75 protein-coding genes (2 of these 75 running past the window's edge) are annotated in these 115343 nt (G+C 71.5%); 29 read left to right on the forward strand and 46 right to left on the reverse strand.

The genetic code is table 11. The features are described from left to right. Positions 1–520 carry the 5' portion of a DUF4920 domain-containing protein gene (locus WME97_RS39490; protein WP_437545398.1) on the reverse strand. It extends 26 nt beyond the left edge of the window, so 520 of the gene's 546 nt are visible here — the first part of the coding sequence; it begins with the start codon at positions 518–520; its stop codon lies beyond the left edge, outside the window. Positions 521–675: 155 nt separating this feature from the next. On the opposite strand from WME97_RS39490, the gene WME97_RS39495 reads away from it, so the two are divergent. Next, complete coding sequence (locus tag WME97_RS39495) at positions 676–1509, forward strand: hypothetical protein (RefSeq protein ID WP_437545400.1); 834 nt, start codon at positions 676–678, stop codon at positions 1507–1509. 21 nt (positions 1510–1530) lie between these two features. On the opposite strand, the gene nadA is transcribed toward WME97_RS39495, so the two are convergent. Beyond that, entirely contained in the window at positions 1531–2490 is a 960-nt protein-coding gene (gene nadA / locus WME97_RS39500; RefSeq protein WP_012240033.1) for a quinolinate synthase NadA, read from the reverse strand. A 236-nt stretch (positions 2491–2726) separates the two neighbouring features. Between nadA and WME97_RS39505 the strand changes: the two genes are divergently transcribed. The 4 genes from WME97_RS39505 (at position 2727) to WME97_RS39520 (ending at position 8623) form a co-directional block, all read left to right on the forward strand. Beyond that, positions 2727–3065, forward strand: coding sequence for a DUF3634 family protein (locus WME97_RS39505; RefSeq protein WP_272102678.1), 339 nt, complete (start codon positions 2727–2729; stop codon positions 3063–3065). Positions 3066–3105: 40 nt separating this feature from the next. Continuing rightward, entirely contained in the window at positions 3106–4497 is a 1392-nt protein-coding gene (locus WME97_RS39510) for an ABC1 kinase family protein (RefSeq protein ID WP_437295225.1), read from the forward strand. Between the two features lie 108 nt (positions 4498–4605). After that, entirely contained in the window at positions 4606–6711 is a 2106-nt protein-coding gene (locus WME97_RS39515; protein WP_437545403.1) for a protein kinase domain-containing protein, read from the forward strand. Between the two features lie 16 nt (positions 6712–6727). Continuing rightward, positions 6728–8623: an SBBP repeat-containing protein gene (locus WME97_RS39520; protein ID WP_437545405.1), complete on the forward strand. Its 1896-nt coding sequence runs from the start codon at positions 6728–6730 to the stop codon at positions 8621–8623. A gap of 19 nt (positions 8624–8642) precedes the next feature. Here WME97_RS39520 and WME97_RS39525 read toward each other — a convergent pair whose 3' ends face one another. Continuing rightward, positions 8643–10589: a ribonuclease R family protein gene (locus WME97_RS39525; RefSeq protein ID WP_437545407.1), complete on the reverse strand. Its 1947-nt coding sequence runs from the start codon at positions 10587–10589 to the stop codon at positions 8643–8645. A 296-nt stretch (positions 10590–10885) separates the two neighbouring features. Here WME97_RS39525 and WME97_RS39530 point away from each other — a divergent pair, with 296 nt between their 5' ends. Continuing rightward, entirely contained in the window at positions 10886–11416 is a 531-nt protein-coding gene (locus WME97_RS39530; protein WP_437545409.1) for an FHA domain-containing protein, read from the forward strand. A gap of 19 nt (positions 11417–11435) precedes the next feature. Here the strand turns inward: WME97_RS39530 and WME97_RS39535 are convergent, their stop codons facing one another. Further along, entirely contained in the window at positions 11436–13283 is a 1848-nt protein-coding gene (locus tag WME97_RS39535; RefSeq protein WP_437545411.1) for a PEGA domain-containing protein, read from the reverse strand. Positions 13284–13288: 5 nt separating this feature from the next. Next, complete coding sequence (locus WME97_RS39540) at positions 13289–16087, reverse strand: protein kinase domain-containing protein (protein WP_437545413.1); 2799 nt, start codon at positions 16085–16087, stop codon at positions 13289–13291. 485 nt (positions 16088–16572) lie between these two features. On the opposite strand from WME97_RS39540, the gene WME97_RS39545 reads away from it, so the two are divergent. Beyond that, a complete protein-coding gene (locus WME97_RS39545; protein ID WP_437545415.1) occupies positions 16573–17970 on the forward strand; it encodes a cytochrome-c peroxidase in 1398 nt (465 codons plus the stop codon). A 54-nt stretch (positions 17971–18024) separates the two neighbouring features. Here WME97_RS39545 and WME97_RS39550 read toward each other — a convergent pair whose 3' ends face one another. The 3 genes from WME97_RS39550 to WME97_RS39560 all read right to left on the reverse strand — a co-directional run bounded on the left by WME97_RS39550 (position 18025) and on the right by WME97_RS39560 (position 20565). Next, entirely contained in the window at positions 18025–18333 is a 309-nt protein-coding gene (locus WME97_RS39550) for a hypothetical protein (protein WP_437545416.1), read from the reverse strand. 119 nt (positions 18334–18452) lie between these two features. Then, the gene (locus WME97_RS39555) at positions 18453–19010 is read right to left on the reverse strand and encodes a hypothetical protein (RefSeq protein ID WP_437545418.1); all 558 of its coding nucleotides are present in this window, start codon (positions 19008–19010) and stop codon (positions 18453–18455) included. A 160-nt stretch (positions 19011–19170) separates the two neighbouring features. Continuing rightward, on the reverse strand, positions 19171–20565 hold the full coding sequence (locus tag WME97_RS39560) for a hypothetical protein (RefSeq protein ID WP_437545420.1): 1395 nt from the start codon (positions 20563–20565) through the stop codon (positions 19171–19173). A 239-nt stretch (positions 20566–20804) separates the two neighbouring features. Between WME97_RS39560 and WME97_RS39565 the strand changes: the two genes are divergently transcribed. From WME97_RS39565 to WME97_RS39575, 3 genes are all read left to right on the forward strand, one after another. Beyond that, entirely contained in the window at positions 20805–21266 is a 462-nt protein-coding gene (locus tag WME97_RS39565; RefSeq protein WP_437545421.1) for a PIN domain-containing protein, read from the forward strand. Between the two features lie 247 nt (positions 21267–21513). Beyond that, complete coding sequence (locus WME97_RS39570) at positions 21514–22794, forward strand: putative metal-binding motif-containing protein (protein WP_437545423.1); 1281 nt, start codon at positions 21514–21516, stop codon at positions 22792–22794. Between the two features lie 30 nt (positions 22795–22824). After that, complete coding sequence (locus tag WME97_RS39575) at positions 22825–24009, forward strand: aldo/keto reductase (protein WP_437545425.1); 1185 nt, start codon at positions 22825–22827, stop codon at positions 24007–24009. Positions 24010–24076: 67 nt separating this feature from the next. On the opposite strand, the gene WME97_RS39580 is transcribed toward WME97_RS39575, so the two are convergent. Beyond that, positions 24077–24490, reverse strand: a complete 414-nt coding sequence (locus WME97_RS39580) for a hypothetical protein (protein ID WP_437545427.1) — start codon at positions 24488–24490, stop codon at positions 24077–24079. A 139-nt stretch (positions 24491–24629) separates the two neighbouring features. Here WME97_RS39580 and WME97_RS39585 point away from each other — a divergent pair, with 139 nt between their 5' ends. Next, entirely contained in the window at positions 24630–25469 is an 840-nt protein-coding gene (locus WME97_RS39585) for a hypothetical protein (RefSeq protein WP_437545429.1), read from the forward strand. Between the two features lie 38 nt (positions 25470–25507). Here WME97_RS39585 and WME97_RS39590 read toward each other — a convergent pair whose 3' ends face one another. Beyond that, positions 25508–26461: an ABC transporter substrate-binding protein gene (locus WME97_RS39590; protein WP_437545431.1), complete on the reverse strand. Its 954-nt coding sequence runs from the start codon at positions 26459–26461 to the stop codon at positions 25508–25510. 91 nt (positions 26462–26552) lie between these two features. Between WME97_RS39590 and WME97_RS39595 the strand changes: the two genes are divergently transcribed. From WME97_RS39595 to WME97_RS39605, 3 genes are all read left to right on the forward strand, one after another. Continuing rightward, the gene (locus WME97_RS39595; RefSeq protein WP_437545433.1) at positions 26553–27320 is read left to right on the forward strand and encodes an SDR family NAD(P)-dependent oxidoreductase; all 768 of its coding nucleotides are present in this window, start codon (positions 26553–26555) and stop codon (positions 27318–27320) included. 231 nt (positions 27321–27551) lie between these two features. Next, entirely contained in the window at positions 27552–27914 is a 363-nt protein-coding gene (locus WME97_RS39600) for a GFA family protein (RefSeq protein ID WP_437545435.1), read from the forward strand. 165 nt (positions 27915–28079) lie between these two features. Continuing rightward, positions 28080–28838, forward strand: coding sequence for an NAD-dependent deacylase (locus WME97_RS39605; protein ID WP_437545437.1), 759 nt, complete (start codon positions 28080–28082; stop codon positions 28836–28838). 154 nt (positions 28839–28992) lie between these two features. On the opposite strand, the gene WME97_RS39610 is transcribed toward WME97_RS39605, so the two are convergent. From WME97_RS39610 to WME97_RS39655, 10 genes are all read right to left on the reverse strand, one after another. Further along, positions 28993–29598, reverse strand: coding sequence for a Uma2 family endonuclease (locus tag WME97_RS39610; RefSeq protein ID WP_437555579.1), 606 nt, complete (start codon positions 29596–29598; stop codon positions 28993–28995). A gap of 122 nt (positions 29599–29720) precedes the next feature. Further along, a complete protein-coding gene (locus tag WME97_RS39615; RefSeq protein WP_437545439.1) occupies positions 29721–30308 on the reverse strand; it encodes a Uma2 family endonuclease in 588 nt (195 codons plus the stop codon). A gap of 121 nt (positions 30309–30429) precedes the next feature. Then, positions 30430–35055 (reverse strand): capsule biosynthesis protein CapB, encoded by a 4626-nt coding sequence (locus WME97_RS39620; protein ID WP_437545441.1) that lies wholly within the window; start codon positions 35053–35055, stop codon positions 30430–30432. Positions 35056–35262: 207 nt separating this feature from the next. Further along, positions 35263–36096 (reverse strand): KPN_02809 family neutral zinc metallopeptidase, encoded by an 834-nt coding sequence (ypfJ, locus tag WME97_RS39625; protein WP_437545444.1) that lies wholly within the window; start codon positions 36094–36096, stop codon positions 35263–35265. A gap of 352 nt (positions 36097–36448) precedes the next feature. Continuing rightward, the gene (locus tag WME97_RS39630; protein WP_437545447.1) at positions 36449–37639 is read right to left on the reverse strand and encodes a ferritin-like domain-containing protein; all 1191 of its coding nucleotides are present in this window, start codon (positions 37637–37639) and stop codon (positions 36449–36451) included. Positions 37640–37882: 243 nt separating this feature from the next. Then, on the reverse strand, positions 37883–38881 hold the full coding sequence (locus tag WME97_RS39635) for an ADYC domain-containing protein (RefSeq protein ID WP_437545449.1): 999 nt from the start codon (positions 38879–38881) through the stop codon (positions 37883–37885). A gap of 130 nt (positions 38882–39011) precedes the next feature. Then, the gene (locus tag WME97_RS39640; protein WP_437545451.1) at positions 39012–43082 is read right to left on the reverse strand and encodes an nSTAND1 domain-containing NTPase; all 4071 of its coding nucleotides are present in this window, start codon (positions 43080–43082) and stop codon (positions 39012–39014) included. A 94-nt stretch (positions 43083–43176) separates the two neighbouring features. Continuing rightward, the gene (locus tag WME97_RS39645) at positions 43177–43566 is read right to left on the reverse strand and encodes a nuclear transport factor 2 family protein (protein WP_437545454.1); all 390 of its coding nucleotides are present in this window, start codon (positions 43564–43566) and stop codon (positions 43177–43179) included. Between the two features lie 477 nt (positions 43567–44043). Next, a complete protein-coding gene (locus WME97_RS39650; RefSeq protein WP_437545456.1) occupies positions 44044–44955 on the reverse strand; it encodes a WD40/YVTN/BNR-like repeat-containing protein in 912 nt (303 codons plus the stop codon). Between the two features lie 317 nt (positions 44956–45272). Continuing rightward, complete coding sequence (locus WME97_RS39655) at positions 45273–46166, reverse strand: hypothetical protein (protein ID WP_437545459.1); 894 nt, start codon at positions 46164–46166, stop codon at positions 45273–45275. 409 nt (positions 46167–46575) lie between these two features. Here WME97_RS39655 and WME97_RS39660 point away from each other — a divergent pair, with 409 nt between their 5' ends. From WME97_RS39660 to WME97_RS39685, 6 genes are read left to right on the forward strand one after another with little or no spacing between them, the layout of a single operon-like run. Next, a complete protein-coding gene (locus WME97_RS39660; RefSeq protein WP_437545460.1) occupies positions 46576–48780 on the forward strand; it encodes a type VI secretion system Vgr family protein in 2205 nt (734 codons plus the stop codon). Beyond that, positions 48777–50933, forward strand: coding sequence for a type VI secretion system Vgr family protein (locus WME97_RS39665; protein ID WP_437545462.1), 2157 nt, complete (start codon positions 48777–48779; stop codon positions 50931–50933). Before WME97_RS39660 ends, WME97_RS39665 begins: the two co-directional genes overlap by 4 nt. Then, a complete protein-coding gene (locus WME97_RS39670; RefSeq protein WP_437545464.1) occupies positions 50926–51426 on the forward strand; it encodes a hypothetical protein in 501 nt (166 codons plus the stop codon). The genes WME97_RS39665 and WME97_RS39670 overlap by 8 nt, the downstream gene beginning before the upstream one ends. After that, positions 51423–53963: a type VI secretion system Vgr family protein gene (locus tag WME97_RS39675; protein ID WP_437545466.1), complete on the forward strand. Its 2541-nt coding sequence runs from the start codon at positions 51423–51425 to the stop codon at positions 53961–53963. Before WME97_RS39670 ends, WME97_RS39675 begins: the two co-directional genes overlap by 4 nt. Next, positions 53960–56434: a hypothetical protein gene (locus tag WME97_RS39680; RefSeq protein ID WP_437545468.1), complete on the forward strand. Its 2475-nt coding sequence runs from the start codon at positions 53960–53962 to the stop codon at positions 56432–56434. Before WME97_RS39675 ends, WME97_RS39680 begins: the two co-directional genes overlap by 4 nt. A gap of 34 nt (positions 56435–56468) precedes the next feature. Next, positions 56469–60590, forward strand: coding sequence for an RHS repeat-associated core domain-containing protein (locus WME97_RS39685; protein WP_437545470.1), 4122 nt, complete (start codon positions 56469–56471; stop codon positions 60588–60590). A 121-nt stretch (positions 60591–60711) separates the two neighbouring features. Here WME97_RS39685 and WME97_RS39690 read toward each other — a convergent pair whose 3' ends face one another. From WME97_RS39690 to WME97_RS39720, 7 genes are all read right to left on the reverse strand, one after another. Continuing rightward, the gene (locus WME97_RS39690; protein WP_437545472.1) at positions 60712–61764 is read right to left on the reverse strand and encodes a hypothetical protein; all 1053 of its coding nucleotides are present in this window, start codon (positions 61762–61764) and stop codon (positions 60712–60714) included. A 31-nt stretch (positions 61765–61795) separates the two neighbouring features. After that, entirely contained in the window at positions 61796–63064 is a 1269-nt protein-coding gene (locus WME97_RS39695) for a hypothetical protein (protein WP_437545474.1), read from the reverse strand. Further along, positions 63057–64046, reverse strand: a complete 990-nt coding sequence (locus WME97_RS39700; protein ID WP_437545476.1) for a DUF2169 family type VI secretion system accessory protein — start codon at positions 64044–64046, stop codon at positions 63057–63059. Before WME97_RS39700 ends, WME97_RS39695 begins: the two co-directional genes overlap by 8 nt. An 82-nt stretch (positions 64047–64128) precedes the next feature. After that, positions 64129–65451 (reverse strand): monooxygenase, encoded by a 1323-nt coding sequence (locus WME97_RS39705; RefSeq protein ID WP_437545478.1) that lies wholly within the window; start codon positions 65449–65451, stop codon positions 64129–64131. A 16-nt stretch (positions 65452–65467) separates the two neighbouring features. Next, the gene (locus tag WME97_RS39710; RefSeq protein ID WP_437545480.1) at positions 65468–66172 is read right to left on the reverse strand and encodes a potassium channel family protein; all 705 of its coding nucleotides are present in this window, start codon (positions 66170–66172) and stop codon (positions 65468–65470) included. A 1-nt stretch (position 66173) separates the two neighbouring features. Continuing rightward, a complete protein-coding gene (locus WME97_RS39715) occupies positions 66174–67733 on the reverse strand; it encodes a cation:proton antiporter (RefSeq protein WP_437545482.1) in 1560 nt (519 codons plus the stop codon). Positions 67734–68192: 459 nt separating this feature from the next. After that, entirely contained in the window at positions 68193–69491 is a 1299-nt protein-coding gene (locus WME97_RS39720) for an ATP-binding protein (protein WP_437545484.1), read from the reverse strand. Positions 69492–70073: 582 nt separating this feature from the next. On the opposite strand from WME97_RS39720, the gene WME97_RS39725 reads away from it, so the two are divergent. Then, positions 70074–71513, forward strand: coding sequence for a PAS domain-containing protein (locus WME97_RS39725; RefSeq protein ID WP_437545486.1), 1440 nt, complete (start codon positions 70074–70076; stop codon positions 71511–71513). 88 nt (positions 71514–71601) lie between these two features. Here WME97_RS39725 and WME97_RS39730 read toward each other — a convergent pair whose 3' ends face one another. Then, on the reverse strand, positions 71602–74376 hold the full coding sequence (locus WME97_RS39730; protein ID WP_437545488.1) for a hypothetical protein: 2775 nt from the start codon (positions 74374–74376) through the stop codon (positions 71602–71604). Positions 74377–74717: 341 nt separating this feature from the next. Here WME97_RS39730 and WME97_RS39735 point away from each other — a divergent pair, with 341 nt between their 5' ends. Then, positions 74718–74990, forward strand: a complete 273-nt coding sequence (locus WME97_RS39735) for a DUF2277 domain-containing protein (RefSeq protein ID WP_437295277.1) — start codon at positions 74718–74720, stop codon at positions 74988–74990. A gap of 39 nt (positions 74991–75029) precedes the next feature. On the opposite strand, the gene WME97_RS39740 is transcribed toward WME97_RS39735, so the two are convergent. Further along, positions 75030–75794 (reverse strand): TetR family transcriptional regulator, encoded by a 765-nt coding sequence (locus WME97_RS39740; RefSeq protein WP_437545490.1) that lies wholly within the window; start codon positions 75792–75794, stop codon positions 75030–75032. A gap of 68 nt (positions 75795–75862) precedes the next feature. Between WME97_RS39740 and WME97_RS39745 the strand changes: the two genes are divergently transcribed. Continuing rightward, the gene (locus tag WME97_RS39745; protein WP_437545492.1) at positions 75863–76570 is read left to right on the forward strand and encodes a TVP38/TMEM64 family protein; all 708 of its coding nucleotides are present in this window, start codon (positions 75863–75865) and stop codon (positions 76568–76570) included. A gap of 187 nt (positions 76571–76757) precedes the next feature. Here WME97_RS39745 and ltrA read toward each other — a convergent pair whose 3' ends face one another. Next, positions 76758–78077 (reverse strand): group II intron reverse transcriptase/maturase, encoded by a 1320-nt coding sequence (ltrA, locus tag WME97_RS39750; RefSeq protein WP_437545495.1) that lies wholly within the window; start codon positions 78075–78077, stop codon positions 76758–76760. A gap of 768 nt (positions 78078–78845) precedes the next feature. On the opposite strand from ltrA, the gene WME97_RS39755 reads away from it, so the two are divergent. Then, on the forward strand, positions 78846–79355 hold the full coding sequence (locus tag WME97_RS39755; protein WP_437545497.1) for an AAA family ATPase: 510 nt from the start codon (positions 78846–78848) through the stop codon (positions 79353–79355). Between the two features lie 144 nt (positions 79356–79499). Further along, positions 79500–80393 carry a class I SAM-dependent methyltransferase gene (locus WME97_RS39760; RefSeq protein WP_437545499.1) on the forward strand — a complete coding sequence of 298 codons (894 nt, stop codon included), beginning with the start codon at positions 79500–79502 and terminating at the stop codon, positions 80391–80393. An 18-nt stretch (positions 80394–80411) separates the two neighbouring features. Here WME97_RS39760 and WME97_RS39765 read toward each other — a convergent pair whose 3' ends face one another. Then, positions 80412–81695 carry a hypothetical protein gene (locus WME97_RS39765; protein ID WP_437545501.1) on the reverse strand — a complete coding sequence of 428 codons (1284 nt, stop codon included), beginning with the start codon at positions 81693–81695 and terminating at the stop codon, positions 80412–80414. A 282-nt stretch (positions 81696–81977) separates the two neighbouring features. Here WME97_RS39765 and WME97_RS39770 point away from each other — a divergent pair, with 282 nt between their 5' ends. From WME97_RS39770 to WME97_RS39785, 4 genes are all read left to right on the forward strand, one after another. Further along, on the forward strand, positions 81978–82205 hold the full coding sequence (locus WME97_RS39770) for a hypothetical protein (RefSeq protein ID WP_437545502.1): 228 nt from the start codon (positions 81978–81980) through the stop codon (positions 82203–82205). A 184-nt stretch (positions 82206–82389) separates the two neighbouring features. Further along, entirely contained in the window at positions 82390–82914 is a 525-nt protein-coding gene (locus WME97_RS39775) for a hemerythrin domain-containing protein (protein ID WP_437545504.1), read from the forward strand. Between the two features lie 48 nt (positions 82915–82962). After that, positions 82963–83430 (forward strand): hypothetical protein, encoded by a 468-nt coding sequence (locus WME97_RS39780; RefSeq protein WP_437545506.1) that lies wholly within the window; start codon positions 82963–82965, stop codon positions 83428–83430. A 75-nt stretch (positions 83431–83505) separates the two neighbouring features. Beyond that, a complete protein-coding gene (locus WME97_RS39785; RefSeq protein ID WP_437545508.1) occupies positions 83506–84375 on the forward strand; it encodes a CAP domain-containing protein in 870 nt (289 codons plus the stop codon). 25 nt (positions 84376–84400) lie between these two features. On the opposite strand, the gene WME97_RS39790 is transcribed toward WME97_RS39785, so the two are convergent. The 15 genes from WME97_RS39790 to WME97_RS39860 all read right to left on the reverse strand — a co-directional run. Next, the gene (locus WME97_RS39790; protein ID WP_437545510.1) at positions 84401–85090 is read right to left on the reverse strand and encodes a tRNA-uridine aminocarboxypropyltransferase; all 690 of its coding nucleotides are present in this window, start codon (positions 85088–85090) and stop codon (positions 84401–84403) included. 72 nt (positions 85091–85162) lie between these two features. Next, entirely contained in the window at positions 85163–85972 is an 810-nt protein-coding gene (locus WME97_RS39795) for a thioesterase II family protein (protein ID WP_437545512.1), read from the reverse strand. A 66-nt stretch (positions 85973–86038) separates the two neighbouring features. Continuing rightward, a complete protein-coding gene (locus WME97_RS39800; protein ID WP_437545514.1) occupies positions 86039–87655 on the reverse strand; it encodes a (2,3-dihydroxybenzoyl)adenylate synthase in 1617 nt (538 codons plus the stop codon). Between the two features lie 36 nt (positions 87656–87691). Next, on the reverse strand, positions 87692–88423 hold the full coding sequence (locus tag WME97_RS39805; RefSeq protein WP_437545516.1) for a VOC family protein: 732 nt from the start codon (positions 88421–88423) through the stop codon (positions 87692–87694). A gap of 30 nt (positions 88424–88453) precedes the next feature. Continuing rightward, on the reverse strand, positions 88454–89599 hold the full coding sequence (locus WME97_RS39810) for a Gfo/Idh/MocA family oxidoreductase (protein ID WP_437545518.1): 1146 nt from the start codon (positions 89597–89599) through the stop codon (positions 88454–88456). Beyond that, positions 89596–90786, reverse strand: a complete 1191-nt coding sequence (locus WME97_RS39815; protein ID WP_437545520.1) for a cytochrome P450 — start codon at positions 90784–90786, stop codon at positions 89596–89598. The genes WME97_RS39810 and WME97_RS39815 overlap by 4 nt, the downstream gene beginning before the upstream one ends. Beyond that, complete coding sequence (locus WME97_RS39820) at positions 90783–93095, reverse strand: methyltransferase (protein WP_437545522.1); 2313 nt, start codon at positions 93093–93095, stop codon at positions 90783–90785. The genes WME97_RS39815 and WME97_RS39820 overlap by 4 nt, the downstream gene beginning before the upstream one ends. Positions 93096–93115: 20 nt before the next feature. Further along, positions 93116–95278, reverse strand: a complete 2163-nt coding sequence (locus WME97_RS39825; protein WP_437545524.1) for a methyltransferase — start codon at positions 95276–95278, stop codon at positions 93116–93118. After that, positions 95275–96384, reverse strand: a complete 1110-nt coding sequence (locus tag WME97_RS39830; RefSeq protein WP_437545526.1) for a saccharopine dehydrogenase NADP-binding domain-containing protein — start codon at positions 96382–96384, stop codon at positions 95275–95277. Before WME97_RS39830 ends, WME97_RS39825 begins: the two co-directional genes overlap by 4 nt. After that, the gene (locus WME97_RS39835) at positions 96381–98120 is read right to left on the reverse strand and encodes an ABC transporter ATP-binding protein (RefSeq protein ID WP_437545528.1); all 1740 of its coding nucleotides are present in this window, start codon (positions 98118–98120) and stop codon (positions 96381–96383) included. The genes WME97_RS39830 and WME97_RS39835 overlap by 4 nt, the downstream gene beginning before the upstream one ends. After that, on the reverse strand, positions 98117–99889 hold the full coding sequence (locus WME97_RS39840) for an ABC transporter ATP-binding protein (protein ID WP_437545530.1): 1773 nt from the start codon (positions 99887–99889) through the stop codon (positions 98117–98119). Before WME97_RS39840 ends, WME97_RS39835 begins: the two co-directional genes overlap by 4 nt. Next, positions 99886–105426: an amino acid adenylation domain-containing protein gene (locus WME97_RS39845; protein WP_437545532.1), complete on the reverse strand. Its 5541-nt coding sequence runs from the start codon at positions 105424–105426 to the stop codon at positions 99886–99888. The genes WME97_RS39840 and WME97_RS39845 overlap by 4 nt, the downstream gene beginning before the upstream one ends. Before the next feature lie 112 nt (positions 105427–105538). After that, on the reverse strand, positions 105539–112084 hold the full coding sequence (locus WME97_RS39850; protein ID WP_437545534.1) for an amino acid adenylation domain-containing protein: 6546 nt from the start codon (positions 112082–112084) through the stop codon (positions 105539–105541). Between the two features lie 82 nt (positions 112085–112166). Further along, complete coding sequence (locus WME97_RS39855; RefSeq protein WP_437545537.1) at positions 112167–113546, reverse strand: salicylate synthase; 1380 nt, start codon at positions 113544–113546, stop codon at positions 112167–112169. Positions 113547–114471: 925 nt separating this feature from the next. Next, positions 114472–115343: the final stretch of an ABC transporter permease gene (locus WME97_RS39860; RefSeq protein ID WP_437545539.1), read on the reverse strand. The gene runs 2524 nt beyond the window's last position; only the last 872 of its 3396 coding nucleotides appear in the window; the start codon falls outside the window, past its right edge; it ends in the stop codon at positions 114472–114474.

Genomic DNA, 115343 nt, shown 5'->3' on the forward strand with positions numbered 1-115343 from the left:
CTTCGAGCTCGATCTTGGCGACCCGCCCGGTCTGCTTCTCGGCTTCACCGCGGCAGTTGTCCTTCGCGCCGCACGCGGCGCCTTCCTCGGCCTCGCCGGTGACCATCTTGCCCTGGACGACCGCCCGGTGCCCGGAGGCGTCCTTCGGGACGAAGAAGCTGTGGCCCGCCATCTTGATGTGGGCGCTGCCCGACTCGTCGGCGATCTCCATCCAGCAGCCCATCGACTTGCACACGGCCGAGACGACCCCCTCGGTCCGGACGGTCTTTCCGCTGAACTTGCCCGGCTCCTGCAGGAGCACCGGCAGCGGCGTCGTCGAGCTCTCCGTGATGGGCGCGCCAAACTGCTTCTTTTCGAGCCGCGCGATCCCGGCAGCGGACGCCTGCATCGGCGATGCACCCTCGGCGGCGGCGGGAGGCGCGGCCGCAGGAGCCGGCTCGGCGTCGGGCTTGCGCTCGGCGGAACAACCGAGCTGCGCAAGGACCAGGAAGAACAGGGAGGCGATGGGCTTTGCACGCATGAAGACGAGTTTGCCCGACCCGACGGGCCCCTGCCACCGGCCCAGGGAAGAGCACCTCGGCGACGGAGCGCGCCCGGCGGCCCCGCAGCAGGCGGCGGGGGCGCGAGCGCAGCTGGCGGCTCGGCCGCTCACAAAAGCCTGCTACAAGGGCGGGCATGCGAACCGCTCGCGCCCGCGTCGGACGAGGCACGGCGGCGTGCGCGGTCGCGCTCGCCTGCACCTCGACCGCGCACGCAGAGGAGCCCTCGAGCGCCGCGACCTCCACGGATGCCGCTTCCGCCGAGCAGCCACCGCGACCTCCGCGGCCGCCGCTGCCGCCCGCGCCCCCCCGGACCCGCTTGCCGTGGGCCAGGCACATCGAGGTCGGCGCGGACATCGCCCTCGTCAATCGGTTCGGCTCGAACGACGCCGCCGGCCAGCCGACGGGGATTCGCCTGAAGCCCGCGATCGGCGTCGGGGCCCACGCGCGCTGGGAGATCTTCGACTACCTGCGCTTCTCCGCGTTCTTCGTGCACGCCGAGCACGAGCTCGCGCTCCAGGCGGGCGCGCTCGCGCAGCCCGGCCCGATCACGGCCGAGCCACGCGAGGACGGCGCGCCCACGGTCCGCACCCTCGCGCTCGGCGCGCGCCTCGCGCCCACGCTTCCGCTCGGCGAGCGCGCCCGGTCGTGGCTGTCGGTCGGCGTCGGCTACGACCGGTTCGACTTCGATCGCATGCGGGTCTTTGACCCCGGGGGGGAGTTCACGATCCGCGAGCGCGGCGCGTCGTACGTCGAGATCCCGCTGGGGCTCGGGGTGTCGTTCGACGTCATCCGCCGCTGGCTCACGATCGAGCTGGAGACCTCGGGCGCCTTCCTGCTCGGCCGGGGCGGCGACGCCACCCGGGAAGGCCAGGCCATCGACGCCCAGGGGCAGCGGCGCAACGTCGGCGCGCTGCCGCAGGCCCGAGGCTCGTTCGTCCAGACGCTCGGCCTCTCGCTCGTGCTGTGATCGCCGCGTCGCGCGGCGAGCTCAGCTGAGGGCCAGCATGCGATCGATCGGGACGCGCGCGCGCTCGCGCAGCTCGGGCGCCATCTCGAGGCGCGGGGCGAGATCGCGCAGCGCGAGATAGACCTTCTCGAGCGTGTTGAGCCGCATGAAGGGGCACTCGTTGCAAGCGCAGTTGCCCTCCGGCGGCCCCTCGATGAACTCCTTGTGCGGCGAGGCCTTGCGCATCTGGTGCACGATGCCGCTCTCCGTCGCGACGATGTACTTCAGCGCGTCGTCCGCGGTCGTGTACTTGAGCAGCGCGGTCGTCGAGCCGATGTAGTCGGACATCCGCAGGATCGGCTCCTCGCACTCCGGGTGCGCGATGAGCTTCGCGTCCGGGTGGCGCTCGCGCAGCGCGACGATCTTGCGCAGGCTGAAGGTCTCGTGAACGACGCAGCTGCCCTGCCACAGGCGCATCGGGCGGCCCGTCCGCTCGACGAGCCAGCGCCCGAGGTTCTTGTCGGGCGCGAAGAGGATCTCCTGCCCCTCGGGGATCGCGCGGACGATCTTCTCCGCGTTCGACGACGTGCAGATGTAGTCGCTCTCGGCCTTCACCTCGGCGGAGCAGTTGATGTACGAGATCGCGGCCGCGCCGGGGTACCGGGCGCGCCAGGCGCGGAAGCGGTCGACGGGGCAGCCGTCGGCGAGCGAGCAGCCCGCAGCGAGGTCGGGGACCACGACGATGCGCTCGGGGTTCAGGATCTTCGCCGTCTCGGCCATGAAATGCACGCCGGCGAACAGGATGACGTCCGCGGTCGTCTTCTTCGCCTGCTGGGCGAGCTGCAGCGAGTCGCCGAGGAAGTCTGCGAGATCCTGGATGTCGCCATCCTGGTAGTAGTGGGCCAGGAGGACGGCGTTCCTCTCCCGCTTCAGGCGGCTGATCTCGTCGTGCAGATCCAGGCGCGGATCGATGGCGGCAGGCTGGGGCGCGGCGCTCGTCATGGCTAGCTAAGGTAGGCACCGCGCGGCGCGCTGGCCAGGGCCCCCGAGCCGCGCGGCGAACTCGGGCGCGCTCCCGCCACGGCCACGCAGCCGGTGCGGCGTTCGCCGGCGCCCGAGCCGCGCAGCGCGCTCCAGCCGCGCAGCCCGCGTCTCCCTCGTTGACAACGGCCGGCACCGGTTCACGATCGGGGCCCGCGGTGGGCCTGGGGAGGAGCTCTCGTCGTGGGCGGCCACCCATGTCCCTCCTGATCCCCGTCGCCCTGCTCGCCCTCGTCGTGCCGCTCGTCGTGGCGCTCCTGCGCGCAAATGAGCTATTTTGCGTGCGCGTCGAGGGGCGCAACGTCCGGCTGCTCCGGGGCCGGATGCCGCAGCGGCTGCTCGACGACATCACGGACGTCCTCCGCGCAGCGCCGGTCGGGCGGGGCGCGGTGCGGGTCGTTGTCGAGGACCGGCGCGCCCGGGTCCACGTGGAAGGGGATATCTCTCCCGAGCAGGCTCAGCAGCTGAGGAACACCGTCTCCATGTGGCCGGTTCCGAAGATCCGCGCGGCCCCGAAGCGCCGCGCGGGCGCATGACCCCGCCGCCGACATTTCCACCCTAGCGAGTCAGTCCCGCATGGCCGACGACAAACCCCGAGACAATCCGCCGACCTCCAAGCTGGGGCGCCTCGCGCGCCTCGCCGGCCTCGCGCCCCGCACGATCCCGTTCGCCATCGAGGGCGCGAAGCGCGTCCTCGGCGCGACCCGGACCGAGGAGGAGGAGGCCGAGGCGCGGCGGAGGATGGCCCAGGAGGTCAAGAAGACCGCCGAGGCGATGCTGAAGACGCTCGGCGAGATGAAGGGCCTGCCGCTCAAGTTCGGCCAGATGGCGAGCTACATCGACGGGCTCGCGCCGCCGGGATACGAGGAGAAGTTCCAGGCCACGCTGAAGAAGCTGCTCGACAAGGCGCCGCCCCTGTCGCCGGAGGCCGCGGAGCAGATGATCCGCGAGGAGCTCGGCGCCCCGCCCGAGCACGTGTTCGCGGCCTGGGAGCGCGAGCCGTTCGCGGCGGCGAGCATCGGACAGGTGCACCGGGCCACGACGAGGTCGGGGGAGCGGGTCGCGGTGAAGGTGCAGTACCCCGGCATGGACAGGGCCATCGAGAACGACCTGAAGAGCGTCTCGATGCTCGAGGCGATGATGGCGCCCCTCGCCAAGAAGCTGAACGCCCGGCAGACCGTCGACGAGCTCCGCAAGGTCTTCCTGTCCGAGCTCGACTATGCGCGCGAGGCCGAGATGGCGGACCTGTTCCGCCGCATGAACGCGGGGGACGAGGACGTCTCTATCCCGCGCATCCACCACAGCCTCACCACGAGGCGCGTCCTCACGCTCGAGCTCGTCGACGGCATGAGCTACGCCGAGTTCTGCGAGCGCGGCAGCCAGGAGGCGAAGAACCGCGCGGGCCTCTCCATCTGGCGCTTCACCTTCCGCTCGATGCTCCGGTACGGCTGGCTCTACGCCGACCCGCACCCGGGCAACTACCGCTTCCACGAGGATGGCCGCGTCACGATCCTCGATTTCGGCTGCGTGAAGCAGCTCCCGCCCGACCTCGTGGCGGGCATGAAGCGCTACATGCGCGCCGCCATGGACGCGGACTGGAAGGAGTTCGACCGGGCGTGCGTGGAGGTGCTCGGCTACGACCCGGCCGACGAGAGCTGGGATCTCTACCGCAGCTACACGATGGAGCTCATGGTCCCGCTGTGCACGCACGGGACCTGGAAGTGCTCCCCGGAGAAGGCGCGCGAGACGGTGGCGTACCTGACCCGGGGTATCCGGGGGCTCGCCCTCAAGGAGGGAGAGAAGATGCCCACCATCCCCCACGTGCCGAAGATGCCGCAGGACTTCACGTTCGTGAATCGCCTGCAGTGGGGGCTCGCGTCCGTGCTGGCGGGGCTCCGGACCGAGGCGGCGTTCCGGCGGACCATCGATCCCTGGGTGCGCGACGGGGTGCACCCCGTCCCCGATTGAGCGAGGATCGCTGGTAGGCTCGTCGGCGCGGAGAGGCGCGCCGAGGTCGCTTCCGCCGCGGCTCTCACCTTGACCTCGATCCCGCACGCTGTGACATTCGATCGGGGCATGGACGACGAGAGGGCGGCCTGCGAAAGGCGCGTAGGAACGACCCTGCGGGGCAAATGGACGATCGATCGCCTCGTCGGGATCGGCGGGATGGCCGCCGTCTATGCCGCGACCCACAAGATCGGGCGGCGCGAGGCGATCAAGATCCTCCACCCCGAGGTGGCGCGCTCGAAGGACCTGCGCGCCCGGTTCGAGCGCGAGGCGCAGGCCGTCAATCGCTTCCAGCACCCCGGCGTGGTCGAGATCCGCGACATCGACGTGACCGAGGACGGCGCGCCGTTCCTCGTGATGGAGCTCCTCGACGGCGAGTCGCTCGCCGACCGGCTCCAGCGGCTCGGCAGCATCGAACCGGGCGAGATGCTGCGGCACATGGATGAGCTGCTCGACGTGCTCGGCGCCGCGCACGGGCAGGGGATCATCCACCGCGACATCAAGCTCGACAACCTCTTCGTCGAGAAGACCGGGCGCCTCAAGGTGCTCGACTTCGGCATCGCGCGCATGCGCGACGGCGTGAAGACGGCGATGCGGACCCGCACGGGCGCGACGCTCGGGACGGTGTCGTACATGGCCCCGGAGCAGGTGCGCGGCATCTCGGTCGACCACAGGGCGGACCTGTTCGCCGTCGGCGCGACCATGTTCCGGGTGATCGCGAAGCGGCGCATCCACGAGGCGCGCACGGAGTCCGAGCTGCTCGTGAAGATGGCGACCATGGCGGCGCCGCCGCTCGCGAGCGTCGCGCCGGAGACGCCGCACGGGCTGTGCCTCGTCGTGGACAGGGCGCTCGCGTTCGATCGCGACCGGCGCTACCCGGACGCCCGCACGATGCAGGCCGACGTGCGCGCGCTCCTGCATGGAGCGGCGCCGCCGCACGCGTCGGCGCGCCTCGCGGCGGGCGACGTGCCGTCGGCGGGCGCGCCGCCGCTCTCCCCGATGCTCCTGTCGGCGGCCGCCTCGGCGGACGCGCAGGCCGAGCCTCCGCCGCGGCCCGCGGCCCCGTCGGGCGCGAGGTGGAACGAGATGGGCTCGGCGCCCGCGATCGGGTCGGAGCTCGGCCCAGGCAACAGCGGGGCGTCCTCGTGGGAAGCCGCCACGATGGCGGCGCCCGGAGCTCCGCGCGGGAGCGCCATGGATGCGGCCCAGGCGCACGGAGGCCACCCCGGCATGGCGCAGGCCGCCCCCGGCGCTCCGAATGGACCGCCGTCGGCCCTGCACAACACCGGCGCCGGCCACGCCGGAGCGCACGGCGCGCCGCCATCGTGGCAGGGCGGCGGCGCGCCCCACAGCGCGCCGGCCTCGCTCCACAACACAGGCTCGGGCCTGCACAACACCGGTCCGGCCTACGGCGCGCCTGCCCCGGCGCACGGCGCAAGCGCGCCCCACAGCGCACCCGTCTCGCTCCACAACACAGGCTCCGGCCTGCACAACGCCGGCCCGGCTTACGGCGCGCTCGCCTCGGCGCACGGCGCAAGCGCGCCCCACGGCCCGCCCGTCTCGCTCCACAACACAGGCTCGGGCCTGCACAACGCCGGCCCGGCCTACGGCGCGCCCGCCCCGCGGCACAGCGCCGGCGTACCGCACGGCGCGCCCGCGTCGCTCCACAACACCGGCTCGTCGCTCCACAACACCGGCTCGACCTACGGCGCGCCCGCGCCGCCGCACAGCGCCAGCGCGCCCTACGGCGAGCAGCCGGCCGCCGCGTGGGCGCCGCGCCACGCTCAGCCGCGGCTGCCGCCGAAGCTCGTGGTCCCGCTCGCGCTCGGCGGCGTGGCGCTCATGATCGTGAGCGTGCTCGCGGTCTGGATGGCGCTCCGCGACGAACCCCAGAGCGACGCGGTCCAGCACGATCTGCTGCCGGCTCAGAGCGCGAGCGCCGGGCCGACCCAGCTCTCCCCGTCCTCGGAGAGCACCGACGAATCGCGGAGCAACGTGGACGAGCCAGGATCGCGGAGCAACGTGAACGACCCAGGATCGCGGAGCAACGTGAAGGAGCCAGAGACGATGCGCCCGGACGCGCCGAACGCTCCGGCGAGCGCGCCGCCCGCGAGCACGTTCATCATCGACTTGACCAAGAAGAAGCAGCGGACGAGAAAATCACGCCAGGACTGAAGCCAGATCGCCGAACATGGAGCTCCGCCCCCTCATGGTGACGAGGACAACCCCGCGCGCGCGATCGATGCTCGTCGGGTCTGCGCTGGCGCTCACGCTCTCGGGAGCGTGCTCGGACCCGGTGCCGATCGGCCCACGTCCCGACGCCGGCGGCGACGGTGGCGGCGGCAGCGGAGGCGCGCCGCCGCTCTGCAGCGTCGGCGACGTGCAACCCTGCTATCCCGGCCCGGCAGACACCGAGGGTGTCGGCGTGTGCGCGGCGGGCGTGCGGAGGTGCCAGCCAGACGGCCAGAGCTTCGGCGAGTGCGAAGGCGCCGTGGTCCCGAGGCCCGAGGACTGCAGCAGCACCGTGGACGACGACTGCGACGGCGCGACGAACGAGCCCGACGCGGAGTGCGTGTGTACCCCGGGCCAGATCAAGACTTGCTACAGCGGCCCCGAGGGGACGAGCGGCGTGGGGCTCTGCGCGGTGGGGCTGCAGATGTGCGATCTCTCGGGCACGTCGTGGCGGCCGTGCGCCGGCCAGGTCACCCCGCAACGAGAGACGTGCACGGACGACACCGACGAGGACTGCGACGGCTTCGCCTGCAGCGCGCCGCTCTGGGCCGCCCTCTACGGTGATCAGAACACCCAGAGCGCGACCAGCGTCGGCGTCGACGCGCAGGGAAACGTCTACATCGGCGGCACCTTCTCGGGGACCATCAACCTGACCGGCAAGGAGACGGGCGCCCTCGTCAGCATCGGCACCTCCGACGTGTACGTCGCTAGCTTCGACCCCTCCGGACAGCACCGCTGGAGCGTGAGGTTCGGCGGCAGCGGCGCCGAGACGCTCAACGGGCTCGCGGTGACGCCCGAAGGCAACCTCGTGCTCGGCGGGACGTTCTACGGCTCGTTCACGTTCGGCGGCACGACGCTGAGCAGCGTCAACGCGCTCGACACCTTCGTGGTCACGATGACCGGAGAGAAGGGCGAGCAAGGCTGGGCACGCCAGCTCGGCGACGCGGCCGATCAAACGCTGCGCTCGATCGCGGTCGACCCCAGCGGAAACATCGTGATCGCCGGCTACTTCAGCGGATCGTTGCTCTGCGCGGCGTCGCCCGTCCCCGGCGGCAACCCGATCTGCGCCACCAGCGCAGGCGGCACCGACATCTTCGTGCGGAAGTACGATCCGCTCGGCGCCCCCCAGTGGACGAGGATCTACGGAGACGACAAGAACCAGTTCGCCATGGGCGCCGCCGTCGGCAACGACGGCAGCGTGCTCGTCACCGGCCGGTACAACGGCACCCTGACCGTCGGCCCCCGACAGGTGAGGAACACCGGGCTCGGGCCGAACCTGTTCGTCCTGAAGCTCGACAGCAGCGGGAACGGCGTCTGGCTCTCGGACTATGGAGACACGGCGTCGCAGGCAGGCACCGGGATCGCCGTCGCTCCCTCGGGCGCGGTGCTCGTGACCGGGACGTACATGGGCGCGCTCAACTTCGGAGCGGCCGGCACGCTCCCCGCCAACGATGTGCAGACGGCGTTCGTGGCGTCGCTCGCCCCCGACGGCGCGCCCGTGTGGGCGCGGTGGTTCGCCGGAGACGGCATGCAGGAGAGCACGTCGATCGTCGCGGACGCGGAGAACGGCGTGGTGGTGACCGGCTCGGTCCAGGGCGTCGTCGACCTCGGCGGCGGGCCGCTGCCCAGCGGCGGCGGCTTCGACGCCTTCGTGGCGAAGCTCGACGCCGACGGCAACCACCTCTGGGGGAAGGTGCTCGGCGCCGCCGGCAACCAGAAGTCGAACGCGGCGGCCACCGCGCCGAGCACGGGGGTCATCGCGCTCTCTGGTACCGCCGAGGGGAAGATCGACTTCGGCCTCGGCGAGCGCGAGGCGAACGGCACCGACGCGTTCGTCGTGCTCCTGTCGCCGTAGACCCGAGCCGCGGCCCCGGTCACGCGGCGCCGCGAGCGCCCGCAGGGACGAGGTCGACGCGGCCGAGCTCCTCGTTGGTCGCCGCGATGGCGGCGCGGATCGGCTCGCCGATGCCGTAGCGACGGCTCGCGCCGACCAGCGCCTGCGCGGCGACGTCGATCCGATACGGGCCGCCCGGCAGCGCCTCCAGCGCGATCGTGCCCGTCGCGCCGGACTCGACCATCTGGACGACGAGGCCGAACGGCTTGATGGATACGATGTAGCCCTCGATCTCCTCGCCGACGCGGGAGGCGAAGAGGCGCGCCACGAGCATGCGGTGCCGCTCCGTCTCGGCCTTGGCGGCGTTGCGCGCGCGCGCGTTCAGGTGGTGGGCGAGCGACGTGAGCGCCTCGGAGTCGACGCGCTGGTCGCGGCGGCCCTGGAGATAGCGCTTGACCTCGCGGTGCACCGCGAGGTCGGCGTAGCGGCGGATCGGGGACGTGAAGTGCAGGTACAGCGGCGCCCCCAGGCCGAAATGCAGGCCTCCGGCGCCCGTGTACCGGGCAGGGCCGAGCGCCTTGCCGAGCACGGTGCGGATGGCCGGCGCGAGCTCGGAGCCCCTGTACTGCGCCTCGAACGCGGCGAGGCCGAGGGGGCTCAGGCGCGCGCCGAAGCCGGCCTCGACGCCGAAGTTGTGCGCGAACTGCTCGAGCGCGCGGACGCGCTCCTCGGTCGGCTCGTCATGGACACGAAAGACGCAGGGGAGCCCGCGCGCCACGAGCCAGCTGGCCACCGCCTCGTTCGCCGCCACCATCAGCCGCTCGATGAGGCGGTGCGCGCCCGTGTCGGAGCGCGGCGAGACGGCGGTCGGCTCGCGCGTCTCGGCGTCCAGCGTCACGTACGCCTCCTCGCGATCGAGCTCGACGCCGCCGCGCGCCGCGCGGACCGTCGACAGCCGCGCGGCCGCGGTGCGGAGCCAGCGCACGACCGGCCGGGCGGCCTCGGGGATGCCGGCGGAGCGGCCCGTCGTCAGGAACTCCTCGACGGCGTCGTACGAGAGGCGGGCGTGCGAGCGGATCACGCTCTCGTGCAGGTCGATCGACGTGATGCCCCCCTCGGGGTCGATGCGCAGCTCGACCGTGACCGCGAGCCGATCGACCCCCGGGAGCAGGCTCGCCGCCTCGCTGGAGATCGTGTCGGGGAGCATCGGGATGACGCGGCCAGCCAGGTAGACGCTCGTGCCCCGGGCGCGGGCCTCGAGATCGAGCGGCGAGCCCTCGGGGACGAACACGTCCACGTCGGCGATCGAGACGAGGACGCGGAGCGCCCCGTCGGGCCCGGCCGGCAGCACGGAGACGGCGTCGTCGATGTCCGTGGTGACGGGCGCGTCGATCGTGACGGTGATGACGTCGCGCAGGTCGCGGCGGCCGCGCGCGAGCTCACGCTCGACCGACACCGCGGCGACCGCGGCGCGCGACGCCTCGAGGACCTCGCCCGAGAACACGGCGCGCACGCCGTTGCGGGCGAGGCAACGCTCGATGCCGAGGTCGGCCTCCGACGCGACGACGCGCGCAGGGACGACCGCCGCGCCCTCGATGGTGGCGACCACCGCGGCGCCCTCGGGGAGGTCGTCGGCGCTGCCCGGCTTGAACGGCCAGTCCGTGTTGGAGACGAGGCGATCGACCCGGAGGTGCGGCCGCTTCGCGTGCGATACGACCGTCCCGAAGAGCTCGGAGCGATCGCGCTGGACGAGGGCGAGCTGCGACGCGCTGAAGCGGCCCGGCTCCGCCTCGACGACCACCGCGTCGACGACGTCGCCGTCGAGGAACGGGTTCAGATCGGGCGGCGCGATGAAGGCGGTCGCCGGCCCGACGGCAGCCAAGCCCGGCCTGCCCGGCCCCCCCGCCTTCTCCGGAGAGGCCTCGATGTTCAGGAACCCGAAGCCACGGGGGTTGACCGAGATGCGTCCACGAACGGGTGCGTGCATAGGCGCGGAAGGTACGCCAGATCCCGGCGCGTTCGAGCACAAGCTGCCCGTTGAGCTCGAACCAACGCCAGAGAATTACTGCAACACGGTAACAAAGCAGCGCGTGAGGTCGCGGCATCGCGCGCTGCATGCCGAGATGCGCTCGGGGGCCCGGGGTGCCTCGCGCTGCGCTGCGATGACGTGCGGGCGGCATCGCGGTTCCACGTGCGCGGGACGCCGTGCATGGGCGGGACGCCACGGCAAAAGTGCCTCCCTGGACGGTTCGCGGCGCCGGATCGGCTTATACTCGACACATCGTGGAAGACTCAGGGGACATCATCGAGCTAGCGCGTGTGATGCCTCGGGACCGCTTCGTCCGCCAGGTGACGAACCTGCTCCTCGTGGTGTCCGAGGCGGGTCCGGACAACCAGCAGATCGCGTTCCGGACGGTCGCCGCATCGCCGGCGGCGCACCGGAAACCGCCGCCTCCGCCCGGCCCAGCGAGCGAGGTGTTCCAGCTCGTCAAGGCGAAGGGCAATCCCTATCTCGACCAGATCTCGGTGGGCCGCACGCGCAATTGCGACGTGGTGCTGCGCCACCCCTCGGTGTCCAAGCTGCACGCGCACTTCCGGCGGAATGAGCAGGGGCAGCTCGTGCTCATCGACAACGGCTCGCAAAACGGGACCCGCGTGAACGGCAAGGTGCTCTCCGAGAGCGAGCCGCTGGAGGTCTCGGTGGGCGACGTCATCCAGTTCGGCCGGCTCACGACGTCGCTGCTCGATGCGGCGGCCCTCTTCGACCTCGTGCGCGAGCAGGCGCGCCTCGCGAGGGACCAGGCGAACCGGTGAGCGCCCCGCGCGGCGGCGCTCAGAACCGGTACCCCGCGGAGACGTTCGGAAAGAACATCGTGAACGTGCCGTGGGCGAGCTCCTCGAACACGACCTTCTTGCCCGGCGCGCAGTCGACCGTGGGGCGCGCCTCGTCGCACTCGGCCCCGACCACGTAGGTGTTGCCCGTCTCGAGCGGCGGGCCGTCGACGAGGAAGAAGCCGACGCCGAGGCCCGCGCTGGCGCTGAGGCGCCCGAGCTTCAGCCGGAGCCTCAGCTCGGGCATCGCGAACGGGGCGGCGGCGCGGACGGCCCTGCCCGCGTTCTGCACGGCCACGCTGACGGTCCTCTCCGCGTCGGACGCCGTGCCGGTCACCTCGTCGCTCATCTCGGCCAGCACCACGCCGAGCCCGAGCGCGCCGCCGACGTCGAGCCATGACGACAGCCCGTAATGATAGCTGCCGCCGACGATCACCGTCACGCCGGCCATGCCGATGTCGTCGTGGAAGCTGTAGCGGATGGGGAGCCTCTCGTTGCCCCCGCGCGGATCGGCATACGTCGCGTCGAGCGAGCGATCGAGCGTCGTGTGGAGGCTCAGGTACCCGGCCGTGAGCTCGATGGCGGCGCCGATCGGGAACTCGTAGCTGCCGCGCACGCCGGCCAGGACGCCGGACGGGCGCGAGATGCCCGAGCAGCTGTAGCTGCCGCAGCTCCGCTCGGCGTCGCTCTCGAGCGACGAGGCGAAGGCATAGCCGCCGGTCGCCTCCAGCCGGAAGACGCCGACCCTCCGACCCCAGCGCGGGTGAGCGTCGTCGATGGCGAGCGGCAGGACGATGTCGCCCCTCGTCGTCCTGTCGACGGTCGCGCGCAGCGTGCGCGAGAAATAGCCCGGCTCGTGCGCCTCGAAGGTGTGGCGCCCGAGCGGCAGCGCGCCGCGCCACTGCCCCTTGCCGACCGGGACGCTGTTGATGGTCAGATCCGCGCTCAGCGGCTGGGCGACGACGCGGACCTCCTCGCCGAGCGGCCCCGCCTCGACCGTGGCGACGGCGAGCTGCCCCGCGATGACGTTCGCCTCGCGGGGCGCAGAGCCGAAATTGCCCTTGCGCACCGAGTAGAAATGCGGGCCGGGCGCGAGCGCGCCCTCCCACGGCAGCTGGCCGATCAGCGCGCCGTCGATGGTGAGATCGGCGCCGACGAGCCGCTCGTCCTCGACCTTCAGCCGGCCCGTGCTGGCGAGCGGATCGAGCTTCGCGTCCACCGACCTGGTCTCGGCGACCCCGACGGTCACGATCCGCTCGAACGTGTGCCAGCCGTCCTTGACCACGCGGAGCGTGTGATCCCCGGGGAGCAGCCGGATCGGGCCGGCGAGGGGGAGCCGGCCGCGCTGCCTCCCGTCGATGAGCACCAGGCCATCGACGTTCGACGAGATGACGACGCTGCCGATCCGCGCTCGCAGCGTGGCGATCGCGGACGCGACGCTCCGGCGCTCCGGCTCGCCGAGCTCCGCGCGGAGCTCCGTGAGCAGCGCCTCGTAGAGCTCGAGCGCCTCGTCGTAACGCCCGAGCTGATCGAGGCAGAACGCGGCGTTGAGCGTGTTGGGCACCGACGCGACGATCTGACGCGACCTCAGGTAGAGCTCGAGCGCGCGCTGGAAGTCGCCGATCTTGCGCAGCTCGTTCCCTTCCTGAAAGAGCGCCTTGGCCCGGGCGAGCGCCTCGTCCGTCGACGCGGGCGCCGCGGGCGCCGAGGCAGGCGGCTCGGGTGGCACGCCCGGGACAGCCGCCGCCGGCGGGGGCTGCGCGCGGGCCGGAGGCGCAGGCGCCGCGCTCGCCACGGCGAGCGCGCACGCCGCAAAGCAGCGCCGCAGGGCGCGACGGGCGCGCGGCATCGGTCTCACCACCGGTCGACCGGAACCACTGCGGTCGGAGCCGGCGGAGCCGCAGGCGCCCCCGTGGCGGAGGGCGTGGCAGGCTCGGCCACGGGAAGAGCGCCGCGCGGGGCGCGGCTCTTCCTGTCACGGCGCGGGGCAGGCTCGGAGGCCGCGACCGACGCAGAGGCCGGCGCGGGCGGCTGGAGATCGATGCGATCGGGGCGGATCGTGCCGTCGCTCAGCAGGAACACCGTCTCCTTCGTGGTCGCGCCGCCGCGGGTCACCTCGATCTCGAACGTGTCGCCGGCCTTGCCCGTCAGGTCGAGCCGGCCGTCGCTCACCGGACGCGCCGCGCCGTTGACCCGCGCCGTCGCCTCCTTCGGGAGCGTCACGACGGCGGTGAAGGACGCAGGCGCAGGCGCAGGCGCGGGCGCGACGGGCAGCGCGGGCTCGCTCGGCGCGGCGGGCGACGCGGGCGGCTCGTTGCCCGTCGAGGCGCGCAGCGCGAGACCGCCGCCGATCGCGGCCAGGGCGACCACGGTGACCGCCGCCCCGACGAAGCGCCGCCGTGCCGCGCCGGAAGGCTCCTTCACCGCGGTGAAGGAGCTGCCGCCGATGGATCGCTCCTCCCCCTCGGCCGATCGCGAGAGCCCGGACTCGCGCAGCGCGGAGATGGGGGTGGCGCCGGCGCGCCGCTCGGGGTCGATGCCCCGCAGCTGATCCAGCGTGACGACGCCGGTGCCCTCCGCGTGCGGCTCGAGCGCGGCGATGAGCTCCTCCATGCTCTGCCAGCGCTCCGCGGGATCCCGCAGGAGGCCGCGGTGCACGACGGCCGCGAGCGCCGGGGAGACCCACGGCGCCGCCCCGGAGAGCGGCGGCACGCGCTCGGTGCAGATCGCGAGCAGGAGCTCGGCGAGCGAGGCGTTGGGATCCCAGGGGCAGCTCCCGCAGAGCGCCTGGTAGAGCGAGACCGAGAGGCTCCAGATGTCGGAGCGGTGATCGACGTCCTTCGCCATCTTCGCCTGCTCGGGAGACATGTAGATGGGCGACCCGAGCACACCGCCGGCGCGCGTGAGCTCGTGCGAGACGCCATCCCCCGTGCGCTTCGCGATGCCGAAATCGCACACCTTGACCACGATCCTGCGATCGCTCGACGACGGCGGGCGGATGGAGCCGGACGGGCGACGCCCCGAGGGCGGCGGGCGGACCGAGCCGGACGGGCGCCGCACCGACGGCGGCCCCGCCGCGAGCGAGCCGCGCTGGGTGGACGGCGGCGCCGAAGCGAGCGAGCCGCGCCGGGTGGACGGCGGCCCCGAAGCGAGCGGGCCGCGCCGGGTCGACGGCGGCGCGATCGAGGTCGACGGCCTTTGGGCCGAGCCCTCGAACGGCGCGTGCAGGAAGAGGTTCGCCGGCTTGATGTCGCGGTGCACGATCCCCTCGGCGTGCGCCGCCGCGAGCCCGCGCGCCGCCTGGATGAACACGCGCACGACGGGCTCCGGCTCCAGCGGCCCGCGCATCCTGAGGAGCTTGGCGAGGTCGACGCCGTGCAGGAGCTCCATGATGATGAACGGCGTCGCGAGCGTGAGATCCATGCCCAGCTCGAACGTCTTGACGACGTGCGGGCTCTGGATCGCGGTCACCGCGCGCGCCTCGCGGATGAAGCGGCGCACGGCGTGGTCGTCCTGCCCGACGGCGCTCTTGAAGATGACCTTGGCCGCCACCCGCCGCCCTTCGGGCGACTCCGCCTCGTAGACGGCGCCCATCCCGCCGCGCCCGATCAGCCGGCGCACCGCGTACCGGCCGCCGAGCTCGCGGCCGACCAGCGGATCGGTCTCGGCGCCGGCGCGCTCGGCGATGGCCTCGCGCAGCTCGGGATCGAGCGGCCTCAGCATGTCGATGGTGATGCGCTCCTCGCTGCCCGACGCGGCGCGCAGCGCCTCGGCGAACGCCTCGATCGACGGATAGCGCCGGTCCACGTCGCTGTGCAGCGCGAGCGAGAGCGCGGCCGCGAGGCGCGCCTCGATCCACGGGGCGCGATCCTGGATCGACGGGAGCTGCGCAAGAGGCGCAAGGGACGACGCCGGCGCGTCCGCCGCCGTGTCCGCGGGGCCGAGCTCGGCCGTGTCCGCCGTGACGTCGAGCTCGGCCCACGGCGAGACGCCGCAGAGCATCTCGTAGAGCGTCGCCGCCAGGCCGAACACGTCACCCCGCACGTCGGCGGTGCGGTCCCGCGGCCCCGACTCGTCGCGCAGAGGATCGGTGCTCCTCGCCGCCTTGCCAGGGGCGGAGGTGGCCGTGTCACAGCCCTTCGAGAGCCCGAAGCCAAAGACGCGGACGAGGATCTCTCCGCCCGCGAGGTGCTCCAGGAAGATGCGCGGCGGCCGCACGTCGCGGTAGACGAGGCCCGCAGCGTGCACCGCCGAGAGCCCTGCGGCGACCTGGAGCGCGATCCGCACGGCGACCTCGGGCGCGAGCGGCCCCGTCTCGGCGAGCAGGGCGGCGACGTCGGTCCCGTCGAGCAGCGGCATCACGAGGTAGGCGAGATCGCGCTCGAGGTCGTGGCCGGCATCGACGATCGGGACGACATGCGCGTTGTCGAGCTTCGCGGTGACGCTCGCCTCGCGGGTGAGCCGTGACAGCGTGTCCTCGGTGACGACCTCGGGCCGCAAGACCTTGAGCGCGACGCGGCGACCCGAGGGGCCCCGGGCCTCGAACACGACACCGAAGCCCTGCGCGGAGAGGACGCGGACGATCCGATATCCGCCGGTGAGCGCGCCCCCCACGAGCGCCGTCGGATCCGCCAGAGGTGCTGTCCGGCCCATGTCCTCAAGCATACGACGGCCCATCGCGCCCCACAAAGCATGAGTGTCACGCGACCTCGGAGGCGCGCTGCGCGCGGGCGCCGCACCGTCGCGGAGCGCCGGCCACGCACCTACAACGACGCCAAGCCCGCCGCACCGCGGCGCGGCGCGCCCGCCGAATGTAGGCGCGACAACCGCAGAGAACGCGGTGAACGGACCGCCGTATACGCAAGAGCACGGCGGGATACGAGCGGATACGCGGGGACACGGAATAGCACGGCAGGATACGAGGGGATACGCATGAATACGCGGTGATACGCGAGGACACGCAGTAAGCCCTTTGAATCATGGAATATTTGTCTCATTTGTCTTGCCGACCGAAAGCTCACGGCATTAGATTCCCATCATCCCATTCACCGCCGCTCGGTCAGGATCTGGGCAGGACTGGTTGATCTCAAGCGCGCACCCCGATGTGCGCCTCCCCCGCCGGGGGACCTGGAGGCACCATGACCCTGCGATCCCTCGGGCGCGCGCTCGCCGCCCTGACGGCCTTTCTCGTCCTCACGCTCGTCCTGGCGCGGCCGGCGCGCGCCAATGGCTCTTCCGTCGATGAGCGGCTCGCCAAGGTGCTCGCACGACACGGGTTCACCGGAGAGATCGAGTCGACGCTGGAGTCGCGGCTCGGGCGGAAGCTCGACAAGAAGCTCGCGAAGCTCGGGCGTGACCTCTTCTTCGACAGCCTCCTCGGCCTGAACGACGACAACTCGTGCTCGGGCTGCCACGCGCCGACCGCGGGCTTCGCCGACACGCAGTCGATCGCCATCGGCATCGACAACAACGGCGTCGTCGGGCCGCGCCGCACCGGGCCGCGCAACCAGCGCCGCACGCCCACCATCATCAACACGGCCTTCTATCCGACGCTGATGTGGAACTCTCGGTTCTTCGCCGTGTCCGGCGACCCCTTCGACAACAGCCAGGGGTTCTCGTTCACCGCGCCGGAGGGGATGTCGCTCTCTTCCCTGCCGCACCTGCTCAACGCCCAGGCCTTCATCCCGCCGACCGAGATCACGGAGATGACCGGGTACGAGGCGCCGTCATCGCACGATGTCGTGCGGGAGGAGGTCACGGAGCGCGTGAACGACGTGAAGGCGTACCGGAAGCGGTTCGCCAAGAGCTTCCGGGCGGTGAAGCGAGGGGACGACGTCACCTACGAGATGATCGCGGCCGCCATCGCCGAGTTCGAGATGTCGCTCACGTTCGCCGACGCGCCCATCGACAGGTTCGCCCGCGGCCGCCGGCACGCGATGACGCTGGAGCAGAAGCGCGGCGCGCTGCTCTTCTTCGGCGAGGCGGGGTGCGTCAGGTGCCACGCGGTGTCGGGGGAGTCGAACGAGATGTTCAGCGACTTCCAGCAGCACGCGATCGGCGTGCCGCAGATCGCGCCGACCGACGATCCGGCGCACTCGAACGTGGTCTTCGACGGCCCGAACGCCGATGAGGACTTCGGCCTGGAGCAGGTCACGGGCGATCCGGCCGATCGGTACAAGTTCAGGACCTCGCCGCTGCGCAACGTCGCCCTCCAGCCCACGTTCTTCCACAACGGCTCGTTCACGTCGCTGGAAGGCGCCATCCGCCACCACCTCGACGTCACCACGTCGGCCACGGAGTACACGAACAAGCACCTCGATCGCGATCTGCGGGGTGAGATGGGCCCGCTCGCGCCGGTCCTCGCCGCCGTCGATCCGCTGCTGCAGGAGCCGATCGACCTCACGGAAGAGGAGATCAGCTGGCTCTGCGCCTTCGTGGGAGAGGCGCTGCTCGACCCGCGCGCGACGCCGGAGCGGCTCGAGGCGCTCATCCCGGAGGAGCTCCCGAGCGGGCGCGAGGTCCACCGCTTCGAGTAGCCGCGGGCCGGGCGGGCGGCGCTCACGCGGTCGAGCGCCCGCCGGCACCCCGGCTCAGCTGCGGTCCAGGCAGCTGCTGAGCGATTCCTTCTGGATGCTGCACTCCTCGTCGTACTTCGCGGGATCGCAGTTGTCCTCGGCGTGGTTGCGACACTCCAGGTACGACTCCCACGCGTCGTGACAACCAGCCTCCTCGGCGGCCTCCGTATCGGCGCTGCACATCGCGAGGCAGCTCTGCTCCGTCTCGGCGTCCCCCGGGCACTCCACGGCTCGCTCGCAGAGCTCGGGGCACCCCTCCTCGCCGTGCTCGTCGCCGCAGCCCAGGGCGACGAGGGCGATCACCAGGATTGTCATCACCTTCATCGGCCCACCGTATCACGAGCGCGACGCCGCGCGCCGGCGCGGCCCAGGTCGGCGCCAGTGGGCAGCACCGAGGGCGGCGCGCCGGCTCTCTCCGGCGAGCGCTCCCGGGAGGGCGCAGCTCAAGGCAGCAGCCGGGAGAGGAGGCTCCACTTCGCCGAACGACCGGACTTCATGGCGAGGACCGTGGTCACGCCGATCACCCCCGCCGTGAGGGCGATGTTGAGCGGCCCCATGACGCCGAGGAGCCGGTGCAGCGCCGCGGCCTTCGCGGGCGGGCGCGGCGCCGGCGCTTCACCCTCCTTGAGGAGGGGCACGCCGCCGTCGGGCGCCTCTTCGCGCATCTGCTGTCCGCCCAGCATGCTGGCGACGCTCGTGGCGAGCGTCGCGCCCAGGAGGATGTCCTTCAAGCGCACCAGATCGCGGGTCTCACGGTCGATCGATCGCCCCGAGATCACCGTCCGCCCGATGAACCAGGTGGCCGCGGCGGTGCCGAGCGAGATCGCGCTGACGAGGTTGTACCGCTGCCACGCGTCAGAGAGCACCTTGCCCCGCTCGGCCTCGGAATGGATGTCCTTGACCGCCTGGCGCAACGCCAGCCGGCCAAAGAGGGGGCCACCGAACCCCGCGGCCAGACCGAGCTCATGCAGCACCCATGCAGACGTCGAGAGTGTAGCCATGTCGTTCCACCTCGCCGCGACGCACAAGCAAGATCGTGCCCAGGGCTTGACTGCGCGCCAGGAACCAGGTCGTCGCAGGCGCGCCGCCTCGGCAGCGCGCCGGCGTCCGCGAGGTCGGGCCCGGCGCGGCCCCGACGAACGGCGTTTGCCAGGCGCCAGGTCACGTCGAGAGGTACGCCGGGCCGCCGCGCAGCACGGCATTCCCGCGAGCGCCGCTGAACTCTCGTCCTGCGGACGAACCACGCTCGTCGACGAGCGCGGCGGCGGCGGGGCGGAGCACGTCGGCCACGGCCTGCCGCCGCAGCCGGTGGAGCTCGTCGGCGGCGAGGAACCCGTGGGAGGTCGGGAGATCGCGGTCCGCCATGCCCGGCGCTCCGGTGCCCACCTGGTCGAGCGCGCGCGCGAAGGCCGCGGCGACGCGCTCTCGAAGGCGCGCGCCGCCCGTCGTGACGGCCCAGCGGACGAACGCCCAGGCGAGCTCCGCGTGGCGGGCCTCGTCGCGCGCGATCGCCTGGAGCGCCATGCGCACCGCCGGCGGCTCCGCCGCCTGCGCGGCGACCTCCGCCTCGATGGCCGAGAGGGTCTCTCCGACGCAGCCCTCCACGACGGTCGCCAGGGTGAGGGTCTCGAGCGAGCCGAGGTCGTCGAGCGCGCCGTGCAGGGGCAGCGGGCCGACGCCCACCGGCTCCCCCGCGTACGCCGAGGCGATCGCGAGCGCGAGGCGCGCGTGCCGCACCTCGTCGAGCGCGGCGCGGTGCGCCGCTTCGAGCAGCTGGGGAGGCGCGCCCTGCGCCATCAGCGCGAGCGCGAAGCGGCCGAAGGAGGCGACCGAGGCGTGCTCGTTCTGACCACGCTCGGCCCAGCGCCGGGCGAGCTCGCGGCGCGCCGCGGGCGCGAGCGCGCTCAGGTCGGCGTCGGCGAGCGCGCGCTCGAAGCGCCGCAAGTCGGTCTGCGACCACGCGCTCGGGGCGCGCGCGAGCGGCGCGACGCGGGGCTCGCCCCGGACCAGGAGGGGGCGCCCCTCACAGGAGATGGAACCGACGAGGTAGCAGCAGCTCGCCGGATCCGACGCCGTCCGGTTCGCGTAGGGGCCCTGGATCCACCCGGCCGCGCCCTCGCCCTCGGCGCTGCACGTACACGTCCCCGAGCCGGGCGGCAGGTCATCGAGGTGCGGCGCAGCCTCGGAGGCCGCAGGGCAGGCGCCGCCGACCGGCGCCGTGCAGTGCACCTCGTAGCAACACTGGCCGTAATACCCGCCGTCATGAAACGGCCCGACGCAGGTCGGATCCGGATAGGGATCGAGCGGCGCCGAGGCGTCGGGAGGATCGACCTCGCCGCCTCCGCCGGCCCCCGATGTCGCGCCTGCCGTCGAGCTCGAGCCCGGCCCCGATGTCGCGCCCGCCGTCGAGCTCGAGCTGGAGCTCGGCCCCGACGTCGCGCCTTCAGGCGAGCTCGAGCTGGAGCCGGACTCGACGTGCGTGCCGCAGCCCGACACCAGCGCGAGGCTCGCGCCCCACTGGGATGCGACCAGGATTCGAAGCAGGAAGTTTCGCATGGACGGCGACAAGCAAGGCATGTACCGGGCAAACACACGTGTTTCCGGCCGCCGGGAGAGCAGCGCCGTGCCAGCATGTGCCATCGCCCTGCCGTCCCCCACGCGGCATCGGCCGATGCTGCCGGTGGACCTTCCCTCCGGCCGCGGCCCTGGATACCGGGTCTCGATGTCACCAAAGCACCCGGACCGCCGGGCAGATCTGGAGCGGTGCGATGGTGCGTCCGTCCCGAGGAGGCCTCATGCGGATCGTTCTCGATAGCTCCGTCGCCATCGCCTCGATGAAGCCCCAAGAGCCCGGGCACGCGGACGCGCTCGCCTTCCTCGATCGCGCCCGCGCCGCCGTGGCCGCCGGCGCGGCGCGCGTGCTCGCGCCGCCCGAGCTATGGCTGGAGGTGTACGTCGCCGAGCAACGGCTCGCGATGTCGCGGCGAGCCGCGCCCGCGGCCGCGAGCCCGCTGGGAGGCCTCGCGATCGAGCTGGTCGCGCCCGAGGACGCGGGCGCCATCACGGAGTTCCTCGACCAGCTGACGAGGCGCATGCGCGGCCGCCGGCCCTTCGCCAACGCGACCGACCTCGTGTATCTGTGGGCCGCCCGCCGCGCGGATGCGACCGTGGTGACGCTCGATGAAGGGCTGCTCAAGTACCACGGTGTCGTCTGCGATGTGACAAGGCCGCAGCACGTTCGGCTCGAATCCGGATAACGCGCCGCAGCGAGCGGCGAATGCACTTCGCGACAACCGCCGTCCGAGAAACGTCGAAAAACAGCATCTCTGGATGGTCACGGCGCAAGTTTACACTCCGTGCAAATGCACTTGTCGCACCCGGCGAGGGCAGCTATCCCTGAGCGTCGCAGCGGAGCGCGCGGAGCTCGCGAGCCTGGGCTGCGCGGCGAGGCGCATGCGAAGTACATCGCTTATTTCACCGGTCCTCCCGGTGAGCTTGGCCCTCTTGACCACCCTGGCTGCGCCGCAGGCCCACGCCCGCCGCGCCGGGCTCGCGGTGGAGGGGTGCAACGGCTGCCACACCGGCGGCGCGGAGCCAGATATCACCATCGACTATAGCCCCAAGAACCCGGCGGCCGGCGAGACGGTGACTCTGCAGGTGCAGATCCGGTCTGCCAACATCAACGCCGGGGGCATCTATCTCCTCACCGAGACAGGTCGGCTCTCGCCCATCAACGGTCAAGGCACCAAGCTCATCGACGAGCACCAGCTCGTCCACGACGCGCCGAAGCGGGCGAGCGGCGGGGCCGTCCGCTTCGACGCGCAGTGGATCGCGCCGGGCGCGCCGGGCGGGGTCGTCGTCCGGGTGTGGGCCCTCGCGGCCAACGGCGACAACGGCCCGCGCGGAGACGGCGCTTCGTCCGCCGACACGGCGTTTGCCTACGGATGCGCCGGGACGACGTATTACCTCGATCGCGACGCCGACGGATACGGCGACTCCAGCGTGCCCAGGGTCGATTGCACCCGGCCGGCCGATCACGCCGAGCGCGGCGGCGATTGCGACGACTACAGCGTCAACATCCATCCCGATCAGGATGAAGCCTGCAACGAGACCGACGACGACTGCGATGGAGAGATCGACGAGGAGCTCGAGATCTCAACGCAGTATGAAGACGCCGACGGCGACGGCTATGGCTCGTTCTTCGGCGCGACGGTCACGGCGAAGTGCCCCCCCGAGGGGTACGCGCCGAGCTCCAACGACTGCAACGACAGGTCCCCTGACGTCCACCCGGACGCGACCGAGACATGCAATCTCGCCGACGACGACTGCGACGGCCGCATCGACGAGGGCGTGCGGGAGGTGTGCGGCGTCGGGATGTGCGCGCGCGAAGCGACCGCGTGCGCCCCCGGGTCGTGCACGCCCGGCGAGCCGAGCGCCGAGGTGTGCAACGCGCTCGACGACGACTGCGACGGCGAGGTCGACGAGGACCCAGGCCTCTGCGCGCCCGGCGAGGGCTGCCCGAGCGGCACGTGCAGCAGCGGGACGGGCGCCGGCACGGCCGTGAGCGCTGGCAGCGCGGCAAGCGCTGGCAGCGCCGGCGGCGCCGTTGCCTCTGCGGGATCCGCGGGCGGCGGCGCGCCGGACGAGGGAGGAGCGGACAGCGGCGGTTGCGCCGTCGACGCCGGCGACCCCCGCGGCGGGTCTCCGTGGCGGCTGCTGACGCTCGCCTCGCCGTTCGCCCTCCTCGCGTTGCGGCGCCTGCGGAAGAGTGGCACCCTGCGGTAAGCCATCCTTCCAAGCCTGAGGTCAACACGCGTGCTCTACCGCCGCTTCGGTCGCACCGAGATCAAGATGCCTGTCCTTTCGTGCGGAGGGATGCGGTACCAGCAATCCTGGAACGACAAGGACCCCGTCTCGCCCGCGAGCCAGCGCAACCTCGAGGCGTGCATCGAGCGGGCGCTCGAGCTCGGCATCTATCATATCGAGACCGCGCGAGGGTACGGCACGAGCGAGGAGCAGCTCGGGAAGATCCTGCCGACGCTGCCGCGCGAGCGGCTCATCGTTCAGACGAAGGTCAGCCCCGAGGCGGATCCAGCGAAGTTCCTTGCGACGTTCGAGCGGTCGATGAAGCTCCTCCGCCTCGATCACGTCGACCTGTTCGCCCTCCACGGGGTCAACGACGAGACGCGCCTCTCGTGGTCGCTGCGCAAAGGTGGCTGCCTGGACGCCGCGCTCGAGCTGAAGCGGCAAGGCCGCGTGCGCGCGGTGGGGTTCTCGACGCACGCGGCGCCGCGCGTGATCACCGCCATGGTGCAGGACGGCCGCTGCGATTACGTCAACCTGCACTGGTACTACGTGAATCAGCTCGCCTGGCCTGCCATCCAGGCTGCGGCCGAGCAGGACATGGGGGTCTTCATCATCAGCCCCACCGACAAGGGGGGCAAGCTGTACGAGCCGAGCGACAAGCTCGTGCGGCTCTGCGACCCGCTCTCGCCCATCGTGTTCAACGACCTCTTCTGCCTCGCTCGCCCCGAGGTCCACACGATCAGCGTCGGGGCGGCGCGCCCGTCCGACTTCGACGAGCACATGAAGGTCTTGCCGCTGCTCGACCGCGAGGGCGCCGCGCAGGCCGCGCTGGCGCCGATCCTGCGCAGGATCGACGAAGAGCTCGAGCGGGTGCTCGGCCGCGCGTGGCGCGACACATGGCACGTCGGCCTCCCCGACTGGGAAGCCGTCCCCGGGCACGTCAACATCCGCGAGATCCTGCGGCTGTACAACCTCGCCCGCGCGCTCGACATGACGGCTTACGGCAAGATGCGGTACAACCTCCTCGGCAGCGGCGACCACTGGTTCCCGGGGAACCGCGCCGATCGCGTGCGGGAGCTCGACCTCGCGCAGGCCCTCGCGGGCGCGCCGCAGCGGCACCGCATCCCCGAGGTGCTGGCGGAAGCGCACGCGCTGCTCGCAGGGCGAGAGGTGAAGCGCCTCGGCAAACACTGAGTCTGGGCCTCGCGCCGGCCCGGCGAGCGGCGCCTCGGCGGGTGAGCCGGGCGCGCGCCGCTGTCGGTCAGGGACGCGCGCTGACGTCCAGGCGAGCTCCTCGCGAGCCCCACAGGGCCACCAGCATGCCGAGGTGCGCGGCCGCGTAGAGGGCGAGCATCGCCCGCAATGTCAGCGAGACATCGAGGAGCAGCGGAAGCGCCACGCCTGCCCAGCCGATCACGAGGAGCCCCGAGATCGTCAGCGGCCCGCGCGTCCACGGCTCGCCTCGCCGCAGCCCGCGGGCGGCGAGCACATCGAGCGCGCCTGCGGTCCACTGGGCGAGGCTGATGAAGGCGAGATGAGCAGCCCGATCCGCGTGTGGAATAACGCCCTTCTTCGCGACGCCGGCAAGGACGCAGGCCGCGTGCGCAGTGCCGCCCAGGAGCAGCACGATGCCCGCCACGAGAGCGAAAGACGCCAGCGCGGGACGTGGAGACATGCCGCCCAGGGTACCCGAGGAGCGAGCACCCGCGCTGCGAAAGCGGAGACGGCGGACAGCGCACGGTTCTTGCCGCCTCCTGCCCTTGTTCGACATCCTCCCTGATGGGTCAGGGACAGTCGTTCCAAGGAGGTCTCTCATGCGCATTCACGGTACAGGGACGATGGCGCTCCTCTGCGCGCTCGCGTTCGCCGCAGCGGCAGGCTGCAATTCGGGCGGAGGGGACAGCGGAAGCGGCGGTGCGAACGCGGGCAGCGGCGGCGCGGACGCTGGCGCCGGCGGCACGGGGGATGGCAGCGGCGGCTCGGGCGCTGGCACCGGCGGCTCGGGCGCTGGCACCGGCGGAGCGGGCGCCGGCACCGGCGGCACGGGGGATGGCAGCGGCGGCGCAGGCGCTGGCACCGGCGGCGGGGCGGAGGAGCTGAGGTGGTATCTCACGTGCGGCGATCCGGTATGCAGCGGGCACCGGCCCCGCGACGGGGTGAAGCCATGCACCGACGAGAAGGAGGGCGAGCCGTGCGCCGCGCCGGACGCGACGTGCGATCCCGCGAACGACTGCAACGCCCAGCTGCTCTGCACGAGCGACGATCCGAGGCAGCGGCCGGAGGGTTGCCCGAGATCCCGCGCCCGGTACAAGCACGATATCCAGTACCTGCAGGAGACCGAGCTCGCGCGCGTGCGCGATGAGCTCGTCGCCACGCCGCTCGCGACCTGGCGTTACAACCACGAGGGCGAGCACGGCCGCGAGCGTCTCGGGTTCATCATCGACGACAATCCGGCGAGCCCGGCGGTCGCGAGCGACGGCGACCACGTCGACCTGTACGGGTACACGAGCATGGCCGTGGCAGCGATCCAGATGCAGCAGAAGCAGATCGCCGCCCTCGAGCGTGAGCTCGCGGCGCTCCGCAAGGAGCTCGACTCGGCGCGGCAGGCGGCGCGCCCGCCGGCGTCCAGGGCGGCCGGTCGAGCCACACGATAGAAACACGGTAGAGCAGCCGCAGGCGTCGAGCGCCGGGGTCACTCGTCTTCGAAGGCGTGCCGCCGGAGCTCCGCGTCGATCCGCACCACCGACCGGGCATGCGCGCGGCGCGCGTCGGCAAACAGGGCCGGATGAGCGCAGGCCGCGAGGATCTCGAGCGACTCCACGATGCGGGGACCAGGGCGATTGAAGAAGGCGTTGCCGTCAGCAAGGTACACGCGGCCCTGCGCCACGGCCCGGTACGTCGCCCAGGGCAGCACACGGGGGAGGAGATCGAGCTCATCGAGCGTGCGCTCGAGGGTGAAGCCGCACGGCTTGATCATCACCACGTCGGGATCGAGCGCGGCGAGCGCGGCCGGCGAGAGCGTGGGCGCGTGCTCGCCGGGTCGCGTCACGAGGGGTTCCCCGCCCGCGAGGGTGATGAGCTCCGGCATCCACGTGCCGCCGATCATGACAGGCTCGATCCACTCGACCGCGAGCACGCGCGGCCTGCCCGGCGCCGCGGCCGCGCGCGCGGCGACGGCGGCGACGCGCGCGCGCAGCCGCTCGACGAGCGCCTCGCCGCCCGCCGCGCGGCCGATCCCCTCCGCGACGCGGCGAATGTCGGCCCAGATGTCGTCGAGCCGCGTCGGGTGCAGGTTGATGATGCGCACGTCGTGCCGCGCAAGGCGGGCGACGGCCGCGCGGACGTCATCGAACGAGACCGCGCAGACGTCGCAGAGGTCCTGCGTCACGATCACGTCCGGCCGCGCCTCCCGGAGCGCGTCCATGTCGATGTCGTAGACCGCGAGCGCGTCCCGGAGGACGTCGCGGACCGCGGCGTCGATCTCCCGGCTGGAGCGCGCCGGCCTGAGCCGCGGGCGCGTGAGCACCGGGAGGCCGGTCAGCCCCTCGGGGAAGTCGCACTCGTGAGAGACACCGACGAGCTCGCTCTGCGCGCCCAGCGCGCAGACGATCTCGGTCGCGGACGGCAGCAGGGAGGCGATGCGCATGCGCGGTATTCTATCTCCTTGCGATCCGCGTGGGGCGCGGTGCGCACACGGCTCGTGGTGGACACAATGCTCGTGAAGACAGGAGGTCCCCATGAGACTGCAAGGCAAGATCGCGCTGGTCACAGGGAGCAGCCGGGGCATCGGCCGCAGCATCGCTGTCCGGTTCGCCCGGGAAGGCGCCGACGTGGCGCTCACGTACCACAAGAGCAAGGAGGGCGCCGAGGAAGCCCTCGCAGAGGTCGAGGCCGCAGGAAGGCGAGGTCATCTGTTCGCCGTCGACGTCGCCTCCGTCCAGAGCGTCCAAGGGCTCATCCAGGAGGCCATCGCGCGCTTCGGGCGGCTGGACGTGCTCGTCAACAACGCGGGACTCGAGAAGCGGGCGCCGTTCTGGGAGGTGACCGAGGAGGACTACGATGCGGTCATGAACACCAACCTCAAAGCGGTGTTCTTCGGGAGCCAGGCGATGGTCCGTCACCTGCGCGAGGCGGGGCGGCCCGGCAAGATCATCAACATCAGCTCGGTCCACGAGGATCTCCCGTTTCCCCACTTCGCGTCGTACTGCGCCAGCAAGGGCGGTGTCCGCATGCTCACGCGCACGCTCGCCGTGGAGCTGCGCGGCACCGGGATCACCGTGAACGCCATCGCGCCGGGCGCGATCGAGACGGAGATCAATGCCGCTCTGCTCAAGGATCGCGACAAGCTAGGCGCGCTGCTCGAGCAGATCCCGCTGGGCCGCCTGGGAAAGCCGGAGGACGTGGCCGGGCTCGCCGTGTTCCTCGCCTCGGCGGACGCCGATTACGTGACCGGCTCGACGTACTTCGTCGATGGCGGGCTGACGTGGAACTACGAGGAGCAGTAGGCGGGGCACGGCCCCTCGCCGAGAAGCGGCGTCGTTCGACAGCCTGAGCCGAGAAAAGTTTCCGACAGAATGCAATGTAGCGCGACCGAGACCGGCGCCGGCGACCTGCCGCTGCGATGCCTCGGCGCGGAACATCTTTTGCGCAGACGTGGCCCGCGTGACCCGCGTAGCCCGCCGCGACATATCGCATTTTTGCGTCACGCAGCCAGCTCGTTGTGGCACCATGCGCGCATGACCGAGATCAAGACCTATACAGGCGGCTGTCACTGCGGGAAGGTTCGCTACGAGGTCAAGGTGGACCTGAGCAGTCCCGTGGTCATGTGCAACTGCTCCCGCTGTTCGAAGCTGGGCGCGATGCTGGCCTTCGCGCCGGTGGACCAGCTCACGCTCAAGGAAGGTGGAGACGTTCTCACCGACTACCAGTTCAACAAGAAGGTCATTCACCATGTGTTCTGCTCGATCTGCGGCGTCGAGTCGTTCGCGCGGGGAGTCGGTCCCAACGGACAGGAGATGTGCGCCATCAACGTCCGCTGCCTGGACGACGTCGATATCGACACGCTCAAGACCATGAAATTCGACGGGAAGAGCCTGTAGGCCGGGTCCGCGGCGGCCGCGGCCAGCGCACCGGGCCACGGGCCCGGACGGCGCGGCCGCGGCCGACCATCGCCAGCCTCGCGCCGGCGCTCGCGCACCCCCCGCTCCCGCCCCTGGCCAATCCGCAGGCGCGAGCCCGGGCGACACGGGTAGACTGGGCGCCCGATGTCGATCGAACGAGCAAGCGCGCTCCTGGCCTCGGCCCGCTCAGCCCTCTTCATCACCGGCGCGGGGGTCTCCGCGGCCTCTGGCATCCCCACCTACCGCGGGATCGGAGGGCTCTACAGCGAGAAGGCGACCGACGAGGGGATCGCCATCGAGGAGGCGCTCTCGGGCGAGATGTTCCAGCGGCGCCCCGAGGTCACGTGGAAGTACGTCCACCAGATCGAGCGCGCGTGCCGCGGCGCGCGGCTCAACGCAGCGCACGGGGCGATCGCCCGGATCGAGCGCCGCCTCGCGCGCTGCTGGGTGCTCACCCAGAACGTCGACGGGTTTCACCGCAGCGCAGGCTCCACGAACGTCATCGACATCCACGGAGATCTCCACCGCATCCTCTGCACGCGCTGCCCCTACGAGGCGCACGTCGACGATTACGCGGAGCTCGCCCCGTGCCCGCGCTGCCCGGCGTGCGACGCCGTGCTCAGGCCCGATGTCGTCCTCTTCGGGGAGATGCTCCCCCTGGAGAAGGTCGAGATCCTCCGGCGGGAGCTCGCGCGGGGCTTCGACGTGGTCGTCTCGATCGGGACATCGAGCCTGTTCCCCTACATCACGAGGCCGGTCCTGGAGGCCGCGCACTCCGGGGTTCCGACCATCGAGATCAACCCGGCGCTCACCGCGATCTCCACCGCCGTTTCGGTGCGGCTCCCGATGCTCGCTGTCGAGGCGCTGGAGGGGATCCTCTCCCACATCGAGCCCGCCAGCTGAACTTTTCCCCGCGCTGCATGGCAGCTGCTCGGCCTGCCACCAGGCGACGACAAGGGCCGCATTGTTCAGCTGGGATTACCCGCCGAGTCGATGTTTCGCCCGAACTCGTCCCTGGTTCGTGGAACGACCCGGCCAGTGGCTGAGCCGGAGAACGCTACTCGGCCGGCTCCTCGTCCCCCAGCCGGTCGAGCTCGCCCCAGAGCTCGTCCAGGTCGACCACCAGCCCGTCGCACCCAGGCACCGCCTCGACGCGCCCGCCCGCGGCCCCCTGCGCCCACACGTAGCGCCCGTCCGGGCCGAGCTCGTAGATCTCCAGCATCCTCGTCGCCGGATCGAGCAGCCAGTACCAGCGCACGCCGAACGCCGCATACTCGCGCAGCTTCTCGATGCGGTCGCGGTGGACATCGCGCGGCCGAGGCGAGACCACCTCGACCATCACGTCCGGCGGGCGCCGCATGGGCCCGCGCCGCGGCGGGGGCCTCTGCCCGGGCAGCACCATGGAGACGTCCGGCTTGCGGCCGCTGCCCTTGCGGAGGAGGTACTTGAGCTCCGAGCCGGCCACGAAGCCGCCGCGGGCCGCCGCCCACGCGCCGAGCACCCGGATGAGCCACATGACGGCGGTCTCGTGGATCCAGTCCGGCACCTCTTCCTCCACGAGCACGCCGCCGACGAGCTCGCCCGGCTCGTCCTCGGCGAGCTCCAGCCACGCCTCATCGCTGAGGCGGTCCGAGCTGTCCCGAGCAACGGCGGCGCCAGCCATCACGGCTTGTGAGGATAGCACGCTTCCACCCCACGGCGCCGCCCTGCTCCCTGGCCGCGCGCACCGCGGCGAGCGCCTCGCGGAGATCGAGAATGCGCTCGGCGCCTCTCGAGGCGCACAGCTCAATCGCTCGCGGAGGGAGCGAGCGGCACCTTGAGGTAGACGCGATCGACGTCGATGACGACGCCGACCGACTCGAGCTCGAGCTGCGTGCCGGGACCCAGGATGGACAGCAGCCACCGGCCGTCCGGCTGCCGCTGGAAGTGCTCGATGCGCACCTCCTTCTGGGAGACGAGCACATACTCCGCGATCGAGGGGACGCTCCGGTACTGCGCGAACTTGTCGCCGCGATCGTAGGCCTCCGACGAATCGGAGAGCACCTCGACGATGACGTTCGGGTTGAGGAGCGTGTCGACCTCCGCGTCCTCGAACACGGGATCGCCACAGACGACGGACGCATCCGGATACACGTAGCGCCCCGTGGGCGTGATCTTGACGCGCATGTCGGAGGTGTGGACCTCGCAGGCGCGCTCGAGCAGCGCATTGCCAAGCTCGCGCTGGAGGTTCCCGGCCAGCAGGCTGTGCGCCCGGGTGCAGCCCGACATCGCGAAGATCTCGCCGTTCGCGTACTCGTGCTTCTGCTCGGAAGCCCGCTCGAACGCGAGGTACTCCGCGGGCGAGAGGCCGGTGCGCCTGGCAGGATGTCCCATCTGATCTGACGGACAGCTTAGGGTATCCGCGCCCCGGGGGCGAGGCGCCCCGCCTGCCGCCCGCCCTGCGCCCCCGGCGCGCCCTCCCCTACCCCCCTACCCCCCTACTCCCCCTACGCCCCTATCCTGATTCCGCCGCCGCCCCCGCCGGCGCGGCTGGCTCGGCCTTCTTCGGCTGCTTCTTCCGGCGGCTCTCCAGCCACGCCCTGCGCTTCTCCACCCACTTGGCGAGATCCTTCGCCAGCCAGCCGCCCTTCTGACGGCCCACGATCTCCCGCAGCAGCAGCGCGGCCTGGCCGTGGCCGATGCGCATCGCGAACAGGTCGTCCATCACGATCTTCGCCCACCGCGTCCGGCGCACCGAGTCCATGTGATCGACGAACTGCTCTACCCGGAGCAGCACCTTCGTCCCGACCCCCGTCTTGCCCGTCACCACGAGCGCCGCCGTCTTCTCCTTGTCGAGCGCCTCGAGCCTGCGGATCGCACCGTCGATCAGGTTCGCGTGCTCCGCCCACCCGGCGCCGCCCTGCTCCTTCGCCGCGCGCGTCGCGGCGAGCGCCTCGCGCAGATCGATCAGGCCGAAATCCGAGTACGACAGGAAGAACGTCAGCACCTCGCGCCGCGCCGACGCGTTGCTCTGCATCCGCTCGATCGCGGTCCTCACGCGATCCATCGAGAGCCACCGGTAGACGAAGTCGAGCCCGGTCCCCTTGATGTTCTGCGACCCCATCAGCCGCGCGTCGAACCCCGGCGGGATCTCGCGCGTGATGAAGTCGATGACCTTGTCGCCCTTCGCGTCGGCGTTCCACAGCACCGCGATGCGATCGAGGCACAGCTCGCGGAACGCCGCGCGGAACGCCTGGTTGGCCTCGGCGTCCGCGCCCCGCGACAGCGCCGCCTCCACCTCGGCGCGCGCCTTGTCGCGGCGGGCGAGGCGGCGCGACAGCCGCGCCGCGTGGTGGACGATGTCCGGGCGGATGTCGTCCTCGCCCGCCGGCGGCGCGTGCGCCTCCAGGGCCTGCTTCACCGCCGCCTCGATCGCCTCGGGCTCCCCCTTCTTCCCCGCGACCCCGGGGCCGCCCACGATCGCCGCCGCCGCGGCCTCGTCGATCGCGGGCAGCGCGCGCAGCATCCGGGTGAGATCCTCCTCGAAGGCGCCCGCCCGCGCCGGGACGCCCAGCTTCTTCATCTGCTCGTCGAAGCGCTCGAGCGCGCGCTCCTTGCCCCCGTCGCCCGTGATCACCATGTCCCGGAGCCGCGCGTCGAGCCCCTCGGTGATGAACTGCATCATCCCGCCGAGGTTCGAGTTGATCAGCACCACGTGATCGACCCCGATGTCCTCCACGATGATCTGCGCGAACACGCGCGACCGCGCGACCCGGTCCGCGCGGTTGTTCACAACCATCACCGTCGCCTTGCCGGGCGTCGCGTCCATGTCGTGCTTGTCGAACGCGAGCCGCGTCCAGTTCGACATGAACCCGGCGCGCTCGTTCGCGCTCATCCCGTTCGAGAACGTGAGCTTCCGCCCCCGGTACTGCACCGTCGGGTACGTCTTCAAGACGCCGAGATCGAGGATCACGTGATCTGCGATCTCGACAAGCGCGAACTCGCGATCGACGCCGAAATGGTCTGCGAGCGCCAGCACCAGCGCCACGTTGCGCGGGTGCTCCTGGTACGGGAGCCGATCGAGGAGATCGACCGGCAGGAGGTCCGCGTCGATCGGCGGGATCGCGACGAGGTTCGTCCCCTTCCGCTGCGCCTGGTCCTTGAGCAGCGGGAGCATCTGCTCCTCCGTCGTGAACGACAGCCCGTCCGTGGGCATGAAGCGCGCGATCACCCGGGCGACGTCCTCGCCCCCCGGGCCCTGGATGTCCTCGTGATCCGGGTAGGCGTTCGTCAGCGTCGTGATCTCGTCGCGCATCCACTCGGAGCAGAGCGTGTCCACGAAGAGCGGCTGGAGCGCCATGCACTCCCACAGGAACACCTGGGCGCGGAGGTTCCGCCCGGCCGTGAGGATGTTCCGCTGCTCCCAGATCGTGGCCTTGTCGTACGGGCGGTAGATGAAGATCTCCTGCGCCGGCAGGTCGCGCATGGCGTGAATGAACATCGCCTCGCAGCCGGTCGTCTTCACGACGACGTCGTAGCGGAGCGCGTGGAACAGCGCGGCCTTGAGCCGCTCCGAGCCGCTCTTGCCGCGCGTGCCCCAGCCGCCGATCGTGAGCGGGATGCCCCGGCGGGCGCGCTCGATCTGCGCCGCGATCCACGCGGCCCGCAGCACCATGTACGCGAGGACGAGGAACACGATCCACGCGAGCTGCGTCGGGACGTTGCCCGCCGGCGAGACGAGGTACGAGAAGAAGCCGTCGATCCAGACGGGCACCGACGGGCCGGCGAGCCAGTCGCGGCCGCTCTGGAGCAGAGGCGGCAGCGCGACCGCGAGGTACTTGCCCGGCAGGTGCGGCTCGATCGCGTACGGGCGGCCCTCGACCTCGCCCCCGGTGTCGCCGAGCGCGACCGTGAAGCCGAGCTCGCCCGTCATCAGCGTGAACTTCTTCTGCTCGGCCGGCTCCTGCGCCACGAGCGCGCGCATGCGGGCCTGGGCGTAGCGGTCGTAGCGCAGCGTGAGCAGGGCGCGGGCGCGCAGCCGGTGCGCGAGCTTGGCCGGGCCGCGCACCGTGACCGTGCCGCGCGCCGTGATGAGGCGGATCTCGCGCTGGGTCAGGCTGGCGGCGGCGAGCAGGTCGTCGATGCGCGGGACGAACTGCCCCCAGCCGCCGACGGGCGGGTAGACGTGGCGCTCGCCCGGCACGCGCGTCGGCGTGACCTCCGCCATGCCGACCGGCGGCGCGACGAGCTCGCCCGCGAACAGGCGGCCGCTCGTGTGGATCCACCCCTTGCGCTTGTCCGGCATCGGCGTGCGCATCTCGTGGATGAGCCGCCAGAGGCGGAAGCCGCGCGGCTCGCCGCGCGTGAGCAGGTACCGTCCCCGGCCGCGGCGCCGCAGCGTGTACGTCATGTCGCCGCGCGACGCGACGACGAGCGCGCGCTCGACGTCCCTGGGCTCGGCGTCGGCCGGGAGCTCGACCGGCGCGCTCTCGCCCTCCAGGAGCTCCGACGCCGCGGCGAGGAGCGTCTGGCGGATGTGCTCGGCGACCGGGCGGCTCTCGACCTCGAGCAGCCGCAGCGCGGCGGCGGCCTCGTCCGACAGGTCCGGCGAGATCGCCGGGCGGCTCGCGAACTCGGCGAGCAGCTCGACGAAGGTCCCCGGCGGCAGCGGGGCGTAGGGCCCGGCGCAGAGCGTGCGCACCGCCTCGAGGGCCGCGCGGGACGCGAGCGGCGGGCCTGGCTTCGCCAGGGCGAACCGGACGGCGCGCTCGGCGAACGGGGCGGCGTCCGCGTGGTCGGCCGCGTGCCGCGAGAGCTCCCGCAGCGCGTACCCGCGGACGCGAGGCGACCCGTCGCCCTCGGCGAGCTCGACGAGCGCCGTGAGGGCCTCCGCGCCGCCGAGCTCGACGAGCTGGCGCACGAGCTCCTGGCGGACGTGCTCGCTCGGGTCGTCGCGGGCGAGCAGCGCGATGGCGAGCGGGTCCGCGCTCGCGGGCGCCACGCGGGCGGGCGGCGCGCCGGCGGCGGGATCGGCGCTGAGCCGGGGCGCCGAGTCGGGCGCGGGCGTGTCGGGCGGCCCTTCGCCCTCGCGGGCGCCTCCGGAGGCGGCGGCCTCCGGCGCGATGCTCGACCGGCTGGCGCGGCTGGCCTGCGCGCCGTTCCAGCGGCGCGGGTCCCGCGGGGCGCCGGCGAGGCGCGCCGCGCGGTCGAGCGGGATCACCGGGGCGGACGGGCGCGCCGCCGCGCCGAGGAGGCGCAGGGCGTTGCGGCGGAAAATGGGGCCGTCCTTGTCGGCGGCGTCGCGCGCGCGGAGGCGCTCGGCCAGCAGGGAGAACGCCTCGTCGGGGAACAGGAGGACGCCGATCTCGAGGGCGGCGATCTGCACCCAGCGGGACGCGTTGACCCCGCGCGACCACGCCAGCACGGAGCGGGCCGCGTCGAGCCCGAGGTGGCCGAGCCGCTCGCGCGCCGGGAGGCGGTGCAGGAGGGCGACGGCGGCGAGCAGCGCGGCCCGGCGGACGGGCGCGGGGCGGCTCGGCTCGGCGTGCGCCATGGCGAGCCGGAGGACGCCGCCGTCGCGGGCGACGTGCACCGCGTCGGACGGGTCGTCGAGGTGCTGCGCGAGGTGGGTGAGGGCGTGGTAGGCGACCTCGATCTCGTCGAGGCGGTCGGCGATGGCGGTGGCGAAGCGCTCCTGGGCCGCCTCGAGGTCGAGGCTGCGGCCGAGCGCCGAGAGGTCGCCGGCCCGCTCGAGGCGCGCGGCGACCCAGCCGAGCAGGGAGGCGGCGCCGCTGCTCTCGCGCTGCTCGCGCTCTCGCGCCCAGACGCGGAGCTGCCGGGCGAGGAGCTCGCGCCGCTCGGCGGGGGTGGCGGCCGACTGGTAGGCGAGCACGAGCGCGGACTCGGCGCTGCGCAGCCGGTCGACCTCGGCGGCCGCGCCGTCGGCGCACCGGGCGAGCGCGGCGAGCAGCGCGGGCCTCGGGTGCTCCTCGTCGCCCAGGTCGGCCGTGACGCGCGCGACGACGGCGGCGATGGCGCGCGGGCGCAGGCGCACCTCGATCTGGGGGAGGCTGTCCTCGATGACCTCCAGGATCGACCGCGGCGCGGCGGTCCAGGAGTCAGGCGACTCGCGCGAGCTCACGGCGCCTCCGCGAGCGCGCGAAGGCGAACGGGACGCGCACGAGGGCGGAGGCGGCCTTGCGTCGGGGAGCGAGGGGCACCGTGCGGCGAGACCATCGGCGGGCGAGCAGCGTACACCGTCGCGCGGAGCTGTCGCGAGCCGCCGCTCGTGCGATCTGCGCGACCCTTCGCCTTCCCGCGCGCGGACGGCTCGGGCTGCGCCGCCTGTTCAGGGCGAGGCGTCCGCGAACGTGTCGCAGTCCTCGACGCGGCCGCCCTGCATGCCGCGCTTGAACCAGGCGACCCGCTGCGCCGACGAGCCGTGCGTCCACGTCTCCGGGTTGACCCTGCCGGTCGCGGCCTTCTGCAGCCGGTCGTCGCCGATCGCGGACGCGGCCCGGAGGGCCTCCTCGACGTCGCCCGCCTCGAGCAGGTCGCGCTTCTGCGTGGAGTGGGCCCACACGCCGGCGAAGCAGTCCGCCTGGAGCTCCATCTTCACGGAGAGCGCGTTCTTCTCGCCCGGACGCGCGGCCTGCAGCTGGCGCAGGCGGCGCTCGGTCCCGAGCACGTTCTGCACGTGGTGGCCGATCTCGTGGGCGAGCACGTACGCCTGGGCGAAGTCGCCCGGCGCGCCGAACCGCGCCTTGAGCTCACGATAGAAGCCGAGGTCGATGTACGCCGTCTGATCCGCCGGGCAGTAGAACGGGCCCATCGCCGCCTCGCCGATGCCACAGCCCGACCTCACGGAGTCGGTGAACACCGTCAGCGTGGGGGCCGGATAGCGCTGCCCCGTCCGGCTGAACACCTGCGTCCACACGGCCTCGGTGTCATCGAGGACGAAGGAGACGAAATCGACGAGCCGCTCCTCCTCGGGCGAGCTCGCACGCCCGCTCTGCGCGCCGGGGACCGCGGAGCCCTGACCGAGCCCCGACAGGAGATCCTTCCCGAAGACCAGCGAGAGCACGAGCAGGATCACCGTCCCGCCCACACCGAGCTTCGCTCCGCCGGATGCGCCGCGGAGGTCTCGGAGGTTTTCACTGCGTTTCCCAGGTGTCCAGCGCATGGCCAGCGCATGTATAGCGTGGACTGCGCATCGGGTGGTACCTTAGCTTTCGGTCGGGACGTGCGGGTATTGCCCGCCTGGTGATGGCGCCGGCCTGATCGCACGGCGCGCGAGCGAGCGAATCGCCGCCTGGGCCTTGCCGCGAAGAACACGAGGTCTCTCTCGGCGTCTCCCGAGAAGACACCTCTCTGCGCCTTCAGGCGTCCTGGCGGTGCCTCTCCCCGACTCGCCCCGTGCTCTGGCCAGCACTCCCAGGACGGCAGGATCAAGCAGGTCTGGCTCCAGGTGGAGCCAAAGGAGCACGCCTCGGCCATCCTCGCCGCCGCGAAGAGCTGAGCGCCCCCGGCGATCGCTACGCGCTCGCCGCAGGCCGAGCCGCCCCCGCGGCGGCCGCGGGTCTCCAGAGCCCCAGCGCGCGCGCGCACGGCAGCACCACCTGGGCGAGCGCCGCGCCCTGCAGCGCCCGCGCCTCGGCCACCGTGAGGTGGCCGTGCGCCGCGAGCGCCGCGGCGCGGCCGCCGCCCGGCTCGGCCCCCGGCGGGGGCGGGCGCCCGAGCGACGCCGCGGCGGCCTCGAACACCTCGGCCACGGCGCGGCGCACCGGCTCGCCGCCGGCCCCGATCGCCCACGCCACCGTCAGCCAGGCGAGCTCGGCGTGCCGCGCCTCGTCCTCCGCGATCACCCCGAGCGCCGCCCGCACCGCGGGATCGTCGGCTCGGGCGCGCTGCTCCGCCGCGATCACCGCGGCCACGGTCTCTCCGACGCAGCCCTCCTCCGCGGCGGCGCGCGCCAGCGCCGCGAGATCCGCGGCGATCGGCACCGCCGGCGGCATGGGGAAGGCGGCCGGGCCGACAGGGCCGCCCCGGTAGGCGGCCGCGAGCGAGAACCCGAGGCGGGCGTGACCGACCTCGTCGAGCGCGGCGATGTGGGCCGCCTCGACGAGCGACGACGGCGCGCCGTGCGCCATGAGATCCAGCGCGAAGCGCGCGAACGACGCCACCGACGCGTGCTCCTCCAGCGCGCTCCGCAGCCAGCCGCCGGCGAGCGTCTCCCGCTCCTCGTCCGTCAGATCCGCCAGCGAAGGCTGCTGCCCGCCGGCGCCGCTCGCCGTCGCGCGCGCGAGCCACCCCGCCTCGGCCAGCCGCGGAGCTGCCGTGAGGTGGTGCCCCTCCAGGGAAAAGGGCCGTCCCACCGCGGCGCAGTCGAGGGTGTTCTCCTCGACGATCACCTCGTAACAGCACGCGCCGTCACGGCGGGTCGCGTCGCTCTCCACCGACACGATCGTGTCTTTCTCCAGCTCCACGTCCTTGCCGTCGCAGGGCTGGTGGATGGTGGTGAACTCCTCCAGCGCTGCGTCGCGGTCCAGGCAAGCCCCGAGCTCGTCGAACCAATCGAAGCAACGGAGCTGCTGGGCGCTCTCGGCCTCGGCCGCGGCCTCCCCGCAGCCCGGCGCTGCGACGAGGAGCGCCGCGGCCGCCGAGGGGCCAGCGCTCTGCAGGAGACGGGCGATGAGCGTTCGTCGAAAGGATCGGTCGAGCAGCATGACGTGCACCTCCAGCCCATGCCTGCTGCCTCGTGCGCGCGGCGAGGAGCTCGAAACAGGGCGGCTTGTGACCTGCTCTATCGCAAGACATGGTCCACCGCCGGCCGGGGCTCGATCGCGTCGAGACCCGCGGTTCTTGCCGAGAGCGCGGTCCCCCCCTCGATCGTCGCGCCGCAGCGCTGACACACTCCGGCACTCCCCGGCGCGGGCGTGACCGCGCCCGGACCTGCGCGACGGCGCCGCCTACAGGGGGCTCACGTTGGTCGTGAACGACGCGTTCCGCAGGATGCGCCGCTGGCCGAGCGGCGTCGTGAAGCCGTTTTCCTTGTGGAAGGTCGAGGTGCTCCCGCCGCAGCTCGGATCGTCCCCGGCCCACCGCTCCGGGCAATGCGCCATGACGTAGTCGCGATCCAAGTTGCTGCCGCCGAGGCCGTTCCACCGGGTGTGCTTGATGCAGGCGGCGCCGTCCACCGTCCACTCGGCCTCGAGGCTCATGCCAGAGCCCACCGTTTCGGTCTGGATGCCGAGCGCATCCCAGACGTCGATCGCCGTCCCGGTCTGGGTGTGCGGCACGCCGTCGCCGCAGTAGTCCGCGCGCACCATGCGGATGCACGCTTGATGGAAGTACGAGAGATCCCTGTCCTCGCAGCCGCTCGCATTGCACTCCGCCTCGGCCATCCATTCCCTGTAGCCCCACTCGGCGCACTTCCCGATCGCCGCGCCCTGACAGGCGAACGTGAACATGCCCCCGTCGTCCGAGTGGGCCCCCGTCACCGCGTTCCACGTCCCCTTCACCGGGATCGCGTCGAGGCCCTCGCCGCAGATGTTCACCCAGACCCCGGGGCCGGCGTTGTACTTGACCGTGTAGTACTGGATCCCGTCGCGCTCGACGACGTTCGTGACGCGGACGACCACCGACGACCCATCGTCCAGGACCGCCTCGACGTCCGCGCCGATGAAGTCGGCCCCGGCGACCGGCGCGCCGTCGCCCTCGCGCGTGCCGACCAGCGTCGTCGCGTCCAGCGAGACGCCGTTGAAGCGGACCCCGTTGAAGCGGACCCCGTTGAAGCGAACCCCGTTGAAGCGGACCCCGTTGAGGCTCATGCCGTTGAGCCTGCTCATCGCGAACGAGCTCTCCGCCACCGCTTCCTCGTCCTCGCCGCCGTCGATCTCCGCGGCGCAACCGGCGCCGAGGGATATGAGCCCGACCATCGACCCTGCCAGGAACCCTCGCTTCAACATGATCTCCTCCGAACGCTGCCGCTAAAGCCGTGACGCCTTGCGCATCGACGGTCTTCCCTCGGGCGGTCGGGCCCCGATCACGCGAGCGAGGAAGCCCGCGTCGGCGCGAGCGCCGCAGGCCTCGTCGCCTTCACGGTGGTGGAGGGAACGAGGCGCAGATGCGGAGCCCGATCACCGGGTCGAGGAAGGTGCCATCAACGACGGTCCGGTTGTCACTTCGGACCGAGGTTTGATCATAGATATAAGCACCACCTCGCAACAGCACTTTGTCGGTCTCGATCGAAGAAATGGCCCACTCCAGCACGTTCCCCGCCATGTCATCGACCCCGAACGGACTACGTGAGGCGGGGTGCGAGCCCACCTCATCCGGCCCCATCGTGGAGCTCTCCTTGCCGTAGGTCTCATCGAAGTTGGCGTCGCCGGGAGACAGCCTGTCCCCGTGCGGGAAGATGCGGCTGTCGGCGCCCCGCGCCGCGCGCTCCCACTCGTAGTCGGTGCAGAGGCGGGCTCCGCGCACGCGGCCTGTCCTGTGGAGCCACGCTGCATACTCGGTGGCCTGAGCGAAGGAGATGCCCGTGACAGGGAAACGAAGCCAGTCCTGCTGCGCGCGGACCGCCCGCGATGGGTACACGAGCGGCTCTCCCGCCCGCGCGGTATACGCCTGGATCGTGGGCTGGATCGTGAGCTGCCACACACCGTTTGGCAGGCGGCGCAGCCCCAGGGCGCCTGTCATGGCGCCGTTGCCCGCCTGGATGGACGAGCTGCCGCGGGACTCCTTGGGGAGCTCCTGGATGTAGTCGAGCCACTCCTGGAACGTCGTCTCATGCCGCGCAATCAGGTACGCGCCTGTGCGGATCTCGTGGAGAGGAACGGTGGAGAGGAACGCCCACCGGTACATGTCGTCGAGGGCGGCGCCGAAGAGGAACCGGCCCGGCGGGATGTAGATGTACCCGGGAGGAACGTCCCCGGCGTGCGGCAGCGGGATGGAGAGCTTCAATGACTCTCCGCGTTGGACCAGGAACGGATAACGCACGATGGTGCGATTCCGCGCCTCGCAGGTGAGCAGGTAGGAGCCCTGCGCGAGCGCGATGCTCGCGAAGGGCGTCGTCCCGAGGAGGCGCTGGCCGGTCAGCTGCCGGCGCCCCTCCGCGTCGCTCTCGTACCGCTCCAGCGTGATGTCCGCGCCGGGGGGATCGGTCTCGATGGCGACCTCCGCGGGCGCGTTCCATCGCTGCCGGCGCGCGCCGTCGGGATCGTACGTGGTCATGCGCTGGAGCAGCTCGTCGCGCAGCGAGGCGTGGCCGCGCGCGTCCGCGGCGAGCGCGCGCTCGTAGAGCACGTCGCCGAGCCGCGCGCGCGCGTCGTTGCGGGCGCCGTCGAGCGTGAGCGCCGCCTCCAGCTTCTGGCTCACCTGCAGCTGCAGCCGCTCGGCCTCGGCGGCGCGACCCTGCGCGCGCTCCCAGAGCGCCTCCCCCTCGTCGCGGCGCCGGCGATCGAACGCCGAGAGCGCCTCCGCGCGGATCGCCTCGGCCTCCGCGCCCTCGAGCGCCGCGGCGGACGAGGTGAGCGCGGCCTCGTGGATCTTCCTGTCCGCCCGCGCGGCGAGCTGGCGCGCCGCCCTGAGCTCCAGCGCGCCGTAGAGCAGCGCGGCGACGAGCGGGACGCCCACGACGAGGGCCCACCGGACCGCGCGCTGCGTCAGGACGGCGCGCCGCGACGCCCTCAGGAACGCCGCCTCGCGCGGCGGCAGGTCGGCCGGGTCGAGGCCCTTCGCCTCCTTGAGCTGGCGCGCGCTGAAGAGCGCGTCGCGGCGCCGGCCGAGCCGCTCCCACTCGGCGGCCGAGGCGTCGAGGCGCTGGCGCGTCGCGCGCTGCTCGCGCTGCTCCTCGAGCCAGTGGCGCAGCGTCCCCCAGCCGTGGATCAGGGCCTCGTGGGCGATCTCGTAGACCGTCCCCTGCTCGCCTTCGCGGGCGAACAGGAGGCGGCCCTGCACGAGCGCGTCGAGCGCCGCGCGCGCCGCCCCGTCGCCGCCCTTCTCCGCGAGCTCGCCCTCGGCGCGCCGCGCCCGCGTGCCCTGCGGGGTGATGAGCGCGCCGAGCAGCCGCCGCGCGGCCGCGTGGACGTCGGGCGGCATGCGGCCGAGCACGCGATCGGCGTGGCGGGCGAGCGCGCCCTCGACCCCGCCGATCTGCGCGAGATCGGCGCTGCTGAGCGGCGCGTCGGGCGCGGCGCGGGCGTCCCAGAGCTCGGCGAGCGCGAACTGGAGGAGCGGCAGCCCGCCCTCGGCGCGCGCGGTGGACTCGACGAGCGCGTCGACGACCGCGTCGGACTCGAACGCGACGCCCTTGGCCAGCGCCGGCCCTGTGATGGCCTCGCGGAGCTTGTCCGCCGACATCGGGCGGAGCAGGTAGAGCGCGCGCTCGATGTCGTCGCCCAGGCCGGAGATGCCGGCGACGCGCGCGAGGAAGTCGCCGCGCACCGTGGCGAGCAGGCGCAGGGAGGGCGAGCGCGCCGCGAAGGCGCTGAGCACCTCGCCGACGAGCGCCGCCTCGCCCGGGCTGCTCAGCGTCGCGAGCTCCTCCATCTGGTCGATGAACAGCACGAGCCCGCCGCGCTCGCCGAGCCGCGCGCGGAGGTCGCGGGCGAGGGAGCCCGGCGCGGCGCGCACGGCCTCGGCGATGCGCTCGGCGGGCGCGCCGAGGACCGGCTCGAGCGCGGCGGCCAGCGCGGCGAGCGGGTGCCTGCCGGGCACCATCATGGCCGCCTGGAACGCGCGCCCGCCGCCGAGGGCGCCCTCGAGCACGAGCGAGAGCACGCCGGCGCGGCAGAGCGAGGACTTGCCCGAGCCCGAGTCGCCGGCCACGACGATCATGGGCTCGGAGCGGAGCCGGTCGAGGATCGTCCCCGTCTCGGAGCTGCGCCCGTAGAACACCGCGCGGTGCTCGAGATCGAAGACGAGGAGCCCGCGGTAGGGGTTGCCCTCCGGGGCGACGGAGGCGTGGCGGTTCCTGGCGAGCAGCTGTTCGAGCGCGTCGCGCAGCTCGTCGCCCGAGGCGAAGCGGTCGGCCGGGTCGATCTCGAGGCAGCGCTCGATGACGGCCGCGAGCCGCGGATCGACGCCCGGCGCGAGGGCGGCGAGGGGCCGGGGCGCCTCGGTCTGGACGACGAGCGGCAGCTCGGTCATCGGCACGTCGTCGTGCGGCGGGACGCCGGCGCAGAGCTCGAAGAGCAGCGCGCCGAGCGAGTACACGTCGGAGCGGCGCGTCGCGAGCTCGTCGCGCCACAGCTCGGGCGGCAGGTAGTGGGGCGTGCCGCCGCCGACGCTCGTCGTCACGTCGAGCAGGCGCGCCGCCATCTCGGCCGCCTCGCGGAACTCGCCCTCTAGCGGCTCATCGCCGGGCGCGATCGCCGCGTCGGCGTCGCCCTGCGCTCCTCGCAGCGCCTCGCCGCCAGAGAGCGCGTCCGCGCCGAGCGCGTCGGATCGCCCTCCGGGCATGTCCGATCGCCCTCCAGGGACGTCGGATCGCCCTCCGTGGATGTCGGATCGCGCCCCGCGCGCGTCGGGCCGCGCGGCCGGCTCGAGGAGCTTTGCGAGGCCGAAGTCGAGGAGCTTCGCCTCGCCCTCCGCGGTGAGCACCGCGTTGGCCGGCTTGATGTCGAGGTGCAGCACCCCCCGGCGGTGGGCGGCCGCGAGGCCCCGCGCAAGGCCCGCCCCGAGCTCGAGCACGCGGCGCGAGGGCATCGGGATGTCGACGCGGTCGAGGCTCTGGCCGCGGACGAACTCCGAGACGACGAACAGCCGCCCCCGGAGCTCGCCCACGCGGAAGATGGCGACGACGTTCGGGTGCTGGATGCGGGCGGCCGCGCGCGCCTCGGCGAGCAGCCGCGCGCGCACCTCGGCGTCCGCGGTCGCCGCGCGGATGAACTTCATCGCGACCATGCGGTCGAGCAGCGTGTCGTGCGCGAGGTAGACGTCGCCCATGCCGCCGCTGCCGAGCTTCTGGAGGAGCCGGTACTCCTCGAACCGTCTCGGCGGGTGGAAGCTCGACGGGCCGGGGCTGTCCGGGCCGAAGCTCGACGGGGCGAGGCTCTCCGGGCCTACGCTCGACGGCGGCGGGGCGTCGCCCGCCCGCGGCTGCGTCTCCGCGCCGCCGGGGCGCAGGATCGCCTGCGAGAGGGTTGGAGCAATCTTCTCTTTCACGAGGGCCCGCCTCGCGCCAAGCGCCCGGGGACTATACCCGAGCCGAGCGTTCCCTGTGGGGTCCGCCGCCCGACGCCGCGCAGTCCACCCGCGCTCAACCCTGGCCCAGGCCCGTCGACTGGCCCGCTATGTAGCGCCACACGCCCTCGCGGCGCGCATAGATCTGCGTGGAGCGGAACCGCGCGCTGAACGGCTCGCCACGCCAGGTCCCTTCGTCGCGCACCACGCAGGTCACAACGGCGAGCTCGCCGTAGCTGCGCACGCTGACCTCCTCCGCGGTCTGCGCGCTCCAGCGCAGCGCGCCCCCCTCGACCGCCTCCAGGTACTCGGCCTTCCCCCAGAGGGCCCCCTGGGAATTGACGTACGAGAAGTCGTCTGCGAGGAGAAGCGCGAGCTCGGCGAGGTCGCGCGTCACCAGGGCGCGGGCGCGGCGTTCCATGACGTCACGGATGGCTTGCCCGAAGGCGGGGTGTTCGTCGGTCATGGAAGTCCGCGGCTCCACGCAGTGTTACCCGTGCGCCCCGACGCCGTCGACGGCGAAGTCAGGCCGCGACGAGGTGTGGCGTGGCGGACGGCGCCGGCAGGATCGCGGGCATCGGACGGCGGCGGCCTGGGGGGTCCGAAGGCCCTGGGGCGCATCGCGGAGCGCGCGAACAGGCGCATCGTTCAATTCGGTCCATGAGGCCGCGTCAACCGCGTGGCCATCGACCCGATCATGAATCAACGATTTTGTTCCGTAAGGCCCGTATACCGCGGAGAACCCTGTTGCGGTTCCTGGCAAGGCACATCCACCGGGGTAGCGTGGCCAGGTAGTCACGGTCGGCCCAATGCATCCGCAGGCGCTCGCGCAGGGGACATGCGATGTAGATCTCCAGGAGCGCGAGGTGGTGGCCGTTGATCGCTCTGCTCACCGAGCTATCAATCGATTGGTCAACCGAAGCGGACCCCGCTCATCCCGGGTCTACCTGCCGTCTTGAGTCACTACCCCCGCGAGAACATAGCTCTTGTCAGCCGCGAGCGCGACCACCGCCGCACCCGGCGGGAGCCCGGCGGCGCTCGGTTTCCAGCTCGCGCCTGCGTCGTGGCTGATCGAGACACCTTCCGGTGACGTCCCCACGAGGACGTTCGGGCCCGCGTCGCCGAGAACCCAGGTCGGTGAGCGATCCGTCAGACCGTCAGCGAGATGCCACGTCAGTCCCTCGTCGATGGACCGGTACACCCCTCCCGGGTTGTGCCCGGCGAGGAGGGACTCGCCATGCACGTGAAATCGGAGCGGCTCCACGTCTCCCACTCTCCGCCAGCTCCCGCCACCGGCGGCAAGCCGATAAAGACCCCTGCTGTACAGAGCGGCGTAGATCCACGTGTTCTTGACCGCCAGGTCAAACACCTGCGATCCGTCGGGCAACTCGCGGCCGAACGGGATCCACGCCTCGGCGCCGTCGGGGAGGACGAAGACGCCCTCGGAATCGGTCCCGGCGTACACCACGGCCCCCTGGACCGCAAGGGATCGTACATTCGTGTCGATGAGGCCCTTGGAAATTGGACGCCAGGAATGGCCCGCGTCTTCCGTGACGAAGACTCCCGCTCCCTTCGTCCCGGCGAAGAGACGGCGTCCCGCGGGGGCGAAGCACTGCACCGCGGAATCCGGGGGCATGTCGCGTCCCGCCCAGCTGTACCCGCCGTCCGCGGAGACAAAAAGTCCGTCATCGGAGCCGGCGAATGCGGTCGTCTCCTGGACCGCGAGGGCGTGGATTCGTCCTCTGGTGGGAAGCCCTCTCCCGGCCAGGCTCCAGGACAGCCCATGATCGTCAGACCTGTAGACGTGAAAGGAAGAGGTACCTTGTGGCCGGTTCGGGTCGGTTCCGAGCGGCATGGCGTCCCTTCGTTCCGTTGGTTCCGCCGTGCGACCAGCCCGCTGCTCCTCCGGCTGCGGCCGGTCGTGAACCCCACCCATCCACAGGCCACAGGCGACGGCGCCGATGACCACTGTGGTGAAGACGAACCAGCCGAGCCTCCGGTTCACAGACTTTGAAGGGGGAATACTCATCTGCGATCCCAGCGAGCAAGACGTGTTGCCGATCTCGCAAGTGCCCCATGGTCTGGCGTGCGAACGTCGGCACGGGCCTCGGGCCATGCATCCCACGCTGCGGGGGTGACGACAGGCTGGCGGCTGCTAGGACGCGTCGCGATCTACGTCAGCGCTTCCTCTGCGCCGGCCGCGGTCACGGCCTGCTCAAGCCATCGGTGCAACGTGGCCACGTCGACGCAGCCGTCGATCTGCGCCTCCAGCGCGGGACTGAGCGCGAGCCCACGCCGCCCCAGCACCGTGCGCAGCGCGGCGCGCGCCTCGGTCAGCTGGCCCTCCTCGATGAGCTCCTCCTTCACCTCCGGGCTGTCCGCGAGCAAGGTGCGCAGGATCCCCTGCCGGCGCGCCTCGATCTCCGGATCATCGGAGCGAGCGAACCGCCGCTTCAATTCTTCCTGGGTCCACGGTGACATCGGCATGTACTGTAGCATGGAGAGCACCCATTCCACTTCCCGCCGCGGTGCGACCCACCGGGCGAAATCGTCCAGGGCCCGTCCCGAGCGCGCCACCAGGAACGGCACCAGCTCGTCCCGCAACGGCAGCTCGTTGGCCGCGATCCAGAGAAACTGAAACGGCGAGGGGCCGATGCGGTAACAGCCTGGCGCAAACCGCTCCAGCGCCCGCACGCCGTGCAGCCACGACGGTACGTGGGGAGCGATGAGCCACAGCGGCTCCTCCCCCATCCACGGCGGGACGCGCTCCTCGACGCGCTCGACCTCCCGCGCCTGCCGGCGCAGCAGCGCCCGCTTGAACTCCACCACGTCCACGTGATCGCCGGGCATCTTCAGCTCGACAAGCGTTTCCTCATGTCCCCGAGCCTCCGGCCATGGCGCAGCCAGGGGAGCCAGGCCGGCGGGCCGCAGCACCCGGAGGTAGCCGTCGGCCTGCACCCGATCGAGGCGAACCTCTGGCGCCTCCTGCCACGCGGCGGCGCCGCCCGTGACCCGCGCCGCTTCCTCCGCGAACGTCTGCTTCGCGAACCGGTCCAGCTTTCCCACACGGCTCTGATATCGATGCTCGGGCACAAGCGCACTTGAAATAACCACTCTGATCAGCAGAAATAGGGAGATCATTCCGGCAGAACACGCGTAATTGCGTGAGCCTGGGTGCGCCGGGGACCCGGAGACTCACCACGGCCGGCGGGCATGGTCGTGCCGACCTCCGAGGACGAGCCCCGCGTGCATCCTCGAACCGATCCGAGCTTTCCCCGGGCGGTCCGCCGCCCGACGCCGCGCGACGGGCTGGCCAACGGGCGTGCAGATCTGCTCTGTTACGGTGTTGCGGCTCTTGTCTACACCGGCCACGGCGACCTCGCGTGGCCAGGAGCGATCTCGGGGTGGCAGCGAACATGCACAGATCTCCGCGGAACGACGCCGGGCTCCGCCGCGGCTCACGGACCTGGGAGCCATGAGCGACGTCGACGTCCGGCTCGCCTGCGAGCCGCTCGGTGAGTGCGTCGTGCTGGAGCTCGCGGGGCGCGAGGCCATGGATGCCCTCTCGTCCTGGGAGGTGCGCGTCGCCGTCCCCGACGAGGTGGATCTCGCGGCGCTCCTCCGCGCCCCGGCGACGCTCGCGCTCGTCGATCCCGCCGAGGGCTCCGAGCGGCTCGTCCGCCTCCTCGTCGTCGAGGCGAGCTGCGATCTCCGCCGCGGCCGGGAGCGGATCTACGCGCTCCGCCTCTCGGATCCGCCATGGCTCCTCACGCTGCGCGGCGGCTACCGGGTCTTCGTGGAGAAGACCACCGAGCAGGTCGTGACCGAGGTGATGGCGGGCGCAGGCATCCCCGCGGCGGCGATCGAGCCGCGGCTCGCGGGCGCGTACCCGGTGCGGCCCCAGTGCGTCCAGTACGCCGAGGCGGAGTGGGCGTTCATCGAGCGCCTGCTGGCCGACGAGGGGATCTCGTACTGGTTCGACACGACGGCCGAGGGCGAGCACCGCATCGTCCTCGGCGACGGCAACGGCTCCCACGACGGGATCGAGGGCGGCGCGACGCTCCCCTACGCCGGGGCCCGCGGGGCGAAGCTCGGCGCGCGCGCCCTCTCGTCGCTCGAGTGGGAGGAGCAGGCCGTGGTCGATCGGGTCACCGTGCGTGACTTCGACGTGCGGCACCCGGACGTCTACGTCGACGGCCACGCCGGCGAGGGTGAGCTCGCGTGGCTCGAGGTCCCGGCCGGCGTCCCCACGGCCGAGGCCGCGAAGGCGCGGGCCAGGCGGCGGCTGGAGCAGCTGCAGCGCGACAAGGTCACCGTCACGGGGGAGAGCGACTGCATCCGCCTCGGGCCAGGGCGCCTCGTGGAGATCACGGGCGCGGGGGCGGACCTCTTCGAGCAGAGGATGCTCGTCGCCGAGCTCTCCCACCGCTACGCGAGGCCGAGCCGCGACGGCGGCGCGGCCACGCCCTACGGAAACCGGATCGCGCTCAGGCCCACGAAGGCCGCGGACGGCGGAGATCACCCGCCCTTCCGGCCCGCGATCCGCCCGGCGCCCGCGGTGGAGCACATCGACGGCGCGGTGATCACGGGGCCGCCCGGCGAGGAGATCCACGTCGACGATCTCGGCCGGATCAAGCTGCGCTTCCTCTGGGATCGCTCCGGGATCGCGGACGACCGCGCCTCGCACTGGATCCGCTGCCTCCAGCACCCGCTCGGCGCCTCGATGTTCCTGCCCCGCGTGGGCTGGGAGGTCCACGTCGGCTACCTCGACGGCTCGCCGGATCGCCCCTTCGTCCTCGGGCGCGCCTACAACGCGACCGCCGTCGCGCCGTTCCCGCTCCCCGCGGCGTCGGCGACGACCGCGCTCCAGTCGTGGACCACGCCGAAGAGCGGCGAGACCCAGGGGATCACGATGGTCGACGACGCGGGCGCGGAGGCGCTCTCGGTCCACGCCTCGCGGGATCTCTCGGTCAAGGTCGGCGGCCCGGAGACGACGCGGATCGACGGCGACGACGCGCAGGTCGTCGGCCTGTCGCTCACCAGCAACGTGCTCGGGAGCCACGCCGCGCGCGTCGGGGCGACCCAGCGCGTCGACGTGGGGCAGGAGATGCTCCTCTCGGTCGAGGGGGCGAGCTCCGAGCTCGTCGGCGGGGCGGAGCTCGTCGACGTCACCGGCAACCGCGCCGTGCTGGCCAGCGGGTCGTGCGTCGAGGTCGTGGGCGCCGGCTACGCGCTGCTCTGCAACCAGTCGAACGTCAACGTGAGCGGCGGCTGCGCCCGGGTGGTGCTCGGGACGACGTCGATCGCGAGCGGCCTCGGCGTCACGGAGTCGGTCGCGGGGGCGCGCACCTACGCCTGCCGCGGCTCCCGGACGATCCGCTGCAGCAGCTACGCCGAGTCGATCAACGGCGGCAAGCGGAGCCAGGCGGGCGCGGTGCACGAGCGGGCCGCCGGGAACGTCGGCGTCAAGGCGTCGATCGGGACGATCACGGCCGGGAAGGTGTCGATCGGCGCGGGCGGGAAGGTGTCGATCAGCGCGCCGGTGGTGACGATCCAGGCCAGCGGCAGCATCGCGGCGGGCACGATGAGCCTGGGCGGCGGCAAGCTGAAGACGACCGGCGGCGTCACCCACGTGGACGGCGGCACGACCCGGCGCGCCAGCGGAAAGGCGGGCAAGTGAGCGAGCGACCGATCCTGCTCGAGATCCCCGGCGTGGACGCCGAGCTCCGCGTCCACGCGTGCCAGGTCGAGGAGCGCGCCTGCGCCCCGACGGTGGCCCACGCGCGCTGCGCCGCCTTCGTGGGCGGCGAGCCCGCCGAGCTCGCGGCGCTCGATCTGATCGGGCGCGCCGCGACGCTCACGCTGCGCTTCCACGGCGTCGAGCGGCGCTTCGCGCTCGCGGTGGAGGCCGTCGAGGAGCGCGACGCCCACGCGCGCGTGACCCTCGCCTCGCCGGTCGCCCGGCTCGACGAGACGCGCGACTACCGGGTCTTCGTCGACGAGAGCGCAACCGAGATCGCGGCGCGCGTCCTCGGCGATCACGGCGTCCGCCTCGACCTCCGCGCCCGCCGCGCGGCGGCGAAGCGGCCCCACTGCGCGCAGGTCTTCGAGAGCGACCTCGGCTTCTGCGCTCGCCTCCTCGCCGAGGAGGGCATGAGCTGGTTCCCGGACGACGGCGATCCCGCGCTCCTCCACGTCGCCGACGCGCCCGAGACGTTCATCGACGCGGGCGCGGCGATCCCGTGGCGCGACGAGGCGGGGCTCATCCCCGGGCGAGCCCTCACCGCGGCGCGGATCCGCAGGCGGGTGGCGGTCGAGAAGGTCGCGCTCAAGGCGTACGATTTCACGCGGCCGATGCTCGATCTGAGCGGCGCCTCGGGCGAGGGCGCGCTCGAGTGGTACGAGGTCCCGGGCGGCCTCGACGATCCGGACGCGGGCCGCGAGCTCGCGGCGATCCGCCTCGCCGAGCGCCGGGCCGGGGCGACCTCGCTCGAGGGCGAGGCCACAGCGCCGGAGCTCCGCGCCGGCGAGATCGTCGAGGTGACCGACCCGCCCGAGGAGCTCGGCGACGCGCGCTGGCTCGTGCTCGCCGTCGCGCACGAGGCGAGGGCCGAGCCGGGTCCGGAGGAGCTCGCTTACCGCGCTCGCTTCGAGGCGGTCCCGGCGCGCGACGGCTTCCGCCCGGCGCGCCGGGCCCCCGAGCCTCGCGGCGGCGCCGGGACCGCGGTGGTCACCGGGCCGCCGGGCAAGGAGATCGCCCTCGACGAGCACGGCCGCAGCCGCCTCCAGCTCCGCTGGGATCGCCGCGACGCGTCAGACAACCGGAGCTCCGGCTTCGCCCGCGTGACCCAGCCGCAGCTCTCGGGCGCGATGCTGAACCCGCGGGTCGGCTGGGAGGAGCTCGTCGGCTTCAGCGACCGGGGCGGGGAGATCCCCGTGATCCTCGGCCGGTTGTACAACGCCGTCCAGGCGCCGCCTGCCGCGCTGCCCGCGAAGAAGGTCGAGACCCGCCTCGGCACGCGGGCGACCCCCGGCGGCTCGGGCGGCAGCGGCGTCGGGATCAGCGACGAGGCCGGGAACGAGCGCCTCGGGCTCGACACGTCGGGCGACTACCGGGAGCGGACCGAGAACGACAAGCGGACCGAGATCGCCGGGCGATCCGAGCGCGTGGTCGGCGGCGCCCGGACGGTCGAGGTCAAGGAGCGGCGGGTCGAGAAGGTGGCGGGCGCGCTGTCTATCGAGGTGGGCGGCGAGCGCAAGGTGGCGGTCGACTCGAACTACGGGCTGAAGGCGGCCTCCGAGGCGATCACCGTGGGGGGCGCCCGCGTGATCCGCGCCGGCGGCGACTACCTCACCGTGACGCCGAGCTTCGTCCGGATGGTGGGCGGCGCGAAGCAGGAGGTCGGCGTCGAGCACCAGAGCGTGTTCGTCAAGGGCGCCTCGACGCTGCTCGTCGGCGGCTCGGTGAGCACCACCGCCGGCCCGTCGGAGTCGGTGGGCGTGGCCGGCGCGGCGATCGTGAAGGTCTCGGGCGCGCAGACCATCGACGCCGGCTCCTACGGCCTCACCGTGCGGGGGCTCTACGCCGAGAGCTTCGGCTCGCGCAGCGTCGCCGCGGGAGGCGACGTCGCGGAGAGCTTCGGCAAGGTCACGACCACCTCGCGGGGCGCCGCCGACATCACCGGCGCCGAGATCGCCGTCGAGGCGGCCGCGAAGCTGACGATCAAGGCGCAGGGGGTGACGATCACCATGACCCCCGGCTCCATCACCATCTCGGGCAAGCTCGAGGGCCCGACCTCGAGCGTGGAGGAAGGGGTTCATCGCTATGGCTAGGTCGCGCACGGTCCAGCAATCGACCGCCCGCCCCCCGCGGGGCGAGGCGAAGCCCCTCGGCCCCGGGCTCCACCCGGGGGTCGTGGAGATGATCGCCGCGCGCGGCCAGGAGAGCGACGCGCGCCCCGCGTTCCAGGTGCGCTCGAGCGACGGGCGCCGGCTCCTCGCGACGCTCGCCGCCGGCGTCTCGCCCGCGTTCATCGAGGAGTGCATGCGCGAGGGCCGCACCGTCGTGCTCGCGGACGCGCCCGGGGGCGTCGCCATCCTGGGCGCGCTCCAGACGGCCTCGGCGCCCGCGCCGGACGCGCACGGCACGCTGGCGCTCGACGCCCGCCACCTCCGGCTCCGCGCCAGGGAGACGCTGGAGCTCGAGGTGCCGGGATCGAGCCTCCGGATCGAGCCCGGCGGCGCGGTGCGGATCGAGGGCGACCGGCTGGTGATCGACATGGCGGCGCTCGTGCGGATCTTCTCGGCGCGGGTGGAGCTGCCGTGAGCGGCGTCGCGCTGACGATCGAGGGCGATCCGGATCTCTCGCCGTCGCGCGTCCGCGGCGTGGAGCGGCTCGGGGAGGCCTCGGCGTTCGAGATCGATCTCCATGGCCCGAGGGACGCGCTCGTCGCGCCCGGGAGCGTGCTCCGCAAGGCGGGGCGGCTCGCCATCGACGCGCCCACGGGGAGCCGGACGTTCCTCGGCGTCGTCACCCGGTTCGCCGTGATCGCGAGCGATCACGAGCACCTGCGAGCTTACCGGCTCACGCTCGCGTCGCGCTTCGCGCTGCTCGCGCTCACCCGGAGGGCGCGCACGTTCCAGGAGATGACGGCGCCGGAGATCGTCGAGCAGGTGGTGCGAGGGGGCGGCTACAGGACCGTGCGCAAGCGGCTCGCGGCGTCCTACCCGAAGCGCCGCTACGTCGTGCAGTACCAGGAGAGCGACGCGGCGTTCGTCCGGCGGATCTGCGAGGAGCACGGGCTGTATTTCCGGTTCGAGGACGACGGCGAGGGCGAGGTGTTCATCCTCGAGGACGACTCCGCCTCCGCCGAGGACGCCTACCCGGGCGGCGTCGCGCTGGTCACGCGCAGCACGCTGGACGAGCCGGGGCCCGTCGCGGTGGACGCGGCGCGGCGGCTGCGGCGCGCGGCCGGCAAGGTCGTCCTCCGCGATCACAGCCCCGATCAGCCCCGGCTCTCGCTCGAGGCCGAGGCCTCGGGGGGCGTCGAGGCGGAGCGGGAGGTGGAGGTCTACGAGGCGCCCGGCGGCTTCGCCTCGCCGGCGGAGGGCGCGACGCGCGCGCGGATCCGGCTCGAGTCGCTGCGCGCCGAGGCCGCGCGCCTGTCGTTCGACAGCAACGCGCTGGCGCTCTCGCCCGGCGCGCGCTGCCGCCTCGTGGAGGCGCCGGACCACCACGGCGTCGTCCAGGCGGCGGGCGACTGCGTGGTGACCGACGTCGCGCTGCGCTGGGACGCGGGCGACGGGGTCCTCCGCGCCAGCGTCGGGGCGATCCCGGCCAGCGTGCCGTTCCGCCTGCCGAAGGTCACGCCGAGGCCGCGCATCGCTGGCGTGCAGTCGGCCTGGGTCACGGGGGAGCGCGGGCAGGAGATCCACCCCGACCCGCTCGGCCGCGTCCACCTCCGCTTCCACTGGGATCTGCACGGCGAGGGCGACCAGCGGAGCAGCCTGCCCGTGCGGGTGGCGCAGCCGCAGCTGCCGGATCCGATGCTCCTGCCGCGCGTGGGCTGGGAGGTCTTCGTGATGTTCGAGGACGGCGATCCGGATCGCCCCGTGGTGCTCGGGCGCTCGTACAACGAGAAGCAGCGGCCGCCCCTCGCGCTGCCGGCGAACAAGACGGTGACCTCGATCGCGACCGACAGCTCGCCCGGCGGGGGGGCGCGGACGGTGATCCAGATGGACGACGCGGCCGGCCGCGAGCACGTCCTCGTGCACGCGCCCTTCGCCAAGGAGACGACGGTCGGGGGCGATCACGAGGCGCAGACGCTGAAGAATGAAGATCTCCAGGTCGGCGCTGCCCTGCAGGCCGAGGTCGGGGGCGACGAGTCGACCTCGGTGCACCTCGGGTACATCGGCGGCTACGGCTCCCGCAGCGTGACGGTGGGCGCCGCGCAGCGCCAGAGCGCGGGGGGCAACTTCGTGAGCGAGGTCGGCGCCGAGACGGCCGTGGTGGGGGGGATGCTCGTGGAGCAGGCCGGCAATCCCGTGAAGGGCGCGGCCAACCTCGCCGCGTCCGCGCTGCTGTCGAAGGTGGGCGCGCGGGGCGCCGCCGGGCAGATCGCGGCGTCCGCGATGGGCGCGTCGCGCGCGGCCTACGAGGGCTACCAGGCGAAGGGCGCGGAGGGCGCGCTCGCCGCGATCAAGGACAGCGCGGCGGGCAGCGCGATGTCGCTGCTGCCGGGGGGCGAGGCGATCCTGGCGGCGGTGAAGGGGTCGTCGAGCCCGATGCCGTGGGATCACGGCCGGCCCGCGCAGGGCGAGGCGGCGCCGGGCGGCGGGGCCGCGGGGGCCAGCGGCGCAGGCGGCGGCCCGGCGGGCCCCGGCCCGGGCCACCGCAGCGTCGTCGCGAGCGGCTCGTACACCGAGGCGGTGGGCGCCCTCTACGCGCTGACCACGCCGGGCCCCGTCTCGTGGGTGACCGCCGGCCCCGCGACGACCGTGATCAACGGGAGCCACACGAGCAGCGCGGCGAGCGCCGGCCTCCAGGTGGGCGGCGGCCTCGGCGAGTGGCTCGGCTCGCTGAACATCGGCAGCCGGGGGGCGATCACCCGGAGCGTCGCGGGGGCCATGACCTCGGACGTGAAGGGCGCGCTGAAGATCAGCGCGGGCGGCTCGTACACGCTCACCGCGAAGAGCGCGCTCACGCTCGAGGTGAGCGGGAACCTGAAGCTCGGCGGCAGCCCGATCACCTTCCGGTGCGGCGCGTCCGAGATCTCGGCGACGCCGGCGGGCGTCACGATCAAGTCCCCCTCGATCACCATCACCGGGAGCTCGAAGCAGTCGGGCTCGCTCACGCACCGATGAAGCTCACCGTGCTCGGCCTCGGCCTCGTCTCGCCCGCCGGCGCCTCGGCGCGCGATCACGTCTTCTTCCCGCGCGCCGGGGCGCCGCCGCCCCCGCCGTCGCCGTTCATCGGGCCCGACGGGCGCCGGATCGACGCGCGCTACTGCCCGTGGATCAGGCCCTCACAGGCCGACGCGGGCCGCCTCCTCGCGCTCGCCCGGGGCGCTGTCGGCGAGGCCCTCGCTGTGGTGCCCGGGAACGAGGCTGCGGGGATCCCGCGGTTCGTCGTGACGCCGGCGCCACGGCCGGGGTTGCCCGAGGGAGCGCTCTCGGAGCTGGCCCGCGCGCTCGGCCCCGCGGCGCAGCGCTTCACCGGGGCGGCGGGCGCGTTCGCGGCGCTGGCGCGGATCGCGGAGCTGCTCGCGGGCGGCGCGGGCGGCGCCGCGCTCCTCGTCGGCGTCGACTCGCACGCCGGGGTGGACGCGCTCGCCGAGCGGCGGCGGAGGCCGGAGAGCCCGTGGCTGCTCGCGCCGCCGCCGCCGTCCGAGGGCGCGGGGGCGCTGCTCGTGGCCTCCGCGGAGCAGGCGTCGCGGTGGGGGGTGGCGACCGTGGGAGAGATCGTCGCGAGCCGGCACGCGCCAGGGCGCGCGACCGACGAGGACGACGAGCCCGTCGACGCGGCGGCGATGACCGCGCTCCTGCGCGGCTTGCCCGCCGCCGCCGGGCCGATCCAGGCCGTCTTCGGGCAGGGGCGTGCTGGCGCGCTCCGGTGCCGCGAGTGGCAGTTCACGACGGCGCGGTGCGCGGAGCGGCTCTCGCCGAGCTATTTCGATCGCTGCCTCGAGGCGGAGATCGGCGAGCTCGGCGCCGCGGCGGGCGTGATGGGCCTCGCGTGTGCGTTCGCGACGCTCCGGCACGGCGCGGCGCCGGCCGAGGCCGGGAGGTCGTTCGTGGCCTGGGCGATCTCCCGCGACGGCACCCGCGGAATCGCGCTCGGGGCCGCGCCACGCACGGGAGCGGGCAAGGTCGCGGCGGGAGCGGAGGGAGCGCTTCCGGTGATGATGCCGCTGTCGGGGGCGGTGATCGCGCGGGGGGTGGAGCGCGAGGCGTTCGTCCCGCCGCCGGTCGAGGCGGAGGAGCCGGGAGACGAGGCGTGGCTCGAGGAGGGCGCCGGGGAGGCGGGCGCGGCGGCGGCGAGCATCGCGGCGGCGACCGTCGCGGCGGCGAACGACGTGGCGCCGGCGCTCCCGGAGCTGCCGCGCGAGAGCGCGCCCACGCCGCTGGTGCGGTTCGACGCGGGGCGCGTGATCGAGGTCACGCTGGCGGGGTTCTACGCGTCGGTCGTGGATCACTGCGCGGAGCTCGTGGCCGCGCTCGCTCGCGACCGCGTCGAGGGGCGGCGCTCGTGGCTGCCGGAGACGGAGGCGCGGATGCTCCGGCAGATCGACGCGATCGTGGCCGCGGGGCCGCGGGCGCTGATCGAGGTCGCCGCCTTCTGGGAGCGCTGGATGGACAACCCGTGGAAGTCGTTCGCGGGCGCGATCTCGCTCGCCGCCTTCGCGGGGGACGATGCGCTCGCCGCGATCCACCGGGCGGCGCACCTGCTCCCGCAGGACGCCGAGGACCATGCGATCGCCGTGGCCGAGGCGCTCGCGCTGGTCGAGCGGCCTGGGCTCGCGGGGCTGGCGCGGGCGCTCGCCGCGTCGGCGCACCCGATCGCGCGCGCCATCGGCGTGAGCCTTCGCTCGATACGCGGCGAGCTGCCGATCGAAGGGATCGGCGCCGCGCTCGCCGACGAGCACGACGCGGTGGTGCGCGCCGGGATCTGGGGCTGCGAGCGGCTACCTTCGGCGCAGCGTGCGCGCTTCGTCGAGCACTTGCGGGGGCTGTGTGGAGGGGCATCCCCCGACGTGGCCTGGTCGGCGGCGCGGGTGCTCGTGATCGGCGGCGAGGTGGAGCTGGTGCGCGACGAGGCGCTGAGCGCGCGGGTGGGCCTGCGCGCAGCGGAGCTGTTCACGCTGGCCGGGGAGCCGGGCGACTGGCCTCGGCTGGAGGCCCTGCTCGGCCGTCACCGGCCGACGCGCGCGGCGCTCTCCGCCGTGGCGCGCTTCGGCTGCCCGGCGAGCGCCGGGTGGATGATCCAGCAGCTCGACGACGAGGCGCTCGCGGACGATGCGGCGGAGGCGCTGCGCACGCTGTTCGGGCCGGTCGTCGAGGAGGCGCGGGAGCTGGAGGCCGGGGCGTGGCGGGAGGCGATCGGGGCGCTGCGGCTCGATCCGAGGGGGCGTTACCGCGGGGGGCGAGCGCTCTCGACCGCGGTGGCGGCGGAGGAATGCGCGTCGGGGAGGCTGTCGCGTCTCGCCGTGGAGGCGCGCGTTGATGAGCTGCGCGCACGGCTGCGGCTGCCCGATGCAGTCGACGTGAGCGGCTTCTGGGCGAGGGCGGAGGCGAACCTGGCGGCGTTCCTGAAGGTGGCGCGGAGCCGGGCCTGAGCGCTGGGGGCGAGCGGGAGAGGGAGAGAACGCCGTGGCGACGATCAATTACAAATATATCGCGACGACGCGGAGCAATCACTTCTGTCCTGGCTTCGTGCCAGCGGTAGGCCACGCGCCGCCGGTGCCTCCCATCGGTCCGGTGCCCAGCCCGTTCCTGTACGTCGCGCTCTCGTCGAGCGCGACGGATACAGGTGAGCGGATCGAGATTGGCGGCGCGCCGGTGCTCCTGGATGGCAGCACGATGGATGTCCGGGCGCCAGGCAACATCCCTTGCCAAGGGACGGGGGGAGACGCCGTGACGCACGTCGTGAACAAGGCGTGCAATGTCTTCACCTCGTCAACGACGGTAGTATCAGGCGATCGTGGGATCGCCTGCACCGGCGACCATGTGTGGCTCAACGCAGCTGGCGCATCCTCATGCATCGCTCAGGTCAGCGGGGTGCTCCTGGCGGCGGACATCATCCGGGCCACCACGCACTCCGGCGCCACCGTGAACGTGATGGTGGTGCTCGATCCGATCTCCGTCGCATCCGGCGCGATGGTCGACGGGAGCATCGACATCTCGATCCCGGGGCTCATCCCCATCGAATGGAAGCGCCTCTACAGTTCCGCGCGCGTCGGCGAGCACACGCCGCTCGGGCGCGGCGGCTGGACGCATGCGTATCACCAGTGGATCGAGCTCGCCGGTAATACGCTACACCTTCGTGACGCAGACGGCGCGACGATCACGGTGCCCGATACGAAGCCACGCGAGCCGGCCTTTCACCGCGGCAAGCGCCTCGTCATGACCCGCGACACCGGCGGCGGAGCCACCGTCTTCTCGCTCGACACACGCCTCACCCGCACCTTTCGCCCGAGCGGCGGCGGGCGCGCAGTCCTCCGCGAGATCACCAACGAATCCGGACACAAGGTTATACTCGAGTACGACGTGGAGCGGCTCGCACGGGTCGTCGACACCGCGCGCCGCACGATCACGCTCAAGCACGATGGCAACGGCCACATCGTGCGTCTCGATATCTTCCCCCCTGGCGGCGAAGGGCGCGCGCCGATCCACGCCGTCTCGTTCGCATACAACGATGCTGGCGAGCTCGCGCAGGTGATCGATGCGTTAGGCCATACCGAGACGTACGGCTACGATGAGCAGCGCCGCCTCAATCGGAAGACGCTCCCGACCGGCCTCTCTTTCCACTACCTCTACGATGCCGAGACAGGTCGCTGCGTCCGCTCCTGGGGCGACGGCGATCTCCATGCCGGCGATCTCACCTACGATCTCGATCAAGGGATCACGCACTTCACCGGCAACCCCGAACCCCGCGTCTTCAAGTGGCGGCCCGAAGACGGCTCGGTGGTGCGCGAGGCCTCGACCGACGGCCTCTCCGTGCGCGATCTCGAGTTCGATGCCGATGGCCTGCTCCTCAAGGCAAAAAACGCTGCAGGTGACACGCTGACGCTCACCCGTGACGCGCGAGGCAACATCACGCGGATGGCCGATCCACTCGGCCCGCTCGTCGAGCTTTACTATGCGGAGGATCTGCTCGTGCGGCGCCGCGTGGGTGGCGTGTGCACCGATTTCGGCTATGACCACCGGAATCGACTTGTCTCGATAAAGTACGCGTCCGGCGCCTTTCTCGCGCTGAAGTACGACGAACAGGGGCGCCTCGCCGAGGTGCACGGACCGGACGGGCTTCGCGGCGCCTTCATCTACGACGAGCAGCACAACGCCATCGAGGAGCGCACGCCTCGCGGAGGGATCCGCCGCTGGCGCCACGACGCGCTCGGGCGCCCGGTCGCCTACGTCGATCCTTTGGGAAGGGTGACGCGCCGCGAGCTCGACGCCCTCGGTCGGCCGGCCGCGCTGCACTTACCGGACGGGACCTCGCTGCGCTTCGAGCACGATGCGCTCGGCCGCCTGACCCGCCGCACGGATGCGCTCGGGCGCGTCGAAGCGTTCCGCTACGCCGGCCTGAAATCTCCCATCGAGGCGATCCTGCCCGATGGCTCGGTCTGGTCCTTATCGTACGACCTCAACGAGCGCCTGCAGCAGGTGAAGAACCCGAAGGGCGAGACCTTCGATTTCCGCTATGATCGCGCCGGCAACCTCCGCGAACACCGTTCGTATGACGGCCGCGTCTCCCGCGCGCAGCACGGCAAGAACGGCCGCCTTGCGCGCGTGGAGAACCCTGACGGCACCTTCCGCGCGCTGCGCTATGACGGGGCAGGCAGGCTCCTCGCGGAAGAGACGCCGCACGGAGCGATCAGGGTCGAGACGCCCGAGGACCGCGTCGTCGACTACATCGTCGACGATCCGAGCGGTGAAATCCGTCTCTCCGTCGAGCACGACACGCTCGGCCGCGTCGTAAGAGAGACTCAGAACGGCCGGACGATCCGCTACGAGTACGACGGTCAGAACCGCTGCATCGCTCGCCACCTCCCGACGGGGCACGTGACTCGTTATGCCTACGATGAGGAAGGCAACGTCTCGTCGCTCGATCACGACGGCTATCGCGTGGAGATCCAGCGCGATCTCGCAGGTTCGGTGGTCCGCAAGGTCTTCGTTGGTGCGGGCGTGGAGGCGCGGCGCGAGCTCGACCCGATGGCGCGCCCTATCCGCGACTGGGTCGGCGTCGCCGACCGCACGCTCGTGGATCGCCGCTACGCTTACGATCCCTCTGGCGCGCTCGTCGAGCGCAACGATCTGCGCTGGGGGCTCACACGCTACGGCTACGATCGGCTCGGAATGCTGCTCGAGGCGAGCTCTCCGAAGGGGCGCGAGTCCTTCGTGTACGACGCAGGAGGCTCGCTGAAGCCCGCGAGCTCGGCCTGGGAGACGGGGCCGGGCGGACTCTTGTTACGCACCGAAGAGGCTACCTACGCTTACGACAGCGCGAACCGGCGAATTCGCGAGGCTCGATCGGACGGCGAGACGCAGTACCTTTGGGACTGTCGCGGCCAGCTCCGCGAAGCCCAGCTCCGCGACGGCACGCGTGTGCTCTTCAGCTACGATGCGTTCAGCCGCAGGATCAGGAAGGAGATCATCCCGCCCTCCTCACCGGGCGCGCTGGCGATGGCGGAGGCGCCGAAACCCCGCGTGGTCGAGTACCTATGGGACGGCCTCTGCCTCGCTGCAGAGCTCGACTCCGAACGCGGCGTGCGCATCTTCGTGCATGAGCCGGGGACGATGTGCCCGCTTCTCCAGCAGGAGGGCGCCGCGGTCCATGCGGTCATCACCGACCATCTCGGCACCCCGACCGAGCTCATCGGCGTGAAGGGTGACGTCGCGTGGTCAGCGCGCCACGCGGCCTTCGGCCTCATCGTCGAGACCGCGCGACGTGAGGGCGGCGCATCCGCGGCGTCTCCCTTCCGGCTGCTCGGCCAATACCACGACGAGGAGACCGGGCTCTGTTATGTCCGCTACCGCTACTTCGACCCGAAGACCGCGCGCTTCTTGACGCCGGATCCGCTCGAGCTGCTCGGAAGCCGCAACCTGTTCGCCTTCGACGGCAGCCCCACCACCCATGTCGATCCGCTGGGACTCTCCTGCGTCATCATCGGCAACCCGGCGCATGACAAGTTCATCGCCGTGTGCATGACCGAGGTCAAGCCGGACCCGAGCAAGTACGTGATCGCGGTGCACGGGACCGCCCACCACGTGGCGGTGCGAGACGCGAACGGGATGACGACCCACCATACGCCGCGCCAGCTCTTGGAGATGATCGGCGCTGTCGGGAACTACAACAGCGCAGGAAACATCGTCCTCAACTCGTGCAACGTGGGTCGCATGCCAGACGGCGTGGCCCAGCAGATATCTCGCTCCTTTCCGAACCGGTACGTTTACGGTCCGAGTGATGTAGTCTGGAACCTCGGCCTCTACATCGGACCTCCAGTCGGAGTCGCCAATAGCGCGACCTATGTGCCCAAGCCTGGCAAGCCTGAGCCTCCGCCAGACTACACGCGCCCCGGACAGTGGAACTCGTTCTATAATGGCATGCCCCGTCAGGGCAACCGCCACGACCAATACACCACGCTGCCCGACCAGATCAAACCGGGCTCAAACACGCAGCCGCTCAACGTCAAGCCAGGCTCGAACACGCAGCCGCTCGACGTTGCGCGGTCGGACAATGGACTGCCCTTTCGACGCCCTCCGTCGGGCTAATGGGTGTTCAATGAATCTGTGAGCACATCCCTCGTCAATCCAGCGTCATCCGCGGAGCAAATCACAGGTGTCGCGGAGCTCGTTCGCGGACATGTCCGAGAGCCATCTCAACGCCCGCGAGCTAGACAGATGCATGGTAAAGGACGGCGCGATGCACGTCGTCAATTGCGAAGTCGGCGGCGAGCCACAGCTCATCGTTCTCGCCGGCCACGAGCTGATACGGAGGACAGCCACCGACCCTCGCAGCATCAAGCTCAAACAAAGAAGCGCCGCTGCACTTCGTATGAAACGGCACCGAAACACTCTCCCAGTCCCCTCCCGCCGTCAGACGGTAAATGCGCACTGGCATGGAGTACGCGCGTGCACACAGAAAGACTTGCCCCGAGGATGTGGTCAACATGCCCCGCACTTCGTGGCTCTCGCGGAAGGGCGGCAACAACTTCCATTCCCCCTGAACACGATGTGCGATAAATTTCTCCCCCGACGTCAGCATACCTGAGGCGAAGAGCCCGTTCGACCGGTAGTCGATGAAGATCGCCGCGCTCTGCTCATCCACTCCGGGTGGCCATTCGAACCGCTCCGGCTGGCGCTCTCCTCGCCGGAAGATCCACCAGCCAGGCTCATACCGAGGGGATTGTATGACGCGAAGGATGACCTCGCCGGCCCTGGTCACATAGGGACAGTATTCAAAAATACCCTGAGAGAGCACGGGATCGATCGGCGTGTCCGCGCCGTCCGCCCATCTGAACCTGCCGTCGGATCCCGTGACGAGCACCCCATCACCCCACCCACCAACCCACTCGTTCTCGGGGTGTTCCACCCAGCAACCAGAGGCGTCGTCCCAACGAACCACCACATTCCTGCTGACTTGGATCCAGAGCGTGGCACCAGGCATCGGCCCCTCGATGGCGCGCATCCCCGGCCCTGCATAGACAAGAGCCCAGACCTGGTCAGGCCACCGGCCCACCATGCTGGTAATCTGCGGCCGGACGGACGGCTTGAGCTGCGGCTGCTGCGGCTGAGCGTCCGGAGCCCCCGGCAACTCCAGCTTCCGCATCTCGTGGAGCTGGCCGCCCTGGGCCCGCGCGACGTGAAACCCGGTAGAGGCGAGGATCGCCCCACGCAGCCTGTGCAACCGGATGGGCTGCGGCGATGATGCGATGGCCCTGAACATACCGTGCTCGACTCCTCCCTCCCTCGCTCCCTCACCGCTTCCCGCGGATCCGCTCGCCCGCCTCGACCAGCGCCCGCATCCACTTCATCCGCAGCCCCGGCTCCGCCGCGAACCTCGCCTGCCACGCCGCGTCCTCGGCGCTCTTCGCCTCGCGGGTGAGCCCGTAACGCGCGATCGCCGCCGTCGCAGTCGCAGGGCTCGCCGCGATCTCCGCGAGCATGGCAGCGTAGTCCTCGAGCGAGAGCCGGGGACCATCGGCCGCCGGCGAGCGCGCGCTGCCGCCCGACGACGGGGGGGCGCCCGACGACGGCCCCCCGGGCGACGGGACGAACGGAAGCGCCGGCTTCGCGGCCTCGAACATCAGAGGCGCCGTCCCGACGCCGGGCGTCCCGGCAATCGACTCCTTCGGCGCCCCTTCACGCAACGGCGGCAGCCCCGCAGCCGGCAGCCCGGAGCGCGGCGCGTCCCGCTCCCCCACGCGCGACCCAAACGGCAGCGCCGGCCGGCTCGGCCCCGGGAACGCCGGCGCCGTCTCGGCGATCTCTTTCTGCGCGAGCACCGGCTTCGGCAGCTCCGGCGCGGCCAGCGACGGCAAAAGCCCGGGCCCCGACCTCGCCGCCGGCGCAGGCGGCTCCCCCCTCTCCGCGCCCCCCGGCTGCTTCACGAACGGCAAGATCAGCTTCGATAGATCCCGCGGCAGATCCGCCGTCTCGAGCGGCATCCCCACCACCGCCCGCGCCTTCTTCACGGCCGCCGCCCCGCCGCCACGTGGCCTCCGCGTCGACGCCCTCAGCACCGGCGCCTCAGGCCGCACCTCCGGCACCGGCCCGGGCGCGGCGGCGAGGATCGCCGTCGCCTCGGCGCGCACGCCCCCCTCGGCCACGATCCGCTCCTGCCAGGCGCCCAGCAGCCGGAACACGTCGCCCTCGCCGAGCCCGCGCGCCTCGAGGAACCCGAGCGGATCCTCCGACGCCGTGAACGCACGGAAGAAATCGAGCCAGGCGCGCAGGTCCGTGTCGAGCGGAGGCACCTTGCGCTCCACATGCGCCTGCGCCGCGAGGCGGTGCTCGTCGCACGCCGCGAGCAGCGCCCCGTCCCCCATCGCGCTCCCGGCGAGGCGCTCCGACCAGGCCTCCTCCGCAGGCGGCCAGGCTCCGGCGGCGATCGCGGCGTGCTCCAGGCTCGCCTCGAGCGAGACGCCCTCGGCCGTGTACGCCAGCACCGCCGCATAGGCCGAGAGCGGCACGCCCGCGATCTCGGGATCCACAGGCTCCCCAGCGCCGCCCGCCGCGTCACCCATCGCCGCGCACCACCACCTCGCGCAGCACCCGCCGGCCCCTGCCGATCGGGAAGACGGCGCGCGCCACGAGCTCCACCCGCCGCGCCTCGGGCTGGATCAGCACCGTGTCGATCGGCGGCCGCACGACCACGCGCTCCCCCGTGTCGTAACGCGCGCTCGCCACCACCGGAAACTTCGGTAGCGCGAAGACGACCGGCTCGAGCGACATGCCGACGATGCCCACCGGATCCCCGGGCGCGAGGTGCTCCTCGAACTGGAGCGAAGGGTGGGCGACGTTGCCAAAGCGGATGTCCTGATCCTCCGGCGGGAGCGGCATCCGCGCCGCCTTCCACCGCTCGTCGAACGTGCCAGCGTGCTCGAGGCGCGGCGACCAGTGCATCATGATCGCGCCGAAGCCCACCGGCGCATGGCGATCCGACGCAGACACGTGGGGCCGCTCCGGGTGCTCGATCTGCGGAGCTCTCGTGTCCACGAGGTCCGCCGCGCTCCTCGCCGCGCCGACGCCGGCCGGGTTCCGGAGATCGACCACCGAGAGGTCCTCCGACATGCCGCCATACGCGCGCTCGTAGACGATCGGCACCCGCTCGAACGGAGCAGCAGGCCCGATCCCGACGCCGAGCACGCCCTTGAAGAAGAAGCGCTGCCCGTGGACGCGCAGGGGCGTGAGCCGCTGCCTGACCCGCACCGCGACGTCGAGCACCCTCACCTTCTCGGGGGCGATCGCGTCGCCGGTCACCACCACGTCCGTGCCCAGCTTGGCGACGCCGAGATCCGACGGGAAGCGGAGGCTGCTCCGCGGACTCTCGGGCTCCCAGGGCTCGTCGGCGACACGGACCGGCGCGGGGTCGTCGGCGAGCCTCGATCCCCCGCTCCGATCGAGGACGAACGTGCCCTTGACGATGGCGACCAGGACATCGTTGCCCTCGCGATCGAGGAGCGGCACGGGCTGGACGGCGAAGGGGGTCTGGTTCGCGATGCTCACGGACGAAGATCCGACGGTTGGTCTTGCATCCTATACGCACGCACGCCGCGATCCCCTAAGATCACTTCAGGCAAACCTGCGCTCAGCGCCCGGTCATGTAGAACGTGCCGAGGCACATCTCGTCGGTCGTGCCCTCTCCCCAGACGACATCCCTGGGGACCCGCGGCTGTCCGTCGATGATCGGCTGCTTCTCGGGCGTGTTGTCCCAGTGGCACTCGATCGACAGCTTGTCGCCCGGCTCGAGCACCTTGGGCTCGGCGAGCCTGTAGTTTCCCTGCCAGTGGAAGTCCCAGCGCGGGATGTCGAGCACACACTCCGAGCCGCCGCCGGCGCGCTCGATCTCGAGGCGCGCGCGCGTGCCGAGCGTGTGCATGTGGAGGCCCGCCCAGTGGATCTCGATCGGCGCGCTGCCCGCGAGCGCCCGGGAGGGATCGGCCCCCCAGCGGTGGACGACGTCGCTCTCCAGGGCAGGGATCAGCATGGAGTCGCCGCTGAGCCAGGCCGGGTTCGCCCACGGCTGCATCGTGCCCTCCCGCTCGACCGAGCTCTCCAGCGTCACGTCGATCTCCGTGCGATCGGGCAGCTTGCCCGCCGTCAGCGTGTTGTAGTGGACCTGCATGATCAGCCTGGAGCCAGGCTCGATCCGGGTGCCCGAGCCCGGCGGGAAGATCATGCTCCCGCCGCCGGGCACCCAGCCGCCGAGCCAGCGCGGCTTGAGCCCAGGGCCGCCGTAGCAGGGATAACCCGGGCCCGGGTCGGCCGCGTCGAGGGCGTCGAGCTCGGCGAGCTGGTCCGGCGCCGCGATGAAGGCGATCACGTGGTGGACGACGCGCTGCTCGCCGGGCCTGATCCCGAAGCCGGTGACGTACCGCACGGCCTCCTCCGGCCAGTCGATCACGAAGCAGCGGTACTCGTCGGGCCCCGTCTGCGGGGTGTACTCGACAGGCATCTCGAGCGTCCGGTCCACACGCGCGAGCGCGGCGCTCGCCGGCGGATCGATCGGCGGGCCCTCGTCCGCCGGATCGCCCAGGGCCGCGCCGCCGTCGACCCACGCGGCGATGGCCTGGATCTGCTGCTCGGACAGGGAGCGGTCGCCCACGTACTCGGCGCAGCTGTTGTCGGCCGGCCAGGGGGGCATCGTACGCTCGACGACGGCCCGCTTGATGGGCGCGGCCCAGGACGCCGCGGTCTCGTGGCCCTCGAGCGAGAACGGCGCGACGCCGCCGTCGCTGTGGCACCCCGCGCACCGCGCGTCGAAGATGGGTTTGACGTCCCGGTAGTACGTTACGGCGGCCTGGACGCCTCCCGCCGCGGCCCCGGCGTCATCGCCGCCGCAGGCAGAGAGGACGGCCAGCGCCGCCGCGAGCCATGCCCATGAGCCCGTCGTCCCCGCGCACCTCGTCATAGACACCTGCCTCGTATCAGCGGCGCTCGTGGACCCCGCCGCTCGCGGGCTCGCGCCGGAGGAAGAACGCGATGACCTCGGCGAGCTCGTCGCGCGCGGCCACGAGGAGCACCGTGGCGCCCCCCGCGACGACGGAGGAGCCGCGCGGCGCCTCGACGCGGCCATCCGGGCGGTAGACGCCGGCGAAGACGCACGACGAAGGGAAGCTGGCGCTGCCCGCGATGGTGCTCACCGTGCGGCCCGCGATCACCGAGTCGACCGGGACGTCGAGCTCGAACGCGACCGACTCGCCGACGCCGAGCACCATGGCGTGGCGGACGCCCGGGTGCTCGATGGCGGTGGCCATCGCGCCGATGAAGACGTCGATCTCGGAGAGGATCTGGTCCACGCCCGCGCGGACGTACACGCCCCGGTAGGCGGGGTCCCGCATGCGCACCATGACGCGCTTGGCCCCCCCGGCCTGCGCGAGGAGCGCCACAGCGAGGTTGTCGGCGTCGCGGCGGAGCATCGCCACCACCACGTCGGCGCGCGCCACCTCGGCCTCCTGGAGGAGCCCGGCGTCGGTCGCGTCGCCCACGAGCGAGACGAGGCCGTGCCGCTCGAAGGCGCTGTTGGCGATCGCCTCGTCGCGATCGACGGTCGTCACGTCGTGGCCCATCTTCGCGAGGTGGACCGCGACGCTCAGCCCTGCGCGCCCGGCGCCCGCGATGAGAACGCGCATGTCAGCTCTCTCCTTCGTGCTCGTGAGGGTTCGCGCCGGGCGCCGCGTGTCCGCCGGGGAGCTCCACCATGGCCCTGTCGATCCGGTTCACGTGGGCGTGCGCGGTGTCGGCGGCGATGAGGCCGCGCCTCGCCGCGTCGAGCACCGCCGCCTTCTGCGCCGAGAGGAGGGCGAGATCGGTGAGGTGATCGCGGACCACCTCGCCCTGCGGCGTCTGGAGCGCCACCTCCGCGTGGATGACCTGCCGCTGGAACGCGGCGCGGCGCTCGGCGTGCTCCTTGCGGGACACGAGGCCCGACGCGAGCAGATCGTCGAGCTCGGACTGGCCGCGCCGCGCCGCGATGAGCGTGGCCTTCGCGGCGTCGAGCGCGCTGTCCGCCGTCGGGATCGCGACCCGCAGGAACTTGAGCAGCCGAGCGAACGGCAGCGCCTGCGCGACCAGCGTGACGAAGGTGACGCCGAAGACGATCGTGATCAGGCGGTCGCGGTACGGCAGGCCGCTCGGGAGGCTGAGGACCGCCGCCATCGACAGCGCGCCCTTGATGTTGCCGACCAGCATCACGTGCTGCCACCGGAAGGGCACGACCTCGCCCGTGAGCGCCCGGAGCACGCCGAAGCAGCCGTAGACGGCCACCGCCCTGCCCCCGTGCAGGGCGATCAGCGCGAGGCCGATGGACGCCGCCTCGCGCACGAGCATGTCCGCCTGGATCTGCATGCCGACGAGCTCGAAGAGCACCACGTTGAGGCAGAAGCCGCTCGTCTCCCAGAAGCCCTGGAGCGCGAGCACGCGCGAGGGCTCGAGGATGCGGCGCGCGGCCCTGCCGACGATCACCCCGAGGACCACGACGGCGATGACCGGCGAGGCGTGGAGCCGCTCGGCGAGCAGGGCCGTGGCGAACACGAGCACGATGGAGGCGAGGATCGCGGTCAGGTGATCCGGCGTGCGGCGGAGGAGGGACGCGCCGACGGCGCCGAACGCGCCCCCGACGGCCGCGCCGCCGACCATGGCCAGGGTGAGCGCGCGGAAGGTCTCGGCGCCGTCGAAGGTGCCGCTCGCGAGGACCTGCGACGCGAGCACCACGAGCACGAGCGCGGTGCCGTCGTTGAAGAGGCTCTCGCCTTCCATGATGGCCGCGAGCCGGTGCGGCACGCGGACGCTGCGGAAGGCGAGCAGCACGCTCACGGTGTCGGTGATCGAGAGCAGCGCGCCGAGGAGGAGCGCCGCCGCGAACGGGAGCGCGAGCAGCTGCGTCGCCACCGCGGCGGTGCCGAGCAGCGAGATGAGCACGCCCGGCACGGCGAGCGCGAGGATCGGCCGGCTCGCGCCCCTCAGGCTGTCCGCGTCGGCGAACAGGGCGCCCTCGAACACGAGCACCGGGAGGAACGCGATGAGGATGACCTCCGGGTCCATCGGCGCCTTCGGGAGCACGTCGACGACGACGAGCAGCAGCCCCACGAGCACGAGCGCGACGTTGTAGGGAATCGAGACGCGCTTCGCCCCGATCGCGACCGCCGAGCCGACGGCCAGGACGAGGAGCAGGCTCTCGAGCCGCTCCCTCATGAGGCACCTCGCGGCCGCGGCGCGAGCACGAGGGAGGGCGCCCGCGGCGGGCGCGTCGCGATGTGCACGGGGTCCGCAGGAGAGCTCACCGTGGATCTTGCGCTACCTGATCGCCTCCGGAATCGCAAGACGCGAGCGGCATCGCCGGGCGCTCGAGCGAGAGGCACGCGCGCCCGCGCGCCTCTCGCTCGGCCGCCCGGGAAGAGGTGGGGCATTGATAGATCACATGACACGACATCATCGCTTCGTCGTCGTGGAGCAATCCCCTCATCTTGCTGGCATCTTTGGCGGCAACGCGAACAGAGAAGGGGAATTTGAACAGGGAGACGGGGAGACGGGAGATGGGTGCGATTTTACTCCCCGCCTCCCCGTCTCCCTGTGAATTCTCCCGATGAAATTCGAGGATTGCTTCAGGAGCGGCCCCCGACACCGGCTCTCGGCGCGCTCGATGCGCTTCTGTCAGCCTGCCGGCAGCTGAACGCAGAATCGGCTCCCCCGCCCCTCGTTGTCCCTCACGTCGATCCTGCCGCCGTGCGCCTCGACGACCAGCCGGCAGAACGTCAGCCCGAGGCCGCGGCCGGTCGCAGAGATCGCGCCCCCGTCGGCGAGCCGCGCGTACTTGTCGAAGATGCGGTCGCGCAGGTGGGCCGGGATCCCCAGGCCCTCATCACACACGTTGAGCTCGACCCAGCCCGGGTCGAGCCACCGCGCCTCGAGGCGCACCGCGCCCCGGGGCGGGCTATGACGGAGCGCATTGTCGACGAGGTTCAGCAGCACGCGCCGCACGAGCTCCTCATCGGCGCGGAGAAGACAGCTCGGCATGGCGGGGCAGAGCTCGATTCGCTGCCCGCGCGACGCGGCGAGCGGCTCCAGGATCTCAACGACACCTTCGAACAGCGACGCCGGGTCGAGCTCGGCGGGCCGCAGCACGAACATCCCGTGCTGGCGGCTCGCGACGTCAAGCAGGTTCAGCGCGGTGCGCTGGATTACCTCGGCCGAGGTGAGGACGGCATTCCATCGGCGCCGCTCCGGCTCCGGGAGATCCTGCTTTTTCAGGCGCGCCTGCGCGGCGAGGATGATGCCGGCGGCGGGGCTCCTGAGATCGTGCGCGAGGAACTCGCTCAGCGCCTCGTTCTGCCGGTGGAGCTCCTCCAGGGCCTTTTGCCTCTCCTCGAGATCGCGGTTCGCCGCCTCGACCTCGCGCGCCCTCGCCTTGCCCTTCTCCAGGCCGTCGTGGAGCGCGACGTTCTCCAGGGCCACGGCGGCGCTGCCGGCGAGCGCCTGGAGCAGTGACACCTCGCGCTGCGGGATCTCTCGTGGGGAGCTCCAGTAGGTCCCGATCGCCCCGAGCGGGGCGCGCGCGCGGATCGGCACCATGGCCATGCTCCGCACGTAGGTCGGCCGATAGGCGTCGATCGGGACGCGGGGATCGCGCGTGATGTCGCCGATGACCGCCGGCCTCCGATTCAGCATCACCCAACCGCTGACGCACGCCGACATCGGAAACCGCTTCCCCTGCCAGAGCGGGGCGATCGAGTCTTCCTGCGCGTAGTAACAGAGGTCGCCGTCGCGGAGGACGAAGGAAGCGCCGTCGGCGCCCGTGAGGTCGCGGGCGGCCCGATCGACAATCTGCATGATCGCCTGGAGGTCGCGGGCCAGCGAGAGGTCCTGCACGACGCTGATGAGGCGCTCGCAAGGATGGAGATGTCGGAAACTCGGGTCCGAGTCAGCGCATCTCTCGTGGCCCTCGGGTTCCATGTGGAGGGGTCTCTAACGCGCGCTGGCGCGCACGACAAGGCGAGCGCGACGCGTTAAACGACGTCCCCCAGCGCACGTCACCGCCAGTGTCCGCGCGCCCGCCTCGCGCTCGGCGGCCGTACGGCGGCGGCCGTTCTCCGTTCCACGCGGCGAGCTCCAGGCCGACCTCTCGGCGGATGCACGCGCGCCACCCCGAGCGCCGCGCCCGCTCGCGTCCTCGCACAAGCAGCAGAACCCTCCCTCCGCCAGAACCGCTGTCGGCCATCGCTTCATGCCGAGCGCCGAGGGGCGATGTGGTGGGGCAGCGGGCGCCCGCCATCCGGGGCGAGGTCGCGCGGGCGTCGATGCGCCGCGGCGCGTCTAGCGATGAGGCTGGCGCCTCGGCGCCCTCAAATGATATCACCACGTTACGGTTCGCCATGGTGCCAGGCTCGATGACCCCAGCGCCGAGAATCCGAGCAGCATCCCACCTCTTCGCACCAGGTGTCGTGACGGCGCCCACAGCGCGTTTGTTCACCCACCGTGAGAGGCCTGGGGCTGGCGCGCCGAGGGTCATCGCTTCTGGCCCGTTGCAAGGATTCAATGGACGACAGGCTCGCTTCGCTCTCGTGTAAGACACTGCTTGACGGCACACCCACACCGCTGGCGTTGCTCTCCAGCGCGGGGGAGGTGGTGGCCTGCAACGCGGCCTGGGAGCGCTGCGTCGGCCCGTCCGGTCGGCTCCTGGAGCGCGTTCACGAGGACGATCGGGGCGAGCTGTCGGCCCGGATCACCGGCGCGCGCGCCGCCGCGGGCAGCGTCTCCGCCGCGGCGCGCGTCGTGGGCGCCCGCGGGGAGAGCGTCCCGCTCCACTGGACGCTGTGGCGGGCCGACGACACGGCGCTCTGGGCTGCCGTGAAGCCCGATCGCAGGGAGTGGGAGGACCAGGCGCGCATCCTCGTCGACGTGTTCCAGACGATGGATGCGATCGTCTGGTGGTGCGATCGGGCGGGCACGCTCCATGTCTCCGACGGCAAAGGGCTCGAGAGCATGGGGCTCAAACGACATCAGCTCGTCGGAATGAACATGTTCGATCTCTACGGCGCGGACGCGGAGATCATGGGCCTGACCAAGCGCGTCCTCGAGGGGGAGCCGGTCCGCACGGACACCGTGGCCGGGGGCGTGCACTGGATCGTGCACTACGCGCCCCGCCGGGACGATGACGGCGAGATCGTGGGCGTCCAGACGTTCGGCATCAACCTGGCCGACGACGTCCGGCTCGCCGTGCAGGGGGAGATGCTCCGCGCGTGCATCGACAGCATGCCCATCGCCATCCTGGCGTTCGACAGGGCCGGCCTGTGCGTGATCGCGCAGGGCGGGGCGCTCGCGCAGATCGGTTGTACGGAGCGAGGCGAGCTGGGCAAGCACATGCGCGAGCTGTGCGGCGACACCGAGGACGTGCGCGCGGCCTTCGAGCACGCCCTCTCCGGGGAGATCGCGCAGGTCGAGCAGGTCCGGCGAGACAGGATCTGGCGGACGAGGTTCGTTCCCCAGAAGGACGTCCTCGGGGAGACGACCGGCGTCGGCGCCATCTGCGAGGACATCACGCAGCAGCTCCGGGTCGAGAAGCAGCTGCGGGAGCAGCTGCGGTTGACGCAGGATCAGCAGGAGTCGATCGCGCGGCTGTCGAGCCCCATCATCGAGGTCTGGCAGGACGTGCTCATCGTCCCCTTGATCGGCTCGGTCGACGCGGATCGCGCGGCGATGGTGATGGAGTCGCTGCTCGCGAGCGTGGTGGAGAAGCAATCCGCCTTCGCGATCCTCGACCTCACCGGGCTCGATTCGGTCGACACGACGACGGCGCAGCACCTCATCAAGATCATCAATGGATTGACGCTGCTCGGCTGCAAGGGCGTGGTCACCGGCATCCGCCCGCCGGTCGCGCAGACGATGGTCGGCCTCGGCTTCGATCTCTCGCAGGTCAAGACGCTGCGCAGCCTGAAGGAAGCGCTGCGCTGGTGCATGGGCGCGCGCCGCCGCTGAGGCGCCGCGCCGTACCGGGTGGAGCGCGGCTGAGGCGCCGCGCCGGCCGCACCGCTCTCCGTGCGGTGCGGCGCGGCGCTGGCTCGACTCAGTGGCTCGTCGGATCCGCGGGATCCGTGCCCGCGTCGCACTCATCGCCGTCGAGGAACCCGTCGCCGTCGCGGTCGATGGCGATGCGCGTGCCCGAGCCCGGCGGCACGCAGGTGTACGTCACCGGGTGCCCGGTGAGCGCGGCGAGCGAGCGCAGGACGAGATCGCTCAAGGGCGGGGCAGCGGCCCGCGCCGCGGTGAACTGGCCACCTCCGACATAGAGGAGGCCGGTCTCCTCGAGGAGGAACGGGAGCTTCGCCACGAGGTCGCACTCCCCGACCTCGGCGCGCTGGCGGAGCAGGTCGATGCGCGGCCAGGCCGCCGTGGCGTTGTGCGAGCCGAGCGTGACCTGCTGCCCGACGATGGGGGCGAGGTTCGTGTCGAACGCGAGCATGTACTCCACGGCCTGCTCGCGGAGGAGCTCGCCGGGCGCGCCGGGCGGGAAGCCGTTCGGCGAGAACACGCTTTGCTCGAACCCTATCGCCTGGTGGAAGCGGAAGAGCGTGTCCATCACGCCGTCGTGCATGAACCCGAAGCCGCGGATCTGCTCGCCCTTGAAGTCGTTGTCTCCCAGGTGGAAGAGGCTCGGGACGGGGGCCATGCCGAACATGCCGATCTTCTGGTACATGTTGCGCAGGTGGGGGATCTTGAAGCTCTGGCCGTTCTCCTGGCCGATGCTCGCGCCGTCCGTCCCGAAGAAGCCGGGGAAATCGCTGGAACCGGCGTTCCCGTCCGGGTCCAGGGTGTGGCAGGAATTGCACGAGAAGGTCCCGGCGCCGCCTTCGCGGAAGAAGTGGTCGCGCCCGGCCTGTTGATCGGTGTTCAGCGAGTTGTCCAGGTTCCGGATCGGGTTCGGCGGATACGAGAGCTGGAGGATGAAGTCCGTGAACGCCTCCATGTCCTCATTGGGGATGGGCGCGTGCCGGCCGAGCAGGTTGGTGAAGCCGCCCTGGAATTTCTCGAACGCCGCGCGCTCGTCAAAGGCCCCGCTGTCCGGCTGCGCGGTGGACGCGTCGTTGCCGCCCGTGCGGTCGCCGCGCCAGTGCATCGGGCCGTGGTTGGCCATGCCGCGCAGGCTCTGGGTCGTCATCGGCCCTTTCATGGGCTTCAGCGAGGTATCGGCGGGGAACGGCGGGTTGATGTTCGTGAACGGCCCGGGGTTCGTCACGGTGTCCCCGTCGGGGTTGCCGAGATCCCATGCCAGGCTATCGACGTCGCCGAAGACGTGGCAGCTCGCGCACGACGAGTCGCCGTGGGCCGACGAGAAGCTCGCGTCATGGAGGAACCTCCGCCCGCGGACCACGCTCTCCGGCTCGGGGTTGTGGAGGGCGATGTGCGCCGTCTCGGCGTTCGTGGTCGTGTTGACGATCGAGATGGAGTTGTCGAAGCGCGTGAGCACGTACAGGCGGCCGCGCGGCTGGTCGAGCGCGAGCCCGCTCGGCCCGCCGCCGGTGACCTGGATCTGGCTCGCGAGGCTCGGCGTGAAGGTGTCATTCTCGATCTGGGCCGTCTGGAAGACCCCGACCTTGCTCGACCCGAACGCGGCGACGTAGAGCTTCGATCCGTCGCTCGTCACCGCCATGTCGACCGGCGTGGCCAGGCTCTTCGCGTTCTCGGCGTTGGGCACCGGCGCGCAGCACGTCGAGTAATCGATGTGTTTGTTCAGGTGCCGCGGCAGGACCGAGCCGCCGCTGCCGAGCACGGAGATCCGGCTCTCGTGCAGGTGCCCCCGGACGCTCGTGCCGGCGAAGGTGCCCGGGCCCTCGAAGCGATCGAGGTTGAACGCCTCGGTGTTGGAGACGTAGACCTTCCCGTTCGCCGGGTTGACGACCATGTTGTAGAGGACGGTCCCGACGCCGGTGAAGAAGCCCGCGCTGCCGGGCCGCTGGACAGGGGGATTGGCCGTGGCGTCGATGACGAAGACGTCCTTGTCGGGCAGCGAGAACATGACAGAGTCGTCCCAGGGGTTGCCCCCGGCGTCGACCCAGTGGGTCCCGTCGTGCTGGACGATGAGCGACGTCGTCAGCTGCGGCTCCCCGAGGTAATTCGTGAACGGCGGCAGCATCCCGCCTTCGTCCTCCACGATCGCGCGGTGCACGGCGGTCGTGCGGTTGCCGGTGTGGAAGCCGGCGGCGTACACCGAGCTCCCATCCGGGCTGACCGCGAGCGCCCTCGGCGTGTCGGTGAAGAAGGAGAGGATCGTGAGGGGGGTGCCCCCGAGCGATGGTTGGGTCGCGACGGCGCTCGCGTTGAACACCCAGACGTCGGCGCGGCCGACCCCGGGCGTCGTCAGCTGCGGGTCGAACGGCGCGTTCTGGCCCCGGTGGGCGGCGGTGATGAACGCGCGCGACCGCCCGGGACCGCCGAAGACGATGTCCCGGGGCTCGTCCCCGACGAGCAGCGTGCGCACGACCCGCGGCCGCAAGGGGAACGAGACGTCGACGACGCTGACGCTATCGGAGAGGTGATTGACGACCCATACCTCGCCGTCGTTGCGCGCGGCGACGGCGACGGGCTCCAGGCCGACGGTCACGGATGAAATGTGTGTCAGACCACCCGACGAGACGTAGAAGATCTCCAGACGGTTGTCGGGTGTATTGGCCGCGAAGAGCAGGTTTCGGCTTGGTGAGAGCGCGAGCGGTCGGACCTGACCGCTCTCGAAGAGGGTGTACGACGGAGCCGCCTCCGCGCTTGCCCCGACAGCGAGGCAAACGAGCGTGGCGGCGGTGAAGAGCAGGCGATTCTGGGAGCGCAGTGCACGATGTGGGCGCATACCGACCTCCTTGCCAGGGGGCTTTGGCAAAAGGACTCCTCAGTGTAGAAGTGCACGGTTATCCTTGAGGAATCAAGAACTTCCTGATGCCGTTAGTGTGCTCCCTGTTGGGCAGCCAACATGGGTGATGTCGTGATGCGGCCGTGTCGCGTCTGTCACGTATCTCGCCACGTATCTCGCCGCGTATCTCGCCGCGTATCTCGTCGTGTGTCATGTCGTGTGTCTCGCCGCTCATATGCGCGAATTGCCTACACGGTGGCCGCGTCAACGACTGTGGTGTGCGCCGGCGTGGATCGAGACTAGGATCGTTCCCCGTACACATCGAACCTCGGGAGATCGCCATGTGCCGGAACATCAGGACGCTGTTCAACTTCGAGCCGCCGGCGACGGAGGAGGAGATCCGGGCGGCGTCGCTGCAGTTCGTGCGGAAGCTGAGCGGCTTCAACCGGCCGTCGCAGGCCAACGAAGCGGCGTTCGCGCAGGCCGTGGAGGACGTCGCGGCCGCGGCGCGCGTGCTGATGGCGTCGCTGTCCACGACCGCCGCGCCGCGGGACCGCGAGGTCGAGGCGACCAAGGCGCGCGAGCGCTCGCGGCTGCGCTTCAGCCGGGGCTGAGGCGGGGAGCCGCCGCGCCGAGCTCGGGTGGCCCTCCGGCTATCGCGCCGTGCCGCGCGCCTTGCGCGCCTTGCGCGCCGTGCTGCCGCGCCCCTTGCCCTCGCGGCGCGGGCCCGGCGTGGATGGCTCTCCTTGCCGTGGTGGCGCCGCCTGCAGCGATTGCGGTGATTGCCCCGCCCTCGCCTCCCGGGCGCGCCGCTCCGGCAAGCACACGACGCGCGCGGCGATGGCCATGCCCTCGAGGAAGGCCTCGCGCGTCGCGGCGCCGTGCTTCAGGCCGCGCGCCGAGGAGACCAGGGTGTCCGCGAGCTGGCGCCCGGTGACCCCCGCGGGCTCGTAGGCGGCCGCGAGCCCGGAGGCGCGCAGGGCCTCGGCCACGGCCTCGACGAACCGCCCCTCGTGCTCGGCGACGAGGGGGCCGACGAGCTCGTTCGCGGCCGTCGAGAGATCGGCCGCGTCGGCCCCGAGCGCGCCGACGAACCGGCCGATCCACGCGTCGAACGCGGCCACGAGCCGCTCCTCCAGGGGGCGCTCCGCGTCGGCGAGCGCGGCCGCGGCCGCGGCGAGCGCGGTGTCGAGGAAGTACCCCACGGACGCGCGGAAGAGCTCCTCCTTCGTGGCGAAGTGGAGGTAGAGGCCCTGCCGCGAGACGCCCGCCGCGCGCGCGACCTCGTCCATCGACGTCTTCCGGAAGCCGAAGCGCAGGAACACCGTGAACGCCGCGTCCATCAGCTTGCGGCGGCGCAGATCCTCGGCGGGTCTGTCGGTGGAGCTCGGCTCGCCCTCGTTCACGATGGTCAGCATTGACAATAATAGACCAAATTGTCAACAGTAACCTTGACGGTGCGCAGGTGGGCTGTCAGGTACGTCGGGTGCGCCAGCCCGCCTCTCCGGCCGATCCCGCGCTCTCTCCCTTCCGCGCCCGCCGGGGGGTGAAGATCGGCGTGGTCGCCGCGGCCGCGGCGCTCCTCGTCGTCGCGCAGCGCATGGGGCTGTTCGAGATCTTCGGCGAGCCGGCGCGCATCAAGCAGGCGCTCCTCTCGCTCGGGCCGTGGGGGTATGTCGCGTTCGTCCTGGCCTACGCCGCGCTCCAGCCGTTCGGCGTGCCGGGCACGGTGTTCATCCTGGCGGCGCCGCTCATCTGGCCCTGGCCGGTGGCGTTCGCGCTCTCGATGGCGGGCACCATGGCGGCGAGCGTCGTGGGCTTCTCGTTCGCGCGCTTCGTCGCCCGCGACTGGGTCGCCGCGCGTGTGCCGGCGCGCTTCCGCGCCTACGACGAGGCCCTGAAGCGGCGGGCGTTCCTGACGGTGTTCTTGCTGCGCCTTGTCCTCTGGATGCCGCCCATGCTCCACGTCTTCTTCGGCGTCTCCGGGGTGCGCTTCTGGACGCATTTCTGGGGCTCGCTGGCCGGGTACGCCCTGCCGCTCCTGGCGACGGCCTATTTCGGCCAACGGGTCTTCGACGCCCTGCGCGACGCGCCCCCGTCGGCGTGGGCCGGAATGGGGGCCGCCGCGGTGGCCGTCATGGTCCTTGTATGGCTCGCCAGGCGCTGCTCCAGGCGCGACGTCGTCCCTTCCTAACGAATCTCTCCTTTATCGTCATTTGAGAGAGAGAGAGAGAGAAATTGAACAGGGAGGCGGGGAGACGGGGAGATTCATGGGATTTTTACTCCCCGGTAGAGTAGCCCCCCGGACCGACGGGTCCGGGGGGCCCTCGCCAGATCCGGACAAGGAGATTTCCACCATCCGGCTCTTCCGCCGAGAGGACTCAGGGGGACGCCCAGAACTGGACGCGGGTCCTCGGCCTGGGCAGCGGGAAATCCCGCAGCAGGGTCTTGAATCGCTCCCAGTTCAGGTACGCACGCTGGCTCCGCCGGCATAGCCACTTGTGCCATGCCCGTTCGGCCTCACGGATCAAGAGCGCGAGGCTCCGAATGTTTCCGTTTACGCCGAAGTAGTTGCAGTGCCCGACGATGCGTCGTGTGAGCGCGGCGTGCTGCTCCTTGACCGGCAAGTGCCGATGGCGTCGGCAAAAGTCGGCGACGGCCGTGATGGCCCGTCGGAGGCGCGCCTTGCGTGTCTTCATGCCCGGCATCCATCGCCCCGATCGGCTTCGCCGCCAATAGTGCGTGAAGCCGAGGAAGTCGAAGGTCGCCGGACCCTCGCCCCCGGAATCCCGGTTGTCCGGGCGCCCGAAGGGCAGAAGGCGGGTCTTGTCCAGGTGCAGCTTCAGTCCGTACCGCTCGAAGCGTCGCGGCAACACCTCCATCATCCGCTTCGCGTCGTCCTCCCTTTCGAAGCCGATGACGAAGTCGTCGGCGTAGCGGATCAGGGTGGCCTTACCCATGAGCCGCGGTTGGACGTCGCGCTCGATCCACAGATCGAGCACGTGGTGAAGGTAGACGTTGCCCAGCAGCGGCGACAGGACCGAGCCCTGCACCGTCCCATCCTCCGGCACGGAGAACTCCGCGCCGTCGAGGACCCCTACATGCAAGCACTTGCCGACCAGCCGCAGCAGCGACTTGTCGGCGACCCGGGCCTGGAGCATCTCCATCAGCTTCGTGCGGTCGATGCTGTCAAAGAAGGACTCGATGTCGGCCTCCAGGATCCACTCCACCCCGCCGAGCAGCATCCGGTTCAGGGCGCGCAGCGCGTCGTGCGCGCTGCGACCGGGCCGAAACCCGTACGAGACGTCTCGGAAGACCGGCTCGTAGACGACCTCCAGTACCTCCCGCACCGCGGCCTGGACGATCTTGTCCTCGGTGCACGAGATGCCGATCGGTCGCGTCTTGCCCCGTTCCTTCGGGATGTGCACCCGTCGGATGGGCTGGTGCCGGTAACGCATCGACTTCATCCGCGCGTGCAGATCGCCAACGTTGCGCTCCAGGTCCTGCCCGTACTGCTCCTTCGTGATGCCATCCACGCCCACCGCTGCCTCGTTGCGGAGGCTGCGGTACGCTCGCTGCAGCGCTTCCTCGTCGATGAGGTGCGCCAGCGCGAGGAGGACCCCTTCCGGGTCTCGCTCCGCTCTCTCCCTTACCTTCAACAGTCCCGGTGACATGATGTTCGCCGTCATCGCAGCGCTCATGGTTCCCTCCTGAAGTTCCTCTCGACACGGGTCCCCTTTGCTCGACAGGCTCCGATGCCCTCCGTTCGCCCGCGTCGTCGCTCGTATGGGACCCTCCGACTCCCTCGTCTCCTTCGGCTTCGGCTCCGGTTCCCCTTGCTGTGGGCCTACCGCGAGGCGGATGCGCATTTCCTTGCGGAGCCCGCTGGGCTCGGCTGCGAGACACGGGCATCCGCGGCGTGTCTCGCCCCGGGGACGGATCACCGGCTCCCCGTCGTACCGGCGTTTCTCGTGGAGAGACGAGGGCCTCCCAGGTGCCTGGACCGTCCTCTTGCTGCGCGCCGCAGCCAACTACCCCGCCGGGTGCGTCCCCCTCCCGCCCTTGCGAGGTAGGACGCTGTTGCCTTCAGGCGAGAGAACACCCTGGGCACCCGGAAAGTGGAGGATTTCGTGGCTGGCATGCTGCGGCTCGCTCACTCACCTGCCTACGCATCGCCGAGCCCCTCACGAGGTCCGTCGCAAGGCTGGTTTCCGGCTGGTCGGGCGTGACCTTGGCCGGGCGGGATTCGCACCCGCTGGACAGCGAAACCCGATTTTCAGAAGCTACCGCTCACTCCTTTCCCTCGGGACCAGCCTTGCCTGGTCGCACTCTCCCCGCCTCCCTGTGAATCTTCCCGAAAAGTTCGACGGGATGCTTCAGCGTCCCCTCATGAAGATGCTGGCGCCTGCGATGGGGCGGAACGCGCGCGCCGCTTGCTCGCCGACAGCACCGCGGGATAGCGTCGGGGGATGGCGCGAATCCACCTGATCATCGGCCCCGTGGGCGCAGGGAAATCTACGTTCGCACAGCGGCTCTACCGCGACCACGCCGCCCTCCGGCTGAACCTGGATGAATGGATGGCGCGGCTGTTCCGCCCCGATCGGCCCGAGACGGGGATCATGGAATGGTATCACGAGCGCACCGCGCGCTGCATCGAGCAGATATGGAGCCTGACGAGGAGCTCGATCGACGTGGGTACGAACGTCGTGCTGGAGATCGGCCTGATCCGCCGGCGCGACCGCGAGCGGCTGTACAAGCGGGTGGACACCGCGGGGTACGAGCTCACCGTCTACGTGCTCGACGCGCCCCGCGAACTGCGTCGCGAGCGGGTCGAGCAGCGCAACCGCGAGAAGGGCGAGACGTTCTCCATGGTGGTTCCACCGGACATGTTCGAGCTGGCGAGCGACATGTGGGAGCCGCCCGAGGAGCCCGAGCGCAGCGGGCGCGACATGCGGTTCATCGACACCACGGACGGCTGATCCAAGGACGGGAGTCCCGACCGGCGCCCAGCCGCTCCGCCCCGTGTCCGGCCGGGACGGCGACGGCGCCGCTCGGAGCTGCCGGGTCGGGCTGCCCAGGGCCTCGCGCGTTGAAAGCCCGCCGCCGGAGGCTATGCACGAGGCATGCGTGAGCGTCGCCCCAGCCAGACGGCATCCATCGTCGCCCTCATCCGGGCGCTCGCGGACCAGGGCCTGACCGATGTCCCGGGCTTCGAGGATCCGGTCGTGCACCGGCTGTTGTCGCGCGGGTGGAGCGCCGCCCTGGCGCTGTTCGCGCGCCGGCTCCGGGGCCTGGACCCCGCGAAGCGCGCGCGCGCCATCGCCCGGCTCTCCGCGGTCCCGCTGCGCGTGATGGCCATCGACATCGAGCTCGAGCGCGCGGTGGCGCTCGGGTGCCGCCAGGTCGCGAGCCTGGGGGCGGGGCTCGACACGCGCGCTTTCCGGATGAAGGCGCTCTCGGCGACCCGGTTCTTCGAGATCGATCACCCGGCGACGCAGGCCTTCAAGCGGCGCAAGGCGGCGGGGCTGCCGCCGCTCGTGGAGCAGCTGACCTACGTGCCCGTCAACTTCGAGCGCGACGCGCTCGCCGCGTGCCTCTCGGCCGCCGGCCATCGATCCGACGAGCCGACCGCGTGGATCTGGGAGGGGGTGGTGATGTACCTGTCGGACGAGGCGCTGCGGTCCACGCTGCAGGCGCTCGCCGACGCCTCGGCGCCGGGCAGCGTCCTCCTCGTGTACTACATGGAGCCCCCCGAGCCGCGCCGCGCGCAGCGCATCATCCGCCTGCTCACGTGGCTCTGGAGCGAGCCGCTCATCGGCCTGCGCCGGCGCGAGGTGATGCTCGCGGAGGTCGAGCGGGCCGGGTTCCGGGCGCTGCGCGACACGGGCGCAGCGGACTGGGCACGGCAGCTCGGCGCCCCGTTCGCGCCGTCCAACCCGGCCACGAACACCCGGCTCCTCGTCGCCGAGCGGCCCGGCCCGGGCGCTGCCCCGCCGCCCGCTCGCCCGCCGGCCTGACCCGGCCAGCGCCGCGCCTCAGCTCCACGTCGCGGAGCGCCGCGGGTGGCGGGTCTCGATGGCCTCGGCGTGCCCCCGCAGCCCGCGCGCGGCCGGGAGGTTGCCGTGCTCCTCGAAGACGTCGGCAAGGGAGAGCCCGAGCACGACGATCTGCTGGGGCTTCTCCAGCGCGCCGACCGTCGGCGCCACGGAGCCGAGCAGCTCGAACGCCCGCCGCCACGCCATCGCCGCGGCGTCCGGCATGTCGGCGTTGAGCGCCGCGTGGCCGGAGCAGCGGTGCATGTCGGCCGCGAACTCGTGGCTCCCGCGGCGGTTCGCGAGCTCCCCCGCGCGCGCGTACGCCTCCGACGCGTCCAGGAAGCGGCGCTGCTTGCTGTGCAGGCTGCCGAGCGAGGCGTAAGCCTCGGGCACGATCGCGAACAGGCCGCGCCGCTCCGCCTCCTTCAGCGCGGCGACGAACACCCGATGCCCCTCCTCGACAACGCCCGCCGCGATCAGCGAGCGCGCGCGCTGCATGGCGATGTGGACGGCCTCCTCGCCCAGCCCCCGGCTCGCCAGCATCTCCTCGGCTTGCTGCTGGAGCTGCGCGGCCTCGGCGTGCCGCCCCGCGTGAAAACACGTGTCCGCCTCGTGCAGGAGGCGCCGCGCGGGGAGCAGCTCCGGGGCGCGGAGGGGCGACTCGGCGGCGATGCGCACCTCCAGATCGGCGGGGAGGCGCCGCCCGCGCGCCGAGAGATCGGTGATCACGCGCTCGAGCTCGGCGATGGCCGCGCCGTCGGCCTCCGGCCACACGACGCGGGACGCGCCCTCGCCGAGGCGCGCGAGCAGATCGCCGACGCTCGAGTGGACAGGGTCGACGAGGACCCAGCGCACGAGCGCGAGGTCGGGGCAATGCGCGAGCCAGAAGAGGTCGCGGGCATAGGCGCGCGGGTCGTCGATGTGCTGCGGCGCCAGCACGACGACCGCTGTCCCGTCCGGGGCGCCGGCGGCGACGTGCGCCGCGAGGGCGCTGGCGAAGGCGTCGAGCGGCTCGCGCAGCGGGCCGTCCTCGGGCGTCGCGAGCGCCGCCGGGGCGCCGAGCTCGCGCGACAGCGAGCGCTCTCGGGCCGCCCAGCCGCGGCTGGGCCCGTAGACCGGATCGGCCAGGACCCAGACGGGACGGGGCGCCGGGCCTGCTTCACCGAGCGCCCGCAGCAGCGCCAGCGTGTGGCCGTGGACGTGTGCCGGCACGATCACGTGCAGCAGGCGGGCTCGCTCGCCCGTGAAGATGGCGCTGAGCGCGCTGGCGAAGTCGTGGGTCATGTCGCGGTTCCGGGCGGAGTCTTGCTCCGATCGCCGCGGAGGCCAAGCGGAGGCGCCCGCGTCGCGGCGCGGGGCCTCCCCTGCCCCTGCCCCACGAGCGCCCGCCTCCCGGATCCTGGGCGGGGCGGCCATTGCGCGTCGCAGGACGCCACGGTCGAGGCGATGTGTCTCAGGGGCGCGATCTCCGGATCGGAGGGTGTGGTGGCGAGGAGCACGCGCGGGCGCTCGGCGCGGTTTGGCCCGGGCATTGCTGACATGGTCGAGCGCGGAGGACAAGATACCGTGAAAACAGGGATTCGATCGCTGCTCCTGGGCAGCGTGGTCATCGGTTGCGTCGGTGTGATCGGTTGCGGAGGCAGCAAGCCTCAGCCGGAGGGACCGGCCGAGAAGGCGGGCGAGGCCGTGGACGACGCCGCGCGCGACGTCAAGGACGAGGCGAAGGACGCAGCGGAGTCGACGGGCGACGCCGCCGAGAAGGCGGGGGACAAGATCGAGGACAAGACCGACTAGCGGCCCCGAGCGATCTCGGGCCGTTCGCGTGGCGAGGGGCGAGCCCGGACGCTCGCCCCTCGCTGCGCCTCGAACCGTGAGCAAGGCTGGCCGGAGCGCCTCGCGCGCGAGATCGCCCCGGCCGGCGATGAACCCCGAACAACCCCGGCCGCGCCGAGGCGCGGCGCACCATGGAGGAAGGAAGATGAAAGCGACGTCATTGCTCGAGAAGCAGCATCGCAAGGTGGAGTCCCTCTTCAAGCAGCTCGAGAGCGGCAGGTCGGATCCGGCGCTCGTGCTCGCCGAGCTCGCCAACGAGCTCGCTGCGCACATGGCGATCGAGCAGGAGACGTTCTATCCCGCGGTGCAGCAGATCAAGGAGGACGTGATCCTCGAGAGCTTCGAGGAGCACGCCATCGCCGAGCTCGCGCTGAAGCGGCTGCTCTCGACCTCCCCGGAGGATGTCTCGTTCAAGGCGCGCGTGACGACGCTGAAGGAGCTCATCCAGCACCACGTCGAGGAGGAGGAGAAGGAGCTCTTCCCGGCGGTCGAGAAGGCCGTGGACGAGAAGCGCCTCAGCGAGCTCGGCAGGTCGATGAAGGCGGAGTTCGAGCAGCGGCTGGCCGAGGGCTACGAGACGCTCCTGCCGGCGGGCTACAAGAAGACGTCCGCGGACCAGGCGAGCCACGTGATCCACGAGAGCCACGCGAACGGCGCGGCCCGGGCCTGACGAGGCTTGATCGAGGAGAGAGGTCGAGCGGCCGTCCGGCGGTGAGACATGAAAGACGCGATCGGCTGGATCAGCTCTGGCATCCTCGTGCTGACGATCGGCAATCAGGTCTACAAGCAGTGGAGGAGCAAGACGAGCCAGGGCATCTCCAAGTGGCTCTTCGTCGGCCAGCTGGCCGCGTCGATCGGGTTCGTCCTCTACAGCTGGATGCTCGAGAGCTGGGTCTTCGTGGCGACGAACTCGCTCATGGTCGCGAACGCGCTCGCCGGCGCGACGATCGTCTATCTCCAGCGGAGGCGCCGCGCGCCTCCGCCTTCGGAAGACGAGGCCAGGGCCCGGCGAGCGTTCAAGTTTCCACGGGCCGCCGGCCCGCGGGCGCGACATCTGAAGGCCGGTCGCGGTGCGCTGGCTGTCCTGTCTCGCACGAGTGGAATTCGAAGCAAACGAACACACATTCATGCGACACGCGCGCTTCTCTCCGCACAGACACGCGGGAAGCCCGCCAATCGAGCCTGAACCGATCAAGCATGCAAAAGTGAAGCAGGATCGGTCGATGTTGAGCATGCGTCGAATGCCCCCTAGACTCGACGGATGCTTAACACTCGGACTCCTTCATGCGCCGTCGCGCTCGCCGCGACGTTCATCGGTGCTGTGCTGTCGGGCTGCGTCGGTGAGGTGGGCGACGGGTCGCTCGATGGCGAAGGCGGCGGGCCGTCGAGCGGCGCCGGCGCCGTGATCCAGCCGGGAGACTCCGGCAGCGGGCCGAGCACCAGCAGCGGCGGCTCGACCACGGCGGGCACCGGCGGCTCGTCCACCGCGACGACCGGGGGCGCCGGCGGCTCGTCGGCCCAGGGCACCGGTGGCTCGGCCACGGCAGGCGCAGGCGGCTCGTCGGCCGAGGGCGCCGGCGGCGCCGGCGGCTCGGCTGCGCAGGGCACCGGCGGCGCTGGGGGCTCGGCCACGGCGGGCGCCGGCGGCTCCTCCGCGCAGGGCGCTGGGGGCTCGGCCACGGCCTCGACCACGGCGGGCACCGGGGGCTCGAGCGGCGAGGGTTCCGGGAGCGGCGCAGGCGGCTCGGGCGGCGCCACCGGCGCGGCGCAGCTGTGCGTCGATACGATCAACCAGCACCGCGCCACGCTCAACTTGCCGCCCCTCGCGCGCTGGGTCGAGGCGGAGTCGTGCTCCGATGAAGAGGCCGAGTCCGATGGGAACACCGGCGAGTTTCACGGCGCGTTCGGCCTTTGCAAGGAGAGCGCCCAGAACGAGTGCCCCGGGTGGGGAGGCCCACCGGAATCGATGATCACCGACTGTTTGCAGGTCATGTGGGACGAGGGGCCGGGCGAGGATTTCGAGAAGCACGGCCACTACATCAACATGAGCAGCACCCGCTACACGAAGGTGGCTTGCGGGTTCCACACCTTCCCGGACGGCAGCGTCTGGTCGGTGCAGAACTTCCGGTGACGGGCGCGGCGAGCGCTCACGGACCTCATCCGTAGGGCGCCGTGCCTCCGCGGGCACCGGCGGATTCATCTGCTCCCAGGACCGCCGCGCCCTCCTCGAGCTTGCCGGTGAGCCGCACGCGCGTCGCGCGGTGCACCCACACGTCGAACGCCTCCATCATGCGCCGCTCGATGGCCGCGCCCTCGAGCAGGCCGAGCGCGCGCGCGACGGCCTCCAGCGTCGACAGGGCGCCCTCGTGCGGCGCGCGGCGCAAGCCATAGCGGCTCGGCGCGCCCTCGGGCAGCGTGACCGGCTCGGCGCCGCGCGCGTCGGCGTCCCGGTGGACCACACGGCGCGCCTGGTTCCAGTTGCCGTCAGGAACGAGCAGCACCACCGGCTCGCCGCTCGCGTCGTCGGGCGTTAGGGCGCGCGCCTCGGGCGACGGGAAGAGCACGAGCCGGCGGCCCTCCGGCAGCGGCGGGCGCGGCTGCGGCGCGATCTCGCCGCGCACGCGCACCTCCGCGCCCTCGAGCAGGCGCGCGACGAGCCGGCCCGTGTTGGTGCTCCTCGTGCGCTCGATCCGGTGGGTGAGCAGCACGACGCGCGTGCGCACGGAGAGCCGGGGCAGCGCGCCGCAGAGGCACATCGCCTGCGGCAAGCCGCAGCCGCGGCAGCGCGGCGTCCCGCGCGCGCGGATGGGGGGCAGATCGGGCGGCTGCAGCGGGAGGAACGTCATCGCGTCCGGGCCGGGCGTTCTCCCACGCGCCGGCCGTCCCGGTCAAACGGCCCCGCACCGGACAGCGGGATCTCAGGGGAAATAGCTCCAGGGCATCTGTGCCTGTCCCAGGGAAGCCGTCGACCTGGAAGGGAGCCGGAACACGCGCAGCACCTCCGAGACGAACGCCCGTGGATCCTGCGTGATGTAGAAGTGATCGCCAACCAGCGCGCGCAGCTCGACCTTCCCTTCCAGCCAGTGCTTCCACGCCTCCACTTCGTCCAGACGGGCTTCATCGTCGGCGGATCCGTGGAGCAAGAGGGTCGGCGTCCGGAGACGCTTGGTACAGCGGTCCAGCGCAAGGCGGTAGCTCTCCGAGGCGAGGAAATCGCCGCGCAGCATCGGCAGGAACACCTCTCTGAGCTGCGCGTCGGTGCGGAATTCCGCGGGACACCCTCCCAGGCGGATCAGCTCCTCGACGAACCCGTCGTCATCGAGCGGGCTGAGCATGCGGCGTGGGATCAGATGGGGAGCGTGGCAAGCGGACAGGACGAGGCCGGCTGGCGCCCGGCCCCACTGCTCGAGCAATCGGCAGGCTTCGAACGCGATCTGCGCCCCCACGCTGTGGCCTACCAGGAGCCACTGGCCGCTGGGTGGCTCCGCGCAGAGCTCGTGCGCCAGCTCGGACGCGGCGTGCTGAACGCTCCGCATGCCGGACTCGTGCAGACGATGGTCACGCCCCGGGTAGGTCACGAGGGACGCCGAGACGTCCACCTGCGACAGCGCCTTCCAGCTGCGGAAGGCGCTATGGCTCCCACCACCGAAAGGGCACACGATCAGGTGCGGGCTGGACGGCGCAGGCGCGCTCAAGAGGCGGCGCAAACTTCGGGTAGATCTGTTCATGGGTTCTCGGGTCGGTGTGGATGTCTCGAGGAACGATCGGCATCTGAACCGAGGTTAAGCGGTCCACTACACGGGCATGGCCGGCGAGGCGCCACAGACCTGCTTCACCAAGGCCCGCTTGTTGACCTTGCCCACGCTCGTCTGCGGAAAGCTCTCCAGGACCTTCAAACGATCGGGCAGCTTGAACGCAGCCACCCCCAGGCGGCTGAGATAGGCGTTCACCTCGGCGAGCGTGGGCGCCTCGCCGCGCGCGATGATGCAGGCACAGGTGCGCTCTCCCATGGTGGCGTCCGGGACGCCGACGATGGCGACGTCACGGATCGCCGGGTGAGCCATGAGGTAGTTCTCGAGCTCCTCGACCGGGACCTTCTCCCCTCCCCGGTTGATCACGTCCTTGCTCCGGCCTTCCACCACCAGATGCCCGCTGGCGAGCCGCCGCACCAGATCTCCGCTCCGATAGAAGCCGTCAGCGGTGAACGCCCGGCGATTGTACTCCTCCGCGCGATAATATCCGCGGATTGTGTAGGGACCGCGGACCTGAAGCTCACCGACCTCGCCGTCCGCCACCTCGACATCCGAGGCGTCGACGATCCTCACCTCGTCGTCCTCGGCCATCGGGCGGCCTTGCGTGTCAATCACGGCGGACGCGGGGTCGTCGAGCCGCGTGAAGTTGAGCAGCCCTTCCGCCATGCCGTAGACCTGCTGCAGCCCGCAGCCAAGGACGGGCCGTACGCGCGCCGCCGTCTCGGCCTTGAGGCGAGCGCCTCCCGCCTGGAGCCACTGCAAGCTGCTCAGATCGGCCTGCACCCACTCCGCCGCCTCGAGCCAGAGCAGGACGAGCGGCGGGATGAGGGCGGTCACGGTGATCTTCTCCTGCTCGATCAGCCGAAACGCCGCCTCGGGGCTCGGGTCCTTGCAGAACACGACGGTACCGCCGGCGTACAGGGTGCCGAGGGCGCCCGGGCACCCCAGCGCGAAGTTGTGCGCGATGGGGAGGCTCACCAGGTACCGGGTGTTCGCGTCCAGGCCTGTCACATCGGCGCTGAGGCGGATGTTGCAAACGTAGTCGTCGTGGGTACGGGGGATCAGCTTGGGAGCGCCGGTCGTGCCGCCCGACAGCAAGAGCAGGGCGACATCGCGCGCGTCCGGCCCGGCCATGATCTCCGGCGGCGCGTCCACCTCGGAGAGCGGCACGAACTCCTCCGCGTCGCCCACCACGAGGACATGCCGGAGGCTCGCCACCCGCTTGCATACCGAACGGGCGAGCGCCCGGTAATCGAAGCCGACATGCATGTCGGCGATCACGTAGGCGACCGACTGCGAGAGCTCTGCCAGATGCACGATCTCGGTCTCTCGATGCGCCGGCAGCGCCAGCACCGGGATGGCCCCGATCCGGAACAGCGCGAAGCACAGGGGCAGAAACTCGGCGATGTTGGGCAGCTGGACCAGGACGCGCTGCTCCTCCGCGATGCCGAGCCGGCGCAGCCCCGCGGCCATGCGATCGGCGCGCTCGTCGAGCTCCTGGTACGTCCAGCGACGCGCTCCGTCGACCACGGCCACGCGCGCCGGCGTCGCTCGGGCCCGCGTGCGCAGCATCTCGCCCAGGCGCTCGCCTCGCCAGTACCCCGCTTCCCGATAACGATCCACGAACTCAGCGGGCCAATCGACACATCCACTCAACATGGGAGCTCCCTCGCTTTCACCGACGTTCGTCGGCGCTCACTGTCCTGCGCTTCGATGCGCGCGGCCCGGGTCAGCGTTCGGGCGGGCGGGCAGCACGGCCGCGCCGTGCAGGAGGGTCGGGTCGAGATCGGCGGTCAGGCCGGCGATCTCGATGGCGCGGACCCCCGTCACCTCGGAGGGCTCGAGCGCGAACGTCGGGTCGTCACCGACGATCCGGCGCACCGCCTCTCGATGCTCGGCGCGGACCCCCATGCGCACCCGGCTGAGCCTCCTGGCCCCGTTCGGATGGTGGTTCTCTCTCGGATGTTGAGGCGGATCGTAGGGGGTCACGATGAACGGGAGACGATCGTTCGCCGGATAGGCAAACTTGAAGCGGATCTCCTGGCCATCGGGCTTCGTCCGCCGCCACCCGATGGCCCTGCCGACGGGGATCCCTGCCTCCCGCAGCGCGGCGAGCTCACGGTCGAGAGCGTGCGTGTCCACCACGACCGCCACGTCGCAGAAGCCCTCACCGTGCTCGGACCAGCGGATCATCCGCCGGCCCGAGCCGCGCCCGGCCATCAGCTCGATCGGCCACTTGAACCACCGCGCGCTGCGCGGCGTCGTGAGCAGCTCGACGATGGGGCCTTCCGTGAACCAGATGTGCGCGTGCTGGGCTTTTCGCTCGGGTGTCGCGTAGTCCACCTTGAACCCGAGCTTTCTGTAATCACGCACGGCTTGATGAATGTCGCGCACCCATACCAAGACGTGGCTGCAAGAAGTCGCCATGTTCAGTTCTCCCGAGCGCCAGGCGCTCGATCAACGCGCGCCGCTCCCGGCTGCATCGAAGGCCGCAGCGCGCGCCGCCGCGCGCAGCTCGTCGACAGGGAGCGGCTCCGGGGTCTCAGGACGGATGAGCTCGGGCATCCCGATCCGCTCCGTCAGATCACGCCACGCGAGCGACACGCCGAGGGCCCACTGGCCGCTGCGGATACGGCGGGGCGGGTCGGCGATGTCGCCGCACAGGTCGTGCAAGGCGACGACCACAGCATCGGGCCACGTCCGCGCGAACACGTCGTGATAGCTGCGCGTGCGCTGGTCGCCGAGGATCAACGTGCTCTCCACGGCGAGGCGGTCCGTGCCGGGGCCGCTCATGATCAGGCGCCCGGTCGGGTCGCGCGGCGAGTGCATGCGCGGATTCCAGAGGACGGGTCCGTGGGTGTCGGCCAGGGTCAGCACGCCGGCGTCGCATCCGAGCGAGATCCGGTGCATCAGCAGCGAGTGATTGTCGGGATCCTCGGGGTGGACCTGGTTCTGCACGCGGAGCGTCACGGGCACGCCGCCGAGGGTCGCGCTCAGGCTCTGAAACGGCTGGCCGGCGACCGGCGACGGCCGGCCGCCTCGCGGCGCGCATTCGGAGAACGACCACGGGCGCAAGTCACCTGCGGCGCGGCCGATCACGTCGAGCAACGGATAGGCGACCTGGCTGTTGCAAGCGGCGTCGATGAACTGGATGCGCTGGCGCTTCCTGATGTACTCGGCCGCCGCAAGGAACTGCCGGATCGGGCGCACGTTCGGGTACAGCGTGTTGACCGCGTAAGCAGCGCCCCCCCGCTTCGCGGCCTTCAGGCACGCGGTGATCTCCGCGGCGTGCACGGGGTGCTCCTGCAGCACGTGGATCCCGCGCTCGAGCAGCGTCCTGGCCAGATCGGAGCCTGGGCCGCCGGTCGCCCCCGAGCGCACCACCACGCAGACGATGTCGATGTCGCCGGGGATGTCCTCCACCCTGGTGTAAAGCGGCGCTCCGTAGCGCTCGGCGCACCTCCTGGAGAACTCGCTGCCGCGCCCGAGCACGCCGGCCAGCGTGAATGACTCCTGCGCCGACGCGACCGCATCGAGGTAGATGCGCCCGAAGGCGGTGCCGGCGACGACGACGCGCTTCTTCTTGCCGCCGCCGGCGCTCACCAGGTCACCTGCATCGTGAGCGGCCCGCGGAAGAACGTCGCGGTCTTCCACTGGACGTCGGCGTCGAGGCGCAGATCCGGCAAGCGGGTCACGAGCGCTCTCAGCGCTTCCTGGAGCTCGACCCGGGCCAGCGACGCGCCGATGCAATAATGCATCCCACAGCCGAACGCGAAATGCGCCCGCGCGTCTCGATCGAAGTCGAGCCGGTGTGGATCGGAGAACTTGCGCGGGTCGTGGTTGGCCGCGCCGACCGACGCAAACACGGGCTCACCCGCGCGCACCAGCGTGTCGCCCACCTGGACGTCCTCGGCGGCGTAGTGCGGAAACATCGCGGCGGACGCGAGCGGCACGAAACGGAGCAGCTCCTCGACCGCCTGCGGCACGAGGCCAGGATCCGACTTGAGGCGCGCGAGCTGCTCCTGATGGGTCAGGAGCGTGTAGATGAAGTTCGGGATCTGCGAGGAAGTGGCCTCGTACCCCGCGATCAGGATGGCGATGCAGAGCTGGACCAGCTCGCGCTCGTTCAGGCGGTCATTCACGTCGTGCGCCTCGATGAGCGCGCTCATCAGGTCGTCCCCCGGCTCGGCCCGGCGCAGGCGGATCAGCCCCATGATGTACTGGGATAGTTCACCGAGGTTCCGCTGCGTCTGCTCCGCTGTCTGCGTGTTGGTCGAGAGCAGAGAGTCGTTCCACTCCTTGAACCTGGACTGATCCGCCACCGGAACGCCCAGGAGCTCGCAGATCACGGACATCGGGATCGGCAGCGCGTAGTCCCGCACGAGATCCGCAGGGGGGCCTTTGGCCACCATCCTGTCGATCAGCTCGTTGGCGAGGTCGCGGACGTGCGGGCGCAGCTGCTCCACGCGCCGGTTGGTGAACGCCTGGGTGACCAGGTTGCGGATGCGGGTCAGCTCGGGCGGGTCCATCATGACGATCCCGCCGGCGATGCGCGGGAGCGCCCTCGGGGCGTCCGCGCGCTTCGTGGCCTCCTCGCGGCTGAACCGCCGGTCGGACAGCACGAAGCGGACGTCCTCGTGGCGGGTCGCGAGCCACGCCGGCTCGCCGTAAGGCAGCTTGACCTTGAGCAGCCCCGGCGTTTGCTGAGCGCGGGAGTACGCAGAGGCGAGCGCGATGCCGTCGAAGAGGTTGAACGGATACTGGATGGGGGGATTCGTCGCGGTAGTCATTGCGTTCGTCCTTGTGATGCCGCCGTGGAAAGCGGGCGGGAATCGAAGCGCCGGCGGCGCGCGGCCCAATCGCGCAGCCGCTCGCGGTCGAGGGCGCCGCCTGCGGCGAGCGGCAGCTCATCCACGATCTCGATGCTGGCGGCGGCTCCAAGGCGCTCGCCGAGATGCTCGGAGAGGTGCTCCGAGGTCAGCAGCGCCCGATCCATCTTGGTCCGGGCCGCGAACACACGATGGCCGAGCCGCTCCAGCGGGTGGCCGTCCCGGGGCAGCCCGAGGACGCGCTGGAGGCCAGCGCCGTCCAGCGCCGCGTTCCACTGAGGCAGCGTGAGGAACGTCGACTCCGTCTCGGCCCTGCCGTCGCTGGCGTCGTCCAGCATGAAGGCCTGGGATGCCATGACCCAGAACTCTTCGACCGTGGGCTCGGTCAGGACGAGCCAGCCGCCGGGGCCGAGCAGCTCGTTGAGCCAGCGGAGGGAGGCATCCGTGTTCCGCGCGGCGTTGAGCACGCCCCCGCCGATGATCACGTCGAACGAGTTCGGGACGAAGCCCTGGTCTCTCGGCGCGACGTTGATGTCGTAGAGGCCGAAGCGCACGCACCGGTGCCCGGCGAGCCGCGGGGCGGCCTGATCAAGGAAGTACCTGGAGACGTCGGTGTAGAGGTAGTCGACCTCGGCGCCCGAGAGCTCCGGCAGGAGCGACTCGGAGGTCGCCCCCGTGCCGGCGCCGACCTCGAGCAGCCGGATCGGCCGCTGCCCGGGCCATTCCCTGGCAATCCTGCTCACGAGGAGGCTGACGGCGCGGTGCTGGTACCGGGCGGCGATGCTCTCGCGATACAAGGCCCTGGCGAGGTCGGTGCGCCCTTCCGGGAACAACAGGTGAACGGCCCGCACAGCGCCGGAGATCAGGTCGGGCAATCGATCGGCGTTCCGGACTGCGTAGTCGATCGTGCCGGCCGCGCCGACGGTGGCCAGCCACTCGCCCTTCAGCTCGTCCCATGCGCGCGCCAGCGCGGCGTCCGAGAAGTCGCAGACCGGACCCACGGCGCTCAGCCGATCTCCGTCCCGGCGCAGCAGCTTCTGCTCCGTGAGCACCCTGAGCCAGCGACGGATGAGCGGCCGATGCGCGGCGGCGACCCGCGCCCGCGCGAGCACCTCGTCCACGGTGTGGGCGGCGGCCGTGTCGGTAAAAAGGCCGCTGCGGCCCAGCGCGTTGAGCATCGACAGCAGCGCTGTCTGTCCCAGCCGCTCCACGGCCGTGATCGCCCTGTTCAGGTCGGTCCCGGCGAGCTCGGCGTCCAGCGCGGCAGTCGCCTTGGCGATCAGGCGCTGTCCGCTCGCGTCCCCGTCGGCGTCGTCGCTGGCACGCTTCGCGGGGACGGCAAAGACGGCCCAGCCGTCGCCGTCGGAGGGGATCACCGCCGCCGCCGCCACGCCCGGATGGCTCATCACGAGCTCCGCGATGCGCGCCGCTTCTTGCTCGGCTCTGCGCAGCTCGCGCTCCACCGGCACGAGCCCGGCTTCACCGGCGATCCTGTCCACGAGCTCTGCGCCGAAGACGCGCCGCACGGCCGCGGAGGACTCGGCGGACAGCGCTCCACCGGCGCCTGCGCCGGCGTCGTACACGATACGCCGCAGCGCCCCGAGGTCGGCGAGCGCGGCCGCCGGGTGGGCCAGGAGGCTGCGCAGCAGCGCCGCTGACACGATCGCGCAGTCCGGGGCCGCTCGCTCGAGGAACGAAAGGGCCTTGGCCGGGCTCGCGGCGCTCGCGGAGCTCGCGTCCACCGCATGATGGTGGACGGCGGCGCCCGCGCTCCAGCTCGCGAACGCTGCATCCCCGCCGAACCCGGCCAGCGGCGAGAGCACCGCCGTGCGCGCAGGCGAAGGGCCGAGCGCGTCGCGCAGGGCAGCTACCGATTCGCAGAACACCGCTCTCGACCACACGAACGATCCGCGAACCACGGAGAACGGCGCGTCGTCCACCAGGCGCGGCTCACAGGCGCTCGCCCCGTCGAGCGCGGACAGGTCAGCGTCGGTGATCCTCAGGACATCGCCGCCGTCGATCGCTGGTTGCTCGGCGGAGAACCGCGCGCCGAGCAGCATCGCGGCCAGCCGGACCGGCAGGGCCTGAGGCCTGTCTCCGGCGCTCCAGCTCAGCGTGCGGCCCGCGACGGCTCCGCGCTGGCGCAGCGCCGTGACAGCGCGGAACGTCGCGTCGAGCACCTCTGCTCCGGCCCACTCGCGCCCGCTCGACACCAGCGCCGCTCGGCTCCCGAGGCGCTCCAGCCCATCGATGATCTGTCTCACGGTCATGGCACCTCCTCGGGTGGTCGTCAGCAGGCGGTGGCGAAGAACAGGTGCTGGCCTGCCACGGCCAGGGGTGATTCGAGCGAAGGAAGGACGAACCGCGGCACGAAGGCAGCGGCCAGGAGCTCCTCATTCCAGCCGGGCGCATCGACGAACACCTGATCGGTCCCCGCGCGCCGGTCCTCGCTGCCGAGCGGCGGCGAGCCGGCCGCCGGAGACAGCAGGAACTGCATCGCCGTGAGGATCGCGCAGTTCTCTCGTGTGGAGTCCGTGAAGATGAGCCACCCGCCGGGGGCGAGCGCGCGGCGGATGCGGCGGAGCGTCCGACCCGTATGCGCGGCGTTGTGGAGGACATTGCCCGCGAGCACGACGTCCGCCGCGTGCGGCTCCACCCCCTGCGCCGTGAAATCGATGTTGATGTCGAGCACGGCAGTGCGCATCCCGCGATGGCGGCCGAACCGCTCCTGCGCTGCGGCCGTGAACGCGCGCGCGATGTCGGTGAACAGGTAGTCGACCGGCGCGCCGTCGAGGGCCCGCAGCGCGGCTGCCGTGGTGAGCCCGGCGCCTCCGCCGAGCTCGAGCACGCGCAGCGGCCGGTGCCGCAGCTCCGCGCAGCGGCGCACGAGGTGAGCGCCGGCGGCGCTCAGGTAAGCGGTGAAGACGTTGTCCTGGTAGGCGGCGATGGTGGAGAGGTCCTGCCGCTCGCGAAACAGGAGCTGCTGAATCGAGAGCTCGTCGCGCACGAGCGCGTGCAGGCGGAGCAGCGCGGCCTGGTGGACTTCCGCCATCGCAGGCGGGAAGCCGAGCGCGGCATACGCGTCGGGCAGGTCGGCGGCCGCGCCGGCGTCCCGCAGGGCCCGTCGCCACACGTACTTATCCGCCACGTTGCTGAGCACACCGTGGTCGCACAGCGCGGCGAGCCACCGCCGGACGAGCCATGCGTGCCGCGGCGCCGCGCCCAGCGCGCCGACGATCTCCTCCGCTGTGCGCGCTTCGCCTCCCAAATGAACGGCGCCGCTCGCGACGAGCAGCTCCCCCAGGGCCCGCAGGCTGATCGCCTCGAGTCGCTGCATCGCCCCCGGCAGGTGCGCCAGGGCATCCCGCCCCGGCGCGGGCTCCAGCAGCCGAGTGAGCCTCAGCCCCGCCTCGTGGGTCTCGCCGGCCGACGGCACGCCGGGCGCCTCACCGCCAGCGTCGTCGGCGGCGGCCTCCACGGCCGCTGCGGCCAGATCCGCGGACGGGACGGCCTCCGCGTCGGCGCGCGCCGTCGCCGAGCCGAGCGCGGCGAGGATGTCGTGCCGGAGGCGGCACAGCGTGAGCTGAACCTGAGCCTCGCTGACGGCTGCGCCTGGGCTCTCAACGGCGTTGGCGAACGCCGTCAGCTCGCCGCGGGTCGCGCGCAGCCAGCTCACGGTCTCGCGCTCGGCCGGCTCGTCCGTCCCGCCGAGCAGCACGCCAGACCCCGTGGCGTGGGCGGTCCAGAGGACGTCGCCGTGAACCCCGGTCAACCTCAGCTCGCCGGCGTCGCTTCCCAGGGCGAGCTCGACGACCCTCTGCGCCTCTGTCGACACCTCGTTGCGCACGCGCAGGACGATGGGAACACCCGCGAGGCTGCCTCCGAGCACGACAGGCCCGCTCCCGAGCGGCATCGGCTCACGGATCTGCCAGGGGCGCAGGGCGCCGAGCGCGTCTCCCAGGAGGCGGAGCAGCGCCTGGATCGACGCTCTCGTGCACGTCGCCGCGACGTACCTGATCGGCGTGCGCGCGCGCAACACCTGCGCTGCGCCAAGGAACCGCCGGGATGCCGGCGTGGCAGAGGCGACCGCTGCCACGCGGAATGCGGCTCGTGAAAGGCGCGCTTGCCGCAGGCACGCGGCGAGCTCATCGTGCTCGAGCGGCGCCTCCGCCAGCACGGCGCTGCCCCGCCCCAGGAGGTCGACGGCGCGCTCGGTCACCGGCACGCCGTGCCCGGCCGCCGATACCCAGCAGCTCACGCCGGCGCCGAGGGGCGCCTGATCCGGCCGGGTCCAGAGCGGTATCCTGGCCTGATCGGCGAACCGCCGGGCGCCCTCGCTGTCGTCGGCGAGCTGGCCGATGAGGCGAAAGCGCCCGTTCAAACGCTGGAGCGCGGTCAGGTGCAGAGGACCGAACCCGACGCCGCACAGCACGAGAGGCATCCCGCCGGTCACAGGGAGCCCTCCTCGGTAGCGCCGAGCGCGTCGATCGACGTATCCAGCAGATCGAGCGCTGTCACCGCGCCGCTCTCGCGAAGGCGACCGACCGTCGACAGGGGTTCGAGCGCCGCTGCGGCGAAGTGGCGCCCTGCGGGCACCTGGCCCTGGTCCACCGCCAGCGTGGTGAGCGCGGCCAGGGTCCCCGTGAGCTCGGCGTTGCGCCGTCCGCGCATCACCAGCGTGCGCGTGACCGGGGCGCCGTCCCGCAGGCCGTCGAGCTGCGCGACGAGGAGGACGTGAGGCTCGCGTCCAGCGAGGTCGAGCAAGCTGGCCCGGCATAACGCCGCGACCGCCTCGCGGCGTTCGAGGCTGCGCGCGCGGTCGAAGGCCGTGAGGATGTGCTGGCCGGTAATGACAGTATACCAGTCTCCGCGAGCGAGCCGGAGCGACGCCGCGAGCCGCTCCCCTTCGGTGTTGAGGTAAGGCAGCAAGGTCGCCGGACCGGGGAAGAACGGGACTTCCACGTTGCGCGTGCGGGTCAGCACCCCGGAGCGACGCCCCTCTCGCCACGCCGCGAGCGGCTCGCTCACCCCGTCCGTGGCGGCCTGGAGGTAGTCGTCCGCGGCGACTTCGGTGAAGCGGTCCAGCACGCCGAAATAGCTGCGCATGCCGTGAACCTGGCTGAAAGCCCGCTGCGCCGCCCATCGCGGCAAGAGCGCGGTGAGGCCAGGCTGCAGCCCCGCCGAGAGCACGGCCACGCGCCCGCGGGTGCGGTACGCCTCGTCGTCGAGGAGCGCGTACAGCGCATCGTCACCGGCGGCGTCCACGTAGTCGGCGCCGGCTTCCACGGCTGCCCTCGCCGCGCGGTCCGCGATGGCGTGAGATGGACCGGCGCAGTTGAGCACGATCCGACACCCACCGACGAAGCGGCGCAACGACGCGTCGTCCCGAACATCGACCCCCTGGTGCTCGACCGCTCCCACGGACAGCTCCTTCGCGAGGCGGCGGGCCGCTTCGAGGTTTCGCCCGCCGATCCGCAGCGGCCCGACGCCGAGCGACACGAGCCGCCGGGCCGCTTGCGCGCCGACGTCGCCATAACCTCCCAAGATGCCGATCGTCATCCCGCAGCCTCCACCAGCCGCCATCCGTGGGCGCGGCGGCGCTCGTTCCAGAACGCCGTGTACCGCCCGTTGCGCGCCAGGAGCTCCTGATGCGTTCCCGCCTCGACGATGCGGCCGCCGTCGAGCACGAGGATCTGATCCGCGGACACGATGGTCGGCAGCCGGTGCGCGATGACCAGCAGGGTCGACCGGTTCATCAATGTGCGCATCGCGCTCTGGATGTAGCGCTCGTTCTCCGGGTCGAGCGCCGCCGTCGCCTCGTCCAGCAGCACGATGGGAGCGTCCTTGAGCACGGCTCGGGCGACCGACACCCGCTGGCGCTCCCCGCCGGACAGCGACGCTCCGCCCTCGCCGACCCGGGTCGCCAGGCCCTGCGGGAGGCGCTCGATGATCTCTTCCACGCCGGCCAGGCGGGCGGCCTCGCGCACCTCGGCGTCCGTGGCGTCCAGCCGGCCCACCCGGATGTTCGCCTCCAGCGTGTCATCGAACAGATAGACGTCCTGCATGACGAGCGACAGCTGCGTCATCAGGTCTTCCGTGGAGAGCTCGCGGACATCCACGCCGCCCACCCGCACCGAGCCCGCGTCGACATCGAAGAAGCGCGCGATCAGCCGTGTTATCGTGGTCTTCCCGGAGCCGGATGCCCCGATGATCGCCGTCATCGTCCTCGGCGCGATCCGGAAAGACACATCACGGAGCACGGGCGCGCCCGGCTGATAGCCGAACAGGGCATCGGAGAACTCGATCTCCCCCGGCGCCGCGACGGGCCTGGAGCGCTCCGGCTCGGGCAGCGGCGCCTCATCGAAGATGGCGGACAGCCGCTCCAGATCGTTGCCTGCCATCCGCAAGAGCCCGCTCCGCCCCGCGGCCTCGGCCAGCGGCCCCACGAACCTGGCGGCCAGCGCCAGCAGCGCGACAAGCTCGATCGGATCGATCGACCGATCGAGGGCGCGCACCACGCCGACCGCGATCAGCGCGGCGAACGCGAGCTGCACCGACAGCCCGCCCGCGAGCAACCTGGGGAAGGTCTGACGCAGCATCGACCCGCCTGCGGCGCGCTGCCCATCGATCGCCTCCTCCAGCGGCGCATAACCCCCCGTGGCCCGACCGAAGGCGCGCAGCACCTGCTGGTTGCGCGCGAACTCGACGACCCGGTTGCTGGCGAGCGCCCCCGCGGCGTCGACCTGCTCCTCGGTGCGGCCGATCCACGCCGACGACCAGCGGTGCGTCAGGTAGATCAGGGGCGTGCAGGCGATGGCCGTCAACCCGAGCTGCCAGTCGAAGAACAGCATGGCGACGGCGATCGTCGCGGGCGTCAGGATGCCGCTCACCACCGGGGTCAGGAGGTGGGCAAACACGTTGGTGACCATCATGGTGCCGCCCGTCGCGCTCCGTGAGAGACGGCCGACCTTCTCCGAGGAGAACCAGCCGATCGGCAGGCGGGCGACGTGGTTGCCGAGCCGGTCGTGCAGCGTGGTCAGGACGACCAGCGCGAGCGCAAAGCCCTTCATCGTCTGCTGGTAACGGGCGACGCACGTCACCGCGACGACCGCGGCCAGGAGGAGCAGCCAGCGCAGCGCCTCGCCCAGGTCCCCGCCGAGCAGCGCCTTGAGGACCGGGACGAGGAACGCCATCGCCACCCCCTGAACGACGGAGTAGACGATGAGCCAGCCGAAATAGACGTGCAGCGCCCTCGCGTGCTGCGGTCCCAGGATCTTGGTCAGTTGCCGGATCATGAGGCCACCCCCACCGCTGCGCCGGCGACCGCCATGTCGTTCTCGGCGTAGGCACGCCACATCCTGGCGTAGAGCCCGTCCGCGGCGAGCAGCGCGGAATGCGTGCCGCGCTCGCGCACGCGGCCCTCGTCGAGCACGACGATCTGGTCGACGCCGGTGATCGTCGCCAGCCGGTGGGCGATGACGATCACGGTGCGCCCGCGCGCGACCGCGGACAGCGCGTCCTGGATCTGCGCTTCTGACTCCGGATCCGCGTGCGCCGTCGCCTCGTCCAGGATCAGCACCGCGGTGTCCGCGAGCAGCGTGCGCGCGATGGACAGCCGCTGCGCTTCGCCGCCGGACAGGATGGCGTCCTCTCCGATCACGGACCGATATCCCCTGGGGAGCGCGACGAGCCGGTCGTGGATCTGCGCGGCGCGCGCGGCTTCAACGACCTCTGCGTCGCTGGCCTCGGGCCGGCCGAGGCGCAGGTTGTCGGCGACCGTGCCATGCACCAGCTGGACGTCCTGCAGAACGAAGCCGACGTTCCGGTACAGCACGTCCGGCGCGATGTTTCGTATATCGACGCCGCCGAGCAGGACAGCGCCGCCGGTCACGTCATAAAACCTGGGCACCAGCTTTGCGAGCGTGGACTTCCCGGCGCCCGAGGTCCCGACGAGAGCTGTCACCGTGCCAGGCTTGCAAGCGAAGCTCACGTCGGAGAGCACGCTCCTCGAGCCGTCGTAGCTGAACGAGACGTGATCGAACTGCACCCCCGCCCCGCGCGGCGCCTCTGGCGTCGTGGTGATGGGCAGCGACGGCTCGTCGAGCAGCGAGGACACGCGCTCCGCCGCCGCCACGGCCTTGCGCTGGGCCGTGAGCCCCTGGTTCAGCGTGAGCACCGTCTGCGGGATGACCACGGCGACCAGGGTCTCGGCGAGCAGGTCGATGGGGCTCACCCAGCCCTCTCGGATGAACCAGGCGCCGACCGTCAGGCTCACCAGCATGATCACGGGCACCGAGAGGGCCATCGAGGTCAGCGCCTCGAGCCGGAGCAGCGGCCGCACCCAGCCGGCGTACCGGTCGCTGAAATCGCTGACGGCGCGCTGGTAGCTCTGGTGAGCGCGGCCCGTCTGGCCGAACGCCTTCACGACCGCGATGCCGTGTACGAACTCGACGATCGCGGCGCTCACCCTGGCGAAGCTCGCGTCGAGCTGCATCATCTTCTCGGCGAAGCCCCGCATCATCCATGCGTAAGCGACGATGTAGATGGGCAGGGTGGCGATCGCGAGCAGCGCCAGCCGAAAGTCCAGCCAGAACAGGTACAGGAGGCCGCCGAGCGGAAGGACGATCGCCGAGACGAGCTCGACATCGTGGTGCGCGACGAGGTGGTGCAGGTCCTCCAGGTCGTCCTGGACCGCTTTGCGGACCACCCCTGACGTCTTGTCTGAGTACCACCCCAGCGGCACCTCGCCCAGCTTGCGCACCAGCGCGCGCCGCAGGATGGCCTGAAGCCGATGGTCCGCCAGGTGAGTCACCCACAGCGCCATTCCGGTGCATGTCCATCCGACGCCGAGGCCGACCACGATGATCAGCGCGACCCCGGCCACCTTCGCGCTGTCGATCGGGCCTGACGCGACGAGGATCCGCGCGAGCTCGGCGATACCGATGAACGGGACGAGCGTCGTCAGCGCCCCGACGCCGCCCAGGAAGATCCCGAGCCGCGACAGCCCTGCTATCGGGCGGCGCAGCGCGCGGAGCGCCCCGTCCTTCTGCTGATTCTCTCTCATGTGTGGCGCAACGATACCGCGAGGTGCTCGGCCACGACATTCACATGTGGCGGCTCGATGACGCTGAAATGGTTGCCGGGCACGTCGATCAGCTTGAACTCGCCGAGGCAGACGCCTTCCCAGAACGGCGCCGTCAGGTGCCCGACGCCCGCGGTGATGCCGAAGGATTGCTCCTCGTCGCACCGCAAGAACGTCATATCGCCGACGTACGGCTCCGGATCGAACCGCGCGGCGCGCATGCTATGCCTGCAGGTCCTGAACAGCGCCGGAATGAGCTCGGGTCCGACGGGCACCCCGGCCTGGGCGGCCGCCGCCTTCGCATAGCTGGCCAGGCGCTCGTCCTGACTGCGCGCGGACTGCCTGCGCACCGCGGCGGCGACCGATTCCAGCCCGGGGTCTCCGCCGAGCCGGGCCATTGCGCCGGCCGGAATCTTGCGATTGTACTCGACCATCAGCTTCTCGATGGCGCGGTACACGTCGGCGCTTTCGACGTCGTCGCCGAAGACGGCCTTCACCGGATCCAGGTTCAAATTCGGCGCGAAGATCGCCTCGAACGCGAGCTCCTCGTCGGTCTCGATGAACATCGGGATGCTGTCGACGAGCGCCAGGTCCACCGACATGCCGCGCTCGAGAAGCCGGCGGGCCACCTCGGTGGCGAGCAGCCCGCCGAGGCAGTAGCCGATGAGCTGAAACCGCGTGAAACCTTCGTCGATGAGCCGCTGCGCGTAATCGTCGGACACGCGCGCGACGAGCTCCTTCGGGGGGATCGCGAGGTACAGCTCGGGGTCGGCGACGGCGAAGCCCAGGACGGGCCCCAGGTTCTGGGCGGCGAGCGCCCGTCCCAGGTGCTGGAAGTAATCCATGGTGCCCAGCGCCGCGTGGAACATCACGCGCGCCGGCCCGTCCCCGCCGCCGAACGAGAGGATCAACGAATTGCTGCCCTCGCGACGCTGCGCGACCTGCGCGGTCTTGCCGCCGCTGGAGGACGCCTCCGCGCCCGGCCCAGCGCCGCTCGACGCGTGCGCTGCGCCGTCTTGCCTGCGCAGCGCGCGCGCGAGCGCGTCGACCGTCGGCTCATTGAGCATCTGCCGCAGTAGCGTGTCGTAGGCGAACGGCGCCGCTTCCGGCACCTCGTCGCGCAGTCGACCTGCCACCCTGGCGAGGATCAGCGAGTCGGCGCCGCGGTCGTAGAAGTTCTCTCCCTTGCCGATCCGCGCGATGCCGAGAGCGCTCGCCCAGAGCGCACACAGCCGGCTCTCCAGCTCGTCCAGCGTCGCATCGGCCTCCTTCCCGGCGCTGTCGATGAACGCCGCGGGCCGCAGGGCGGCGAGCGCCTTGCGGTTGACCTTGCCGTTCGCCGTGAGCGGCAGCCGGTCGACGACCTGCAGATGAGCAGGCACCATGTGCGCTGGCAGCCGCTGCCCGAGGAAGCTCGTGAGCTCGTCGGTCCCGACCCGGGCCCGGTCGGTCTTGAATCGCGCAGCGAACATGTGCATGCCATAGGCCGCCATCGGATGGTCGTCGTCCGGCAGGCGGAGCACCAGCTCACCGCCGCTCTTCGCGATCAGGCCTTGCCACTGCTCGGTGGACAGGAACTTGGTGGTGCCGCGTTCCCGGTCCGCGCCCGAGGGGTCCATCATGAAGCCCTGGGTGAGCAGGACGTGCGGGTGATCGGCGGTAGGCTCGGTGAACACGAGCCACCCCGACGGCCCGAGCAGCTCCACCGCGGCCGCCACCGCAGCTTCGACGTTGCGGGTGCTGTTGAGCATTCCGGCGCACAGCACGACGTCCGCGGAGTTCGGCAGCAGGCCCTGGGCCCGGTAGTCCTCGTTCAGATCGAGCTGCCCGAATCGGACCCACGGGCGCTCCTGGAACCGCTCGCGCGCGTCGGCCAGGAAGAAGGCTGTCAGGTCCGTGAACAGGTAGTCGACGTCATGGCCGTCGAGCATCGGGAGGACCACGCCGGTGGTGGCCCCCGTGCCGGCGCCGATCTCGATCACCCGCAGGGGGGCGCCGTCCGTATGCGCGGCGGCGATCCGGTACAGGAGCGCCGCGACCGCGTGGTTGTTGTAACGCGCGATCGCGTCGTCGCGGTACACCGAGAGCGCCACGTCGTGCTTCCCTTGCGGGAACAGCAGCTCGAACGGGTTCTGCTGGTTCTCGAGCAAGGCGTGCAGCCGCTCCACGTGCGCTCTGTGGTACTGAACGAACTCGGGCGTACACAGCCCGGACGACGACGCCAGCTCCTCGAACCGCCGCCAGGCGTCGTGGACCGCCGCCGCGTCGGCGCCCCTGCGCTGCGCGTAACGGCGGCTCTCCTCGTGGTACGTGAGCCATCCCGCCTCCGAAAGGAGCCCCAGCCAGCGGCGAACGAGCCAGTGATGGCGGTCGTGGACGCGCGCCTCGCGCAGGATCTCCTCGGCCGAGTGCGTGTCGCGCGGACCGGCGAAGAGCCCGCGCTCGGAAAGCGCGTTCATCATGGACGCGAACGAGGCGTCGCGCAGCGCTCGGTTCGCCTCGGTCACCTGGGCCGCGGTCACGCCCCTGACCTCCTTGTCGGCGAACTGCCGCGCCGCAGACACGACACGGGCCTGCGACGTGGCCAGATCCTCGTCTGAAGGCGCGCTGCGCCGCGCGAGCTCGACAAAGCCGAGCAGCGCGCGATCCGTGGAGTCCTTGCCGGCCACCACGGCCGCGGCGGCGCCGACCGCCGGATGCGCGAGCAGCGCGGCCTCGATCTCGCCGAGCTCGATCCGGTGCCCGCGAATCTTGACCTGGCTGTCCTCGCGTCCGAGGAACTCGATGGATCCGCCGGGGAGATAGCGCCCGAGATCTCCCGTCCTGTAGAGGCGCTGTCCATCGACGGGATGGTTGAAGAAGCGCGCTGCCGTGAGCTCCGGATCACCCAGGTACCCCGCCGCAAGGCCGTGCCCGGTGATGTACAGCTCTCCAGGGACCCACACCGGCGCGTCGCGGAGCGACTCGTCGAGGACGCGGAAACCCTGGTTGGCGAGCGGCACCCCGTAGGGGATGCTCGTCCACGCCGGGTCGACGCGGTCGATGCGATGGTAATTCGACCAGATGGCCGCCTCGGTCGCGCCCCCGAGCCCGATGAGCGTCAGGTCAGGAATGAACCGGCGGATCTGGTCGGGCAGCGTGACGGGGATCCAGTCGCCGGACAGCAGCGCCATGCGCAACGAGCGAACCGCGACCGGCTCTGTCTGCAGGTAGCTCGCCAGCATCTGAAGCTGCGCAGGCACGGAGTTCCACAGGGTCACCTCATGCTTCACGAGGAGATCCGCCCAGTGGGAGGGATCGGCGCCGCGGTCGGGATCCGGGAGAACGAGCGTCCCTCCGAGGGCGAGCGTGCCGAAGATGTCGTACACGGACAGGTCGAAGCCGAGCTGGGCGAGGCCCAGCACCCGGTCCGATCCGGTCACCCCGAAGCGACGGTTGATGTCGTCGATCGTGTTCAGCGCCGCCCGGTGGGTGATCATGACCCCCTTCGGGTCACCCGTGGAGCCGGAGGTGTAGATCACGTACGCCAGCGCGTCGGGGTCGCCCATCGGCGCTTCGGGGAAGGTCTGCGCAGGCGCCAGCGTGTCCACGTCGATCACGCGCAGGCCGTCCGGCAGCTTGGCCTCCGCGGAGATCCACGACTGGGTCAGGACCTGTCGCACCGCCGCGTTCGACAGCACCTTCTCGATGCGCAGCCGTGGCTGCGTGGCGTCCAGCGGCAGATAGGCCCCGCCGGCGAGCAGCACGCCCAGCACCGCGACGACCTGCTCGATCCCCTTGTTCATGACGACGGCGACCCGGTCGCCCGCGGAACAGCCGCCGTCCCGAAGCGCCTGCGCGACGGACGCCGCCCTCATCGCGAGGTCGCGGTACGTCAAGCTGCCCGCGTGGCCGATCACCGCCGCCGCGCCGGGGTCGCGGGCGGCCTGCTCCAGGAACCCTCGGTGCAAGAGGGAGTCCGGCAGCGGACAGCCTGTCTGATTGACCCGCTCGCGCTCCTGCGCCTGCCATCCGGGCAACGCGACCGGCTCGACGGCCTCCCATGCCTCGGGGCGCTCCGCGAGATCCTCCAGCAGCCGCTGCAGCGCGCCGAACATGTCGTCGATGAGGCCGTCCGGGAAGATGCCCTGACGCACGTCCCAGTTGACCTCGAGCCCGTCGGCGTCATCCATGACCTGACAATCGAGGTAGACCTGCGGGGTCTGCGTGACGCCATGGCCGAAGCGCCGGCCGCTGCTGGGTCGTCGCCGTGAGCCGAGGCCGATGGCGCTGGTGAAGACGACCGGCATCAGCGCGGCTTCTCGCCCGCGCCTGCGGGTCATCTCGCGCAGCACCTCGACCCCCGTGAACAGCCGGTGGTCGAGATCGGCGAACATCTGATCGCCGAGCCGCGCAGCCCATTCCTTGAAGCTGCGCCCGGTCGCCGCCTGCACGTCCATGAGGCTGACCGACGTGAAGTCTCCGACGATCCGGTCGACGTGCGGATGCAGCGGCAGGCGGTTGAGCAGCGTGAGGTTGAGGCTGAACCGTTGACGGCGGCTCCAGCGCTGCAGCACCGCCGCATAGGCGCCCAGCACGGCGATCGAGGCCGTGAGACCTCGCTCGCCTGCGCGCTGCCGGAGGCGCTCCCAGCGCTCGGCGGACAGGCGGCAGTGGTGGCGGCGGAAGCGCACGGGCCCCGCTTCCGCGGCGGGTGGAAGCGTCGGGAGCTCGGGCGCGGGGGGCAGATCGTTGACGCGCGAGAGCCAGTACTGGCGGTCACGCTGGTAACGCCCGGTCTCGCGCAGCCGCCGCTCCGCGAAGATGTAATCGCGAAAGCGGAGGTCCAGCGGTCGCAGCTCGTCGCTGCGGCCGGCGAGGATGAGGTCGAGCTCCTCGAAGAAGATCCCGGCGCTCGCCCAGTCGGCGATCAGCGAGTCGAGCGAGAAGTGCACGACGTCACCGCCGCTGGTGCGGGTATGCCGGAGCTCGAACAGCGGCCATGCGGTGGTCTCGTACATCCGGTGGTCCATCTCGGCGCGGATGCCGCATAGCGCGCGCTCCACCTCGGCCGCGGACGCGCCGCGGAGGTCCGTCGACTGGATGGGGTACCGAGGCACCGTGGGCAGGACGCGCTGGTAGCCGTCCTGCTCGATGACGGCGCGCAGCATCTCATGCCGCTCGATCAGCAGGTTCCAGGCGTCGGCGAGGCGCGCAGGGTCGAGCTCTGGATACGTCACCTCCAGGTACCCGTGGCAGGCGACGCCGCCGTAACCGAAGGAGCTCTGGCGCCCCAGCAGGTAGGCCGTCTGCACGTCGGTGAGCGGGAACGGCTCATGACGCCCCTGCTCGTCCGCGGCGACGACCACCCCCTGGTTCGCTGCCAGAAAATCGATGATCTGCGCCTTGTGCGTGCGCAGCACCGTCATCTTGTCTTCCGTGAGCAAACCTTTGGGCGCACGGAACCGGAGCTGCCCCGATTCCGTCCACAGATCGACACCCAGCGTCTTCAGCTCTTCGATGATCCCGGCAACGGGCATGGACGTAAGCTCCTGTAGCTTGTTGACGACAAGCGTCACATCAGACGATGAACTCCCCGGCGAAGCGCTCTCCCGCGCGCCGGGCTCCGGCGCGCCACCGCGGCGGACGCCGCTAGAGCACGCCCTCCTCGATCTCCTGGCCGGCCTCGTGCTCGGCGGCGAGCGCCGCTGCGACCTCGCGCAACGTCGGTCCGTTGAACAGGCGCCTCAGCGGCAACATGATGGCATGGCGCTGATTCACGGCTTCGATGAAGCGCGTCGCGAGGAGGCTGTCGCCGCCCAGCTGGAAGAAGCTCTGATGGCGGCCGACGCTGGCGACGGCCAGGAGCTCGCTCCAGAGCGCCGCGACGGCATGCTCCCATTCACCCTGCGGGGGCTCGACCTCCCGGGCGTCGGGCTCGGCTTCCGCCGAGATCAGCCTGACGATCTCGGCATGGTTGACCTTGCCGTTCGCGCTGAGCGGCAGCTGAGCCAGCACCACGATCCTCTCTGGCACCATGTGAATCGGCAGGCTCAGGGTGACATGGTCGCGCAGCTGCTCCGCGCTGAGCTCCGCGGCAGCAGGGACCACGGCGGCGGCGAGGCGCCCGGAGGCCGCCACGGCCACCGCGTTCCGCACGCCGGGGTGCGACCTCAGAGCCGCTTCCACCTCGCCGAGCTCGATGCGATGCCCGCGGATCTTGACCTGGGTGTCGGTGCGGCCGAGGAACTCCAGCGCGCCGTCAGGCCAGTAACGCCCGACGTCGCCCGTGCGATACCACCGCGCGCCGTCTCCTACGAACTTGCGAGCCGTCAGATCCGGCGCGGCGCGGTAACCGCGCGCCACCCCGAGACCACCGATCCACAGCTCGCCCGGCACCCAGTCCGGACAGTCGCGGCCATGCGCGTCCACCACGCGGAAGAGCTGGTTGCGCAAGGGATAGCCGTAGGGGATCGAACGCCACGACGGCTGGACTCCATCCACCTCGAAGAAGTTGGACCAGATCGAGGCCTCGGTGGCGCCGCCGAGCGCGATGAACCGACACCCCGGCCGCTGCGCGGCGAGCCGCGCGGGCAGATCCGTCCTGATCCAGTCGCCCGAGACGAGCGCCAGGCGGAGGGCGCCCGGCGGCTCCGCCGCGCTGCTGACGATGAGCAGCATGTCGAGCAAGGTCGGAACGCTGTTCCAGATCGTCACCTCATGCCGACACACCAGCTCATGCCAGCGCCTCGCATCGCGCCGCGATTCCTCCTCGATCAAGACCAGCGAGCCGCCGGCGGACAGCAGGCCGAAGATATCGTAGACGGACAGATCGAAATCCAGCGCAGACACGGCCAGGACGCGGTCTTCCGGGCCGACACCGAAGCGTTGATTGATGTCCAGCACCGTGTTCAGCGCGGCGCGATGGGTGATTTCAACGCCCTTCGGCTCGCCGGTCGATCCGGAGGTGAAGATGATGTACGCCAGCTGCTCTGCGTCGATCGCCGCCGGGCTCGGCGCGGGCGCAGACGCCATCGCCTGGCCGAACACACACGGACGAACGCCCTCGGGCCAGCACCTCGGCTCCGGGCCGGTGACGACGACCCGGACCCCTGCCTGTCCCAGCATCCGGTCGCGGCGCGCGTCGGGTTGATCCACCCCGACCGGCAGGTAGGCGGCTCCGGCCGCCAGCACGCCCAGCACCGCGGCGATCTGATCGGGCCCCTTGGGCAGGTTCACGGCGACGACATCGCCTGTCGCCACGCCTTGCTCGGCCAGCGCCGCCGAGAGGCGCAGCGCGCGCGACGCGAGCTCGCCATAGCTCATCACGTCGGCCTCGCCCCAGCGCAATGCGATCCGCTGCGGCTGCTCGCGCGCCAGGTCGAAGAACGCGCGGTGCAGGCTTTGCCGTGGGCTCTCTCCGGCGGTCGCGTTGACGAGCGCGCGCACGCGCCGCTGCGGCTCGGGCAGGAGATCGGGCACGGGCAGGTGCCACTCGGAGCTGCTCAGCCAGCTCAGCTCGCGCAGGTACGCGTCGAACATCGTGGCGATCAGGCCCGCCGGGAACAGGTCCTCGACCACGTCCCAGTTCAGGGCGATGCCGCCCTCGGCCTCTATCACCTGATGGTCGAGCCACACCTGCGGGGTCTGCGTCAGGCCCCACACCTGCTTCCTGAAGGGGCCGCTCGCCGGCGCAGCGGTGCCGCCGGGGACGCCGAGTGCGCTCGTGAACACCACCGGCATGGTCAGGCTCGGCGCGCCGCTCAGCCTTCCCAGCTCGCGAACGAGCGAGATGCTCGAGACGTCGCGATGGTCGAGCGCGTCGCCCAGCTCCTGCTGGACGCGCCGGGCTCGCGTCACCCAGCTCTCGCCGGCGGCGGGCCGGTATCCGACCAACGTGAGCGACGTGAAATCGCCCATGACCGCGTGGATGTCGGGATGCACCTCGCGGCGATCGAAGAGCGTCAGGTTGAGCGTGAGGTCGGGGCGACTGCACCAGCGGCTGAGCACCTCGGCGAACGCCGTGAGCAGGACCGTGGACGGCGTGATGCCGTGCTCGCCTGCGCGTTCGACGATGCGGCGCCATCGGCTCGCGTCGACGCTGCCCTCGTGGCGCGTGAAGCGCGGGCGCCCCACCTCGGCCGGATCTCTGGCGAGCGGCAGCTGCGGCGCCGGCGGCAGCTCTGGCAGCTTCTTCGCCCAGTACGCCCGCGCGGCGGCGAGCGCCTCCGACCCCGGCGTGCACGTCAGCACGTAGTCGCGGAAGGACAGCCCGATCGGCGGCAAAGCAGCGTCGGGAGCCTCGTAGAGCGCGGTGAGCTCCGCGTAGAAGGTGAGGATGCTGAGCGCGTCGAGGATGAGGTTGTCGAGGCTGATACCGAGGCGCGTCCGGTTGCCCGACCGCACCGCCCGCATGCCGAACAGCGGCCAGCGGGTCGGCTCGAAGACCCAGTGTGAGCAGTCGCGCCGCAGCGCCTCGTACGCCTGAGCCGGGTCTTCGCCGGCGTCGACGACCTCTATCGTGAACCGCGGCACGTCCGCGAGGATGCGCTGCTGGCCCTGCTCATCGAAGACGGCGCGCAACATCTCGTGCCGCCGCACCAGCACGTTGACGGCCGCCTCCAGCCGCGACACGTCGAGATCGACGACGTCGTACTCGCGGTAGAACTGGCAGGCGACGCCCCCGAGCGTGAAGCTCTCGTCACGACCCAGCCAGTAGGCCCGCTGCACCTCGGTCGGCGGGAAGGGCTTATGGCGGTTCTCCGGATCGGCGACCAGGGCCGGCAGCGCCGGAGCGCTTGCGCCGAGCGACAACGTGGCAGCGAACTCGGCCAGCGTCGGACGGGCGAACAGATCGGCCAGCTTGACGCCGTCGAGGCCGACCTCGCGCAGCCGGCGCACGAGGCGTGTCGCCAGGAGGGAGTCGCCGCCCGCGGAGAAGAAGTTGTCCTCGCGGCCCACCTCCGGCACCTTGAGCAGCTCGGCCCACACCCCGGCGACCCGGCGTTCCACCTCGCCGACCGGCGCGGTCACGGTCGCCTTGGCCTGAAGGGCCATGGTGTTCACCGCTCGCTGCAAGGCGTTGCGATCGATCTTGCCGTTGGGCGTGAGCGGCAGGCTCCTGCAGCGCCACAGGTGATCCGGCACCATCACGGCGGGGAGGCGGTTCACCAGGAACTCGCGCAGATCCGCGAGCTCCGGCGGCGGTTGCCGCAGATCGATGATCTCGCCTGCCTCAGGCACATCGATCCTCGGATCCTCCGAGGTGATGGCCGCATAGAGCCCGCGTTCACCCAGCACCGCGACAGCCTGGCTGACGCCGGGATAACCCCCGACCGCGGCCTCGATCTCGCCGAGCTCGATGCGGTGCCCGCGCAGCTTCACCTGGAAGTCGGCGCGCCCGAGGAACTCCACGCTGCCGTCGGCCCAGTAACGCGCGCGGTCACCGGTGCGGTACCAGCGCGTCCCGTCCGCCTGGAGAAACTTGTTCGCCGTCTTCTCTCGGTCGCCACGATAGCCGCGCGCCACGCCGGCGCCGCCGATCCACAGCTCGCCCGGGACGAAGTCCGGACAGTCGCGCCCCAGAGGATCGACGACGCGCAGCTGCACGTTGCCGAGGGGCTTGCCGTACGGCACCGACTTCCAGTGCGGAGGCACCTCGGTGACCTCGCAGATCGTGGAGTGGATGGCTGTCTCGGTGGTGCCGCCCAGCGCGATGAAGCGGCAGCGCGGAGCGCGCTGCGCGAGGCGGCCCGGCAGATCGAGGGTCACCCAGTCGCCGCCCAGGAGCACCGCGCGGAGCGGCAGCGGACCGGGACCGTCGCCGGCCGCAGCGAGCGTGATATCGAGCAGGGCCGGCACGCAGTTGAGGACGGTCACGCGATGGCGGCGCAGCAGCTCGACCCAGACCGCTGCATCGCGACGCGCCGACTCCTCGACGCAGACCACGGCGCCGCCGGCCGACAGCGGCGCGAAGATGTCGTACACCGACAGATCGAACTCCAGCGCGGACAGGGCGAGCGTCCGGTCGGCCGCGCCCAGCGAAAGGCGCTGGTTCAGATCATCGATGGTGTTCATCGCTGCGGCGTGCGTGATCTCCACGCCTTTCGGCTCGCCCGTCGAACCGGAGGTGAACAGGATGTAGGCGAGATCCGAGTCCGCGCCGGCCAGCGGCTCCGCCAGCGAGGCCTGCCCCTCCGGGACGTCATCGAGCACGAGGGCGGCGCCAGCGGCGTCGAGGATGCGCTGACGGCGCAGCGCGGGTTGATCCACGCTGATCGGAAGGTATGTGGCGCCGGCGGCCAGCACGCCCAGCACGGCGACGATCTGGCTCGGCCCCTTGGGCAGCTGGATCGCCACCACGTCGCCTGCGCTCACGCCGTGCTCGCGCAGGTAGCCCGCCACGCGCAGCGCGCGCTGCCGGAGCTCCCCGTAAGAGACCCTGCCGCCTTCGCCCCACAGGAGAGCAGGCGCCTCCGGCTGTCGCTTCGCGAGCTCGAAGAAGCCGTCGTGCAGGCGCTTGCCGGAGACGGCCGTCCTTGTCGCGTTCGCGGCGACACGCACCTTCAGCTGCTCTCCCGGGAGCAGCGCTGGCACAGGCTGCCGCCAGGCTTCCTCATAGGCCAGCAGGCGCTCCAGCAAGCGGCCGTGCGCGTCGAACATCGCGTCCAGCACGCCCGGCGCAAACGCGTCTTCACGCGCATCCAGGTTGACCAGCAGGCCGCCGTCGAGCTCCGTGACCTGCGCGTCCAGCCACACCTGCGGCCCCTGGGAGATGATCCAGGACGCCCTCCCGAAGCGCTGCTTCACCACCTCCGGGAACAGCTCGCCCAGGCCGAGCGCGCTCGTGTACACGACAGGGGCCAGCACCTGCTCGCCTCGCTGCCGGGAGAGGTCGCGCAGCACCTCGACGCCCGAATACCCCACGTGCTCCGCGTCCGCGTGGAACTGGGCCTGCAGGCGCTGCGCGCGTTCAGCGAACGTGCCGGGCGCCGCGCCGTCCCAGGCCAGGAGCACCGAGGAGGTGAAGTCGCCCACCAGCATCCCGACGTCCGGGTGCAAGGGCTCTCGGTCGAACATCGGCAGGTTCATCAAGAACCGAGGCTCCGCGCTCCAGGCGGTCAGCGTCTCCGCGAACACCGCCGCCATCGCCATGGCCGGCGTGAGGCCGTGGCGCGCCGCCAGAGACGCGAAGGCGCGCACCTGCTCCGGAGCGAGCCAGCGATGGCGCCGCACCACCGTCGTGGCGCCCACGTTCACGTGGTAGGGAGCGGCGGGCAGCTCCGGCGCAGCGGGAAGATCGCTCAAGCGAGCTTGCCAGTACGCTCGGTCGGCGTTCCGCGACCGCTGGCCCTTGACGCTCGCGCGGCTGGCCTCGCGCTCCGCCAGGTAGCGCGGATAGCTCGTGTTGATCGGGGGCAGCGGCTGCGAGCCGGCATAGAGGTGCGCCAGGTCGGCCAGCAGCACCCGCAGGCTGAGCGCGTCGGCGGCCACCATGTCCAGGTTCACATGCAGGCGCGTGCCGCCCGCGCGGATCGCGTCCGGCAGGAGCGAGATCTGGATGTCGAACACCTCGCCGGCAGCCAGATCCAGCGTCCGATGCGACAGCGTCCGGCGCAGCTCGGCGAGCGCCTCTTGCGCCGCCTCGGCCGACAGGGCGCGCAGATCGTGGACTTTCAGCCCACGCCCGCGGCTGTCGGGCAGGATCTGCTGGCGGCCATCGCTCAGGATCTGCACGCGCAACATGCCGTGCCGCGCGAGCAGCTCCCGTACGGCAGACTCCAGCCGCGCGGGGTCGACCCGCTCGCCATCGAACTCGTTGTAGAAATGCGCGGCGACGCCGCCCAGCTGCTGGCCTTGCTCGCGGCCGACCCAGTACGCGTGCTGCATCAGCGCGAGATCGAAGGGCGCCGCCTCGTCGATGGTGGCCGCGGCGGGCGAACGCTCGTCGCGTTCGCCCTTGGTACAGCTTCGCTCTCCTATCAGCGCCTTCCAGGCGGACACCCGCGGGTTCGCCGCGAGCTCGGCGAAGTCGACCTCGATGCCTTGCCGCCGCCACCTGCCGGCGAGGCGCATCATCGTGATCGAGTCCATCCCGAGCTCGATCAGGTTGCTGTCTTCACGGACGGTCTCGGCCACCACGCCGAGCACGCTCGCGACCGTCTCCCTCAGATCCGAGGAGGCGACTTCGTCGTGCATTCGCTGTGTCTGTTCGTGCATTGGCTGACTCGTGAGAAGGCAAGCTCAGGTCCGGAACACCATGTCCCCTGCGTCACACCGCCTAGCTGGCGAACCCCGACGGCACCAGGTGGCGCGCCACGCTCTGGAGCTTCTCGCAGGTCTCCTCCAGCTCTCGCTCGGGCGTCGACTCCGCGACGATCCCGGCGCCCGCGCGCAGCCAGACGCTGCTCCCCCGCTGGAAGATCGTCCGCAGCACCAGCGCCGCATCCATCGCGCCGTCGTGGTCCAGCGTCAGGACCGCGCCCGAGTAGAGGCCCCGGCTCTCCGCTTCGTGCCTCCGGATCCAGTCGACAGCCTCCCTCTTCGGGATCCCCGACGCGGTGATGGCGGGGAACAGCACCTGGAACGCCGTCCAGGCCGTGTTGCCCGTCTCGAGCATGCCCGAGAGCCGTGAGGCGAGGTGCTGAACGGTCCCGCGGCGGGATATCGCCATGAACTCGTTCACGGTCACGCTCCCCTGCTTGCAGACGCGGCTGAGCTCCTCGAACGCCAGCTTCACGGACATGGCGTGCTCCGCCAGCTCCTTCGAATTGCTGAGCAGCTCGGCCCGCAGGCGCGCGTTTTCATTGTCGTCCGAGACGAGCGCCCGGGTCCCGGCGAGCGGCTGCGTCATCACCTGCCCTTCGGCGGTCACCTCGAGCACGGTCTCCGGGCTGAATCCGGCGAACTTCAGGTCGCGGCAGTTGACCACGAACGATCGGGCCGGGGTGTTCTGTCGCCGCCCGGCGACGTAAGTCGCGATGAGATCGACGGGCGCGGCGACCGGGACGACGCGCGACGCGATGACCTTGTGGAGCTTGCGCGCCGCGATCTCGGTCGTCGCCGCGGCCACCAGCTCCTTGTACTTCGCCGCGCCGGTCGTCTCGAGCAGCCTCGCGGGGAGCACCTCCGGCGACGGGACGGGGGGGAGATCGGCGACGTCGGTCATCCCGCGCGCATGGCGGCGGTTCGCGGAGGCGAGGACGTCCACCATCCGATCGAGCTCGTCCGAGGTCAGCGCTCGAACCAGCGCCGTGCCGCGCTGGAGGCGGATCTCGACCTCCGGGATGGTCAGGTGAAGCAGGGGCTCTGTGCCGAGGTTCGCCTCGATGCCGTGCAGCAGGTACGCGAACTCGAACGAAGCCGTGCCGTACGCGCGCCAGCCACGGAGCGGGATCGACGCGAGCGCCGCCTCGACCGCGGCGAGGCAGTCCCCGCCGGGACAGCTGTGCTTTCCTGTCGCGTCGATGCGGTGCACACCGTGTACGTCTGCAGTGAGCTCGAAGGCCGCGCCGAGGGCGACGCTCCACTCGCCGTCGCGCTCGTAGACGAAGTACGTCGCGTGCGAGCCCGACCTGGCGAGCGCCGCCGCGAGGTCGATGGGGTCTGCGCCGATCGAGACGCGGCGCTCGAAGTAGTGCCGTTGATGAGAGATGTTCATGCTCGCCCCGCACGTGAGTGATGCCGTCCCGGGCTGCCTGCGCCTCGATCTCTTCGAGGGGAGCGAAGGATGGCACATCCACCCTGTCGCCCCGCATCGCTTCTGTTGTTTTTACACAAAAGTTGCTTTTGCAACATAGGTCACCTCTGGTACGAGAGGCCGCAACCGAGACGTGAGGAGCAGGAGGAGCACGTGAGCTCTTCAGCCCACGTCCCGCTCGCTACGCGCAGTGTTCCAGGCGCGAGCCACGGTCGCGCCCCCGCTTCGTGCTCGGGTGGCGAGCCTTCGAATCGGGAACAGGCGTCACGGTAAACACGTCGACCCAGCGGCAGATGGTCGAAGCGTTCCTCTTCGCGCGCCTTCCAGCATCGACCCGCGGGCCCTGCGAGGGTTCGCAGGCCTATGCGGTCGCACCCATCCAGACGAGATTCTCGTCACGACATGACAATACGACAGCGCCCGCCCCCGCGATCTGCGGGTCGGAGCTCACGCCGACCTGTCATGGACAGCTATCGCAAATGCACCCCTCCCGCCTCACGACACCACGCCCGTGGAGCGTGGCGCTCGCGAGCGCCGATAGGCACGACGCCGAGTCGCCTACATCTTGAAGATGCTGACTAAATGCATATACATACCAATTGCATCAGCGTCAAGCCGGGCGGACGGCGATTTCGTGCGGCGGACACGATCGCTCCCCGGAGGCGCCTCCGCGCTGAATTTAAGCGGATCCGGAGGAAATCGACCTCTCAGATCACAATCGAAAGTCTAACGAAATGAGTCGATGATGCGCTCGTCAGGCGCCTCCCTACTGAGCGCTCACCAGCGCAGCCAACGAGTCCTCCATGCCGCAGCGAAACATGTTCGTTGCACAGCCCTCATTCTCCTGACGCGCGAGGATGTGCAGGCGCGGCGCGGGCGCGCGCCGTCAATGCGGGCCTGCCTTCCACGCGTTGTCCCGCGGCGAGCGCTCGAATGAGGGCCACGCGTCGAAGACGACGAACTGGGCATCGCTCTCCAATCTTGCCGGCACGCGGGTCACGCGCGCCGGCGTCTCCTCGTCGTGGAAGCGTTGGACGATCTCGAACGAGCTGGAGACGGGCCTCCAACCGCCCCTCTCCCACCGCGAGCGCTCGCCGCGAACCTCCAGCGCGCCGCCGTCGGCGATCGCGACCGTCACATCCGAGGCCGAAGGGGGACCCAGGAGGTGGTCGGCCATGCTCGGGCCTGCTGCGCGCGCGAGCGCGCCTCGGACCGGTTCTCCGGAGCGCACCATGTCGGCGACCCGCGTCGCTGCGTGCAACGCCTCGGCGTCTCCGATGGCCTGCGCCCATGCGAGGGTCTCCAGCGGAGCGTACGCCATGACCCAGCTGGCCGCGCCGTCGTCGGCCAGACCCGACACGGGCGCGTCGAGGGCGCCGAGCGCATCCGCGACGTCGTCGCTGCGGCGATCCAGGAGCGCGAGCCACGCGTCACCGCCATCGGACCGCCGCACGCATTCGAGCCCGATCCACCCCGCGACGCCGTTGATGAGCCACCGCGCCCCCGGCTCCGCGCGCAGATCGGCGCGGTCCGCGAGCGAGCGCGCGGCGAGCGCCTCGGCCACCGCGGCCCGTCGCTTGAGGCGTCCGGCGCCGGACACTGCCACGTCCCAGCCGTCCCCTTCCGGCAGCCACAGGACCGCGCCATGGGCCCGGATCTCGCCGAGATCGCGAGGCGCCTGCACGACCGTCGTCACCTCCGGGATGGCCCCGAGCCGCGCCTGAACACACGCGCTCATCGTCTGGACGTCCTCCAGGA

This window comes from Sorangium sp. So ce367 (assembly GCF_051520455.1).
Lineage (GTDB): Bacteria > Myxococcota_A > Polyangia > Polyangiales > Polyangiaceae > Sorangium > Sorangium cellulosum_B.

Excerpts from the sequence above, each read along its gene's own strand:
- WME97_RS39815 (WP_437545520.1), bottom strand. The coding sequence starts at position 90,786 with ATGACTACCGCGACGAATCCCCCCATCCAGTATCCGTTCAACCTCTTC.
- WME97_RS39800 (WP_437545514.1), bottom strand. The coding sequence starts at position 87,655 with ATGTTGAGTGGATGTGTCGATTGGCCCGCTGAGTTCGTGGATCGTTAT.
- WME97_RS39715 (WP_437545482.1), bottom strand. The coding sequence starts at position 67,733 with ATGAGGGAGCGGCTCGAGAGCCTGCTCCTCGTCCTGGCCGTCGGCTCG.
- WME97_RS39850 (WP_437545534.1), bottom strand. The coding sequence starts at position 112,084 with ATGCACGACGAAGTCGCCTCCTCGGATCTGAGGGAGACGGTCGCGAGC.
- WME97_RS39670 (WP_437545464.1), top strand. The coding sequence starts at position 50,926 with ATGGCTAGGTCGCGCACGGTCCAGCAATCGACCGCCCGCCCCCCGCGG.
- WME97_RS39765 (WP_437545501.1), bottom strand. The coding sequence starts at position 81,695 with ATGACCCACGACTTCGCCAGCGCGCTCAGCGCCATCTTCACGGGCGAG.
- WME97_RS39550 (WP_437545416.1), bottom strand. The coding sequence starts at position 18,333 with ATGAAGGTGATGACAATCCTGGTGATCGCCCTCGTCGCCCTGGGCTGC.
- WME97_RS39785 (WP_437545508.1), top strand. The coding sequence starts at position 83,506 with ATGCTTAACACTCGGACTCCTTCATGCGCCGTCGCGCTCGCCGCGACG.
- WME97_RS39695 (WP_437545474.1), bottom strand. The coding sequence starts at position 63,064 with ATGGGTGACGCGGCGGGCGGCGCTGGGGAGCCTGTGGATCCCGAGATC.
- WME97_RS39835 (WP_437545528.1), bottom strand. The coding sequence starts at position 98,120 with ATGATCCGGCAACTGACCAAGATCCTGGGACCGCAGCACGCGAGGGCG.
- WME97_RS39830 (WP_437545526.1), bottom strand. The coding sequence starts at position 96,384 with ATGACGATCGGCATCTTGGGAGGTTATGGCGACGTCGGCGCGCAAGCG.
- WME97_RS39690 (WP_437545472.1), bottom strand. The coding sequence starts at position 61,764 with ATGTTCAGGGCCATCGCATCATCGCCGCAGCCCATCCGGTTGCACAGG.
- WME97_RS39775 (WP_437545504.1), top strand. The coding sequence starts at position 82,390 with ATGAAAGCGACGTCATTGCTCGAGAAGCAGCATCGCAAGGTGGAGTCC.
- ltrA (WP_437545495.1), bottom strand. The coding sequence starts at position 78,077 with ATGAGCGCTGCGATGACGGCGAACATCATGTCACCGGGACTGTTGAAG.
- WME97_RS39535 (WP_437545411.1), bottom strand. The coding sequence starts at position 13,283 with ATGCCGCGCGCCCGTCGCGCCCTGCGGCGCTGCTTTGCGGCGTGCGCG.
- WME97_RS39520 (WP_437545405.1), top strand. The coding sequence starts at position 6,728 with ATGGAGCTCCGCCCCCTCATGGTGACGAGGACAACCCCGCGCGCGCGA.
- WME97_RS39795 (WP_437545512.1), bottom strand. The coding sequence starts at position 85,972 with ATGAACAGATCTACCCGAAGTTTGCGCCGCCTCTTGAGCGCGCCTGCG.
- WME97_RS39605 (WP_437545437.1), top strand. The coding sequence starts at position 28,080 with ATGTCGATCGAACGAGCAAGCGCGCTCCTGGCCTCGGCCCGCTCAGCC.
- WME97_RS39595 (WP_437545433.1), top strand. The coding sequence starts at position 26,553 with ATGAGACTGCAAGGCAAGATCGCGCTGGTCACAGGGAGCAGCCGGGGC.
- nadA (WP_012240033.1), bottom strand. The coding sequence starts at position 2,490 with ATGACGAGCGCCGCGCCCCAGCCTGCCGCCATCGATCCGCGCCTGGAT.
- WME97_RS39510 (WP_437295225.1), top strand. The coding sequence starts at position 3,106 with ATGGCCGACGACAAACCCCGAGACAATCCGCCGACCTCCAAGCTGGGG.
- WME97_RS39630 (WP_437545447.1), bottom strand. The coding sequence starts at position 37,639 with ATGCTGCTCGACCGATCCTTTCGACGAACGCTCATCGCCCGTCTCCTG.
- WME97_RS39565 (WP_437545421.1), top strand. The coding sequence starts at position 20,805 with ATGCGGATCGTTCTCGATAGCTCCGTCGCCATCGCCTCGATGAAGCCC.
- WME97_RS39720 (WP_437545484.1), bottom strand. The coding sequence starts at position 69,491 with ATGGAACCCGAGGGCCACGAGAGATGCGCTGACTCGGACCCGAGTTTC.
- WME97_RS39805 (WP_437545516.1), bottom strand. The coding sequence starts at position 88,423 with ATGGCGACTTCTTGCAGCCACGTCTTGGTATGGGTGCGCGACATTCAT.
- WME97_RS39525 (WP_437545407.1), bottom strand. The coding sequence starts at position 10,589 with ATGCACGCACCCGTTCGTGGACGCATCTCGGTCAACCCCCGTGGCTTC.
- WME97_RS39590 (WP_437545431.1), bottom strand. The coding sequence starts at position 26,461 with ATGCGCATCGCCTCCCTGCTGCCGTCCGCGACCGAGATCGTCTGCGCG.
- WME97_RS39710 (WP_437545480.1), bottom strand. The coding sequence starts at position 66,172 with ATGCGCGTTCTCATCGCGGGCGCCGGGCGCGCAGGGCTGAGCGTCGCG.
- WME97_RS39600 (WP_437545435.1), top strand. The coding sequence starts at position 27,552 with ATGACCGAGATCAAGACCTATACAGGCGGCTGTCACTGCGGGAAGGTT.
- WME97_RS39650 (WP_437545456.1), bottom strand. The coding sequence starts at position 44,955 with ATGCCGCTCGGAACCGACCCGAACCGGCCACAAGGTACCTCTTCCTTT.
- WME97_RS39560 (WP_437545420.1), bottom strand. The coding sequence starts at position 20,565 with ATGCGAAACTTCCTGCTTCGAATCCTGGTCGCATCCCAGTGGGGCGCG.
- WME97_RS39615 (WP_437545439.1), bottom strand. The coding sequence starts at position 30,308 with ATGGGACATCCTGCCAGGCGCACCGGCCTCTCGCCCGCGGAGTACCTC.
- WME97_RS39740 (WP_437545490.1), bottom strand. The coding sequence starts at position 75,794 with ATGCTGACCATCGTGAACGAGGGCGAGCCGAGCTCCACCGACAGACCC.
- WME97_RS39610 (WP_437555579.1), bottom strand. The coding sequence starts at position 29,598 with ATGGCTGGCGCCGCCGTTGCTCGGGACAGCTCGGACCGCCTCAGCGAT.
- WME97_RS39730 (WP_437545488.1), bottom strand. The coding sequence starts at position 74,376 with ATGCGCCCACATCGTGCACTGCGCTCCCAGAATCGCCTGCTCTTCACC.
- WME97_RS39705 (WP_437545478.1), bottom strand. The coding sequence starts at position 65,451 with ATGACGAGGTGCGCGGGGACGACGGGCTCATGGGCATGGCTCGCGGCG.
- WME97_RS39540 (WP_437545413.1), bottom strand. The coding sequence starts at position 16,087 with ATGGGCCGGACAGCACCTCTGGCGGATCCGACGGCGCTCGTGGGGGGC.
- WME97_RS39545 (WP_437545415.1), top strand. The coding sequence starts at position 16,573 with ATGACCCTGCGATCCCTCGGGCGCGCGCTCGCCGCCCTGACGGCCTTT.
- WME97_RS39580 (WP_437545427.1), bottom strand. The coding sequence starts at position 24,490 with ATGTCTCCACGTCCCGCGCTGGCGTCTTTCGCTCTCGTGGCGGGCATC.
- WME97_RS39780 (WP_437545506.1), top strand. The coding sequence starts at position 82,963 with ATGAAAGACGCGATCGGCTGGATCAGCTCTGGCATCCTCGTGCTGACG.
- WME97_RS39855 (WP_437545537.1), bottom strand. The coding sequence starts at position 113,546 with ATGAACATCTCTCATCAACGGCACTACTTCGAGCGCCGCGTCTCGATC.
- WME97_RS39755 (WP_437545497.1), top strand. The coding sequence starts at position 78,846 with ATGGCGCGAATCCACCTGATCATCGGCCCCGTGGGCGCAGGGAAATCT.
- WME97_RS39790 (WP_437545510.1), bottom strand. The coding sequence starts at position 85,090 with ATGACGTTCCTCCCGCTGCAGCCGCCCGATCTGCCCCCCATCCGCGCG.
- WME97_RS39645 (WP_437545454.1), bottom strand. The coding sequence starts at position 43,566 with ATGACCGACGAACACCCCGCCTTCGGGCAAGCCATCCGTGACGTCATG.
- WME97_RS39555 (WP_437545418.1), bottom strand. The coding sequence starts at position 19,010 with ATGGCTACACTCTCGACGTCTGCATGGGTGCTGCATGAGCTCGGTCTG.
- ypfJ (WP_437545444.1), bottom strand. The coding sequence starts at position 36,096 with ATGCGCTGGACACCTGGGAAACGCAGTGAAAACCTCCGAGACCTCCGC.
- WME97_RS39495 (WP_437545400.1), top strand. The coding sequence starts at position 676 with ATGCGAACCGCTCGCGCCCGCGTCGGACGAGGCACGGCGGCGTGCGCG.
- WME97_RS39680 (WP_437545468.1), top strand. The coding sequence starts at position 53,960 with ATGAAGCTCACCGTGCTCGGCCTCGGCCTCGTCTCGCCCGCCGGCGCC.
- WME97_RS39735 (WP_437295277.1), top strand. The coding sequence starts at position 74,718 with ATGTGCCGGAACATCAGGACGCTGTTCAACTTCGAGCCGCCGGCGACG.
- WME97_RS39760 (WP_437545499.1), top strand. The coding sequence starts at position 79,500 with ATGCGTGAGCGTCGCCCCAGCCAGACGGCATCCATCGTCGCCCTCATC.
- WME97_RS39585 (WP_437545429.1), top strand. The coding sequence starts at position 24,630 with ATGCGCATTCACGGTACAGGGACGATGGCGCTCCTCTGCGCGCTCGCG.
- WME97_RS39840 (WP_437545530.1), bottom strand. The coding sequence starts at position 99,889 with ATGAGAGAGAATCAGCAGAAGGACGGGGCGCTCCGCGCGCTGCGCCGC.
- WME97_RS39505 (WP_272102678.1), top strand. The coding sequence starts at position 2,727 with ATGTCCCTCCTGATCCCCGTCGCCCTGCTCGCCCTCGTCGTGCCGCTC.
- WME97_RS39660 (WP_437545460.1), top strand. The coding sequence starts at position 46,576 with ATGAGCGACGTCGACGTCCGGCTCGCCTGCGAGCCGCTCGGTGAGTGC.
- WME97_RS39845 (WP_437545532.1), bottom strand. The coding sequence starts at position 105,426 with ATGCCCGTTGCCGGGATCATCGAAGAGCTGAAGACGCTGGGTGTCGAT.
- WME97_RS39635 (WP_437545449.1), bottom strand. The coding sequence starts at position 38,881 with ATGTTGAAGCGAGGGTTCCTGGCAGGGTCGATGGTCGGGCTCATATCC.
- WME97_RS39515 (WP_437545403.1), top strand. The coding sequence starts at position 4,606 with ATGGACGACGAGAGGGCGGCCTGCGAAAGGCGCGTAGGAACGACCCTG.
- WME97_RS39725 (WP_437545486.1), top strand. The coding sequence starts at position 70,074 with ATGGACGACAGGCTCGCTTCGCTCTCGTGTAAGACACTGCTTGACGGC.
- WME97_RS39820 (WP_437545522.1), bottom strand. The coding sequence starts at position 93,095 with ATGACCGTGAGACAGATCATCGATGGGCTGGAGCGCCTCGGGAGCCGA.